This is a genomic window from Nocardia colli, from assembly GCF_008704205.1.
GTDB lineage: Bacteria > Actinomycetota > Actinomycetes > Mycobacteriales > Mycobacteriaceae > Nocardia > Nocardia colli.
Genome location: NZ_VXLC01000013.1, coordinates 1 through 84,495, shown reverse-complemented (window position 1 = coordinate 84,495; position 84,495 = coordinate 1). Strand labels below are relative to the sequence as shown.

At 67.5% G+C, this 84,495-nt stretch carries 77 protein-coding genes and 1 tRNA gene; 40 read left to right on the top strand and 38 right to left on the bottom strand.

Annotation, left to right across the window (positions count from 1 at the left end; genetic code table 11):
* Positions 1-92 precede the first annotated feature (92 nt).
* Both F3087_RS24415 and F3087_RS24410 read right to left on the bottom strand, forming a co-directional pair.
* A complete protein-coding gene (locus F3087_RS24415) occupies positions 93-2,324 on the bottom strand; it encodes a serine/threonine-protein kinase (RefSeq protein ID WP_150404362.1) in 2,232 nt (743 codons plus the stop codon).
* Between the two features lie 177 nt (positions 2,325-2,501).
* Positions 2,502-4,016, bottom strand: a complete 1,515-nt coding sequence (locus F3087_RS24410) for a serine/threonine-protein kinase (RefSeq protein WP_150404361.1) — start codon at positions 4,014-4,016, stop codon at positions 2,502-2,504.
* Positions 4,017-4,046: 30 nt separating this feature from the next.
* On the opposite strand from F3087_RS24410, the gene F3087_RS24405 reads away from it, so the two are divergent.
* Together F3087_RS24405 and F3087_RS24400 are read left to right on the top strand one after the other, a co-directional pair.
* Entirely contained in the window at positions 4,047-4,484 is a 438-nt protein-coding gene (locus F3087_RS24405; RefSeq protein ID WP_150404360.1) for a DUF1707 SHOCT-like domain-containing protein, read from the top strand.
* Positions 4,485-4,712: 228 nt separating this feature from the next.
* On the top strand, positions 4,713-5,057 hold the full coding sequence (locus F3087_RS24400) for a hypothetical protein (RefSeq protein WP_150404372.1): 345 nt from the start codon (positions 4,713-4,715) through the stop codon (positions 5,055-5,057).
* A gap of 121 nt (positions 5,058-5,178) precedes the next feature.
* On the opposite strand, the gene F3087_RS24395 is transcribed toward F3087_RS24400, so the two are convergent.
* The 3 genes from F3087_RS24395 to F3087_RS24385 form a co-directional block, all read right to left on the bottom strand.
* Positions 5,179-6,381, bottom strand: a complete 1,203-nt coding sequence (locus tag F3087_RS24395) for a YVTN family beta-propeller repeat protein (protein WP_223885306.1) — start codon at positions 6,379-6,381, stop codon at positions 5,179-5,181.
* A gap of 185 nt (positions 6,382-6,566) precedes the next feature.
* Positions 6,567-7,901 (bottom strand): L-lysine 6-transaminase, encoded by a 1,335-nt coding sequence (gene lat, locus F3087_RS24390; protein WP_150404359.1) that lies wholly within the window; start codon positions 7,899-7,901, stop codon positions 6,567-6,569.
* Positions 7,902-7,964: 63 nt separating this feature from the next.
* On the bottom strand, positions 7,965-8,417 hold the full coding sequence (locus F3087_RS24385) for an Lrp/AsnC family transcriptional regulator (RefSeq protein WP_150404358.1): 453 nt from the start codon (positions 8,415-8,417) through the stop codon (positions 7,965-7,967).
* Positions 8,418-8,529: 112 nt separating this feature from the next.
* Between F3087_RS24385 and amaB the strand changes: the two genes are divergently transcribed.
* Positions 8,530-10,059, top strand: a complete 1,530-nt coding sequence (gene amaB / locus F3087_RS24380) for an L-piperidine-6-carboxylate dehydrogenase (protein ID WP_150404357.1) — start codon at positions 8,530-8,532, stop codon at positions 10,057-10,059.
* Positions 10,060-10,107: 48 nt separating this feature from the next.
* Here amaB and F3087_RS24375 read toward each other — a convergent pair whose 3' ends face one another.
* The 4 genes from F3087_RS24375 to F3087_RS24360 all read right to left on the bottom strand — a co-directional run bounded on the left by F3087_RS24375 (position 10,108) and on the right by F3087_RS24360 (position 15,818).
* Positions 10,108-11,361, bottom strand: a complete 1,254-nt coding sequence (locus tag F3087_RS24375; protein ID WP_150404356.1) for a cytochrome P450 family protein — start codon at positions 11,359-11,361, stop codon at positions 10,108-10,110.
* Entirely contained in the window at positions 11,358-12,746 is a 1,389-nt protein-coding gene (locus tag F3087_RS24370; RefSeq protein WP_150404355.1) for a hypothetical protein, read from the bottom strand. The genes F3087_RS24375 and F3087_RS24370 overlap by 4 nt, the downstream gene beginning before the upstream one ends.
* A complete protein-coding gene (locus F3087_RS24365) occupies positions 12,746-13,579 on the bottom strand; it encodes an acyl-CoA thioesterase (protein ID WP_150404354.1) in 834 nt (277 codons plus the stop codon). Before F3087_RS24365 ends, F3087_RS24370 begins: the two co-directional genes overlap by 1 nt.
* 529 nt (positions 13,580-14,108) lie before the next feature.
* Positions 14,109-15,818 (bottom strand): MDR family MFS transporter, encoded by a 1,710-nt coding sequence (locus F3087_RS24360; RefSeq protein WP_150404353.1) that lies wholly within the window; start codon positions 15,816-15,818, stop codon positions 14,109-14,111.
* A 293-nt stretch (positions 15,819-16,111) separates the two neighbouring features.
* On the opposite strand from F3087_RS24360, the gene F3087_RS24355 reads away from it, so the two are divergent.
* The 8 genes from F3087_RS24355 (at position 16,112) to F3087_RS24320 (ending at position 20,656) form a co-directional block, all read left to right on the top strand.
* Positions 16,112-16,185: transfer RNA gene (locus tag F3087_RS24355), tRNA-Met, on the top strand.
* 230 nt (positions 16,186-16,415) lie between these two features.
* Positions 16,416-16,634: a hypothetical protein gene (locus F3087_RS24350; RefSeq protein WP_150404352.1), complete on the top strand. Its 219-nt coding sequence runs from the start codon at positions 16,416-16,418 to the stop codon at positions 16,632-16,634.
* Between the two features lie 490 nt (positions 16,635-17,124).
* Positions 17,125-17,403 carry a hypothetical protein gene (locus tag F3087_RS24345; protein ID WP_150404351.1) on the top strand — a complete coding sequence of 93 codons (279 nt, stop codon included), beginning with the start codon at positions 17,125-17,127 and terminating at the stop codon, positions 17,401-17,403.
* A 234-nt stretch (positions 17,404-17,637) separates the two neighbouring features.
* A complete protein-coding gene (locus F3087_RS24340; protein ID WP_191094119.1) occupies positions 17,638-18,015 on the top strand; it encodes a DUF4258 domain-containing protein in 378 nt (125 codons plus the stop codon).
* A 115-nt stretch (positions 18,016-18,130) separates the two neighbouring features.
* A complete protein-coding gene (locus F3087_RS24335; RefSeq protein WP_150404349.1) occupies positions 18,131-18,550 on the top strand; it encodes a toxin C-terminal domain-containing protein in 420 nt (139 codons plus the stop codon).
* Positions 18,543-18,935, top strand: a complete 393-nt coding sequence (locus F3087_RS24330; protein WP_150404348.1) for a hypothetical protein — start codon at positions 18,543-18,545, stop codon at positions 18,933-18,935. Before F3087_RS24335 ends, F3087_RS24330 begins: the two co-directional genes overlap by 8 nt.
* Before the next feature lie 20 nt (positions 18,936-18,955).
* The gene (locus tag F3087_RS24325) at positions 18,956-19,252 is read left to right on the top strand and encodes a hypothetical protein (protein ID WP_150404347.1); all 297 of its coding nucleotides are present in this window, start codon (positions 18,956-18,958) and stop codon (positions 19,250-19,252) included.
* 300 nt (positions 19,253-19,552) lie between these two features.
* Entirely contained in the window at positions 19,553-20,656 is a 1,104-nt protein-coding gene (locus tag F3087_RS24320; protein ID WP_191094118.1) for a DoxX family protein, read from the top strand.
* A gap of 1 nt (position 20,657) precedes the next feature.
* Here F3087_RS24320 and F3087_RS24315 read toward each other — a convergent pair whose 3' ends face one another.
* Together F3087_RS24315 and F3087_RS24310 are read right to left on the bottom strand one after the other, a co-directional pair.
* A complete protein-coding gene (locus F3087_RS24315) occupies positions 20,658-21,788 on the bottom strand; it encodes a class I SAM-dependent methyltransferase (RefSeq protein ID WP_150404345.1) in 1,131 nt (376 codons plus the stop codon).
* A gap of 105 nt (positions 21,789-21,893) precedes the next feature.
* Entirely contained in the window at positions 21,894-22,376 is a 483-nt protein-coding gene (locus tag F3087_RS24310) for a DUF2511 domain-containing protein (RefSeq protein ID WP_223885305.1), read from the bottom strand.
* A 57-nt stretch (positions 22,377-22,433) separates the two neighbouring features.
* Here F3087_RS24310 and F3087_RS24305 point away from each other — a divergent pair, with 57 nt between their 5' ends.
* Positions 22,434-23,480, top strand: a complete 1,047-nt coding sequence (locus F3087_RS24305; RefSeq protein WP_191094117.1) for a glycosyltransferase family 2 protein — start codon at positions 22,434-22,436, stop codon at positions 23,478-23,480.
* Here F3087_RS24305 and F3087_RS24300 read toward each other — a convergent pair whose 3' ends face one another.
* The 5 genes from F3087_RS24300 to F3087_RS24280 form a co-directional block, all read right to left on the bottom strand.
* A complete protein-coding gene (locus F3087_RS24300) occupies positions 23,481-24,356 on the bottom strand; it encodes an ABC transporter ATP-binding protein (RefSeq protein WP_150404343.1) in 876 nt (291 codons plus the stop codon).
* Positions 24,357-24,373: 17 nt separating this feature from the next.
* Positions 24,374-25,153, bottom strand: coding sequence for a hypothetical protein (locus F3087_RS24295; RefSeq protein ID WP_150404342.1), 780 nt, complete (start codon positions 25,151-25,153; stop codon positions 24,374-24,376).
* A complete protein-coding gene (locus F3087_RS24290; RefSeq protein ID WP_150404341.1) occupies positions 25,150-25,698 on the bottom strand; it encodes a hypothetical protein in 549 nt (182 codons plus the stop codon). The genes F3087_RS24295 and F3087_RS24290 overlap by 4 nt, the downstream gene beginning before the upstream one ends.
* 77 nt (positions 25,699-25,775) lie before the next feature.
* Positions 25,776-26,675, bottom strand: a complete 900-nt coding sequence (locus F3087_RS24285) for a hypothetical protein (protein ID WP_150404340.1) — start codon at positions 26,673-26,675, stop codon at positions 25,776-25,778.
* The gene (locus tag F3087_RS24280; RefSeq protein WP_150404339.1) at positions 26,672-27,241 is read right to left on the bottom strand and encodes an RNA polymerase sigma factor; all 570 of its coding nucleotides are present in this window, start codon (positions 27,239-27,241) and stop codon (positions 26,672-26,674) included. Before F3087_RS24280 ends, F3087_RS24285 begins: the two co-directional genes overlap by 4 nt.
* Before the next feature lie 229 nt (positions 27,242-27,470).
* Here F3087_RS24280 and F3087_RS24275 point away from each other — a divergent pair, with 229 nt between their 5' ends.
* The 6 genes from F3087_RS24275 (at position 27,471) to F3087_RS24250 (ending at position 34,962) form a co-directional block, all read left to right on the top strand.
* The gene (locus F3087_RS24275) at positions 27,471-27,647 is read left to right on the top strand and encodes a gallidermin/nisin family lantibiotic (protein ID WP_223885304.1); all 177 of its coding nucleotides are present in this window, start codon (positions 27,471-27,473) and stop codon (positions 27,645-27,647) included.
* A 74-nt stretch (positions 27,648-27,721) separates the two neighbouring features.
* A complete protein-coding gene (locus F3087_RS24270; RefSeq protein ID WP_223885303.1) occupies positions 27,722-30,838 on the top strand; it encodes a lantibiotic dehydratase in 3,117 nt (1,038 codons plus the stop codon).
* Positions 30,835-32,226, top strand: a complete 1,392-nt coding sequence (locus F3087_RS24265) for a lanthionine synthetase C family protein (RefSeq protein ID WP_150404337.1) — start codon at positions 30,835-30,837, stop codon at positions 32,224-32,226. Before F3087_RS24270 ends, F3087_RS24265 begins: the two co-directional genes overlap by 4 nt.
* A 14-nt stretch (positions 32,227-32,240) precedes the next feature.
* Positions 32,241-33,167 carry an ABC transporter ATP-binding protein gene (locus tag F3087_RS24260; RefSeq protein ID WP_150404336.1) on the top strand — a complete coding sequence of 309 codons (927 nt, stop codon included), beginning with the start codon at positions 32,241-32,243 and terminating at the stop codon, positions 33,165-33,167.
* Entirely contained in the window at positions 33,164-33,967 is an 804-nt protein-coding gene (locus tag F3087_RS24255) for an ABC transporter permease (protein WP_223885302.1), read from the top strand. The genes F3087_RS24260 and F3087_RS24255 overlap by 4 nt, the downstream gene beginning before the upstream one ends.
* A 2-nt stretch (positions 33,968-33,969) precedes the next feature.
* The gene (locus F3087_RS24250) at positions 33,970-34,962 is read left to right on the top strand and encodes a DUF6895 family protein (protein ID WP_150404335.1); all 993 of its coding nucleotides are present in this window, start codon (positions 33,970-33,972) and stop codon (positions 34,960-34,962) included.
* Between the two features lie 462 nt (positions 34,963-35,424).
* Here F3087_RS24250 and F3087_RS24245 read toward each other — a convergent pair whose 3' ends face one another.
* The 6 genes from F3087_RS24245 to F3087_RS24220 form a co-directional block, all read right to left on the bottom strand.
* The gene (locus tag F3087_RS24245) at positions 35,425-36,135 is read right to left on the bottom strand and encodes an ABC transporter ATP-binding protein (RefSeq protein ID WP_150404334.1); all 711 of its coding nucleotides are present in this window, start codon (positions 36,133-36,135) and stop codon (positions 35,425-35,427) included.
* A gap of 2 nt (positions 36,136-36,137) precedes the next feature.
* Positions 36,138-36,947, bottom strand: a complete 810-nt coding sequence (locus F3087_RS24240) for an ABC transporter permease (RefSeq protein ID WP_150404333.1) — start codon at positions 36,945-36,947, stop codon at positions 36,138-36,140.
* Between the two features lie 74 nt (positions 36,948-37,021).
* Entirely contained in the window at positions 37,022-37,324 is a 303-nt protein-coding gene (locus F3087_RS24235) for a DUF2283 domain-containing protein (protein ID WP_150404332.1), read from the bottom strand.
* Positions 37,321-39,279: a M13 family metallopeptidase gene (locus F3087_RS24230; RefSeq protein ID WP_223885301.1), complete on the bottom strand. Its 1,959-nt coding sequence runs from the start codon at positions 39,277-39,279 to the stop codon at positions 37,321-37,323. The genes F3087_RS24235 and F3087_RS24230 overlap by 4 nt, the downstream gene beginning before the upstream one ends.
* Positions 39,280-39,366: 87 nt before the next feature.
* Positions 39,367-39,999 carry a helix-turn-helix domain-containing protein gene (locus tag F3087_RS24225; RefSeq protein ID WP_150404330.1) on the bottom strand — a complete coding sequence of 211 codons (633 nt, stop codon included), beginning with the start codon at positions 39,997-39,999 and terminating at the stop codon, positions 39,367-39,369.
* A 513-nt stretch (positions 40,000-40,512) separates the two neighbouring features.
* Positions 40,513-41,103, bottom strand: coding sequence for a TetR/AcrR family transcriptional regulator (locus F3087_RS24220; protein WP_150404329.1), 591 nt, complete (start codon positions 41,101-41,103; stop codon positions 40,513-40,515).
* Positions 41,104-41,168: 65 nt separating this feature from the next.
* Between F3087_RS24220 and F3087_RS24215 the strand changes: the two genes are divergently transcribed.
* A complete protein-coding gene (locus F3087_RS24215) occupies positions 41,169-41,696 on the top strand; it encodes a hypothetical protein (protein WP_150404328.1) in 528 nt (175 codons plus the stop codon).
* Positions 41,697-41,794: 98 nt separating this feature from the next.
* On the opposite strand, the gene F3087_RS24210 is transcribed toward F3087_RS24215, so the two are convergent.
* On the bottom strand, positions 41,795-45,292 hold the full coding sequence (locus F3087_RS24210; RefSeq protein WP_150404327.1) for an indolepyruvate ferredoxin oxidoreductase family protein: 3,498 nt from the start codon (positions 45,290-45,292) through the stop codon (positions 41,795-41,797).
* Between the two features lie 664 nt (positions 45,293-45,956).
* On the opposite strand from F3087_RS24210, the gene F3087_RS24205 reads away from it, so the two are divergent.
* Positions 45,957-47,144: a lipase family protein gene (locus F3087_RS24205; protein WP_449583789.1), complete on the top strand. Its 1,188-nt coding sequence runs from the start codon at positions 45,957-45,959 to the stop codon at positions 47,142-47,144.
* 55 nt (positions 47,145-47,199) lie between these two features.
* On the opposite strand, the gene F3087_RS24200 is transcribed toward F3087_RS24205, so the two are convergent.
* Positions 47,200-48,036, bottom strand: coding sequence for an SDR family oxidoreductase (locus F3087_RS24200; protein WP_150404326.1), 837 nt, complete (start codon positions 48,034-48,036; stop codon positions 47,200-47,202).
* Positions 48,033-48,980, bottom strand: a complete 948-nt coding sequence (locus tag F3087_RS24195) for a patatin-like phospholipase family protein (protein ID WP_150404325.1) — start codon at positions 48,978-48,980, stop codon at positions 48,033-48,035. Before F3087_RS24195 ends, F3087_RS24200 begins: the two co-directional genes overlap by 4 nt.
* A gap of 68 nt (positions 48,981-49,048) precedes the next feature.
* Here F3087_RS24195 and F3087_RS24190 point away from each other — a divergent pair, with 68 nt between their 5' ends.
* The gene (locus F3087_RS24190; protein WP_150404324.1) at positions 49,049-49,675 is read left to right on the top strand and encodes a TetR/AcrR family transcriptional regulator; all 627 of its coding nucleotides are present in this window, start codon (positions 49,049-49,051) and stop codon (positions 49,673-49,675) included.
* On the opposite strand, the gene F3087_RS24185 is transcribed toward F3087_RS24190, so the two are convergent.
* Positions 49,665-50,210 carry a histidine phosphatase family protein gene (locus F3087_RS24185; protein WP_150404323.1) on the bottom strand — a complete coding sequence of 182 codons (546 nt, stop codon included), beginning with the start codon at positions 50,208-50,210 and terminating at the stop codon, positions 49,665-49,667. The genes F3087_RS24190 and F3087_RS24185 overlap by 11 nt on opposite strands.
* A 124-nt stretch (positions 50,211-50,334) precedes the next feature.
* Here F3087_RS24185 and F3087_RS24180 point away from each other — a divergent pair, with 124 nt between their 5' ends.
* The 8 genes from F3087_RS24180 (at position 50,335) to F3087_RS24145 (ending at position 60,557) form a co-directional block, all read left to right on the top strand.
* Positions 50,335-54,876, top strand: coding sequence for an ATP-dependent helicase (locus tag F3087_RS24180; RefSeq protein ID WP_150404322.1), 4,542 nt, complete (start codon positions 50,335-50,337; stop codon positions 54,874-54,876).
* Between the two features lie 33 nt (positions 54,877-54,909).
* Positions 54,910-55,692 carry a DNA-formamidopyrimidine glycosylase family protein gene (locus F3087_RS24175; protein WP_150404321.1) on the top strand — a complete coding sequence of 261 codons (783 nt, stop codon included), beginning with the start codon at positions 54,910-54,912 and terminating at the stop codon, positions 55,690-55,692.
* Between the two features lie 226 nt (positions 55,693-55,918).
* A complete protein-coding gene (locus F3087_RS24170) occupies positions 55,919-56,101 on the top strand; it encodes a hypothetical protein (protein WP_150404320.1) in 183 nt (60 codons plus the stop codon).
* Positions 56,102-56,155: 54 nt separating this feature from the next.
* Positions 56,156-57,517 carry a hydroxysqualene dehydroxylase HpnE gene (gene hpnE, locus F3087_RS24165; RefSeq protein ID WP_150404319.1) on the top strand — a complete coding sequence of 454 codons (1,362 nt, stop codon included), beginning with the start codon at positions 56,156-56,158 and terminating at the stop codon, positions 57,515-57,517.
* Positions 57,518-57,600: 83 nt separating this feature from the next.
* Positions 57,601-58,170 (top strand): TetR/AcrR family transcriptional regulator, encoded by a 570-nt coding sequence (locus F3087_RS24160; RefSeq protein ID WP_150404366.1) that lies wholly within the window; start codon positions 57,601-57,603, stop codon positions 58,168-58,170.
* Between the two features lie 94 nt (positions 58,171-58,264).
* Entirely contained in the window at positions 58,265-58,486 is a 222-nt protein-coding gene (locus tag F3087_RS24155) for a hypothetical protein (RefSeq protein WP_150404318.1), read from the top strand.
* Positions 58,487-58,593: 107 nt separating this feature from the next.
* The gene (locus F3087_RS24150; RefSeq protein ID WP_150404317.1) at positions 58,594-59,268 is read left to right on the top strand and encodes a winged helix-turn-helix domain-containing protein; all 675 of its coding nucleotides are present in this window, start codon (positions 58,594-58,596) and stop codon (positions 59,266-59,268) included.
* A gap of 50 nt (positions 59,269-59,318) precedes the next feature.
* Positions 59,319-60,557 (top strand): sensor histidine kinase, encoded by a 1,239-nt coding sequence (locus F3087_RS24145; protein WP_150404316.1) that lies wholly within the window; start codon positions 59,319-59,321, stop codon positions 60,555-60,557.
* Between the two features lies 1 nt (position 60,558).
* Here the strand turns inward: F3087_RS24145 and F3087_RS24140 are convergent, their stop codons facing one another.
* A complete protein-coding gene (locus F3087_RS24140) occupies positions 60,559-62,325 on the bottom strand; it encodes a glycerol-3-phosphate dehydrogenase/oxidase (RefSeq protein WP_150404315.1) in 1,767 nt (588 codons plus the stop codon).
* A gap of 255 nt (positions 62,326-62,580) precedes the next feature.
* On the opposite strand from F3087_RS24140, the gene glpK reads away from it, so the two are divergent.
* Both glpK and F3087_RS24130 read left to right on the top strand, forming a co-directional pair.
* Complete coding sequence (gene glpK, locus F3087_RS24135; RefSeq protein WP_150404314.1) at positions 62,581-64,080, top strand: glycerol kinase GlpK; 1,500 nt, start codon at positions 62,581-62,583, stop codon at positions 64,078-64,080.
* Positions 64,081-64,189: 109 nt separating this feature from the next.
* Positions 64,190-64,435, top strand: coding sequence for a hypothetical protein (locus F3087_RS24130; protein ID WP_150404313.1), 246 nt, complete (start codon positions 64,190-64,192; stop codon positions 64,433-64,435).
* A 41-nt stretch (positions 64,436-64,476) separates the two neighbouring features.
* Here the strand turns inward: F3087_RS24130 and F3087_RS24125 are convergent, their stop codons facing one another.
* The 4 genes from F3087_RS24125 to F3087_RS24110 all read right to left on the bottom strand — a co-directional run bounded on the left by F3087_RS24125 (position 64,477) and on the right by F3087_RS24110 (position 69,676).
* Complete coding sequence (locus tag F3087_RS24125) at positions 64,477-65,652, bottom strand: aminotransferase-like domain-containing protein (protein WP_150404312.1); 1,176 nt, start codon at positions 65,650-65,652, stop codon at positions 64,477-64,479.
* A 94-nt stretch (positions 65,653-65,746) separates the two neighbouring features.
* Complete coding sequence (locus F3087_RS24120; RefSeq protein WP_223885300.1) at positions 65,747-66,622, bottom strand: hypothetical protein; 876 nt, start codon at positions 66,620-66,622, stop codon at positions 65,747-65,749.
* A gap of 232 nt (positions 66,623-66,854) precedes the next feature.
* Entirely contained in the window at positions 66,855-67,772 is a 918-nt protein-coding gene (locus F3087_RS24115; RefSeq protein WP_223885299.1) for a hypothetical protein, read from the bottom strand.
* Positions 67,773-68,272: 500 nt separating this feature from the next.
* Positions 68,273-69,676, bottom strand: coding sequence for an NAD(P)H-quinone dehydrogenase (locus F3087_RS24110; RefSeq protein WP_150404310.1), 1,404 nt, complete (start codon positions 69,674-69,676; stop codon positions 68,273-68,275).
* Between the two features lie 213 nt (positions 69,677-69,889).
* Here F3087_RS24110 and F3087_RS24105 point away from each other — a divergent pair, with 213 nt between their 5' ends.
* Entirely contained in the window at positions 69,890-70,363 is a 474-nt protein-coding gene (locus tag F3087_RS24105) for a gamma-glutamylcyclotransferase (protein ID WP_150404309.1), read from the top strand.
* Positions 70,364-70,418: 55 nt separating this feature from the next.
* On the opposite strand, the gene F3087_RS24100 is transcribed toward F3087_RS24105, so the two are convergent.
* The 3 genes from F3087_RS24100 to F3087_RS24090 all read right to left on the bottom strand — a co-directional run bounded on the left by F3087_RS24100 (position 70,419) and on the right by F3087_RS24090 (position 73,728).
* The gene (locus F3087_RS24100) at positions 70,419-71,570 is read right to left on the bottom strand and encodes a M20 family metallopeptidase (protein ID WP_150404364.1); all 1,152 of its coding nucleotides are present in this window, start codon (positions 71,568-71,570) and stop codon (positions 70,419-70,421) included.
* A gap of 107 nt (positions 71,571-71,677) precedes the next feature.
* Positions 71,678-72,850 carry a M20 family metallopeptidase gene (locus tag F3087_RS24095; RefSeq protein WP_150404363.1) on the bottom strand — a complete coding sequence of 391 codons (1,173 nt, stop codon included), beginning with the start codon at positions 72,848-72,850 and terminating at the stop codon, positions 71,678-71,680.
* Positions 72,851-73,023: 173 nt separating this feature from the next.
* Positions 73,024-73,728 carry an enoyl-CoA hydratase-related protein gene (locus F3087_RS24090; protein WP_150404308.1) on the bottom strand — a complete coding sequence of 235 codons (705 nt, stop codon included), beginning with the start codon at positions 73,726-73,728 and terminating at the stop codon, positions 73,024-73,026.
* 231 nt (positions 73,729-73,959) lie between these two features.
* Between F3087_RS24090 and F3087_RS24085 the strand changes: the two genes are divergently transcribed.
* From F3087_RS24085 to F3087_RS24075, 3 genes are read left to right on the top strand one after another with little or no spacing between them, the layout of a single operon-like run.
* Complete coding sequence (locus F3087_RS24085; protein ID WP_150404307.1) at positions 73,960-74,739, top strand: purine-nucleoside phosphorylase; 780 nt, start codon at positions 73,960-73,962, stop codon at positions 74,737-74,739.
* Entirely contained in the window at positions 74,740-76,236 is a 1,497-nt protein-coding gene (locus F3087_RS24080; RefSeq protein WP_150404306.1) for a phospho-sugar mutase, read from the top strand.
* 21 nt (positions 76,237-76,257) lie between these two features.
* A complete protein-coding gene (locus F3087_RS24075) occupies positions 76,258-76,482 on the top strand; it encodes a hypothetical protein (protein ID WP_150404305.1) in 225 nt (74 codons plus the stop codon).
* Positions 76,483-76,513: 31 nt separating this feature from the next.
* On the opposite strand, the gene upp is transcribed toward F3087_RS24075, so the two are convergent.
* The gene (gene upp, locus F3087_RS24070; RefSeq protein ID WP_150404304.1) at positions 76,514-77,137 is read right to left on the bottom strand and encodes a uracil phosphoribosyltransferase; all 624 of its coding nucleotides are present in this window, start codon (positions 77,135-77,137) and stop codon (positions 76,514-76,516) included.
* A gap of 148 nt (positions 77,138-77,285) precedes the next feature.
* On the opposite strand from upp, the gene F3087_RS24065 reads away from it, so the two are divergent.
* The 5 genes from F3087_RS24065 (at position 77,286) to F3087_RS24045 (ending at position 80,795) form a co-directional block, all read left to right on the top strand.
* Positions 77,286-77,609, top strand: coding sequence for a type VII secretion target (locus F3087_RS24065; protein ID WP_150404303.1), 324 nt, complete (start codon positions 77,286-77,288; stop codon positions 77,607-77,609).
* A gap of 4 nt (positions 77,610-77,613) precedes the next feature.
* Entirely contained in the window at positions 77,614-78,747 is a 1,134-nt protein-coding gene (locus F3087_RS24060) for a C40 family peptidase (RefSeq protein ID WP_150404302.1), read from the top strand.
* Entirely contained in the window at positions 78,744-79,094 is a 351-nt protein-coding gene (locus F3087_RS24055) for a hypothetical protein (protein WP_150404301.1), read from the top strand. Before F3087_RS24060 ends, F3087_RS24055 begins: the two co-directional genes overlap by 4 nt.
* Positions 79,095-79,170: 76 nt before the next feature.
* Positions 79,171-79,518: a YbaB/EbfC family nucleoid-associated protein gene (locus F3087_RS24050; protein ID WP_150404300.1), complete on the top strand. Its 348-nt coding sequence runs from the start codon at positions 79,171-79,173 to the stop codon at positions 79,516-79,518.
* Between the two features lie 26 nt (positions 79,519-79,544).
* Positions 79,545-80,795: a primosomal protein gene (locus F3087_RS24045; RefSeq protein ID WP_150404299.1), complete on the top strand. Its 1,251-nt coding sequence runs from the start codon at positions 79,545-79,547 to the stop codon at positions 80,793-80,795.
* A gap of 4 nt (positions 80,796-80,799) precedes the next feature.
* On the opposite strand, the gene F3087_RS24040 is transcribed toward F3087_RS24045, so the two are convergent.
* From F3087_RS24040 to F3087_RS24030, 3 genes are all read right to left on the bottom strand, one after another.
* Positions 80,800-81,456 (bottom strand): hypothetical protein, encoded by a 657-nt coding sequence (locus tag F3087_RS24040; RefSeq protein WP_150404298.1) that lies wholly within the window; start codon positions 81,454-81,456, stop codon positions 80,800-80,802.
* Positions 81,457-81,551: 95 nt separating this feature from the next.
* On the bottom strand, positions 81,552-82,649 hold the full coding sequence (locus tag F3087_RS24035; RefSeq protein ID WP_150404297.1) for an adenosine deaminase: 1,098 nt from the start codon (positions 82,647-82,649) through the stop codon (positions 81,552-81,554).
* Positions 82,650-83,106: 457 nt separating this feature from the next.
* A complete protein-coding gene (locus F3087_RS24030) occupies positions 83,107-84,396 on the bottom strand; it encodes a thymidine phosphorylase (protein WP_150404296.1) in 1,290 nt (429 codons plus the stop codon).
* Positions 84,397-84,495: the final 99 nt, after the last annotated feature.

Sequence of the window (84,495 nt, the reverse complement as noted above, 5' to 3'; positions counted from 1 at the left end):
ATCCACCCCTTGAACCCAAGTCGGCCGATACCAACACCAGTTCCCCTTGATCATGAAAACCTATTCTTCCCGGCCCGACGATCAGGCCGGCGTTAGTCCAGGCGGACCGAGACGCCGTTGGAGAGGACGAAGTCGTGTAGTTCCAGGTGGGTTGGGGTGGTGCCGGGTGGTACGTCGAAAACCATTTGGGTGGTGGCGGATTGGCCTGGGGTCAGCTCGAACGATGAGCTGTAGCCGTGCTGGGTGGCCTGCCACAGGGTCGCGGTGATGTTGTGTTCGAAGGGGGTGCCCTGTGCGTCGAACAGACGTTGGCCGACCGGGAGGAACCACTTCGACTCGTCGGAGATGTTGCGGACATCGAGGGTGACGACCACGAACGAGCCTGTCGCCGACTGGAGCCCGACGCGGTGCACATCGGTGTCGACATCGCGCACGACGAACTCGAACTTGCCGTCCCGCACCGGCGTACCCGCGGCCGGAATCCCCGGCGCCTCAGGCTGATCCGGTGGTGCCGGATTCTCCTCGGCCATCGCCGTCGGCCGCGGCGCACCGGTCCCACCCGAGTCACTGGCCCGCGTGCCCGCCAACAGCGCCACACAGCCCGCCGCCAACATGAACGGCGTCAGGAACATCACCACCAGCGCCCCGATCACCTTGGACAGCACCCCGCCGCGCTTACGCCGCCGGCGACGCACCGGCACGATCGGCCGTCGAGGATCCGAATACCGCTGATACTTGGGCGGTTTCGCTGGCGCCGGGAAAACCTTCCGCCCATACCCGACCGGATACCGCTGCTGCGGCGCACCCGGTCGCGACTGCATCACATGAGGGCCCGCCGCCGGACCGGCCGGCCCTGGCTTCGACGGAACCGAACGCGGGCGCACCAGCGCACGCAATCCCCGAGCGGCGGCCTGCACGACCGAGCCTTGCTGCGGTGCAACAGGATTCGATGGGCTTCCGTCCCACCCCGCAGCACCGCGCTGCGGAACTATCGGATACGCGGGCCCTAGATACGGTGAAACTGCGCGCGGCGATCCTGGATGAGGCTGCAGCGGGGGATAATTCGCACGTAGCACGTCGAGCCGAGTCTCCACTCGAGTCGGCGTCGGCCCCGGCTCGGGCATAATCTTCGTCGGCGCAAGCGGTTTCGCCCCATGGCCGGCAGCCCTCGGTTGCCCGCCCCGATTCGCTATAGGTCCAGATTGCGGCACACCCCACGCCGGCAGCACACCGCCCGTTCGACCGTCCTCCACACGAGCAACTGTGGGACCGGACTGCGGCGCGCCCTGACCAGCCTCGACCGGCTGCGCAAATCTTCCGTGACCGGTCTCCACCTCAATCGGCTGCGCGAATCCTCCGTGACCGGTCTCCAGACGGGTAGGCGTAGGGCGCGATGACGGCACGCCCCACATCGGCTGCGCGTGTTCCGCTCGACGGGTCTCGACCCGAGTGGGCGTGGGGCCGGATTCCGGCAAAACCTTGGTCAGCGCAGGCGGTTTCGGCGAAGCAGGCGGGCGGGTACCGATCGCGGCGTGTGCCGCAGCGGCGAAATCTCCCGCGGTGGAGTAGCGATCGGCAGGCTTCTTGGCCATCGCGCGGGCAATGACCGCATCCAACGCAGCCGGAACCGCGGCATTGCGCGATGCGGCACGAGGCGGGTCGGTCATCAGGTGCGCATGCATCTGCTGCGCAGGGTCGGTATCGCCGTAAGGCCTGGCGGCAGTGAGGCATTCGTACAGAACACAACCCAGCGAGTAGACATCCGCCCGCGCGTCCGCCTTACCGGTGAACCGCTCCGGCGCCATGTAGGCCAGCGTCCCGATCGCCAATCCGGTTGTCGTGACCGCGGTTTGGCCGATCCCGTGCGCGATGCCGAAGTCGATCAGATACGCGAACCCACTGGAATGCACAACGATGTTGGACGGCTTGACATCTCGATGCACCAGCCCGGCCCGATGCGCCACCTCCAGCGCGAGCGCCACCTGCCCGACGATCCCGACCGCCGCGGCCGGGGCCAGCTTCCCGGCGGCCACCTTGCTCGCCAGATCATGCCCCTCGACGAACTCCATATCGATGAACAACCGCCCATCGATCTCCCCGAACCGATGGATCCGCGGAATATGCGGGTCGCGCAGCTTGGCCACCACCTCGGCCTCGCGCTCGAAGCGCTTGCGATACCCCGCATCCGCCGCGAGCTCGGTCGGCAGCAGCTTCAACGCCACCCAGCGCGTGCCCGCGTCGTCATACGCCAGCCAGACCTGCCCCATGCCACCCCGGCCGAGTAACCGCTCCAGCCGGTATCCCCCGAATCGCACCTCCCCCATCGCGAACCTCCAGTCGTCGTCGACTTGTCCAGGCCCGGCCCGCCGGTCTCCGATCAACCACGGCGACACCGGAAAACACCAGCTCACGCCGCGAACACCAAAGAACCCAACCTCTTCGGAGCCTAACCCCGCCCCGCGCGACCGGCCAGTGTGTCGTCAGCAACACCCGGCGATGCGTTATTTATCGTTGCCGTGTTTGCCATGCCCGTTGCCGTTGCCGTTGCCAGGCGAGTCCTCCCGACCCGGCTTCGGCGGGTCCGGCTTCGGAAGATCCGGCTTCGGCGCGGCCGCCTTGGGATTCCCCACCGCCGCCGGCAGCCAATTCGCGAGACCGCTGATGGTGGCGACGCATTGCAATGGCGTGCCGTCCCCGCCGATGCCGCGCACGTCCACTGCCGGATCGCATGGCTGCCAGGCGACCGGCGCGGTCGCGACCACCGGTGCGGCCTGCACCGGCGTCGATACCTGCGGCACCGGGGATTGTGCGGGGACGACCTGCGGCCGAGACTCGGACGACGGTGCCGCAGCCGTGGTCGTCGGCACCGATGTCGGCGCCGCCGAATCCGATCCGGGCCGCCCCGGCCGCCCGAGCCACAGCGCGGCACTCACCGCCACGAGCAGCGCTACCAGCACGGCGACCGAAAGCCGAGATCGCCTCCGCTGCCGTGAATCACGGCCCGAGCGCGCAGCGGGAACCGAACGGACACGCCGGGTTCCGTCCCCCTCGGCGTCGGCGGTCACCTCACCACCGCCCAGAGATCCGCGCTTCGCGCCCGAACCGTTCGTCCACATCGCCGTCGATTCTGCCCCTTGAAACATCCGCGGCAGCACAGCTGTGGTCGGCCGTGCCACGGCCGCGGTCTCCACCGTCGGCACGTCCAGCCCGGTGATCGCGGCGTACGCGGCCGACGCGAACTCGCTCGCACTGGCGCACCGCTGCTCGGGAACCTTGGCCATCCCGCGGGTGATCACCGCATCCAGACCGGCGGGCACCGCCGGGTTCCAGTCCGCGGCGAGCGGCGGCGAGGTCATCAGGTGCGCGTGCAGCGATTGCGCCGCGTCACCGTTGCCGAACGGCCGTTGCGCGGTGAGACATTCATAGAGCACACAGGCCAGCGCGTACTGGTCCGAGCGAGCATCGCCGGCACCGACGAAACGTTCCGGCGCCATATAGGCCAGGGTGCCCACCACATTGCTGCTCGTCGTGATCGCCGGCTGGTCGGCCCGGTACGCGGTGCCGAAGTCGATCAGATGCGCGAGCCCGGCGGCGTCGACCATGATGTTGGCGGGTTTGACGTCGCGATGCACCATCCCCGCCCGGTGCGCGGCGTCGAGCGCCTGCGCGATCTGCACCACGATCGCCACCGCCCGTGCGGGCGAGAGCTGCCCCTCGCGCCGGAGCAGGGTGGCCAGGTCGGTGCCGTCGATGAACTCCATGTCGAGATAGAGCCGGCCGTCGAACTCGCCGAACGCGTGGATCGCCGCGAGGTGCGGTCCACGCACCTGCGCGGCCAGCCGCGCCTCCCTGGTGAACCGCTGACGGTAGGTCGGGTTGTCCGCGACCGTGGCGGACAGCACCTTCAACGCGACGACCCGATCGGCGATGCTGTCGTGCGCACGCCACACCTGTCCGGTGCCACCGCTGCCGAGCAATCGATCGAGGCGATAGTGGCCGAACCACGTCTCACCCATAGTGCCGAACCTCCCGCTAGCCTTTTCCTCATGGAGGACCTACCCGATATTCGTATCGGCACCGCGGAACGTGAAGCGGCGATGCAGCGACTGTCCGATCATTTCGCGGCCGGACGGCTCAGTGTCGCGGAATTCGACGAGCGCAGTGCGGTTGTCGCGGCCGCGGTCACGCGCGGAGACATCACGCCGGTATTCGCCGATCTGCCGGATCCGCTGGTCAAAGCGGCGGCGGTACCGGCGAAACCGGAGTCCGGATTCCTCTCCGAATGGCCGGAGCGGGTGATGGCGGTGATCCCGATCCTCGCGGTCATCCTGTTCTTCGTCACGGGCAGCTGGCTGTGGTTCCTCGCCATCCCCCTGATGGGCGCCTTGCTCTTCGGCAGCAGGCACAACCATGACGACCGTGACCGCGATCGCCGACGGGATCGCGGCGACCGCAGGAACCGCGGGCAGGATGCCATCGACTGATTGCCACGGCGGCCACATATTCGGGTGCATGACCGACGCGCCCTGCGCACCGGCATCATCGGCGTGATCGAACCCGGCTGGGCCGCCGACCTCCTCGTCGTCACCGGCGATCCGCCCACCGATATCACCGCGCGACGCGGTACTGCGGGACGGCCGCATCGTGGTCGACCGCTAGCCTCGCGGTATGGAGCAAGCGACCCCGAAGCACCGCGCCGAGCGTGGACGCTGATGGAACCGATCGAGATCAACGCAGGCACTTGGTATCTGCGGGCATTGCGCGCCGACGACCGCATCGACGACCGGCCCGCACTCGCTGCGGGCGGCATCACCGACCCCGGCTACGTCGCGCTGCGCACCGCCGGATGGGCCGAGGAATCCCACTTCTCCTGGGCGGTCTGCGAACCGACGACGGCGGAAATGGTCGCCGAGGTAGGCGCGCGCCCCACCGGCGACGGCACCGCCGAACTCACCGGCTGGGCCCGCGCGGGCTACGAGCCCGCCCTCGAAGCGGGCCTGACCACCATCCACCGCTTCATCGAAGGTGCCCTTGGCCTGCGCGCCACCGCCCGCTGACCCCCGCGCGTCGCCGCAACCGACGCGCGTCCAGACGACGCCGCGCACCTCTTCGCCGCCCGCGCACGTTATTGCCGGCGATATGGTGCGCGACACCACGAAATGTGTGCGGCGGCAAGATCTACCGCATGACTCCGGTGTGCCCGGTGGAGTAGCGACCGGGCTGCGGCCAGACGGTCAACCCGTGCGCTCCCTTGCCGACGGGGATGCGCGCCAACAGATTCCAGTTGACGATATCTACGGCGTAGACCTCGCCGTGATGGCGACCGGACACCCAGAAGACGCGGCCGTCGGCGGAGATGTTGCCCATGTCCGGACTGCCGCCGCCGGGCAGGAACCACTTGTGCACCAGCCGATTCGCGGCGAAGTCCCAGACCGAGATGCTGCCTTCGTGCCGGTTGGTGATGAGCATCTGGCTGGAGTCGCGGGTCACGTAAAGCCCGTGCGCCCCTTTGCCGGTCGGCACGAACCCACTGTTCTCGAAGGTGCTCGCGTCGACGGTGTAGACGCCGTCCGCGACCATGTCGGCGATGAAGAACGTGCGCCCGTCCGGCGACAACTTCACGTCCTGTGGCATGCCGGAACGCCCGTCCGGCAGATCGATCATCTTGACCACCGTGCGCTGAGCGACGTCGAAAACCAGCATCCGGCCGATGAATTCGCAACTGACCAGCGCGAACCGGCCGTCGGCGGTGAAGTCCATGTGATCGACGCCCGCACAGTCGGGCACCGCCGTCGAGTACAGCTTCTCCCAGCTGTGCGGATCGTAGAAGTCCAGCGACTTGTCCGCCTCGGCCACCACCACCGCGAACTGTCCGTCCGGCGTGAAGTACATGTTGTACGGGTCGCGCACCGGAATCGGTTCGCCCGCAGTGCCGGTGCGCGGATCGATCGGCAGCAGGCTGCCCGAGCCGATCGGCAGATCATTGGTGACGTACAGCGTCTGCATGTCGTAGGACGGCACCACGTGCTGCGGTTCTGCACCGCCGGCCGGGAAGTTGTCGATCACCTCGAAGGTGGCCGGATCGATCACGGTCACCGTGTGCGACTGGCTGTTCGGCACGTAGACCAGCGAACGATGTTCCGCCACAGCCGGACTCAGTTCCCGGTCGGCGGCGTAGACATCGGTCGGTGACAGCGGCGGCGGCATCCCCGGTAGCAGAGTGGCCGGGTTCGGAGCGGGGGCGGCGGCCGCGACGGTGGCGGTGGGAGCGGCGACCGTTCCCGCTTCGCCGGCGGCGCAACCGGTTACGGCGGTCAGGACCGCGATCGATACGACGAGAGGATGGGGCGCGCGGCTCGAGTACGTGCGCGGTCGGTTCACGCGCTGCACCGTGCCAGGGGGTGGTGAAGACGAGATGACATGGGTGCGAAGCCTAAGGGCTGCCGCCGGCATTTCCTGGCAGTCCGCGCCGGGAAAGGAAGTTTGCCGGAAACATCCGGTTAGACCGCAAAACGCTCGGTCCGCCCGACGGAGTTCCGTCGGGCGGACAGTGCGTGAAGCCTCGCTTACTCGAAGCCGGCGAGCACCCGATCCAGCGCGTCCACCGCCGCGTCCAGCTCGGCGATGCCGACGGTCAGCGGCGGACGGAATCGAATGCTCCGCTCACCGGTACCCAGGATCAGCACATGCTCCCGCTCACGCAACGCGGTCAGCACCTCGTCGCGCAGCTGCACCGACGACACGGTGACCGCGCACATCAGCCCACGTCCCCGCGGTTCGGTGATGCTCGGATGCTGCGCCGCCAGGGTCTGCAGCCGCTCGAGCAGATGCGCGCCGAGCGCCCGCGACCGTTCGATCAGCGAATCCTGCTCGAGTACCTCGAGAATGCGCCGCACCCGCACCATATCGGTGAGGTTGCCGCCCCAGGTCGAGTTGATCCGGGAGTTCACCACGAACACGTTGTCCGGCACCTCGTCCACGCGCCCGCCCGCCATCACGCCGCAGACCTGGGTCTTCTTGCCGAACGCGATGATGTCCGGCTGCACGCCGAGCTGCTGGTAGGCCCAAGTGGTGCCGGTCATGCCGACGCCGGTCTGCACCTCGTCGAGCACGAACAGCGCGTCGTTGTCGTGGCAGAGCTGCTGCATGGCCTGCAGGAACTGCGGCCGCATGTGCCGGTCGCCGCCCTCACCTTGGATCGGCTCGGCGATGAAACACGCGATGTCGTGCGGGTTTTCGGCGAACGCACGCCGCGCCTGATCGAGCGCGCGGGCCTCGGCCTCGTCGATGTCGAAGTCGTCGCTCAGGTAGGGCGCGTCGATGCGCGGCCAGTCGAACTTGGGGAATCGGGCGGTCTTCACCGGGTCGGTGTTGGTCAGCGACATGGTGTAGCCGGTGCGGCCGTGGAACGCGCCGGTCAGGTGCAGCACCTTGGTGCCGAGTTCCGGTGCGCGGCCGTTGCTTTCGTTGTGCCTGCTCTTCCAGTCGAACGCGATCTTCAGCGCGTTCTCCACGGCGAGCCCGCCGCCGTCGATGAAGAACAGGTGCGGCAGCCGGGGATCGCCGAGCACCCGGACGAACGTCTCGACGAACCGCGCCATTTCCACGGTGTAGATGTCGGAGTTGCTCGGCTTGTTGAGGGCTGCGGTCACCAGCTCTTCGCGGAAGTCGGCGTCCTCGGCCAAGGCCGGGTGGTTCATCCCCAGCGCGTTGGACGCGAAGAAGCCGAACATGTCCAGGTAGGAGCTGCCGTCGCGTTCGTCGACGAGTGTGCAGCCGCGGGACTCCTGTAGGTCCAGCACTAAATCGAAGCCATCAGCGAGGATGCTGGCCGACAGAATCTCGTGCACCCGGGCGGCGGGGGTGACCGCCGGGCGGGTGCGTTCCAGTTCGATGGTCACGCCATCGAGGATACGAAAATTTACGGTTTCTGTACAGGAAAGCGGATTAATTACACGTAACGGCTACCTGTCATAGAATGTCTGCAGGATGATGGTGCTTCGAGTCCTGACGTTGGCGGTCGCTCTGATCTCCTGCAGCAGCTGCTCGAGGTGCCGCGGCGAGGCCACGCGGACCAGCAGCATGTAGCTCTCGTCGCCCGCCACCGAGTGGCACGCCTCGATCCCGGGGATGTGCTGCAACACTGCGGGGGCGTCATCCGGCTGCGAAGGGTCGAGAGGAGTGATCGCGACGAATGCCGACAACAGCTGGCCGAGTGCCTCCGGGTCGACATGCGCCGTGTAGCCGCGGATCACCCCGCGCGCTTCCAGCCTGCGCACCCGCGATTGCACGGCGGACACCGACAGGCTCGCCTTCTCGGCCAGGTTCGACAAGGTGGCGCGCCCATCGGCCATCAATTCACGAATCAGCAGGCGATCAATGTCGTCGAGTGCAGGTCGTGCAGGTGTATCCGCCATCAGCGGAGACTAACCCAGGCGGACCCCCTCGTGGCAGAAACCTCACCCCGATCCTCCCAAGACATGGGACAGATATGCCGCAATGCGGCCGAAAGGTACGGCGGAGCAACAGATGACGGATGTACTCGGCGACCAGACCACCCGGGAACTGGCGGAGCGCGCGGCGGCGGTGCTGCGCGGGCTCGGCGTGGAACCCCCCGAATCGGGCGACCTGCCCGCCCGCAGCCCCATCACCGGAACCCAGCTGACCACCCTGCGGTCCAGCACATCGGCCGAGGTCGAGGCCGCAATCGAGCGCGCGGCCACGGCCTTCGGCGGCTGGCGCACGGTGCCCGCCCCGATCCGCGCCGCGGTGGTGCGCAGGCTGGCCGAACTGCTCACCACGCACAAGAGTGAGCTCGCCGAGCTGGTGACCTTGGAGGCCGGCAAGATCGGCCCCGAGGCCGCGGGCGAAGTGCAGGAAATGATCGACGTCTGCGAATTCGCGATCGGCCTGTCGCGCCAGCTTTACGGCCAGACCATGCCCTCGGAGCGGCCGGGCCACCGGCTGATGGAGACCTGGCACCCGCTGGGCGTCGTCGGGGTCATCTCGGCGTTCAACTTCCCGGTGGCCGTGTGGGCGTGGAACACCGCGATCGCGCTGGTCTGCGGCGACACCGTGGTGTGGAAGCCGTCGGAGACGACGCCGCTGACCGCGCTGGCCTGCCACTCGCTGTTGCGGCGCGCGGCGACCGACGTCGGCGCGGATCCCGAAGTGCACCAGCTGATTCAGGGTGGCGCGGAGATCGGCTCGCAGCTGGTGGACGACGAGCGGGTGGCGCTGGTGAGCGCGACCGGCTCGGTGCGGATGGGCAAGATCGTGGCGCCACGGGTGGCCGAGCGGTTCGGCCGCTGCCTGCTGGAGCTGGGCGGCAACAACGGCGCGATCGTCACGCCCTCAGCGGATTTGGAGCTGGCGGCGCGCGGCATCGTGTTCGCCGCGGCGGGCACGGCCGGGCAGCGGTGTACCTCGCTGCGCCGGCTGATCGCGCACGCCGACGTGGTCGGTCCGCTGGTCGAGCGGATCGAGAGCGCGTATCAGCAACTGCGCGTCGGCAATCCGCTCGAGGACGGGGTGCTGGTCGGTCCGCTGATCGACGGCCGGGCCTACGCGGGCATGCGTGCCGCGCTGGACAAGGCGCTCGCCGACGGCGGCGAATTGATCTGCGGCGGTGAACGAGTCGACGGTTTCGGCGACGACGCGTACTACGTGCGGCCCGCGATCGTGCGGATGCCGGCGCAGACCGCGGTGGTGCGCGAGGAGACCTTCGCGCCGATCCTGTACGTGCTGACCTATCACGACTTCGACACCGCGATCGCCCTGCACAACGAAGTGCCGCAGGGACTCTCGTCCGCGGTCTTCACCTCCGATCAGCGCGAGGCGGAGCGCTTCCTGGCCGCCGACGGCTCCGACTGCGGCATCGCCAACGTCAACATCGGCACCTCCGGCGCCGAGATCGGCGGCGCGTTCGGCGGCGAGAAGCAGACCGGCGGCGGCCGCGAATCCGGTTCGGATTCGTGGAAGGCGTACATGCGCCGGGCCACCAACACGATCAACTACTCCGCCGAACTGCCGCTGGCACAGGGCATCAAGTTCGGCTGATCGACGATTCGAGGGCCCAGATCACGACTGATCTGGGCCCTCGGTCGGTCAGTCGATCACGGTCGGCAGGGTTTGCAGACCGCGCAGGAAGGTGCTCGGCCGCCACTGCACCTCGTCGGCCATCTTCATGTTCGGATACCGAGCCAAGATCTTCTCGAAGGCGACCTTGGCCTCCAGCCGGGCCAGCGGCGCGCCGACGCAGTAGTGGATGCCGTGCCCGAAGGCCAGGTGCCCGCCCTTGCTCTTGCCGGTCTGACCGATCTCGATGCCGTGCGGGTTCGCGAACTGACTCGGATCGTGATCGGCCGCGGCCAGCGACACCGACACCAGCTCCTCGGCCGGAATGTCGATGCCCGCCAAGGTGATCGGCTCCGAGGTATAGCGCAGGGTGGCCAGGTGGACCGGGCCCTCGTGCCGCAGGAACTCCTCGATCGCCGCCGGGATCTGTTCCGGCGTCCGGGTCAGCTCCTCGTAGAGCACTCGATCGCGCAGCATCGCGTAGAGCCCGTTGCCGATCAGGTTGACTGTCGTCTCGTGGCCGGCCACCAGGATGAGGAACAGCATCGCGATGAGCTCCCGGTCGCTGAGCTTGTCCCCTTCGTGATTGGCCATGATCAGCTGGGACAGCAGGTCCTCGCCGAGATCCTTCGCGCGCTCGGCGACCAGCCCGATCAGATAGGTGGCCAGTTCGATGCTCGCCGCACCGCGCTCGGCCGCCGTCGCGTAGAACGGTGAATTCGCCGCCGCCACTTGATCTTCGGCGTTCTCCGCGGACGCGGCCGTCATGGTGGTCGACAGCTCGCGGAACCGCGCGCGATCGGCCTCCGGCACGCCGAAGAGCTCGCAGATGACCGTCATCGGGATCGGCAGCGCGTAGTCGGCGATCAGGTCGACCTCCGGCTTGCCCGCCATCTCGTCGAGCAGCCGATCGGCGAGCGCATCGATGCGCGAGTGCAACTGCTCCACGGTGCGCGCGGTGAACGCCTTGGTCACCAGCCTGCGCAGGCGGGTGTGGTCCGGCGGGTCGGAGCTGAGCATGTGCTCCCACAGGTCCGTGCTCACCGTCGTGTAGGAATCGCCGGGCCGCAGGCGAGTCGTGATCGGAGCCAACGCCGCCGCGCCCTTCTTGATCCGGCCGTCGGCGAGCACCTCACGCGCCAGCTGATAATCGACCACCAGCCAGGAGGTCAGTCCGTTGGGCAGCAGGACGTGATGGATCGGGCCGTGTTTGCGCAGTTCGTCGTACACCGGGTGCGGGTCGTAGACGAAGTCGGTGCCCAGTTTGATCAGTGGCTTGGTCATGAGAACTCCCTGGCTGTCTTGCTTGTGCTGCCGCCGCCGGTGCTGACCTGCAGCGGGGTCAAACCCCAGGCCTCGGCGATCAGTCGCGCCAGGAAGCCCAGTTCTTCGTCGGTGTGCGCCATTTCGGGTTTGAGGCTCTCCAGGACCCACTGGATCTTCCCGTCGAACTCCGAGAGCCAGGTCGCCAGCGCGATCGGCTGCCGCCCCGCCTGTTCGGTGTCGATGCCCTGGAACACGCCACGCATCACGAAGGCGGTCGGCTCCGCGCCGTGGCGCATCACCGTCGGCACGAACGGGTCCAGAACGCCCATGTTCGAACACATTCCGACGGTGATCGGCGGGGTGTCGACGAGCCGTTCGACCACGCCCTCGGGGAGCACATCGATCAGCTCCGGCGGCATGTTCCGCGGGCGCGAGATGCCGCCGGCGCCCACGCCGTGCACCGTGCTGAACCCGTCCTTGCTGGCGGCGCGCAGCGGGCCGAGGTCGAATCGATCCAGCCACTCCCGCTGCACCATGATCGGCACGCGGGCAAAGGAATTCGAATCGATCTGGTCTTGCTCCCGGAGGATGCGCACGGCGGTCATCAACACCAGTGGGGTCGTCTCGCCGACCGATCCGCAGTGTCGCAGGAGATCGGCGACCAGCGCGAGGTAGAGGGTGTTGGCGGAACCGCCGCGCCGGGCGGCGAGCTCCTTCCAGTGCGCCGCGTCGAAGGTGGCGATCACCGAGCCTTCGCGCCAGCCGAGCGGTGCGGGCTCTTGCGCCCCTTCACCTTTGGCCAACGCCTGGCGTATCGCCTTGCGGTGCGCCGGATCTCGATAGGCGCACCGCGCCTCCGAAACCACCTCTCGCGCAACGGCGATGCCGCGATTCATGCCGTCCTTCAGTTCGTCGCGGAGCCGGACGACGTCGTTGAGCCCCTCGGTCGTGGCGACTTCCGGTTGCACCAGTCCGATGGCCGCCATCAGTCCCGCGTGACCATCGGCGATGGCATGTGAGGCGACGCAGGAGCAGACCATGCCGCCGGATCGAGTGGGTACCGCCGAAAGCCGCCACCCGTAGCCGTTTTCCGGATCGAGCGGGTACTGCGCCTGATCGTTCGCCCAGGCCAGCGCGGCGGCATCATCGATCGCCGCACGCTCCAAGCTCAACGGCAAAGCGGTGTTCGCGAGGACCCAGCGCCATCGGGCGAACGGCACGCGTGGTCGCCGCACGCGCCGCATGAACGGGCCGGAGCGCAGCTGGGCGTACATCTCGCTCAGCTGATCGTCGGTGAGCCGGTTCGCCATGACGGTCACCGTCTGGCTGATGACCGGCGCGCCGTAACCGTGGTGTAGTCGCAGAAAAGCCTTGTCGGTGAGGCCGACATACACGGGGGCCATCAGGAAGCCTCCCGATCCAGCAGGTCCGCGGCGTCCGACAGGAACGCGGGCTCGGCCAGCCGCAGCATCCGTTCCTGCGCGACCATCGCCACCAAGTCGCCGCTGCGGCTGAATATCCGGCCCTGGGTGAAGGCCCGGCCGCCGGCCGCGGACGGCGATATCTCGTCGTAGAGCAGCCAGTCGTCCACCCGGAACGGGCGCATGAACCAGATCGAATAGTCCAGCGCGGCGGTCTGGATGGCGATGCCCGGGTGCGCCGCGACGGCCGCGCCCAGGAGCGTCATGTCGCTGGCGTAGGTCAGCGCGCAGCTGTGCGTCACCGGGCAGTCCGGCAGCTCGCCGGTGTATCGGAGCCAAACCTGTTGGCGCGCTGCGCAGGTCGCGCCGTCCGGTACCCGGCGAATATCCCAGCCGTCCCATTCGTTGCCGGTGTCGCCCATCCCGATGGGCGCCAGGTCGTCCGGTTCAGGGGCATCCGGGCACGGGTCGGCGTGCCGCACGCCGTGACCGCCGACGTGGAACGAGGCGACCATCAGGAAGGTCTCCCGGCCGTGCTGCAACGCCCGGATCCGGCGCACCGCGAACGATCGGCCGAGCTTGACGGTGTCGACCAGGTAGTCGATCGGAATCTCCGGCGTCGTCGGCCGGACGAAGTACCCGTGGATCGAATGGACCGAGAATCCGGCGTGCATCCCGGACGAACCCGCCGCCAGCGCCCGCGCGGCCACCTCGCCGCCGAACGTCCGGACCAACGCGGTTCGGTGCTGGAGCTTGCCCCGAAAGAAGTTCGTGTCGATTTGCTCCACCGCCATTGCGTCGAGTAGTTCAACCATGGTCAACCTTCTTTGCCGTGTTCCGATATCGGCGACCACGCTGTCGCGCTCTCCAACCCCTGCGGCAGAGCGGTGGATCGGACCACTTCGCGAGCCGGTGGGTAGGTTTCGCATCGCAAATCGATGACTTTTTCATCTCATCATGCGACACCTTGTATCAGATACAGTGAACCCCCAGCTAATACAGTTCAAGGTGCTGTAATCCATTTCACAGACAGGCCGGGACGTCTTTACATAATTCCTTCCGTCTGGAACTACCCGAATCGCCCATACGCACCAGAATTGGCGCTGAGCTGCGAGGATGTAATCGTTCAGATTCCTACAGGCAGGAACCATCGGGCGACCCCGACGATCGACTCGTCGGTCCGATAACTACGCAAATCGGTCACCGGAGCGCGGTTAACCATTCTTTTGCGAGTGGTCGAAAAACCGCCTTCGGGCCGCGAATATCGCCACCATTAATAAGCAGTTAACAGTTTGCAACACGGATTTCAAACTGTCCGATTCCTGCCTATTCCGATGATTATCCCTATTCGGGACCACTTCCGTCCGCACGCGCATCGGCGTCGATCCCGCCGGATTCCCGCAGCGGAATCTCCTTCCAGAACAGCACCATCACCAATGCGACCAGGGCGAGCACCGACGCCACGACATACACGGTCGACATGGCCTCGGCGAAGCCCGTCTGCAACGGACTGGCCAGCGTCGGGTTCAGCTGCTGGATCACCGAACTGTCGTCGAGCACCTTCTGGACCGCGGCGGAGTCGTGCTGGACCAGCCCCTGCGCGAACGCGACGTCAGCCGGGTTGCCGCTGTGCAGCCCCGCGATGACCGCCTGCTGATAGGCCGGGTGCGTCGAGGCCGTCTCGATCGCGCCGGTCACCTTGGCCGGCAACAGCCCGAACAGCGTTGACAGGAGTGCCGCGACCCCGAGCGTGCCGCCGACCTGACGGAAGAACGTGGCGGCCGCACTCGACACGCCCATATCCGCGGGAGCCGCGGCGTTCTGGATCGCTAAAGTGATGGGCTGCAACAGATTTCCCAGCCCCACTCCGGTGATCGCCATGAAGATCATGGTCCGCCACAGCGGCGTGTCCGGAGTCAGATAGTGGAACAGGAACAAGCCGACGGCGACCGTCGCGGTGCCGATGATCGGGAACGCCCGATAGCGCCCGCTCCGCGCGATGAGCCGGTTCGACACGATCGAACCCACCATCAAACCGCCGACCATCGGCAGCAGTTGCAGACCCGCCGCGATCGGGCTGGCGCCCCGCACGACCTGCAGATACTGCGGCACCAGAATGATGCCGCCGAACAGCGACGCCCCCACCACCATCGCGATCGCGACACCGAGCGCGAAAGTCCGATTCCGGAAGAGCCGCAACGGAATCAGCGCCGCGTCGCCCATCTTCGCTTCGATCCCGACGAACGCGATCAACCCGGCCACGCCGATCGAATAGCAGATCACCGCGCCGACACTGGTCCACCCCCAACCGCGCCCCTGCTCGGCCACGATCAGCAACGGCGCGATGCCGGCCGCGAACGCGACCGTGCCCAGCCAGTCGACCGGCCCCCGCACCGGGTCGCGTTTCGGCATCCGCACCACCCGATACACCACCACCAGCGCGATCAAGCCGACCGGAACGTTGATCAAGAACACCCAGCGCCACCCGGTGATCCCCGCAATCGTGTGCTGGCTGGCGAACAGGCCGCCGAGCACCGGCCCGATCACGCTGGCCATCGCCCAGGTCGCCAGGAAATGCCCCTGGTACCTGGCTCGTTCGCGCGGGCTCACGATGTCCCCGAGGATCGCCGACGCCAGCGACATGAGCCCACCGGCCCCCACGCCTTGAATCGCCCGGAACACCGCCAGCTGATACATCGATTGCGCCACCGTGCACAGCAGCGATCCGCCGACGAATATCACGATCGCGGCGAGCAGAAATGGCCTGCGACCGTACATATCCGACAATTTGCCGTACAGCGGCGTGGTCAAGGTCGCGGTGATCAGATACGCCGTGGTGACCCACGCCTGCAACGAATAACCGGACAGATCGTCGGCGATGGTCCGGACCGCGGTCGCCGTGATCGTCTGATCCAGCGCCGCCATGAACATGCCCAGGACCAGGCCACTCAGAATCACCAGCACCTGCCGATGAGTGAAGCCCGCCGGACCACCCGCCTGCACCGCGGGCGCGTCGCCCCGCTCGGTCCGATGTCCGCGATGAGTCAGCGCCATCAGCAACTCCTGAAATAAGAAAACCGCACATCAGTTGTTGAACTGCGGCCATTCCCCATCCCCGGACCGCGGCGACCAAGCGCCCACAAACTAAGCAGCAACGATAAACCTCGGTCACGATTCGGGAAACGTCGAGTGATGTCTATCTCGAGTTCCATATGTTTGTGACTCAGGCCACACTGGTCTCGCCCCGGCTGCCACCTGGCAAACAGGCCTCCCACCACCCCTACGACACGCCCCACCAGGCGTTTTCGTATCCAGCCACTCTGTGTGTAAGGTTGGGGAACACCCGACGCGGGGTGGAGCAGCTCGGTAGCTCGCTGGGCTCATAACCCAGAGGTCGCAGGTTCAAATCCTGTCCCCGCTACAACGAAAAGCGGCTCGGAACAACACGTTCCGAGCCGCTTTTCTGTTCAGATGGCACGCTCCGCGTGCAAACTACGGCCGGCACTTGCTTCCCGGCCCCGTCGCGATCACCCTCGAATTCGTCACGTCCAGTACGAAATACGCGGCCGGAACCTACACCGTCGGCCGCGGGGGCCCGACCGCGATCCGCGGCGGCCGATCGCGTGTATACCCCGACCCGAGGAGTCCGGGATGTCTACCCACGAACACTGGTACCTCACCTACGAGCGCGACGTACTCGGCGCACCCGGCAAGCCATGGCCGACCAAGCGCCGCTCGACATCGCAGCCCGAATCACCAGCGGCACAAGAACCGCCCCAGGTTGCCGAGAAAGACCACCGCGGGTCGCTCCTCAACACACTCCGCGCCGCCTGCCGCGCCGTCACCCAGATAGCCCACAGCACATACTGACGCCGACCGCCACCGCGCTACCCGCCGAACTCGCACAACCGCAACGCTTTACTGCGCACCGCACCAAGACTGACCTGGTCGCGCCCGCCGCGCAATGACCTGCTCGATATCCGCAGCACCGCCCTGCCTGCCCAGCTTTGTCATTGAGCGAGCACGCTTTTCCGCGTGCAAGATGCCTCGACCCGTGCCAATGCCACACCCTCGCCGCGTCGTTGGCAGCCATGTGGCAGCCGCAACACCAGCCTGCCCATAACCAGTTCGGCACCTATTGCCCAACGTTCCGGTACTGCGATCTCATTGCGATGGATCCGAGCAGATCGGAGTTTCGCCAACCCGCGCAATGCCCGCCTGAGGCCGGGTCGCATATTTGTAATATGCAGTGCCACAATACATTTGGCAGTCTTTTCTTGCTTTCGCGATCGTGGCGCAGCACTATTCTCGCTTGCGATCGACGCAAACCTGCGTCGGCATTACACAGAGGATTTCACTCATGACAAAACTGCGCTTTGCCGCTGCAATCGCGGGAATCTCGGCGGGGATCAGCCTGCTCGGCTTGCCGGCCCAAGCATCCGCTGACACTCCGGTGCGGGGTCCGGCTATTGCCGTCGCACAGCAGGTCCCCGGATCGTTCGACGTCGCCGAGATGTACTGCGCACCTGGACAAGACGGCAAGATCGTGTGGATTCAAGACGGGTTCTACGAATGCAAGCATGTGGGTGACTACAAATTTGTCTGGGTCCCTCGGCCCGACCGTGGTCCGCAGGGCTGATTCTCCGACCGCTTCGGTAATTGCCTAACGCTCTATCCGATGGCCTCCGGCAGACGTTGGAGGCCATCCAGCCCCACCACACCGACTGCCAGCCGGGTGCCAAAAGCGCCTCAGGCCAATGCGATCGGCCGCACGGCGATGCAGGATAAGTCCGTCGGGGGGCGATCGGGTCGGCTGCCTGACCGACAACAGACCGGGCTGCAGGAGCTCGGAATTCATCAAGGAGGGGAACCCTTGCGATCGATCATCCGTATGGCGGCGCCGCCGCTGGCGGCCTTTGCCATTCTCTTGTCCGGAATGCCCTTCGCTGCCGCGACTTCCACCGTCGCACCGGATATCAGTCCCATATCCGTCGTGGCCGACCGGGCTGCCGCGGTAACCGATATCCGGTTCGACGAGGTCGCGGGACGTCGGCCCCACTACATCGCCGGCTACACAGATCACGCGCGTCAGCGAATGGCCGAGCGGAGGATCAACGAGAGCCAGGTCGAAGACGCCATCCTCAGTAAATACGAGGGGCAATGGCAGCCCGAACACCGCACCTGGAAGGTGACCTGGGGCGGGATCTCCGTGGCGATCAACGAGGACGCCACCATCGTCACCGTCATGTAGCAGCCTTTCGGCCGCCGTCGTAGCAGTCGGCTGCTATGGCGGCGCCCGAAGCACTGATAGCCAAAGCGTTTCAGCTCGGCGGCCTTGCCGAGCGACCTCGACGATCGGAAATACCATGAAGACTATCCGCAAATCCTTTGTCGCACTGCTGTTCGCAGCGCTGCCACTGGTCGCGTTGACCAGCACCCAGGCGGCTGCCGCACCCGGCTCCGACTCCCCAGCGCTCGCCGCGCCGATCGCCGTCGAAACCGACGCCCCTGGTGTGCCATTCGGATTCCAGGCCGTTGCGGGCAAGCGATTCAATGACGGCGAGGACCGGGCCGCCGCCCAAGACCTCGGCTACGCTGAAGCCAAAGTCGGCAAGAGCCACGGGTGCCTGATCTTCAAGCACTCGAAGAAGAATCTGTACATTACGCAGGACGTCGACGGCCACAACGGGGGGCGCTGGAAGATGGCGAGTTCACCGGAAGGGCTCGGCTCGAAGCAGACCCGGATGGGCACGTACGACGAAGACCTCAACCGGATTGGTGACTGACTTGGATCATCCGAACAACGGCACTGCGGACGCATCACCCGCCACCGGACAATGGCAGATACGGTTCGAGCCCGGGGCGACCAAGGAAGCGATCGAGCGGATCGCGGATTTCGCAGTCGCCGAAGGTATCTGTGGTCCCGACTCCGTGGATTTCGTCCGCGCGGGGCGGGATCCCAGATATTGGTACTCGGGTGCGTTGGATCGCGATGAAGTCGATGCTCACCGCCGGACGTTGCGCGCAGTATTGAACGACGAACCGCTGACCGCTGAGGATTTCGACCTGATGCGCGAGTCGATCCGGCAGTTCGACGACTGGCTACGGGACCTGGCCTATCCACGCGAAGCCAGCTACGACGCGGACACCACGTTCTTCGACTTCGACTGACAAGAAACAGGAGCACCATCATGTCCGAGCCCAGAGCACACCGGTGGCAGATCCTGTTCCCGGATGGGTTGTCCGAAGCGCAGGTGACGCGGCTAGCGGAGTTCGCCACCGACAGCGGTATCGAAGAATCGCTGCACGGTGTCGATGACCGTTCGGTGTTCCGCTACGACTACGACCGAGCGACGGTGGAGCTGTATCGCCACCTTTTCCAGAAGATCCTCGGCCGCACCGAACTCACCGCGAACAACCGAATGGTCTTGGCCGATCGTCTCGCGGAACTCGACACGTGGGCCGAATCAACGACCATGCCTGAATAATTCGCCGAGCCACGAGCAATGTGACGCTCGCGCCGCCGGCGAGCGAAGGACTGATTTCGAATGTCAGTGATCACGCGTGCACAGCCGCGGCAGGAACAGCGCGAAGATTCCGCGGTCAGCGCATGGAACCTGCTGACCCGCATCATTTTCCGCTTCTGCGTCGTGCACTTCGGTCTGTACTGCTTATTCACCCAGATCGTCAGCCCTATTCTCGGATTCCTGAGCAGACCATCCGCCGGACTGAACGCAGGCTGGCTGATGACACCAATCGTCGATTGGACGGCCGCGCACATCGTCGGTGTGCGCGAGCCGCTGGTGCACGTCGCAACGGCGAGTAGTGACCGGACCTATGACTGGATCCTGCTGTTCTGCCTGCTCGTCATTGCCGCCGTGGCAACCCTTGTCTGGTCCGTCCTGGATCGCCGTCGTGGCAATTATGTGAGGCTGCTTGCCTGGTTCCGATTGTTCCTGCGGTTCAACCTGGCGGGACAACTCCTGCTGTACGGCGTGGCTAAATTAATGCTGACGCAGATGCCGTCACCCCCGCTGACCACGCTGGTGACACCATTCGGTGAGCTGACACCGATGGGACTGCTCTGGTCCTCCGTCGGCGCGGCGCCGGCCTACGAGATCCTGATCGGCAGTTTCGAGGCGGTCGGTGGGTTACTGCTGTTGTTGCCGCGGACGACCACGCTCGGCGCGGTCCTGGGCGCAGTCGGACTGACCCAAGTCTTCGTGCTGAACCTGACCTATGACGTTCCGGTCAAGTCCATGTCATTGCACCTTCTGTTGATGAGCGGATTTCTGCTCGCGCCCGAACTCGGCCGTCTGCTGGATGTCCTGTTGTCCCGTCGGCCGGTCGGACTTTCGACACTGCCACCGCTCTTCCGAACCAGTCGACTGAACCGGATCGCTCTGTTCGCACAGATTTTCCTCGCGCTGTGGATCACGATCCCCATCGTCCAGGACTGCGTCACGGCGTGGGGCGAGCACGGCGAGGGCCGACCGAAACCACCGCTGTTCGGGGTGTGGAATGTAGAGCGGCTGATATCGGACGGGCAGGAAGTCGCACCGCTGACCACGGACGAGCGCCGATGGCGCCGGGTGTTTTTCGAATATCCCGACGAGTTCAAGTTTCAGCGGATGAACGACTCGATCGGCTTCTATCGAGCCACCGTCGACCTCACGAACCACCGATTGGAACTGACCAGATTCGACCGGCCTACGGAAATCAACACGTTGGCGCTGGATACACCGGCACCGGACCGCCTCACGCTGTCCGGCACGCTGGACGGACACCGAGTGGAAATCTCGCTGCGGCAGCTCGACTTGGACTCACTTCCCTTGCTCGGACGGACATTTCACTGGGTTCAGGATTATCCCTACAACCCGAACAGTCGATAGTTCACCTCCCCCGGAGCCAGGACGGTGCACCACCGTCCTGGTTCTCGCCTTTCTCGAGGAATGCCATGTTGTGGTAGAAGTGCATCCCCGTGATGCACGCGTCGGTGGGTCCGGATTCCCTGCCATCGATTTCCTCGTAGTTCAGGCCATCGATCATGGCCTTCAGAAACCCTGCACTCGTCGACGTGTCCGTGTAAATGCCTGCCTTGCCGCCGAAATGGGGCCAGTAGGACGTTTGAAGGTCCTCGATCACGTAGATCCCGCCGTGGCGCAGAGCAGGGAACAACGCGTTGAAGGTGGCGATCACGTGGGCGCTGACATGGCTACCATCATCGATGATGATGTCGAGCGGCCCGGTCACCTCGACGACGTGGGCCAGGTCCGCTGCCGAGGACTGGTCGGCTTGCAGGACTGTCATGCGCTGCCCGGACAGCGCGGACTTATCGATGATGTCGATGCCGAATACCGCGGCGCGCGGGAAGAACCGCCGCCACATCCGCAAGGACTCGCCGCCGCGCCGCGGATCGGCGTAGCCACCGACACCGATTTCCAGAATAGTCAGAGGGCGATCTCGCACTGCCTCGAAATGCTTCTCGTAATGTCGCGGATACTGATGAACCCCCCATTTGTCCGAGCCGTACCGCACACACAGCTCGGACAATCCCGCCTGATATCCGCGGTCGGTCGAATCCATCAGCCGCCGAACGGATTCGAACGCCGGTTGCGGCCTGCCGAACGACTCAGGGTCAGAGACGTCGTCCCAGCGAAGCACCCGTGTAGCGGACGAGGCCGCGCAGCGCGGCCCGAAGACGCTGCGCACCAGCTCGATCAACGACTGTTCCACGGTGGCCGCGACGCGCCCCGAAGCCGGCGCCCACAGCATCTCCGAGCCATCGTCGGTTATCCGCACCACCGCTTCGATATCCGCCGTGCCGAGAAAGAGCCGGAACAACACCTCAACCGGCGGGCACCCGCGCAAATCCACACGATCGAGGACCTCCCACAGAACCGCACGCGCGGCCGATTCGACGCCCATCGACTGGATGCTCGCGGCGAGGACGGTGTCGCTCGCACCTGCCGCATCGATGAGTCGCGCTAGGTCAGAGCGGGCCACTGTCACATGCTGGGTCATGCCGCGACGCTGGCACCGATCCAGCGCCGCGTCAACGAAATGGCAGTGAGTGTGCAGTGCCCATTTCCTCTGCGCCGCAGCGAATATCGACCCCGAACCCCGGATCTACCTCGCGAACTGACACAACTGAAGCGTCCGGCTGCGCAATGCGCCGAGGCTGATCTTGTCACCCCCGGAACCGCTGGCTCGCAGCGGTTCGATGCTCGGCATGCCGGCCTGCTCGGACTTGTCGTTGAGCGCGTATGCCTTGCCGTCGGGTGCGACGAAGACCGCCTGCTCGCCCGCACGGCATTCGATGGTGCCGCGATCAACGGTGAACGGCCAGAGGTAGCCGAGGTTTTCGCTGCCGATCGCCTGGCTGCTCGAGGTCGGTTCCGGCAGCGGCACCGGGCTCGGATGCGCCGGATCCTTCGGCCCGGAACCGCCGCCACACGCGCTGATCGTCAGCGCGCCGCAGCACGCGACACCGACCAGCAATAGTCCTCGGACCTGCGAGATCATCTTTCCTCCAAGCGTATCGGTGTTCGTGTACCTATTACGTTGCACACTGCCAAGTTTCGGTTCACGAGCGACGCTGTCAGCGGTCATCGCGACTGCGGGCGGATAGGGTCGGTGCGGAATCCACCCGCACCTTTGGGAGAGCAGTTGTCCGTTCATCGATCGTCCCGCATCGACATCGTCTGTCCGACGTTCAACCGTTCGACGGCGATTCGGGCGACGATCGACAGCGTCCTGGCCCAGACCATCGAAGACTGGACCCTGCTCGTGGTCTCCGACGGCTCGACGGACGACACCGACGAGGTCGTCCGCGCCTACCGAGACCCGCGGATAAAGCTCTTACGAGTCGAGCGGTTCGGCCACCCCGGCGGCCCGCGCAACGTCGGCGTCGCGGTGGCGACGGCGCCGTTCGTGGCCTACCTCGACCATGATGACCGATGGCTGCCAACGCATCTGGCGACGCTGCTCGGCTTGCTCGACGCAGGTGCGACCTTCGCCGCCACCGGGTGCATTCGAGTCGACGAGAGCGGCAACGAGGTCGCGCGCAGCGGGTTCGCCGACCATGTCTGGCACCCCGAATTGCAGACCACCAACGCTATGTTCGAGCCGTCTCGCGTCGGCCACGCCCGCGGGCTGCTGGCAGAGGTCGGCGGGTGGACGACCGTGCACGCCGGCTACGAAGACTGGGATCTGTGGTTTCGGTCCGCGCGGCACGGCTACCACTTCGACATCGCCGTCGAACCCACCGCGATCCTCACGATCTATCCAGCCTCGCGGCGCAACGGATTGCGTCCACCGCAGGCGGTGGTGTTGCAGCGAGTCGCAAGCCGGACCGTCGCCGAGGCGGTTGTCCAGGCCATCGCCGAGGCGGAGTATCGGACTGCGGCGCGCACGGCATACCTCACCGAAATCTCTTCGTGGTATGCGACTTTGGCACATACCGGGCGCTTCCGGCTGGCCGCCGGCGTAACCCCGGACACGGTCGAGGCAAACCTCCGCGAATACTTCACCGCTCACCAGAAGCCCTGCGTACTAGAGGAATTGAGGTTTGCGCCGATGGGTGATCAGTACGTGCTCCTGCTTCCGCTGTGGTGCGCCACCGCGACACACGCGCAAGCGATCGGCCGCATACTGCACGAGCGGTTTCCCCAGCAGCACACATATCTGCGGGAACTGGTCAGCGCGACCAGTTGATCACCGCGTTGCTGCCCTGGCGGCACGCAGTAACGCGATGTAGCCGTCGTCCAACGTCGGTGGCACCGGGCGTGATTCGGGCGGTGGTACCGGCCCGACGATTCGATACTCGGTGCCATCGACGGTGCTGGTCACATTGACGACGGTGAAGTCGCCGAGCGGCTCGGTGGCGGCGCGCACCAGATGAGTCTGTCCCTGGGCCAAGGCAACCAGTCCGCCGGTCGTGCCGTGGTACGCCAGCTTGCCTTCGGTAAGCACCGCGGCCATCGGGCAGCTGTGCGCCACATCATCGAGGATGTGCGTGGACAGCACGACCATTCGATCGCCGCCGAGTTGGCCGAGCAGGCTGCGGAAGCGGATCCGTTCCTCGGGGTCGAGGCCTGCCGTCGGTTCGTCGACGATGATCAGCTTCGGGTCGCCGAGCAGGGTCTGCGCGATGCCGAGCCGACGCTTCATACCACCCGAGTATCGTCCGATCCGTTGCCTGCCAACCGATTCCAATCCGACTCGGTCGAGCAAACTGTCGATCTGTGACCGTCGGGCCCGCTTGTCGTCGATGCCCTTGAGCAGAGCGACATAGTCGAGGAACTCGCGTCCGGTGAGATCCGGGTAGAGCGCGAGCTCTTGCGGCAGATAGCCGAGCAACCGCTTCACTGCGGTCCGCCCCGCGGTGGTAGCCATGTCGTGCCCGCACACCGACACCGTGCCGGACGTCGGCCGGATCGTTCCCGTCAGGATGCGCAGGAGCGTGGTCTTGCCCGCGCCGTTCGTGCCGAGCAATCCGGTCATGCCTTCGGTCATGGTGAGGTCGATCTCGTTCAGGGCGACGGCGGGCCCACGATAGACCTTGGTCAGATTGCGTAGCGTAATAGTCATCCGAACTCCATTCCGGCTCAACGACTCTCGGCGAGTATCAGGTGGCCGATCAGAAAGGCGAGCAACGTCGTCGCGAGCGTCAGCGCGAGAGCGGCGACGGCGGGCGCGAGGCCGGCCGCCGGGTGCAGCCAGCCGCCGTCCGGCTGCGCCAGCACGACACCGAGCCATTGCGCCGCTTGATAGTCGCCCAGCGGCGACAACACCGTCTTGGCCACCGTCGGGATCGGAACCAGTGGCGTCAGCGCCGTCGCCCAATACCAGAACGGCACGGTAAGCACGCGGGCGACCGCGCTCGGCAACAGCAGACTCACCACGTTGGTGAGCACGGTGAGCAGCAGCGACCCTGGCAGCACGATGGTCAGCAGGCCGATCACCGCCGCGACAAGCGGTCGTGGCCCGCTCGACGTGATCGACAGCCACAGGCCCATGACCAGCAATATCAGCACACCAGGAACCGACGCGACCAGCCATGGTCCGAGCAGGATCCCGACCGATCTGGTCCGTCCCCCGGCCGGCGTGGCATCGAACAATTCACGCAACCCCGGTCTGCGCTGACCCGCGAGCCGGTCGGCCAGCGCGACGGCGATACCGATCGATCCGAGAAAATTGAGCAACAGCGCGGTATCACCGATCGCAGCGATCGCATCGGTCCGGTTCCGCCCACGGGGAAAGCCGCCGAGCAGCATGATCAACGCGCAGAGCGGAATCAGCGACAGCCACACCACCCGGTGCCGGAGGGCAAGCAAGGCTTCGTAGCGGATGGTCGCGCCGAGCGCCGCGGCGGGCACGCCCCTCATCCGCGTGCTCCACGCAACTGTGCCTCGCTGTCGGCGACGCGCAGCGCGGCAGGCCAGGCGCACAGTGCCGAGATGGCCAGCAGTATCGCGGCTTGCACCGGCACCGCGCGGGCAACCTGATCCAGTATCAGCGATTTCGTCAACCATGCGGTCGTGACGATCGCGGAAGCACCTGCGGTGGAGCGGAACTCGACGATGACGTAGGTCGCGATACTGATCAGCGCCAGCGCGAAGACCATGTTCCCCACCAGTAGAGCGCCTGCGCTGTCGCGCACCACGGGCGACCCGAGCAAGGCGATCAGCAGCACCGCGCAGCTCGCCGAGGCCACCACCAGCGCGACGCGACGCGCGACAGTCAGCGGGTACGGCGTCCGTACCGTCAGCTGCAGTTCGATCATCTGCTCTCCGCCCAGCGCCGCCGCGGTGGTCAGTCCTGCCGCCAACGCCACGGTATCGACCGCCGCGACCTGCGCGGCCGGACCACCGCCCAGGGCGACGAGTGCGATGCTCAGCACTGCGGCCACGGCCGGCGGCAGCGTCAGCACGCTTCTCCCGCAGCGCCGAATTTCGTACAGCCACATCGGATTCACATCAATGGGGTAGCGAGCAGTCGCCGATCGGTTCATCCGGCCACGACGCTGTATCGAGGCCTGCTCATCCCGATCGCCGCGATGACAAGGAGCAATGCGGCAAGCGCCAACGTGGCCGCCGAGGTAGACCACAAGGGTTCGATCAGCGCACCGATGCGGTGCGCCGGACCGGTATCCGAGGACGCTGCGGCACCGAGCAACCACACGACGGCACCCGCGATCGCCCCGACCGGCGGGGACCGCCAGACGGCACACACGACGCCGAACGCAGAGGCGAGCATGGCTGGCCCGAGCCACCCCGCGACCATGGCGGGGAAGTCCGCCGTCGCACCCAGCTCACTCGCCAGCATCGATGCGAGCAGCGCGAGCACGGTATCTGCGACGAGGACGACCAGCAACCTGCACGCGAACACCACGGCGGGCGCAATGGGCAACGTACTGAACAACTCGAGCCTCGGGTCGGTCCGCGGCAAGCAGACGGCCAATGTTCCGAGCTGGAACATGAGGGTGACTGCAAGCCCGAAAACCGTTGGAGCAGTATCACTTTGCTTCGCGAGCACAGCAAGGACCAAGCAGCACGCGAAGCCGAGCACGGTCAGCGGGACCAACGCACGCGGCAGCAGCCGCGCCTGGGTACGCGCCAGTGCCGCGGCGAGCAGCAGTGAACCGCGCCGCCCCGGCCGCGCCACTTCGGCCGGGGCGGCCCACGGCATGCCGACGGCATCGCCGAGCAAGCTGTCGAACGAGGGCGTGCGGATGGCGCCCACCAATTCGGCGGAAACCTGCCGCGCGGCGACTGCCACGTTCTGCCAACCCTCGGCCCGTGCCCGGCACTGGGCGCAGCCGTTCAGGTGCGCTCTCGCGGCGTCGTCGCGCCCGTCGACCAGTTGGTCGTCCGACAGGTGCGGACCGAAGGAATTCGGGGTGCTCATTTCTCGCCTCCGTATCGGGTGGACAGGTCGGCGGTGGTTCCGGCCAACGCCAACGCAAGTCGCTTGCGTGCGTGCGACATTCGGCTCTTCACCGTGCCGACCGGGATGCCGAGAATCGCCGCGACGTCCGGGTAGGACATATCGTCGACCAGCACGAGCAGCAGCACCTCGCGCAGGTGTTCGGGCAGGTCACGGATGCCGACGGCCAGCTCGGTGCGGGCGGCGTTGGCGAGGACGATGTCCTCGACGGTGCCCGCTTGATCGGACATCTCCGCCGTCTCGTCGATGTCGACCGTGACGAGCACGGACTTGCGCAGATAGTTGTGCGCCTGGCGTTTGGCGACGCCGAACAGCCAGCCGCGGGCGGACGACTCACCACGGAAACTGTCCGCCGAACGCCAGACGGCGAGCCAGGTCTCCTGCAGGATCTCCTCCGCCACCCCGCTCTGCGCCGTCATCCGGCGCACCACCCGCAACATCGCAGGTGCATGCCTGTCGTAGAGCGCACGCAAGCATGCCTGATCCCCCCTGGCCACCGCGGCCAGCAGTGCTTCGTCCGTGTCCACACAGTCGTGTGTAGCGTGTGCGCGCCGAACGGTTCAACCCGGATGGCAAAAACCTTCGTCCGCGCGTTGATCAGCGCACCTTGGCAGCCTCCCGTGGGCTGCCAGATACAGGTCACGTCGTTGTCCGAGCGGGTCCGCGCTGCTTGTCTCGATACCGGGGGAACAAACACTGGGCCTCCCTCGGCCGAGTCGTCAGATCGGCCGTGCACAGCATCCGAAGGAGAACACCGTGAGCACGGCGACCATGGAACCGGTGCAGACAGTCGAGACTGTCGACCTGTTCGACCTCGACATCCAGGTGGGTGTCGGCAACATCCAGGGCAATGCGGCCGTTACCAGCTGGTCCTACTGCACCCCCGGCTGCACCAGCTCGGGCGGCGGAAGTGGCTGCAGCCACTGCTGTTGAGTCGGATGTCCGGGCTGGGTGGCAGTGCCCAGCCCGGGCGCCACGCTGTCGAACATTGCAAAGGAATTGGGCTGGTGTCGGATTCGATTTTTCGGGCCTGGGATGTCTTTCTGCTCCGGGCCCCGCTGGCGGTCGGTGACCGTGGTGTACCGACCGGGGGTAGCCATCCCGACGTCGTACGGGCCGGTGCGGCAGACGCGACGCTGCGGGCCGCGATCACGCTGGCCACGCCAAGCCTCGGTGGCTTGCTCGACCGGGTGCACCGTGGTGAGCTGGAGGGGATCAAAGCAGCCCAGCTGCGCCGCGCCGCGCTGGCCGTGCTGCGTTACGACATCAGACGGCGCACCCGGCCGACGCCGTTCGGCGTCTTCTCCGGTGTCGCGGGCGGGCGCTTCGACTCGTCGGCGAAGCTCGATCGCGGAACCGGCCACCGCACCAGGACCCACGCCGATATGCAGTGGCTGCTCGGCGTCGTCCACGAGTTGCAGGCCATCCCGGAGTTGCTGCCGAGCCTGCGGGTTCGCGCCCACCCCGCGTTGACCCACCGCGGTGACCGCGTTGTCCTCGACTGCCCGTCCCCACTCGGCGCGCCCTTGAACGGTGCGACCAGGGCGGTCGTCTCGGTGCGGAATTCGCCCGTAGTCGACATGGTCCTGCGCGAGGCCGGACGAACCATCCCCGTCGACGAACTCACGGCAGCGACCGCGGCACGTTTCGGTGCGCCGCCACAGCGCGCCGTGCAATTGATCGGCCGGTTGGTGGAGCAGGAGTTCCTGCTCACCGATCTGCGCCCGCCGCTGGATGGCAGCGACGCGCTGTGCCATGTGATCGACGTCCTCGCCGCGGTCGACCAGCCCGCCGAGCCGATCAGCGCGGCACTGCGAGCGCTACGCGAGATCGATGACCTCAGGAAGACCGGCGATCAATCGCCGCTCGGTCCCGGTACCGCTCAGCTGGTCTCGACCGCCGAGATCGCGAACCGGCTCTACGACTACGAAACACCGCTGCACATCGACACCACGCTGGACATCGATATCAAGCTGCCCAACGAGGTGCGCGCCGACATCGAGCGCGCCGCCGAGTTGATGTGGCGGATGTCGGCGAACAAGCTCGGCCTCGTCGCGCTGCGCGACTATCACGAGAAGTTCCTCGAACGCTACGGCAGCGATCGGCTGGTCGGGATTCGCGAATTGCTCGACCCCGCACGCGGATTGGGCGCACCGGCCGGATACAGCTGGCCGACCGGTGACGAGGCGGCGCCGGATCAGACGATTCCCCGCGATCCTGCTCGCATTCGCCTGCTGCACCGGCTGATCGGGAACGCGCTGCGCGACGGCGCCGTCGAGGTCGAATTGACCGACGCCATGATCGATGAGCTGATCACCGAGGAAACACCCGCCGTCGATGTGCCTAACTCATGCGAGATCACCTTTCACGTCATCGCGCCCTCACTGGACGCGTTGTCCGCCGGGGACTTTCGCATCGTGCTCGCGCCGAGTCCTGGGTCGCATCAAGCCGGGGCGACGCTGGCCCGCTTCGCCGATCTGCTCGCACCCGACGTCCGCGCCACCGCCGCCGCGGAATCTCGTGCCGTCCCCGTGCACATCACCGACGCGATGCGCGTCGACCTGAGTTTCATGCCACGATCCGGCAAGGCCGCGAACCTCACCAACACCATGGCGCACAGCGGCAAACGGATCAGCGTCGGCCTGTCCGATGCCACGGGGATCGATGAGCTCGCGCTTGCCGACGTCGCCATCGGCGCGACGACGGAGCGGATGTGTGCGGTACATCTGCCGACCGGCCGCGAGATCGTCCCGGTATTGGACAACATGATCAGTCCGATGACCCAGGCGCCCAACGTCTCCCGGCTGCTGTGGGAGATCAGCCTGGAGGGGCAGCGACTGTGGGAGCCGTGGACCTGGGCCGGTCTGGCGGAGCTGCCGTTCGTACCGCGCGTCCGGCACGGCCGGATCGTGCTCGCGCCCGCGGTGTGGCGGATGGACGTGCTCACCGGAGTTCCCGAGCGAGACTTCGCCGCGGCAGTGCGGCGGTGGCGCCGCGAATGGCGAGTGCCGAAGCGAATCCTGGCCGTGCAGATGGATCAGCGGCTGCTGTTCGACCTCACCGATCCGGCGCATCTCGAGCTGCTGTGCGACGAGCTGCGCAAGGATCCGGCGATCGTCGCGCACGAAGTGCCCGGCGACGAAGACAACTATGACGGCATCGACGGACACGCAATGGAGATCGTCGTCCCGCTGTCGCGCCGCGACACGCGGCCTGCACGCACGGCGCACGGCGGTTACACCGAGACGGAACGGACGCCGGCCGGACTCGGCAGCGACTGGCTCTTCCTCGAGCTATATCTGCCGTCGTCGTCGCAGAGCGACTTCATCCGAACCCAGCTACCCGAGCTGGCCGAGCAGGCCCGTGCACAGGGTTGCGACCGTTGGTTTTTCATCCGATACACCGACCCGAACGGGGCCCACCTTCGCGTTCGGTTCCACGGCGAGCCGCACGACCTCTGGGGAGGCGCCGCGCAGGCAATCGGCCGGAAACTCGACAGCCTGCAGCACGGCGGACTGATTCGAACCCATCGGGTAAACCAGTACGACGCCGAGGTCGAGCGATACGGCGGCGAGGCGGCGATGGCTGCGGCGGAGCGGGTGTTCGAGGCCGACAGCCTGGCCGCGATCCGATTCCTGAATCTGGTCGAGGATCCTTCGTGCGAGCACTCGCTCGACACCTTCGCGGCCGCCTCGGTCGCCGCACTGGCCGCAGCCTTCGGCCGGCCCGAACCGAGTGCCACGCACGGCGACCGATGGGGCGATGACGCGGCGATGGCATGGCTGTCGATGACGGGGTCGCGCAACGATCTGCCGGACGCGTATCGGGTTGCCGCGCAGCGCTGGCGCGGGCTCATCGATCCATACGGCCAGTGGCCGGTGCTGCGCGCCGATCCGCACGGTGCGGCGGCCATCGATGCGCTCCAGGCACGTGACGCGGCCGTCCGCGAGCTGCGCTCGGCATTGACGAGCACACGCACCAGACATCAGCGGTTGATCGGCAGCCTGATGCATATGACCTGCAATCGGCTCTTCGGTGGGGACAGCGACCGGGAGCGGTCGGCCGTTGCCATCGCGCGCGGTGCGGTGCAAGACAACTTCAACAGGAGAAAGCACGCGCGATGACCAACGCCACACAGCAGCAACAGATCTCGGTGGCCGACCGAGCGGCCGAAGCCGTCACCCTCGTCGCCGAACGACTCGCCGATCCCGCTGCGATCGCGGACATCGCGGGGCATCGGGACAATCGCGACCCCATCTATGACGCGGGGATGTGGGGGCCGATGACCCTGTCGAACGGCCTGCCCGGCATCGCGACGTTCTATGCGGAGTTGGCCAGGACCAGTTCCGCCTGGTCGAGTTTCACGCACCAGCATGTGCAAGCAGCGGGCGCGGCGATGTCCAGTGAGCCGAGCCGAGGACTGTACGCGGGACCCGCGTCGCTGCTGGCCGCCACGCAGAACTGCGAGGGCCACTATCCCGGTCTACGGCGCAAACTGGCCGCCTGGCTTGCCGACGATCAGCTGAGCAGGCTGGACGGGTTCCGGGCTCGCCGCGAGCCGGGCGTCTCGTGGGAGTCCTACGACATCGTCAACGGATTGTCCGGCACGGCAAGGCTATTGCTCGATTCCATCGAGGATCCCGTCGAGAACGACGCACAGGTCGAGCGCGCGCTGCGGGAAACACTGCGGCATCTGGTTGCCATCAGCGAGCCGATCACCGTCGATGGGCACCTGGTGCCCGGCTGGTGGGTTCCCGCGGAGCTGCAAGCGGTCGAACAAGATCGTCTGGACTATCCCCGCGGCGACTTCAATCTCGGTCTAGCACACGGGATTCCCGGTCCGGTGACCGTGCTGTCGCTGGCCCTGCGCCGTGGGCACGAGGTGCCGGGACAGCGCGCGGCGCTGACCCGCATGGTGGAGTGGCTGATTCGATGGATCCGCACCGACGACCAGGGCACGTTTTGGCCGTGCCGAGTCGGCTTCGACGACGAAATCGCAATTACCCCAACGGGAAACCTGTACGCGCGGACTGCGTGGTGCTACGGCGCGCCGGGAGTCGCGGCCGCGATCCACCACGCGGGCCAAACCCTCGACGTCCCCGAATGGCGGACGCGTGCGATCCGGGCACTGCATGATGCCCTTGCCCGAGACGAATCCGAATGGACCCTCACCGGGCCGGCCGTATGCCATGGCTACGCCGGCTTGCTCCAGGTGGTCCATCGAATCGGCACCGCCGAGCAGGACGAGGTCTTGCTCGCGGCGAAGTCCCGGCTCGCCGACACCATCCTGGAAATGGCAGATCCGGACGCTCCCTTCGTCTTTCGTCATCCGATGCGGTATCCCCGGTCGGCGCCAGGGCCGACCGAATTCAAGCTGCTCGACGTCGCCGGACTGCTCGAGGGCGCGGCGGGTGTTGCCTGCGCGCTGCTGTCGGTGATCCCGTCCGGCCTGCTGGGCGCCGCTCCCGACATGTCGCGGCATCCGTGGGATCGCGTCCTCGCCCTGAGCTGAGAAAGGTCGCACTCATGTCCCACAATGCTTTCGAGCTCGCCGATATCGTCGTTCGCTACGGCGGCACCCTTGCCGTCGACTCGGTTTCACTCAGCTCGGTCCCCGGCCGGCTGACCGCACTGCTCGGCCCGAACGGTGCGGGTAAGTCGAGTCTGCTCTCCGTGCTCTCCACCGCGGCCAAACCCGAATCCGGAACCGTCCGCATCTTCGGCAGCGATGTGCGAACGGCACCGATGCGTGCCCGCGCCCACCTCGGTCTGGTGTTCCAGGAACGGACGCTGGACAAGGAGTTGACCGTCGAGCAGAACCTCTGGTTCCACGCACGGCTTTTCGGCATGCGCCGCACCGATGCCGCCAACCAGATCGATCGGCTGCTGGCCATGCTCGACCTGACCGACCAACGACGGACCGCGATCGAGCGGCTCTCCGGCGGGACCGCGCGACGCGTGGAGCTGGTCCGCGCCCTATTGCATCGGCCGGGGCTGCTCATCCTCGACGAGCCGACGACAGGTCTCGACCCACGATCCCGTCGCGTGGTCTGGCGCGATCTGCTTCGCATGCGCGACGAACTCGGCGTCACCACTCTCTATTCCACGCACTACCTGGACGAGGCCGAATATGCCGATGAGATCGTGATCATGTCCGGCGGCCGGATCGGCCGATCGGGTTCGCCGGTAGATCTGAAGGACGAATTGCATGCCTCGTGCGTGCAGCTGCGGACCTACGACGACGCGGTGGCCGCCGCGCAGCTGCGTGCGGCGGGTTTCGAGGTGATCACCGGATTCACCGAACTGGAAATTCGTTGCGCTGAACCTGATCGGCGGGTGGCCGACATCGTGCGCGTTCTCGACCTGCCAGTCCTGAGCGTTACCGTGCACAACCCGTCGATGGACGATGTCTATGCGGCCGCGACCATGCCCACCGGAAGGGACATCTCGTGACCGCATCGGATGTGACGGAGCCGACGGGCTACGTGCCGGAGCGCTCGATGATCAGCAGCGCCCGCGCCGTCTGGGTGATCGCGAACCGGGACCTGCAGCGCCAAATTCGTCGACCCGGTCTGCTGATCAGCAACGCGGCCCAGTTGCTGTTCTTCATCGCGATCTATGCCGTCGGCTTCGATGCGATGGTCGGCTCCGTGGGTCAGGTGTCGTTCAGTGCGTACATCCTGCCGGGGATCATCGCCATTCAGGTGGCGACAGTCGGCGTCGCCACCGGATTGTCCTACGCCTGGGACCGTGAATTCGGCGTCCTGCGCGAGATGACCGTCGCCCCGGTGCCTCGTATGTGCCTGCCGATGGGGAAAGTCGTCAGCACCGGGATCGTCGTCGGTGTGCAGAGCCTGCTGCTCTTGCTGTGTGCCCCGATCTTCGGGTTGTCGCCGACCTTCGCGCAGATCGCGATCGCGGCCGTGATCTACCTGTTCGGATCCGCCGTGTTCAGTCTGTTCGGGCTGTTCCTGGCCACCACGCTGCGGCAAATCCAGACACTACAGGCCAGTGTGCAAATGGCCATGCTGCCAATGCTTTTCCTGTCCGGGTCAGTATTTCAGCCCGCGGGCGTGCCGAGCTGGCTGTCGGCCGTGATCCGGATCAACCCACTGACCTACCTGGTCGATGCGGGCAGGCAGGTACTGGTCGGCACGGAACAAGCCTTGGTTCCGGTCGCGGTCGACGTGCTGGTGCTGGTGTCCTTGGCGCTGTTCTTCGCGATCGGCATCCGCGTCAAGATCGGACGGTGAGGGTGAACGGCACACATCCACCGGCGGAGCTGCGCGGCCAGGTGGGCGGCTTCCCCGTTTGGCCGCCACAGGTCCGGATCGAGACTGCCGCGACAACACCGCTGCTCGATACCGCGTTGGACTGGCTCGCCGCCAATCTCCGCTGGTTCGACCCAGTGCACTGGGATCGGTTCCTGCCACCCCGGCAATTTCGCGAGGGCACCGTGCTCGAACTGCTTGTGCTGTGCCGAATTCTGCGCCGCGGGGAACGACACGACCATCCGCTCATCGATGGCGCGCTCGAACTCGCCTATACCCTGGTTTCCGCCGAGTCCTTCCATGCCGCGTTGGGCCGCGGAGACGAAAAGTTTCCGTACCGTGCTTATTTGGTCGCGCTGCTCGCCGACCTCGGCCGGCCGGTGCCGACTGCCGCCGAGCGGGTGCGGACCGTTCTCACGACCGGCTGTGGCGGATGGAACGGCACTTGGCGCACACCGCTCAGCCTGCTGGAGTTGCGGTATGTACTCGAGCTCGGTCAGTTCCCGAACTCGTTGCCGTCGACAGCGGATCTGCTCTCGCGGACCATCGTCACCGCCGGACCTGATCCGCTCTACCTACGCGACGACGAGGTCTATGCGCTGACCCATGTCGTGTTCTACGCAACGGATTTCGCTGCCAGGTCGATGCATATCGACCCGGAGCTCATCGACACGATGCGGACCCTGCTCGGAACCTATCTCGCGCTAGGGGACATGGATCTGGCCGGCGAGCTGCTGTTGTCCCTGCACGCGGTACATCCCGGTGACTGCACGATCACCGCGCACGGATGGGACTCCTTGGCACGGCACAGGCTGTCCGAGGGCGCGGTGCCTGGTCCGTTGTTCGACCCGGTCCGATGGTCGGGGCTGCGCGCCGAGGTAGCCGAGGCCTACGCGTTCGGCACTTGTCACCACACCACGATGGTCGCGGCGATGGCCGTGGCAGAACGCGAGCGGCACCATGCTCGAATACCCTGATTCGTTCCGCAGGGCGGCGATCCGATCGCTGGCTGCGGCCCAAGCGTGGCTGGCGGCCAACGCCACACCCGACTGCTTTGTCGGAGACCTGGAATCCGCAGCGCAAGAGCCGAATACGCGGCTGCTGACAGCTACCGACCTGCTGTGCGCCGATCCGGTGCACTGGCGCGATCTCGATTCCATCGACGCATCCGGTGCACTCATCACGGAATGGGCTGTCGTGCTCGATTCCCTGCTGGTATTGGCGATTCGTCGCTACGATCTCGACGCACTCGCCACCCTGCTGCGCGGATGCACCCGGTTGGCGCTGTCCGAACGACCGATTCCGGTGCGGGCCATGGGGTTCCTGATCGCGCAGCAGCAGACCGACGGCAGTTTCGGGACGGCTAACCAGAACGGGAGTGCGGAGCGATCCGACAGCATCGTTCGGATCGCTCTCACCCGGCACTGTGTTGTGGTGCTTCAGCGGATGTGCGAACCGCTCGATTCGAGGATGCGGAAGAACCCTTCCTCGAGATCGCCATCGCCCGCGATGCCATCGAGCGTGCCCTCGTAGCGTGTCTTGCCCGCGACCAGAACAGCGACACGGTCACACACCTGGGCGATCTCCGACAATTGGTGGCTGGAGATGAAGACCGTCGTTCCGTTGGCGGCGAGGGATCGAATGATGCCCCGCATCTCCCGGATCCCGACCGGATCCAGACCGTTCGTCGGTTCGTCGAGCAGCAGCAGTCTCGGCCGCGCCAATAAGGCGATGGCGATACCAAGGCGCCAGCGCATGCCCAGAGAGAAGGCCTGCACCTTGCGGTTGCGGACGTCGGTCAGCTGCACAGCCGCCAATGTCTCGTCGATCCACTGCTCGGGCACGCCACGCAATTTCGCGTGAATACGCAGGTGCGTCAACGCATCCAGCTTCGGCCACAGCCCCGGCGTCTCGATCAGCGCGCCGACATCGACGAGCTGCGCACGGTCGTACGGCTGGTCGAACAGCCGGATGGTTCCGCTGGACGGGCGCTGCAAGCCGAGAATCGTCTTCATCACAGTGGACTTGCCCGCACCGTTCGGACCGAGCAGCCCGTAGACCTCACCCGAGTGGACGGAAAGCTCGACACCGTCGAGGGCGCGGTGTTTCCCGTAGTGCTTGTGCAGCTGCGACACTTCCAGTGCGAGCATGGTCAGATCTCCTTGCGCTTGATGTGGAACGAGCCGAGAGCGAGAACCACGACCGCCAGCCCGATCGACAGCGCTATCGCAGGCAGAATGACTCCGTGGTCCCGGACCGGGCTGTCCGCGGGGAGCGGAACGCCGTTGGGTCCGATTCCGGCCAACGGCAAGATGACGCGCATCGGCCAGGCAAACGGCACCGCCATCCACCAGCTCTTGTCCGCAATGAGCATCCCGCTCATCATGCCGACAACGCCCACCGCGATGGTCGGGCCGAGTCCCCACATCATCGAGACGACCAGAGCCACTGCGGCGCAGCCCAATCCGGCCAGCCACGGCAGAAAGCACGCGCCGACGATCGTCGAGAAGCTGGTGCCCAGCCGCCCGCTCAGAGCCGCACCGCCACACAGCAAAACGGCCAGCAGAGTCGTCGAAACGGCCGACAGCGCGGCCAAGGCGAAATACTTGCCGAGCAGATATTTGGTCCGCGGCACAGCGTAGGAGAAAAGCAGCCGCCAGGCGTCCTGATCCGCTCGCACGGAGAGCGCGGCCAATAGCGCGGCAGTCATCGGGATCAGAACGCCCCAACCCTCCAGGGCAACATCACGGAATACCGTCCAGGTATGGCCGGACTGCCCTTCTGGCGAGGCCAGCGACATCGGATACAGCGGAACCGTGATCACGAAGGGCACCAGGACGACGAACCAGCCGATGAAACCCCGGCGCATCCTGGACAGTTCGACGGCGGTGACCTCCGCCAGGGACGGTTGATCCCGCTTCGGGCGAACGTCAGGCTCCTGACGTGCTGCGGTGGTGGCCATTTCTCTCCTCGAGTCAGTCGGTCTACTCGAGTACGTAGCCGTCTAACGTGTTGCGGTTCACGGTGAAACGCGGATCAGGTGTTCGCCTGCTGCTCGCGTGCCGACGCCTTGAGCGCCGCGCCCAGCTGGGTGGCCGCGTTCAACAGTTCGATGCCCATGAGCTCGCCGTCCGCACCGAAATCGAGAGCGGCCACAACCTCGTCGCCGGCCTCATCGCACACCTGCAGAGTTCGGGCGACTCGGCGAGTTCCGGAGTTGTTCGGACGGAGCGCAAGGTAGGCGACATTGTGCTGCTCGTCCCAGGTCAGGTAGTCGACATAATCGGATTGCATGATCAGGTCCTTGTCATCGTTGTAGTTGCGGATCAAGAGATTCACAGTGCGAGCCGCTGTTCCTCGGGCAAGAACAGCCGATCCCCGTGCGCGACCTCGAAGGCCGAGTAGAACTCAGGGATGTTGCGCACGATCTGGTTGGTACGGAATTCCGCAGGTGCGTGGGTGTTCGCCGCCAGCGCGGCCACGGCGAACTGGTCTGTCTGTTTCATCCGCCAGCATCTCGCCCACGACAGGAACAGGGTACGGAACTCCGGCGGTTCGCCACGGCGTTGCGCCGCGCGGCGGTAGGCGGCGACCGCCACCTGCAGACCCAGCAAATCCGCCAAGTTCTCGCTCACGGTCAACCGTCCGTCGACATGGTGCGCAGCATCGAAGCCCTCGGGGACCAGCCCGTCGTATTGGCCGACCAGGTGCCTGGTCTTCGCGTCGAACGCCGCGCGGTCCGCGGGAGCCCACCAATCGGACAGGTTGCCGTCACCATCGTATTCAGACCCTTGGTCGTCGAACCCGTGACCGATCTCGTGTCCGATGATCGCGCCGATCGCACCGTAGTTCGCCGCCGGGTCTGCGTCCTTGTCGAAGTACGGCGGCTGTAGGAAGGCCGCGGGGAAAACGATCTGATTCGATGTCGGGGTGTAGAAGGCGTTGACAGTTTGCGGGGTCGTCGTCCATTCGCTCTTGTCGACCGCAGTGGAGAGCCGCTCGAACTGCCGTCGTGCGGTGAAATCGCGGACCGCCCTGAGCGATTCGATCAACCTGTCCGGTGTGATCGGCACACTCGAATAGTCGGGCCATCGGTCCGGACCGCCGATCAGCGTCTCGATCTTGTCGAGTTTGGCAATGGCGCGGGCGCGGGTGGCCTCCGACATCCAGGACGACTCGCGAAAATGTGCACGGTAAGCCACCAGCAGATCCTCGACCAGATCGTGCATCCGGTCCTTGGCCGCGGGCGGAAAGTGCTTGGCCACATACAGCTTTCCCAACTGCGGCCCCAGCTCAGCGTTGACCGTGGCGATCGCGCGCTGCCACGGCTGGTCCGGCCGATCCGTACCACCCATGAATCGGTGCCGAAAGTCGAAATTCGCAGTGGCGATCGCCTCGGGCAGAAACCTGGAGAACCCCTGAATAACATTCAGGCGGAGGTATTCACGCCACTGGGCGAGATCGACGCCGGCCCAGAGCGCTCCGGCGGCGGCCACGAACGAGGGCTGACGCACGACGACGCGCGCGAATAGCTCCAGCGGCTGCGTGGTCTGCCCGGACAACCAGGCATCGAAGTCGAAATCTGTTGCCAACCCGCGTAATTCGGACCAGCTCAGCAGGTTGTAGGTCGCCGCCGCGTCCTGGTCCTGCACAGCATCGCAGTGGGCCATGGCCAATCGCCGCTCCAGTTCGACCACCCGCATCGACATCCCCGCAGGATCGGCAAGGCCGCTTGCACCGGCTATGCGCTCCAGATACCTGCGATAGGCGTCGAGATGGGTGCTGAACTCAGGATCTCGGTAATATCGGCTGTCCATGCCGAGCCCGGACTGAGCAAGGGTAGCGAGGTAGCGGCGCGAGTCCTTCCGATCGATGTCGACGTACATCGCGATCAGACCGGGGATCGGCAGTCTTCCCATGACCCGTGCCAATTCGGACTTCGTCTCCGCCGCATCGATGTCGGCGAAGAGGTCGGCAAGCGGAGTCATTCCGAGCCGCTCGATAGCCGAGTTGTCCAAGCAGGCCGCGTACAGGTCCCGGATCTGCTGTTCCGCCGTCGCGGGCACCGGCTCGCGGATGCCTTCGATGATATCTCTGAGCTGCCGCTCGACCCGGTGCATCGCGTCGGTCATCGCACTGCACACCGGTTGGTCGTCCGGTAGCTTGTACGCACGCAGCCACTGTCCATTGGTATGCCGGTACAAATCATCTTGAGGACGGACAGTCGCATCGAGTCCCGTCAGATCGGGACCCACCCCCGGGTTGGCGGAGGAGCCGCAGGCAACTGGAATCATCGCGGCAGCAACGACTCCGGCCGTCCGAAGGAGGTCGCGACGGCTGATTCCATGAAATCCCTTCGCGGGCATACCAATAGCCACCGGTCAGCCGCGCAGCATGGCAAGTGGCGGGGACGAAGCGCCTCGGTGCTCCGCTTTGACCAGTTCGGCGCGGCTTTCGACGCCCAGGGTGTCATACAGATTCCGGATGCGTCGATACATCGACCGCTCCGAAAGATAGTTGAGCCGCGCGATCTCGGCGACAGTCATCGACGTGCGCAGCATTCGCAACAGCCGCGTGTCGAATTCGTCCAACACACCTCGGCCGTTCTGCGCGCCGGGCCGCGGGATATCCCTGGGGGCGGATTTGAGATCAGGCCTTCTCGCGGATTCCGTCCTCCGGATGTTCGAGTCATGGTTCAGCGCCACGCCACGCATCGGCGGGCGCTGGTTCTCGACAACCGGTCGTGCATGGTCAAGAAGTTGCGCGCGCAGGATCTCCGCTTGCCGCTCACCGGATATCGCGATGTTGATCACGAAGTTGGCGCCGGCGCGAATCGCGAAGTAAGTCGAGTGCCCGGTCACATCGTTGGTGACCGCGACGATCAGTCCCATCGCATGTATCGACCGGATCGACCTCAGTTTTTCGGCCTGATGCTCCGAGTTGACCGGTAGCACGATCGGCGCACCGTCGATGTCACCGCGTGCGGTGAGTTCGTCGTAGTCGGCGAACTCCAACTGAAAGCCCGGCGGGAACAAGCTCCCACACGGCCCGTTCGTCGGATCCAGATAGTCGCGCAGACTCGGATGCACGAATGCGTTCGGCTTGGCCATCGTTTCGATGCCCCAGCTCAGTTGCGCAGTGTTCAAGGAACCCCCCACTTACTTCGATTGGCGCACTGGTAAGTGCACCCGATCCTGGGTGCCGCAGTGTGCGGTGTCGTCAAGCCATGTCGGTCAGCCGTGGCGCCGGCCGACTCTCGCGAATCCCCCTCCGTAGTCTGCTGCGACCGCCGATCCCGAACGGCCGAGCCTCCCCTACTGTTCCTAGTTATCTGGTTGGACGCGTGAACCGTCCGATCGGTTCCATATCGAGGCAACAGTTTTGAAAGAGATCGCTACCAGCCTTCATAGAAGGATGGCCGTAAGTTGTTGCGATAGCTACTCATTCATGCCACATAGCTATCATCAAGCCGGGGTGTCAGCCAATCCCACCGTGCGGCAACGCGGTTCCGCACTACATTCGGCCGGTCATCCGACGATGATCTCGTCCAGGAACGCGTCGAGCCGGGCGATCACCTCGGGCGAGGTGAGGTGGCCGGCCAGGCGTTGCAGGCTCAGGCCGTCGATCAGGGCGTGTAGACGTTGCGCGACCAGGTCGTGGTCGGAAACCTGTTCGGCCAGTGCGTCTCTCGCCGACAGGTCCGCGACGAGGCCGCGGCACAGGTCGTACATCTGGCCGAAGTGCCTGCGCTGGACCTCCGCGAGCTGGGGGTTGGCCAGGCCGAGGACGACGAAGGAAAAGGCGATGGAGCACTCGGTGATTCGGCGTTCGTCGAGGGGCATCGTCTCGTGCAGGATGGCGCGCACGATGTCCCGCACGGAACCGGTGCGCGGCAGGGCCGCGATCCGGGCGGTGACCCGGGTGATCACGTCCTCGCAGGTGAAGGCGAGCAGCTCGGCGCGGGTGGCGAAGTAGTGGCGGAGCGCGCCGGAGGACCAGCCTGCTTCGGTGGCCACCGAGCGGATGGAGATCTCGTCGACGCCGTCGCGGGCGATGACCCGCCAGACCGCCTCGGCGAGCTCCACGCGGCGGGTCTGGTGGTCCACGATCTTCGGCATGACTCATTTTCGCACAGTCGTGTTATATTTTATTAAACTCGACCGTGCGAAAAAGGAGATTTCCAGTGATTGCGCTGATCGTCGGCTGCGAGGTCGGGTTCTGGGTGTTGCTCCTGCTCGGGCTCGCGGTCCGCTACCTGACCTCGGCGCGGCGGCTGAGCAACGTGCTGCTCGCCAGCGTTCCGCTGGTGGATGTCGTGTTGCTCGCCGCGTCGGTGATCGACCTGCGGCGCGGCGGCGAGGCATCGCTCACGCACGGGCTGGCGGCGATCTATATCGGCGTGTCGATCGCCTTCGGCCCGCAGATGATCGACTGGGCCGATCAGCGGTTCGCGCATCGGTTCGCCGGCGGGCCGGCACCCGTGCGGCCGCCGAAGGCGGGACGTGCGCATGCCGCGCGGGAGCGGGTGCAGTGGTTCAAGCATCTGCTCGCCTACACGGTGGCGGCCATCGTGCTCGGCCTGTTCACGCTGCTGGTCGGCGACCTCGATCGCACCACGCCGCTGTGGGGCGTGCTGGCTCCCTGGGGGCTGATCCTCGCGATCGACTTCGTGATCTCGTTCAGCTACACCGTGATGCCGCGGCGGTCGTAACCCCTTCCCCGCCAATGCGAAAGCGGCCCGCAACCGTAGTTGCGGGCCGCTTCCCATGTGCCCGGGAGCGTGGCCTTACGCTCGACCAGGCGCGCGGTCTACTGCCCAGCCGCGCCGTTCGTTTCCACCGCCGGCGGCTCGATACCGAGCTCGCGCAGGCTGTTTCGGTAGATCTCCACGTTCGCCAGCTTGATGTCCTCGTAGCCACGCACGGTGTCGGCGAGGGCGGCGGCCTGGACCGCGCGGTCGTAGCCCGCCTCGTCGAGCGTGTCCGCGAGCGTCGTCACCATGCCGGTGTAGTGCGCGAGCAGAGCCCGCTCGACCCGGCGGACGTGGGCGTAACCGAAGAAATCGAACTTGGTGCCGCGCAACCGCTTTCCCTTGGCCAGCACCTTGAGCGCGAGATGCCCGCGCGGTCCGATGCCGATCTTCTTCTTGCGGCCCATCGCCCGCAGCACCGGCGGGTGCAGCTTGTAGGTGAGGTTCGCCCCTTCGGGCAGCTGACCCGCGACCTCGTCCAGGAAGGCCGGGTCGACCAGGCGGCGGGCCACCTCGTACTCGTCCTTGTAGGCGGTGAACTTGTACAGGCCACGCGCGACCTGCTCGCTGAACTCGGTGCGGTCGGTGACGCGCTGCTGCGCAGCCCAAATGTGTTGCACGGTCCGGACATAGTCGCGGGCCACGCGGACACCCTGGAACCCGATCAGCTCCCCGGCCCGCAGTTCGACGAGCCGCTTGGTCTCACCCGTGGCGGTCAGACCGTCGAAAAGATCGGCCGGAACCTTGATTTCGGCGCGCTTGCGCTCCGGGCGCCCCGCCGCGGCGGCGAACTCGTCCGGTCGGGCGACCGCGACCCGGCCCCAGCGGAACGCCGCGATGTTGGCGTTCACGGCGACCCCGTTGATCTCGATGGCCTCCTCGATCGACGCCGCGGGAATGCGCAGGCCGCCGAGTTCGTAGGCGGCGCCGACCATCAGGAAGTTGGCGGCCGCGGTGTTGCCGAACAGCACCTCGGCGGCGGCGAGCGCGTCGAACGAGCGCACCTCCCGGGAGGCCTGCTCGAGCCGCGCGAGCAGCGCTGGCGTCTCCGGGTACTCGACGGCCTTGTCGTAGACCATGTCCCCGGTCGGGGTCTGACTGGTGGACGCGACCGACAGCGTGTTCGTCTTCGAGCCGTAGGCCAGGTTCTTGTTGTCCGTGGCGGTCAGCAGGTCGAACGCCACGATGCAGTCCGCCGAACCCGGGGTCAGCCGGTTCGCGGGCTCCAATTCCCCACTGGCGAAACGCAAGTGCGAGACCACCGGTCCGGCCTTCTGGCTCAGGCCGATCTGGTCCAGGCTGGCCACCTCGTAACCGGCCCGCAGCGCGGCGGTGGCCAGCACCTGATTGACGGTGACGATGCCGGTGCCGCCGATGCCGGCCAGAAAGACGTTCTGCGTCGTGCTCAGCGCGGGCTGCGCGAGATCGGGCAGCACCGGCGGGGTCGGACGCTGGATCGCCTTGCGCTTCTTGGCCTTTGCCGGGTCCGGCAGTTCCACCGTGACGAAGGACGGGCAGTCGCCGTCCATGCAGGTGTAGTCGGTGTTGCAGGAGGTCTGATCGATGCGGGTCTTGCGGCCGAACTCGGTGTCCACCGGCTGCACGGACAGGCAGTTGCTCTTGACGCCGCAGTCACCGCAGCCCTCGCACACCGCCTCGTTGATCACCACGCGGGTCCGGCGGGTCGGCAGGGTGCCGCGCTTGCGCTGCCTGCGCGCGTCGGCGGCGCAGTGCTGGTCGTAGATGAGCACGGTGACGCCGGGTACCTCACGCAGCGCGCGCTGGGCCTCGTCGAGCCGATCACGGTGCCACAGACGGGTGCCGGGGGCGAGGTCGCGCTTGCGGTACTTCTTCGGCTCGTCGGCGCAGATGATGATCTGCGCGACGCCCTCGGTGGTCAGCTTGTGCGTCAGCATGGGCACGGCGAGCGCGCCCTCCGCGTCCTGCGCGCCGGTCATCGCGACGACGTCGTTGTAGAGCAGCTTGTAGGTGATGTTCACACCGGCGGCGACGCACGCCTGCACGGCGAGCTGGCCGGAGTGGAAAAACGTTCCGTCGCCGATGTTCTGGAACAGGTGGGGTACGTCGGTGAACGGCGCCTGGCCGATCCACTGCGCGCCTTCGCCGCCCATCTGGGTCAGGCCGGTGACCTGGCTGTCTTCCCGGCCAGACATGGTCACCATGGTGTGGCAGCCGATACCGCCGCCGGCCAGCGAGCCCGCGGGCACCGCGGTGGAGCGGTTGTGCGGGCAGCCGCTGCAGAAGTAGGCGGCGCGCTTGGCGGGCAGTACGGACAGCGTCAGCGGCTGCGGCAGTGGACGTTTCGTGTCCAGGTAGCCGTGCAGCGCGCGGCTCAGCGGCTTGGTGATCCGGCCGGTGGTGAGCTCGCCGTCCTGGCCGAACAGCGGGCGCCCGGCGGCGTCGCGCTTGCCGATGATCTCCGGGGCCTCGGCGGTGCCGTACAGGATCTCCCGGATCTGGGTCTCGATGAACGCGGTCTTGTCCTCGACCACGACCAGGCGGGTCAGGCCCTTGGCGAACTGCCGAACCCGTTCGGGCGCAATCGGAAACGGCATGCCGATGCGCAGCAGGCGGACGCCCGCGCGCATGAGGTCGTCGTCGTCCACGCCGAGGTCGATCAGCGCCTGCCGGACCGCGTCGAAAGTGGTTCCGGTGGCGGCGATGCCGAGGGTCGCGTGCGGCGGGTTCAGCTCGATGACGTCGAGGTCGTTGAGCGTGCTGTAGGCCTTGACCATCTCCCAGCGCGGGCCGTACAGGTCCGCCTCGGCGATCACGCTGTCCGTCGGCGCCGCCATCGGGCGCTGCAGGTAGCTGAACGGGCGTCCCTCCCAGGTGATCTCGGGGACGATGATGTCGATGTCGCCCGCGTCGCCGTCCACCGACCAGGCGCCGTCGGCGACGTCGGCCACGATCTTCAGCGCGACCAGGCAACCCGAGGCGCGCGAGAGCGCGACGCCGTGCAGGCCCATGGTGATGATCTCGCGCGCGTTGCGCGGGAACAGGACCGGGATGTTCATCGCGGCCAGCGAGCGCTCGCTCACCGCGGGCACGGTCGAGGACTTCGACGCCGGGTCGTCACCGACCAGCAGCAGCACACCGCCGTTGGCGTTCGCGCCGTACATGTTGGCGTGCCGCAACGCATCCGTGGCGCGGTCGAGGCCGGGGCCCTTGCCGTACCAGACGCCGACCACGCCGTCGTGCGTGGCGCTGCCCTTGGGCAGATCGGCCTGACTCCCCCACACCGAGGTCGCGGCGAGCTCCTCGTTCAGCCCCGGGACGAACGAAATGTCGTGCTCGGTCAGCACGTTCGGCATCCCGGCCAGCATCTTGTCCACGCCGCCGAGCGGACTGCCCTGATATCCCGACACGAAGGTGCCGACGCGCCGACCGGCGCGCAGGTCGCGTACGTGCTGTTCCACCAGTTGACGCGCGATCGCCTGGACCCCGGTGAGAACAACGGTGCCTGCGCCGACGCGGTAGCGGTCGGCAAGGTCATACGGCGCCGGAATCAGATCGTGATCCGCGAGCTCGGTCATACATCCACCCGTCCGGCCGGCACCGATCGGGCGCCGCCTTAGTTGAGCACTTGATGCCCTTTACCCTGCCCTCGAAGCGCGAATTGAACAATAGGCGCTCTAGAAATTGAGCATACTGCGCAATTTGCTTCCATGTGAATGGGCACACACTATGCATGATGTGAGGTCTACTGTGACCGCCACCACCAGGCTCCCGACCGGACGGTTCGCCGATCTTGTCCAGCAAACGGGATCCGGCTGAGGCAAACGCCGAGTGACGGCTCCGGGAGGTCCCGTTCGGCGGTGACGCTTTGGTGGGATGGGACTGATTTCGAGAGCGGTCGGCTATGGCACGCCGTAGGCGGGGTGTTGTGGCTAGTGATCTTGGTCAAACGCACAGGAAATGCGTTGTGAATTGTCCAATATGCCGGACCCGGTTGCGCGGAGCCGAAGCCGCGACGCTACGTTCGCTGCGGATGGTGCCACTTTTGTGGCAACCCACAGTCGTCGAGCCGAAAGGTGGTGTGCCGGTCCGACCTTCGGTTCGGCTGTGCGTACATGTCCCGCCGTCCACGTGACGAACGATGACGTTCGCCGCGATTTCCAGTGCAGTGGTGGTCCGTTCGAGTTGCCGAGGCGTGTCGGGGTCGGCAAGTCGATAACGGCCGAGATTCGAAGGAAAACCGTGCAGAGAGTTCCATTCAGGATCGCGATCCTGTTGTTGAGCGTCGTCTCGGTCGGCCTGCTTGGCCTGCCCGCGAACGCTCAACCGCTCTATCCCACACCGGATCCGGATGTGTTCTACGCACCGCCCGCCGATTTAGCCGAGCTGAAGCCGGGCGACGTCGTGCGCGCCCGCAAGATCGACACCGGCCTGTATGTCGGCACCACCGGCTGGCAGGTCGCCTTCCGGTCCACCAACTCGCAGAACAAGCCGGTGATGGGCGTGACCACCGTCTTGCTGCCCAACGGCGTCGAGCACCCGCCGCTCGTCTCCTACCAGGCGCTGATCAATTCCCTGGGCACCCAGTGCAACCCGTCGCGCTCGCTGTTCAACGGCGAATTGCAGGACGCGGTCGGCGCGATGCTGCCGATCGGGCGCGGCTGGGCGGTCTCGCTGCCCGACTACCTCGGGCCCACCTCGGCCTACGGTGCGGCGCGGCTCAGCGGCATGATGACCCTGGACAGCGTCAAGGCCGTGCAGAAGGTGTCGGAGCTCGGTCTGGCCAATTCGCCTGTCGCCCTGGCCGGTTACTCCGGCGGCGGGATGGCCACCGCGTGGGCGGCCGCGTTGCAGCCGACCTACGCGCCCGATCTGAAGATCACCGCCTCGATCGCCGGCGGCATCCCCGCCGACCTCGAAGAGATGGCGATGGCGCTCGGGTTCGCGCCGCACCCCGGTTTCGGGCTGGCGTTCGCCGCCGCGATGGGCCTGGAACGCGAATACCCGGACCGGCTGCCGGTGTCGGACCAGCTCAACGAAAACGGTTTGTGGTTCCGCGAATTCACCCACGACGCCTGCCGCCGGTTCCTGCTGTTCCACGGCGCGTTCCGCAACGCCGAGCAGATGGCCGCCACGAAGAGCCTGATGGACAGCCCGATCGCGCATCAGGTGTTGCGCGAGAACAGCTTGCGCTACTTCGACGGCGTTCCCACCATGCCCACCTACATCTGGCAGGGACGCTTCGACGAGATGACCTTCTTCCCGCCGGTGGAGGAAGTGGTCGACCGCTATTGCAAGGCGGGCGCCAAAGTCGAGTTCCACCCCTACGAGATAGCGGAGCACTTGACCACGGCCGCTGCGGGTTTCGTCCAGGCCTGGAACTACGTGGAGGCCCGCTTCCGCGGCGAACCGGCCCCGACCACCTGCTGACCCACGACTGAGAGTGGCCCCGGAGATATTCTCCGGGGCCACTTTTCGTTGCGCGTCAGCTGATGGAGCGGACCTGGTCTTCGTATTCGGCGCGGGTCTTCTCGTCGGCGGGGTGCAGGGCGCGGTCGCCGTCGATGAGGCGACGGACCAGGCGCATCGCGCGTTCCGGGGTGGCCGCCACGGCCAGGTCGATCGGGCCGAGGTAGCTCGGGACGGCTACCTCACCCTTGCGGGTGGAGACGGTGCGCAGGATGGCGGCGGCGACGTCTTCGGGGTCGACCGTGGGCATGCCGTGGCCGAGGGTGAGGCCGGAGGACAGGCGAGTACGCACGGCCGACGGCATGACGCAGCTGACGCTGACCCCCTGCGGCGCGAACTCCAAACGGGTTGCGGCGGAAAGGCCTACGGCGGCGAACTTGCTCGCGTTGTAGACGGCCAGACCCGCGATCGGGATCTTGCCCGCCAGCGAGGCCACGTTGACGATGTGGCCGCGGCCGCGCTCGATCATGCCGGGCGCGACCGAGCGCATGCCGTGGATGAGGCCCCAGACGTTGATGTCGATCGTGGCCTGCCCCACCACATCCGGCTCGTCGAGGAACGAACCCGCCGGCATGACGCCGGCATTGTTGACCAGGACGTCGACGTGGCCGAGATCGGCGATCACCTTGTCCCACTGGCCGCGCGAGCGCACGTCCAGCTCGTAGGACTCGGCGCCGATCGCGGCGGCGGCGGTTTCGGCGGCGACCGTGTCGACGTCGGCGATCACCACCTCGGATCCCTTGGCCGCGAACAGTTCCGCGGTGGACTGGCCGATGCCGCGACCGGCGCCGGTGATCAGGACCCGCGCGCCCTTCAGGTCGAAGCCGGGGTATCCGTGACCGAGAATTCTCATGCGAAGGCTCCTTGTTCGAGCGCACGGCGAGTGCTGCGCAGACTGTGCTGGAAGGTGTCGAGGCGGCGGCGGCCGTCCATGAAGTTCGGGCCCATCACCGCGAGGTCCTCTGCGGTGGCGTCGAGGCGCAGGACCTTGGTTCCGGTCGCGCGCAACTGGGCGATCTCGGCATCGAGCTTGGCGCTCATGCGGTTTCGCATCTGCCGTTCGAGGAAGTGACCCGCGCTGGTGGCGGGGAGCTTGCCGGTGGAGGCCATCGGCGCGAGCACCACGACCTCGTCCAGCTTTTCCGGAATCAGCAGGTCCACCGAGGCGGTCGAGCCGGCGCCGCCGTCGATGAAGCGGCGGCCGGCGATGGGTACCGGCGGAAACCAGCCGGGTACTGCCCAGGACGCGCGCAAGGCGGCGCCGAGCGGCGCGGTCGGCGCGTCGGGTGATCCGAACGGAATCCGTTCTCCCGTCGCGTAATCCATGCCGACCAGCCAGGTAGCCGGATGCGAAACCCAGGGGCGTCCGGGGTTGAGCCGCTCGGCCAGCTGCTCCAGCCAGCCCGCGTCCCCGCTGCCGACCGGCAGCAGCCCGCTGCCCGCGGTGAGCAGCGCCTGCCCGGAGCCGGTGCGGCGCAACGGAAGCCGCACCGAGCCGAGCCGTGGACGCGGGATCGGCGGGAAGCGTCCGGGTCCGGACCGCATGTGCGCCGACAGGATCGGATTCGTGGACGTGCCGTCCTGCATGGCGATCAGCTCGTCCACCGAGACGCCGCTGCCGAGCATGGTCACGTGCTCCGCGCCCGCCGACGTCCCGATCAGCACGTCGGCCTCGCGGGGATCCCAGTCGAGCGCGTCGCGGACCGCGGCCAGCGCCGCGACGATCCACGCGGCGCCGAGCGTGCCACCGCAACCGATGGCCAGGCCGCGTCGCTGCGTCCCGTTGTTGTTACCCATGGTTCCAAACACTAACAGAATTCAAATACCAGTGGTATCCCAAATCTGACGGTACGTAGAATCACGGCATGGCACGACTGACCCGGTCCGAGAGCCAGGCCCGCACCCGCGCTGACCTGATCGCCACGGCACGCGACCTGTTCCTGGCCGACGGCTACGCGAGCACCAGCCTGGAGCGGGTGGCCGAGGAGGCCGGCTACTCCAAGGGCGCCGTGTACTCGAACTTCCGCACCAAGAAGGAGCTCGGCCTCGAGGTGATCGAGCTGATCCACGCGACCAAGTTCGGCGAGGTGACCGACCTGCTGGCGGCGGGCGACAGCTTCGAAGAACAGCTGGAGCGATTTCAGGAGTGGGCCGAGCGGACCGTCGGCGACGTCGGCTGGACCATGCTCGAATTCGAGTTCGCGACCGTCTCCCGCGACGATCCGGCGTTGCAGGCGGCACTGGTGTCGAGCCTGAGCGTGGTGCGCGGCGCGGTGGCCGCGCAGGTGCAGACGCTGGCCGACACGATCGGCATCGAGCTGCCGGTGGCGCCCGAGGATGCCGCGACGGGCATCCTCAGCATGGGCATCGGCCTCGGCATGCAGCGCGCCATCGACCCGTCCATCCCGGCCCGGCTGATCACCGACGCGGTCCGCTTGCTGGTCACCCTCGGCGCCGGACCGCTCGCCACGAAAGGCACGGTCACGCCGTGAAATGCAGGGTCCATTCGCCGCGGTAGTGCAGGCGGGTGACGCTGCCCGGCGGAATGTCGATCCGCCAGAACGATTTCGGCGGCGCGTCCAGGGTCACCAGCAGGGCCGCGCGGATGACGGCGGGATGGGTGACCGCGATGGTCGACTTTCCCTCCGACGCGATCTCGGCCATCCAATACCTGGTCCGTTCGATCACGTCCACCACGGATTCGCCGCCGTGGCCGCGGAACATCGGGTCGGTGAGCCACGCGTAGAGCTCGTCCTGCGGCACCGACATCAGTGCCCCGCCCCGCCACGCGCCCGCGTCGAGGTCGCGTAGTCGGGTGTCCTCGTCGCCGGGCAGGCCCAGCAGCGCCGCCGTCTCGACGGTCCGGCGCTCGGGTCCGGTGAGCACCCGGGGCGCGGCGAGCGGCGTACATCCGGAAATGGCCCGGCGGCCGGCTTCGGTCAGCGATTCGTCGACTGGAAAACGTGCCTTCCGCATCGCCTCGGTCATGCCATGGCTGACCAGGTCGAGTCTGAGCACCTTTTGCACGCACGAAGCGTACGACTATGCGCATAAGCCTGTTCCACCTCTCTGGGAATTCAGGCCAGATTGAGGTGCACCGGTTGCCTGCAACGCTGATCAGGTTGTCGGTGCCTCGGTGCACACTGATGCCATGGCTCAGTTCTCCCCCGCTACCCAGGAGTGGTTCGACGGCGCCTTCCCGGCGCCGACGTCCGCTCAGCTGGGTGCGTGGGCGGCGATCGCGGCGGGCGAGCACACGCTGGTGATCGCGCCGACCGGGTCCGGCAAGACGTTGTCGGCGTTCCTGTGGGCGATCGATCAGCTGGCCACCCGGCAGAAATCGCCGGAGCGGGCCGGGACCGCGGTGTTGTACGTCTCGCCGCTCAAGGCGCTCGCGGTGGACGTGGAGCGCAATCTGCGGGCCCCGCTGGTGGGTGTGACGCAGACGGCCAAGCGGCTCGGGCTGGATCCGCCGGAGATCACCGTCGGGGTGCGGTCCGGGGATACCAGCGCGTCCGAGCGCCGGACGATGCAGCGCACGCCGCCGGACATTCTGATCACCACGCCCGAATCGCTGTTCCTCATGCTCACCTCCGCGGCCAAGGAGACGCTGCGGAACGTGGGCACCGTGATCGTGGACGAGGTGCACGCGATCGCCGGATCGAAACGCGGCTCACATCTGGCGCTGTCGTTGGCTCGGCTGGATCTGCTCACGGAGCGACCCGCGCAACGGATCGGTCTGTCGGCCACCGTGCGGCCGCCGGACGAGGTCGGCCGGTTCCTGGTCGGCAACGCGCCGATCACCATCGTCGCGCCGCCCGCGCCGAAGACCTTCGACCTGTCCGTCCGGGTGCCGGTGGCGGACATGACCGAACCCGGCGACTCCGATCAGCCCGGCTCGATCTGGCCGCACGTGGACGAGGCCATCGTGGATCTGGTGCTGGAGCACCGGTCCTCGATCGTGTTCGCCAACTCGCGCAGGCTGGCCGAACGGCTCACCGCGCGGCTCAACGAGACCTACGCGGCCCGGCTCGGCGAAGCGGTGGAGACCGAACACAAGCCGCCGGCCCAGCTCGGTGCGGCGACCGAAGTGATCCACGGTGCCAGCCCGCTGCTGGCCAGGGCGCACCACGGATCGGTGAGCAAGGAACAGCGCGCCTACATCGAGGACGACCTGAAGAGCGGGCGGTTGCGCTGCGTGGTGGCGACCAGCAGCCTCGAGCTCGGGATCGATATGGGCGCGGTCGATCTCGTGGTCCAGGTCGAGGCGCCGCCGTCGGTGGCGAGCGGGTTGCAGCGGGTCGGGCGGGCCGGGCATCAGGTCGGCGAGATCTCGCGCGGTGTGCTGTTTCCGAAGCATCGCACCGATGTCATCCACTGTGCGGTGGCCGCGCAGCGGATGACATCCGGGCAGATCGAGGCGATCCAGATTCCGGCGCATCCGCTGGATGTGCTGGCGCAGCAGACCGTGGCGGCGTGCGCGCTCGAGCCGATCGACGTGGACGCCTGGTTCGACATCGTGCGCGGCACCGGAAGCTATGCGGCGCTGCCGCGTTCGGCGTACGAGTCGGTGCTGGATCTGCTGGCCGGCCGGTATCCGTCGGACGAGTTCGCCGAGCTGCGACCGCGATTGGTGTGGGACCGGGACGCGGGCACGCTCACCGGGCGGCCCGGCGCGCAGCGACTCGCGGTGACCTCGGGCGGCGCGATCCCGGACCGTGGTTTGTTCGCGGTCTACATGGTCGGCGAAAAGGCTTCCCGGGTCGGCGAACTCGACGAGGAGATGGTCTACGAGTCGCGGGTCGGCGACGTGTTCGCGCTCGGCGCGACCAGCTGGCGGATCGAGGAGATCACCTTCGACCGGGTGCTGGTGACGCCCGCGTTCGGGCAGCCGGGCCGGCTGCCGTTCTGGCACGGCGACGGACTGGGCCGGCCCGCCGAGCTCGGTGGCGCGCTCGGCGAATTCGTGCGGAAGGTCGGCCAGCACCCGGAGAATCTGGAAAAGCTCACCTCGGCGGCCGGTTTGGACGCGTTCGCCACCGCGAACCTCGGCAGCCTGCTGGACGAGCAACGAACCGCCACCGGACATCTGCCCACCGACAAAACGCTGGTGGTGGAGCGCTTCCGGGACGAACTCGGCGACTGGCGCTTGGTGCTGCACTCGCCATACGGGCTGCCCGTGCACGCGCCGTGGGCGCTGGCCATCGGCGCGCGGCTGCGCGAACGGTTCGGCGTCGACGCCGCGCCGAACGCCTCCGACGACGGCATCGTGGTGCGGCTGCCGGACACCACCGACGACCCGCCCGGCGCCGAGCTGTTCGTCTTCGAACCCGACGAGATCGACGACATCGTCACCGAACAGGTCGGCGGCTCCTCACTGTTCGCGTCCCGCTTCCGCGAGTGCGCCGCGCGCGCACTGCTGCTGCCGCGGCGCGATCCCGGCAAGCGCGCCCCGCTGTGGCAGCAGCGGCAACGCTCCGCGCAGCTGCTCGACGTGGCGCGGAAGTTCCCCGACTTCCCGATCCTGCTGGAGACGGTGCGCGAATGCCTGCGCGACGTCTACGATCTGCCGTCGCTGCGCGACCTGCTCGGCCGGGTGGCGCGCCGCCAGCTGCGCCTCGTCGAGGTGGAGACCGCGACGCCGTCGCCGTTCGCCAATTCCCTGCTGTTCGACTACATCGGGCAGTTCATGTACGACGGGGACAGCCCGCTGGCCGAGCGCCGTGCGGCCGCGCTGTCGCTCGACTCGGGGTTGCTCGCCGAGCTGCTCGGGCGGGTGGAACTGCGTGAGCTGCTGGACGGTTCGGTCATCGAGCAGACCGAGCTGGAGCTTCAGCGGCTCACCCCGGAACGCCACGCTCGCGATGCCGAAGGCCTGGCCGATCTGCTGCGATTGCTCGGGCCGCTGACCGCGGCGGAGGCGGCCGAACGTTGCGTCGACGATCCGACGCAGTGGTGTGCCGAGCTGGTGAAATCGCGCCGCGCCCTAGAGGTTACGTTCGCCGGCCAGAGCTGGTGGGTGGCTGTGGAGGACGCGTCCCGGCTGCGCGACGCGCTCGGCGTCCCGCTGCCGATCGGCACTCCGGCGGCCTTCATCGAACCCGTCGCCGATCCGCTCGGTGATCTGGTCGGCCGGTTCGCCCGCACGCACGGACCGTTCGATACCGAGGCGGTGGCCGCCCGCTTCGGACTGGGCACCGCCGTGGTCGCCACCGCACTGCACCGCCTGATCACCGAAAAGCGCATCGTGGAGGGCGAATTCACGCCCGGCGCGGTGGGCTCGGAATGGTGTGACGCGCAGGTGCTGCGCCGGTTGCGCCGCCGCTCGCTCGCCGCCGCGCGGCACGAGGTCGAGCCGGTCTCGACGGCCACCTTCGGCCGGTTCCTGCCGTCCTGGCAGCACATCGGCAGCGGCGAACTGCGCGGCGTCGACGGTGTCGCCACCGTCGTGGAACAACTTGCGGGCGTGCCGATTCCGGCTTCGGCCTGGGAGTCGCTGATCCTGCCCGCCCGGGTTCGCGACTACTCCCCCGCCATGCTGGACGAGCTGATGGCCACCGGGGAGGTCCTCTGGTCCGGCCACGGATCGATCACCACCAAGGACGGCTGGGTCGCGCTCCATCTGACCGATCAGGCTCCGTTCACCCTGGCGCCGCCCGACGACATCGAATTGTCCGAGGTGCAGCTGAACCTGCTCACCGCGCTCGGCGCCTCCCTCGCCCTCCCGGCCGCCGCGGAAACCCCGATACCGGTGCCACACGGCGGTGGCGCGTACTTCTTCCGGCAGCTCTCCGATGCGACCGGCTTGCTCGACGACACCCAGGTGGCGGCGGCGCTGTGGGAATTGGTCTGGGCCGGAATGGTTTCCGGCGACACGTTCGCGCCGGTGCGCGCCATGCTGTCGGGCACCGCACGAACCACCACCGCCCATCGGACGCCGCGGCGTGCGCCGCGTGGCCGGGCCTATCTGCCGCGCCCGAGCATGCCGAGCCGATCCGGCCCGCCCGCGGTGGCGGGGCGCTGGTCGCTGCTGCCGGAGCGGGTGGCGGACAACACCGTCCGGGCGCACGCGACGGCGGACATGCTGCTGGAGCGATACGGCGTGCTGACCCGCGGGTCGGTGCAGAACGAGGGCGTGCCCGGCGGCTTCGCGCTGATGTATCGCGTGCTCACCGAGTTCGAGGATCGCGGCCGTTGCCGCCGTGGGTATTTCATCGATTCACTCGGCGGCGCCCAGTTCTCCACCACCGATGTGGTGGATCGCCTGCGGTCCTTCGATGCCGAGCGCAGCCGTCCCGGCGATACCAGGCCACAGACCGGGAAGGCGCTCGCGTTGGCGGCGTGCGATCCGGCCAATCCCTATGGCGCCGGCCTGACCTGGCCGAAAGGCGATGGCGACGGCGGACATCGACCCGGCCGAAAGGCCGGTGCGCTGGTCGTCCTCGTCGACGGCGAGCTGGTGCTCTACCTCGAACGCGGCGGCAAGACCCTGCTGACGTTCACCGAGGACCCCGACGCCCGTCAATCCGCCGCCCGCGCCCTGGCCGATCTGGTGCACCACCGCCGCGTCGACTCCCTCGTCATCGACCGCGTGGACGGAGAAACCGTGCACGGCAACACCTTCGCGGGCTTCCTGACCGAAGCGGGCTTCTCCGCGACGCCTCGCGGCCTGCGCCTGCGGAGCCGCCCATGAACCGCTCCCGTCCGATGAGCCCCGGGATGCACCATGCCTGAGGGTGACACCGTCTACCTGGCCGCCGCGCGACTCCGCGCGGCGCTCGAAGGTAAGACGTTGACCGCCAGCGACTTCCGCGTGCCGCGCTACGCGACCGTCGACCTGCGCGATCAGGTCGTGGAGAGCGTCGGCAGCTACGGCAAGCATCTGTTCATCCGGACGCCGACCGTGACCATCCACACCCACCTGAAAATGGAGGGCACCTGGCGGATCTTCCACTGCGGCCAGCGCTGGACCAAGCCGCGGGTGACCGCCCGGGTGGTGCTGCGCACGGACGAGGTGGAGGCCGTGGGGTTCTCGCTCGGCAAGGTGGAGGTCCTGCGCCTCGCGGACGAGCACACCGTCATCGATCACCTCGGACCCGACCTGCTCGGCCCGGAGTGGGATGTGGCCGAGGCGGTTCGGCGACTCGAGCAATACCCGGAGCAGTCAATCGGCGGAGCGCTGCTGGATCAACGGAACCTGGCCGGCGTCGGCAACGTGTTTCGCAGCGAGATCTGCTTCCTACGCCGCATCCACCCGGCCACCCCGGTCGGCCAGGTGCCCGATCTGCTCGCGCTGGTGAACGAGGCCCACCGGGTGCTGACCGAATCGGTCCGGAAACCACCGCGGCGCGAACTGATCTACGGCCGCGCCCGCCGCCCGTGCCAGCGCTGCGGCACGACCATCGTGCGACAGCTGTTCGGTGAACCCGCGCCCGCCTCGGACCGGATCGCCTACCGCGAGCGCGGCATCTACTTCTGCCCCAGGTGTCAACCGGCTCCCGGGAACTGAACACCGGACCACTTCACGCCGACGGCCGAATCCCGCGAGAAAGTCCGTCACGCGACCAAGCCGTTTGGTTCGCCGCACCGAATCAATTGTGCAACCGAACCAACCGCTCGGCGTGCCCACCGGCTATTACCCGCCCACCACTGTAATTTGCCACTCAGTTGCTAATGATCGGCGCGCTCGGCACGACTACATCCGTGGCAGTCACGACACAGCACAGGAGCAGGCCATGACGACGGTATCGAGATCGGGCAGACGACCGCTCCTCGCGATCGCCAACCGCCTCTTCTTCGCGGCGCTGGCCACCATGGCCACCGTGCTGTTCAGTTACCTGCTGCTGCATCCGAATTCGCACACTCAAACGCCGAAGGCACCGCACCCGGCGATCTCCACGGAGTCGCCGCGCCCTTGACGAACTGACCCCTCCCACCTAACTTACAAGCTGTAAGTTAGTGAGGAGCGTGGCATGGACGATCCCCGGCAGTATGTGGTCATCGGCGGCGGATTGGCCGGCCTCGCGGCCGCGGTCTGGCTGGCCGAAGCAGGCAAGCGGGTCACCCTCCTGGAACGTCGCGGCCGGCTCGGCGGGCGCACACACGCCATGCACGTCGACGTGGTCGACGACCCGCCGGACAACGGCCAGCACGTGATCGCCAGCGGCTACGACCACCTGTTCCGCTACCTCACCAGCATCGGCACCCGGCAATACGTCGCCTTCCCGCACCATGCGACGCTGCGCTGGCCCGACGGCCGCAGCGTCACCATGAGCACCAAAGGCCTCGGCGCACTGCGCACCCTCACCGGCGCGCACCCCGACGCCAACCCGATCGAACGCGTCCGCGCTGCCATCGCCACCCTCCGGCTCGGCTGGCAATGCCTGCACCAACCCGCCGATCTGCCCGACCTGACCACCGAGCAATGGTTCAACCGCGTCGGCATGCCCGCGAAAGCCCGTGAGGCACTGTGGGATTGGCTCGCGCTCGGGGTCGCCGCCGAACCGGTGCAGCAGGAGTCGGCGAAGGTGCTCGCCGATGTCATGGCCACCGGCATCCGCCTCGGTGTCAAACACCGGCGGCCCGCCACCATCGGCTATCCGACCACCGACCTGGACACGCTCTACATCACCGGGGCACTGAAAGTCTTTGCGCGACACGGGGTCAAGGTGCAGCACCGCGCAGTAGCCCGACGGATCAATATCGCCGACGGCCGGGTCACCGGGGTGGCGCTCGCCGACGGCACCACCGTCCCCGCGGACGCGGTGGTGTGCGCTGTACCCAACTCCAACGTCAACGGCCTGCTCGACGACCTACCCGAGCATACCGAAATCTACGCTGCCGCAGACAAACTCGGCTACACCCCGATCGTCAGCACCAACCTGTACCTGGACCGCCCGCTCGGCACCACAGCCGAATTCGAGGCGCTGATCGGCGGCACCGGCGTGATCGACGAGGTCTTCGATCGGCAGCGCATGACCGGCCGCAAGACCGACCAGGCCTGGCTCTACTGCCTGACCACCAGCGGCGCCTACGCCCAGATCCACAAGACCAACGAGGAAATCGTCGCCGAGCAGGTCGACCTGCTCCGCCGCTACTACCCCGCCGCCGAATCCGCGAAAGTGCTTCAGGGACATGTGGTTCGGATGCCGAAGGCGACCTTCTCGCAGGTGGTCGGCACGCACGCGCTGCGCCCCGGCCAGCGCACCTCGGTGCCGACGCTGGTGCTGGCCGGCGACTGGACCGCCACCGACTGGTCCGCGACCATGGAAAGCGCAGTACAGAGCGCGGCCAAGGCGGTCGATCTGCTGCTTGCGCTACCGTCGGTGCGGTGAGCACGGATCGCGCCACGTCCCCGTACGTTGCCCAGCCCTCGACGGACCAGCAGGCAGCCGACCAGCACGCGCCCAAGCGGCGGATGTCGGCGGCGGACCGGCGGGCCCAGTTGCTCGACGTCGCCCGCGACATCGTGGCCGCCGACGGCTTCGGCGCGGTCAGCATCGACCGGGTCGCGCGCGAATCCCAGGTTGCTCGGGCACTGGTGTATCAGCAGTTCGCCGACCTGTCCGGGCTGATGACCGCGCTGCTCGACCGGGAGTCGGCGATCGCGCTGGCCGGGGTCGGCAGCGTCGACTGGTCCGAGACGGTCGACGTGGACCAGGTCGGCCGCGGCATCCTCGCCTACCTGCATGCCGCCCCCACCAGTTGGCGGATCATCCTCAGCCCACCCGACGGCGGCCCGCCCGATCTGCGGGACCGGCTCGAACTCGGCCGGGCCTACGCGCGGGCGATCGGCGCGCGGCACCTGTCCCGCTACGCGGGCGTCACCGTCGACCCGGACGGCCCGACCGAGCGAATCCTGCTCGCGGCCATGGAGGAACTGGCCCGGCTGCACCTCACCGATCCGGAGCAGTACCCGGACGAGATGGTGCTGCGCTACCTGCGCTCGCTGGTCGGCTGGGCGATGCGGCTGGAAGCACCGCACTGAGCTGCGGCGTTCCCCTGCCTCACGAAAATCTCACGGACAGTTCGGTTTTCTACTCACCAGGCGCGGATCCCGCGCCGGGGAGAGAGGAAACATCATGAAGATCAGTACCCTGCTCGCGGCCGTCGCGCTCTCGGCAGGCCTCGTCGCCGGAGGGTCGGCGGTGGCCAATGCGGAGACGATTTACGTCGGTACCTACGGCACCGAGGCGGCCTGCCAGGTGGACGGCTTGAACGCCCCCGCGCACCCGGACTGGAAGTGGTGGCAGTGCCAGCAGACCCCGACCGGCGAGTGGGATCTGTACTACTCCACCAACTGATCGCGGTCGCGGGCCGGACCGCCAGCCGGCCCGCTCCGATCCGTCATCCCGACGGTCGCCCGGGATGACGGATCGGTTCTGTCTGAAGTGACCTATTGTCTGATGTCGTGCGTGTGCTGGTGGTCGAGGACGATGAAGGTCTTGGCAATGAGGTCGTCGCCGGGCTGCGCTCGGCGGGCTTCGCCGTCGATCTGGCGCACCGGCTCGCCGACGCGGACCTGAAGATCGCCGTCAACACCTACGATGTGCTCGTCGTCGACCGCGGCCTGCCCGACGGCGACGGCCTGCACCTGGTCGCCGCGCAACGCGCCGCCGGCCAGCGGGTGCCGGTGCTGATGCTCACCGCCCGAGACGGATTGGCCGACCGCGTCGCCGGATTCGAGCACGGCGCCGACGACTATCTGGTCAAGCCGTTCGCCCTGCCCGAGCTCGCCGCCAGGGTGCGCGCGCTGAGCCGCCGGCGCGAACATCCGGCGCCGGCGCGCCTGGTGCTCGGCGATATCGATATCGACCTACCCCGCCGCCGCGTGCAACGCGCGGGCATCCTGCGCTCGCTGACCCCCAAGGAATTCGCCGTGCTCGAGCTGCTCGCCACCCGCGCGGGCAGCGTGGTCTCGCGCACCGAGCTGATCGAGTGCTGCTGGGACGAGATGGCCGAGCCCGCCTCGAACGTGGTGGACGCGGTGATCGCGCAGCTGCGGCGCAAACTCGGGCCGCCGCAGGTAATCGAGACCGTGCGCGGCGCCGGCTTCATGATCGGAAGTGCACCATCCGCCCGCTGATCCCCGGGTCCGCCGCGCCGCCCGGCCGCTTCGCGAACGCCCAGCCCGCCGTGGCCCGGCTGCGCCGCACCCGCTGGCTGCTGACCGCCCTCATCACCGTCATCACCGCGACCTGCCTGATCATCCTCGGCGTGCTCGCGGCGACGATCGACGCCCGCTCGCGCCACAACACCGTCGACAACGGCCTCGACCGGGTGGTGACCGGGCTGTGGCGCAGCATCGATTTCGACCCCGACGCCCAGGCCATCGACCTCGCCTCGGTCGAACGCGACGACCTGGCCAACGGCGAGACCGCGGTCATGATCGTCACCAACGACGACAACGGGCACTGGCGCGAGATCTACGGACACCTGCGGTCCTGGCTGCCGCCGAACAACGGCGCGGAGGCGCTGGCCGACGATGCCGTGCGCGCGGGCGGAATCGTCTTCCAGAACGGCTACGACAGCGCCGGTCGCCCCGTGCGGCTGGCGGCCACGCCGATCTTCTGGGACGACACGACAACCCGCGCGGTCGTCGTCGCGGGGACGAATCCCGGTTTGGTGGACCGTGATCGGGCGCTGCTGCTGTGGGCGCTCGTGGTCGGTGGGCTCACCCTGGTCGTACTGTCCGCCCTTGCGGCACATGCGCTTTCGGGACGCAGCATGCGTCAGGCACTGCTGCTCGTCGAAGAGCAGGAGCGGTTCCTCGGCGATGCCGCGCACGAATTACGTACGCCGCTCACCACTTTGGGACTGGTCACCGCGCCGCGGCGACGCAACCCGCACGAGGTGGAGCGCGCGCTGGCCGACGCGGGTGAGCTGGGGACGCGGATGGAGCGAATCGTGGCGGGCCTGCTCGCGCGGGCCAGGATGCAGGCCGGGGTGACGACGATGGAGCGGGTGCAGTTGCTGCTCGACCAGCTCACCGAGTCGGTCGCCGAGGAGTTCAAGGCGAATGTCGTTGTGCACAGCAGTCCCACGGTGGTCGTCGGCGACCCGAACCTGCTGAGCCTCGCGGTGCGCAACCTGATCGAGAACGCGATCACGCACGGCGCGATCAATCCCGGTGCGCCGGTGGAGGTGCACGTCGGGGAAGGGCGGGTCACCGTGCGTGATCACGGTGCCGGGCTGAACCCGCAGCTGTCGAGCAATCCGTTCGCGCGCGGCGTCACCGGCGGGCGCGGTAGCGGAATCGGGCTGGCGCTGGTGGCGTGGATCGCCGAATTGCACGGCGGCACCGCGACTATGGAACCGGCGCCGGGCGGCGGCACCCTCGCGACCATCGCGCTGCCACCGCCCGGACTCGCCTGAGTTACCGGTTCGCCTGCCGCACTTCCTTGTTCGGCACACCGTCGGCCGGCACCGGCTCCAGAATCTCCGGGCGCGGTTCCGGGGCGGCGATCCGCAGCGCGTCGGCGGAGTCGTCGTCGGGCTGGGTCTGCGAACGGATCTCCGCCTCCACCCGGGCGCGGTAAGTCGTTACCTCGCGCTCGATTTCGGCGTCGTCCCAGCCGAGGATCGGCGCGACCAGCTTGGCCACTTCCTCGGCGCAGTCGGCGCCGCGGTCCGGGAACTCGATGGAGATGCGCATGCGCCGGGCCAGGATGTCGTCCAGGTGCAGCGCGCCCTCGGCCGCGGCGGCGTACACCGCCTCCACCTGAAGGTACGACGGCGCCGCGGTAATGGGTTGCAGCAGTTCGGGTTTGCCGTCCGCCATGGCCATCACCTCGTCGATCAGCGCGCCGTACCGATCCAGCAGGTGCTTGATCCGGTACGGATGCACGCCGTACTCCTCGGCCAGCTGCACCGTCTGATTGACCAGCGCGAAGTAGCCGTCGGCGCCGAGCAGCGGCACCTTCTCGGTGATCGACGGGGACACCCGGGCCGGAATGTCCTGCGCCGCTTCGTCGACCGCGTCGTAGGCCATCACTCGATAGGTGGTGTACTTGCCGCCCGCGATGCTGACCAGGCCCGGCGCGACCCGCGCGACAGCGTGTTCACGGGACAGCTTGGAGGTCTCGTCGCTCTCCCCCGCCAGCAGCGGCCGCAGCCCGGCGTAGACGCCGTCGATGTCGTCATGGGTGAGCGGGGTGACCAGCACGTCGTTGACCCGGTCCAGCAGATAGTCGATATCGGCCTTGGTCGCGGCGGGGTGCGCGAGGTCGAGGTTCCAGTCGGTGTCGGTGGTGCCGATGATCCAATGCGTGCCCCACGGGATGACGAACAGCACCGAGGTGGGGGTGCGCAGGATGATCGCGGCGTCGCTGACGATGCGGTCGCGCGGCACCACGATGTGCACGCCCTTCGAGGCGCGGACGTGGAAGCGGCCGCGCTGGTGGGCCAGCGCCTGCACCTCGTCGGTCCACACGCCGGTCGAGTTGATCACCACGTGCGCGCGGATGTCGGCGGTGCGGCCGTCCTCGCTGTCGCGCACCTGCACGCCGACCACCCGGTCCGCCTCGCGCAGGAAGCCGACCACCTGGGTGGAGGTGCGGATCACCGCGCCGTAGTGCGCGGCGGTGCGGGCGACGGTCATGGTGTGGCGGGCGTCGTCGACGACCGTGTCGTAATAGCTGATGCCGCCGATCAGCGCGCTTCGCTTGAGGCCGGGAGCCAGCCGCAACGCACCCATGCGGGACAGGTGCCGTTGTCCGGGAACGGATTTCGCGCCACCCATGGTGTCGTAGAGCATCAGCCCGGCCGCGACATACGGGCGCTCCCACGCGCGGTGGGTGAGCGGGTAGAGGAAGCGCAGCGGCTTCACCAGGTGCGGCGCCAGCGCGGACATGGCGAGCTCGCGCTCCTTGAGCGCCTCGCGGACCAGGCCGAACTCCAGCTGCTCCAGATAGCGCAGGCCGCCGTGGAACATCTTCGACGACCGGCTCGACGTGCCGGAGGCGAGGTCACGGGCCTCGACCAGGGCGACCTTCAGACCGCGGGTGGCCGCGTCCAGCGCGATGCCCGCGCCGACCACGCCGCCGCCGATCACGACCACATCGAAGTGGTCCTTGCCGAACCGCTCCCAGGCCGTCCTGCGCTGCTCCGGACCGAGGAACTGGGATTCCGGTTTCTTGGTCATGCTCGAACTCCTCCAGCCGCGGGTCGACGACGTCGTGGTCTTTATCGGGCATTCGATCGAGCTGCTCTGGCTACAGGCTATGCCAGTGGTCGCGGATCTCTTCGACCACGGCCTCGCTCGTGTCGTGCGGCCCTACTCGTCGGTAACTGATATCGACCCTAATCGAGCGGACCGCGCACGGCGATGTGATCCGCGACCAGGACCCGCGAAGCCGCAATCGGACACAGCGGGGCGTGTGTTTAGTAACCTGCACCAATGCGTCGCTATGTGGCCGCCATCGACCAGGGCACGACTTCGAGTCGGTGCATCGTCTTCGATCGGCAGGGGCGCGTCGTCGGCGTGGCCCAGCGGGAACACGAACAGATCTTTCCACGTCGCGGCTGGGTCGAGCACGACGCCGAAACCATCTGGAAAAACACCGAATTCGTGCTCGGCGAGGTGCTGAAGCAGAACAAGCTCAGCAGCGATGACATCGCGGCGGTCGGCGTGACCAATCAGCGCGAGACCACCGTGGTGTGGGATCGGGCCAGCGGCAAGCCGATTCACCACGCGATCGTCTGGCAGGACACCCGCACCGACCGGCTGACCACCGAGCTCGGCGGCGACATCGGGCCGACCCGCTATCAGGAACGCACCGGGCTGCCGCTGTCCACCTACTTCGCCGGGCCGAAGCTGCGCTGGATCCTGGACAACGTCGAGGGCGCGCGCAAGCGGGCCGAGGCGGGCGAGCTGTGTTTCGGCACCATGGACAGCTGGGTGCTGTGGAACCTGACCGGTGAGCACATCACCGACGTCACCAACGCCTCGCGCACCATGCTGATGGATCTGAATACCCGGCAATGGGATTCGGAGATCTGCGCGGAATTCGGCGTGCCGGAATCGTTGCTGCCCGAAATCCGTAGCTCCTCCGAGGTTTACGCGGAGATCACCTCCGGGCCGCTCGAAGGCATCCCGGTCGCGGGCATCCTCGGCGACCAGCAGGCGGCCACCTTCGGCCAGGCCTGCCTGTCCCCCGGCGAGGCCAAGAACACTTACGGCACCGGCAATTTCATGCTGCTCAACACCGGCACCACGCCCGTGGTCAGCAAGCACGGACTGCTCACCACCGTCTGCTATCAGCTCGGCGACGAGCCCGCGGTGTACGCGCTGGAAGGCTCCATCGCGGTGACCGGCTCACTGGTGCAATGGTTCCGGGACAACCTGGGCATCATCTCCTCGGCCGATGAGATCGAACCGCTGGCCCGCAGCGTCGAGGACAACGGCGGCGCCTACTTCGTGCCCGCGTTCTCCGGACTGTTCGCGCCGCGCTGGCGGCCGGACGCGCGCGGCGTCATCGCCGGGCTCACCCGGTTCGTGAACAAGGCCCATCTGGCGCGAGCCATCTTGGAGTCCACCGCTTTTCAAACCCGCGAGGTGGTCGACGCGATGCGCGCCGACGCCGAATCCGAGCACCTCGACCTCGAACTGACCACGCTGAAGGTGGACGGCGGCATGGTCGGCAACGACCTGCTCATGCAGTTCCAGTCCGACATCCTCGACGTGCCCGTCGTGCGTCCCGTGGTCAACGAAACCACCGCGCTCGGCGCCGCCTACGCCGCCGGCCTCGCCGTCGACTACTGGTCCGGCACCGACGACATCCGGGAGAACTGGGCCGCCGACAAGACCTGGGAGCCGACGATGTCCGCCGAAGACCGCGACGAGCATCTCAGGTCCTGGAACAAGGCCGTCGAGCGCACCTACGACTGGGCCGACTGACCCTCGGCAACTTTTCAGGAGTGATCTGGATCACTGAACGGAACGGTCTTCGCGCCGGTGCCGTCTATATCCCCGTACGGATCGCTCGACCGAAAAGGAACGAAAAGTTATGAGACGCACCGCATCCGCACTAGCTGTCGGCGCCTTGGCCACCGGCGTCCTGGCCCTCCTCGCACCCGCCGCACACGCCGGTCAGCCGGGCCAGTCGTGCTCGATTCCCGGAGCAACGGAAAAGGTCTACGTGGACGTCGGCAATGGTGTCCAGCGCAAAGCGGTTCTCGGCTGTGTGCGCTCCGGTGGCGGATACGTATGGGTGATCACGAACTACCTCCAGCCGGGCGTCAACGACGGCTGATCCGTTGTCGCCGGACCACTCGCACGACTCAGGCCGACTGACTATCCGGCCGCTCGGGCCAAACGATCGACGGCCTCGGTCAGGATCGCGGCGTCGGAAGTGGTGAAGCACATGCGCATCGAGTTGCGGTAGCCGCCGTCGACGGCGAAGGCGGAGCCGGGGACGTAGGCGACGCCGGCTTCGAGGGCACGCGGTAGCAGCGCCTGGGTGTCGGTGCCGTCGGTGAAGTCGGCCCAGACGAACATGCCGCCGGTCGCGTCGGTGCAGTGCACGCGATCGCCGAAGCGGGTGCGCACCGCGTGCACCAGGGACTTGGCGCGGGTGCCGTAGACGGTGCGCACGTGGTCGACGTGCGCGGTCAGCCAGGCCTCGTCGGCGAGCAGGTCGGCGGCGATCTGATGGGTCAGCGCCGAACCGCAAAGGTCCGCACCCTGTTTCAGCAATTCCACCGCGCGGCACACCGGGTCGGGGGCGACCATCCAGCCGACGCGCAGCGAGGGGGCGAGGATCTTCGAGGCGCTGGACAGTCGAATCACGTTGCGGGAGTAGGTCGCCACCGGCGCGGGCGCGGGGGTGTCGAACCACAGCTCGCCGTAGGGATCGTCTTCGATCACCCAGAAGCCGTGTGCGTCAGCGAGTTCCGCGAGATGGGCGCGGCGTTGCGGGCTCATGGTCACGCCGCCGGGATTGTGAAAGTTGCTCACCGTGTGCACCACGGCGGGACGCTCGCCCCGGGCGAGCAGGTCCGCGAGCACATCGGTGCGCATACCCTCGGCATCCAGTGGCACCGCGACGATTCGCGCACCGGCGGCCCGAAAGACTTGCAGCGCACCGACATACGCCGGATCTTCGACCACGACCAGCGCACCCGGGTCGAGCAGCACCTCCGCCAGCAGCGAAAGCGCCTGCTGCGAGCCGTGGGTCACGAAGACCTCGTCGAGGTCTACGGTCCGGCCGAGTCGAGCCGATTCGCGTTCGGTGAGCACCGCGCGCAACGGCCGCCAGCCGGGCGACTCGGTGTATTGCAAGGGCCCCGCGCTGCGCAATGCCGCGTCGGCCGCGACCGCGATCCGCTCGCGCGGCATCAACTCGGCGTCGGGCAACCCGCCGGCCAGGCCGATGATCTCCGCGCGCGTGGTGAGCTTGAGCAGGTCACGAATCGCCGAACTCTGCAATCCGCCCAGCTTGGCCGCGAGCGGTGGGATGGTCGGCGACATGGGAACCTCCGAACGGACGCCACGATATGCGAAATTCTACTTTCGCATATCGCCTACCAATATATGAAACATGTTTCCCATATATTGAGAAGGGTCACGGCTCCCGCGGCTTGATCGAGTAGACGAGCACCTTTCCGTCCCGGATCACGGTGGTGATGGTCTGGTGATAGATCGTTTCCGTGCCGTCCGGCTTGCGCTGGGTCAGGTCCACGTTGAACGTGTCGCTGCCCACCTCGGAGATCCGCAGGCAGTGCTTGGTCCCGACCGGAACCTCCGTGTCGATGCCGGCCTGGATGACATCGGCGGGCGAGACGTTCTCCGCGTCCGGCGCGACGAACCGCCGTGCCCGCTCACCGCTGCGCTCGACATAGAACGCGTACTGGAAACCGAGGATCGCATTGGCCCCGCTGCTGGTGTCGCCGTTGCCGTTGCCGATGGTCACCTTGCCGGTCTTGTCCGCCGGGCAGCTCTTCTCCGCGCTGCTGCTCGCGGCGGGCGGGACCGGGTTGTCGTTGCCGCCCTTGGACACCATGATCACGGTCACCGTCAGCCCGACCAGGATGACCACCGCGAGGATGCCCGCGAGCACGTTGCGCGCGGTGTGCGAGCCGGACTTCCGCTCCGGAGCCGGCGGGGCGGCCGGCGTGGCCGGGGTCAGCATCTTCGCGATCGGATCATCCGACCAGGACAGGCTCGGCGAGGTCAGCGGCGGCGGCTTGGGCACGCTGCCGGTGTCGGTGGGGCGGGTCCACCACGAGTCCTTGTCGGCGTCGGGCTCCCGATCGACCGGCGGCACCCGCGGCGGAACCGGCGGTGCGGGCCGTGGTTCGGGGAACGCCGTCGAGTCCGGCGCCCGGTACTGCGGGGGCGGCGGCGGGGTCGCGCCCGCATCGGCGGCGGGGCGCCAGACCAGTTCGGGATGGTCACCCGTCTGCTCCGTCACCTGCCAGCGCGGACCCGTATCCCCCATGGGCGGACCGAATTCCGAGACCGGCGGACCGAATTCCGAGACGGGAGGTCCGAATTCTGAGACAGGCGGGCCGAATTCACCCACCGGGGGGCCGAAATCCGACGCGGACTGGTCGTCGGATTCCTTCTCCCTCGGATCACCCTCGGAGGTCACACCCAATCCTTTCCCCAAGACACGCGTATGGGGCGGTCGTGAACGACCGCCCCACCCGTCGAATCAGCCCCAGTCAGTCTCAGTACTGGAGTGAACCACCCCACTGGGTGGTGACACCACCCACGTCGACCGTTTGCGGAGCGAGATCGCCCGGCTGCAGCGGAAGTTTAACCTGCGCGGCCGCTTCGAGCGCTGCGGCACCGCCCGGCTGTTCCTTGATCCAGTCCTCGACCGCCGCCTTGGCCAGGTTGGCCTGGGTGGTGTCGAAAACGGAGATCGTCTTGTTGTCGGCCAGGCCGACGCCGCCGGTGTAGGTGGTCACCTTGACCGTGTTGGCGTCGACGTATTCGACCGACACGCCGGCCTCACCGGCACCGGCCGGGGTGCTGTATCCGATGGTGCCGACGTAGCCGTGTTCGTTGTTGAAGTGATGCGTGTTGGCCACGTAGCCCGGCAGCACCGCGCCGCCGTCGATGTTCGCACCGATCTCCTGGTGCGGACCGGTCATCTCGACGACCGGCGCCGGCGGGGCCGCCTGCAACTGCGGGGACTGCCAGCGCGGCTGCTGCTGCGGCTGGACCAGCGTCTCCGGCTGCTGGGCCTGATTGTTCTGATCGCCCGGGGTGGTCTGGGTACCCGGGGTGCTCGGCGTGGTCTGGGTGCCAGGGGTGCCCGGTGTGGTCTGGGTGCCCGGCTGCGCCGGCGTGGCCGCGCCCGGCTGACCCGGCTTCTGGTCACCCGGCTGATCCGGCACGATCGCCGGCTGCGGCTGGTTCGACTGACCCGGCACCGGCAGCGGCGCGACGCGCGGGGTGGTGACACCCGGCTGGGTCGGCTGGGCCAGCTTCGGATCCTTGTTCGGATTCGGCATGACCGGATCCGGCGTATTCACACCCGGCTGACCGGGCGTCGTGACGCCGGGCTGGCTCGGCGGCTGCTGCGGATTGGTCGGACCCGGCGTCGCGGTGCCCGGACTCGGTGGCGTCTCCGGGGTCACTACTCCCGGCTGGGCCGGCGAAGGACTCGGCGGCGCGGTGGTGGGTGGAATGCTCGGATCACCAGGAGCGGCCCCCGCCGGCGCTGCCAAGAGAGAGGCCACAGCGGCCGCGGCGGCCAGTGGCAACGAGGTGCTCGCCATCGCTCGCTGCGCCCGACTCGGCTTACGATGTTTCACTTTTCGTATTCCCTTTCCCGGGTGTGACCTGGAGTTCAGTCACACTCAGTTGTCTCTGACGAGACGCCCGGTCGTCGAACGACGCGAAGGTCGTTCGACGTGTCGACTGGGAAAAAGATCCATCCCCCCGAACACCGAACCACGCGACCGCCCGCCGATCGCATCTCTGCGGGAAGTGAACCATATGTAGGCCTGATGAGCAATGTGAATGAAAACTTCAGACTGCACGAACCGCGCTGAACCGCAAGACCATTCAACCCAGGTCGACGCGGCGAATCCGGTGAGGCGTCGATCTTGATCCCCAGATCACCTCCGCCGCGGCATCAATCCAGGTCGTCGTGCCGCATCAGCTGCCGGGCCGCCTCGGTCACCGAGCCGGTCAGCGACGGATACACCGAGAAGGTCTGCGCCAGATCGTTGACGGTCAGATTGTTCTGCACCGCAAGCGCGATCGGCAAGATCAGCTCGGACGCGATCGGAGCCACCACCACGCCGCCGATGACCACGCCGGTGGCCGGGCGGCAGAAGATCTTCACGAAACCCCGGCGCAGGCCCGACATCTTGGCCCGCGGGTTGGTGTTCAGCGGCAGCATCACCGTGCGGGCCGGCGTCTCGCCGTTATCGATCGCGGTCTGGCTGACGCCGACCGTGGCGATCTCCGGGCGGGTGAACACCGCGGACGCCACCGTCTTCAGCCGGATCGGGCTGACGCCCTCGCCGAGCGCGTGGTACATCGCGATCCGGCCCTGCATCGCGGCCACCGAGGCCAGCGGCAGCAGGCCGGTGCAGTCGCCGGCCGCGTAGATGCCGGGCACCGAGGTGCGCGAGACCCGGTCGACCCGCAGGTAACCGCCGCGGTCGAGTTCGATGCCGACCCGATCCAGGCCGAGGCCATCGGTATTGGGGGTCGAGCCGACGGTCATCAGCGCGTGCGACCCGGCGACGGTCCGGCCGTCGGACAGCTTGACCACCACGCCCTCGGCGGTGCGCTCCACCGCGTCGGCGCGCGCGTGCTTCACCAGCTCGACGCCGCGTTCGGCGAGCGCGTCCTCCAGCACGAGGGCCGCGTCGGCGTCCTCGCCGGGCAGCACCCGGTCGCGACTGGAGACCAGCCGCACCCGCACACCCATTTCGGTGTACGCGGAGACGAACTCGGCGCCGGTGACGCCGGAACCGACGACCACCAGGGTCTCCGGGAGTTCTTCCAAGTCGTAGAGCTGACGCCAGTTGAGGATCCGCTCACCGTCGGGCTCGGCGCCCGGCAACACGCGCGGGCTCGCCCCAGTGGCGATCAACACAACCTCGGCCTCGATGGTGGTCTCGGTGCCGTCGGCCAGCTTGGCCAGGATCTGATGCGCGGCCAGTCCGGTGGACGCGTCGGTCAGCTCCGCGCGACCGGCCAGCACGGTGACGCCGACGGTCTGCAACTTGGACCGGATGTCGGAGGACTGGGCCAGCGCCAGCGCCTTGACGCGGCCGTTCACCTCGGCCAGCTGCACGGTCGCCTGGTTCGGGTCGAGGGTGATGCCGAGATCGCGGGCGCGGCGCAGGTCGGTGCGCACGCCGGTAGACGCGATGAAGGTCTTCGAAGGGACGCAGTCCCAGAGCACACAAGCCCCGCCGATGCCGTCGCTATCGATCAGCGTCACCGACGCACCGTGCTGGGCCGCCACCAGCGCCGCCTCGTAACCGGCCGGTCCGCCACCGATGATCGCTATGCGGGTCATTGATACCTCCGCTTCTGGTTGCGCACCGGGATCTCCGGTACCTGTCAACGTTATCGGGCGAGGCTGGCCCACCCGCCGCCCGGCCACCTCCCCCCACGGAATCGCTACGCGATGCCGGTTCTACCCGGTCGCCGCGCCCGGAACGCGCCACAGGAATACCGCATCTGGCCGGGATAGAGTCGATCCCTCGATGTTATTGGCTACCCTTCTCTGGTGCCGATCTACGCCGCCTATGGGTCCAACATGGACTCAACCCAGATGCTCGAGCGCTGTCCGCACTCGCCCATGTCCGGAACGGGCTGGTTGGAGGGCTGGCGGCTCACCTTCGCTGGTGACGACATCGGCTGGGAAGGGCCGCTGGCGACCGTGGTCGAGGAGCCCGGCTCCCGGGTTTTCGTCGTCCTCTACGACGTGTCGCCGGAAGACGAACAGCGACTGGATCGCTGGGAGGGTTCGGACTTCGGGATCCACAAGAAGATCCGGCTGCGCGTCACCCGCAGCGAGAGCGGCGCCGATCCCACGCTGTCCTGGCTGTACGTGCTGGACGCGTACGAGGGCGGCCTGCCCTCTGCCCGCTACATCGGGGTCATCGCGGACGCGGCCGAAAAGGCCGGTGCGCCCGAGGATTACGTGCATTCCCTGCGCACGCGCAACAGCCGCAACGTAGGCCCCGGCAACTTCGGCTGACAAACGAAACGACGTGGCCGACCCGAAAGGGCCGACCACGTCGCAGGTTTCGAAATCAGCGCGCGTTGAGCACGATATTCGTCAGCACCCGCACACCCACCGCGAGCGCCCGCTCGTCGAGGTCGAAGGTCGGCTGGTGCAGATCGAGCTGCTCGCCGTGCCCGGACCAGACGCCCAGGCGCGCCATCGCGCCGGGCACCTCCTCCAGGTACCACGAGAAGTCTTCGCCGCCACCGGATTGCATGGTGTCGGCCAGCGCGTCCGGACCGACCTTGCGGATCGCGTCCTCGAACATCCGGGTGGACTGTTCGTCGTTGACCACCGGCGGCACGCCGCGCCGGTAGTTCAGCTGGTACCGCACGCCGGTCGGGGCGAGCAGGCCGTCGACGATCTCGCGGACCATCGGCTCGAGCAGCGACCAGGTCGCGTGATCGCCGGTGCGGACGGTGCCGGTGAGCATGCCGGTCTGCGGAATCGCGTTGGGCGCCTTGCCCGCACTGACCGCGCCCCACACCATGACCGTGCTGGTGCGCGGATCGATGCGGCGGCTGAGCAGACCGGGCAGGCCGGTGATCACGGTGCCGATGGCGTAGACCAGATCGCTGGTCAGATGCGGGCGCGAGGTGTGCCCGCCCGGCGAGTCCAGCACCAGCTCGATCGTGTCGGCGGCCGAGGTGATCGCGCCGACCCGGATGCCGACCCGGCCCACCTCCAGGCGCGGATCGCAGTGCAGCGCGAAGATCCGCTCCACACCCTCCATCGCACCGGTGGCGACCACGTCGATCGCGCCGCCCGGCATGACCTCCTCGGCGGGCTGGAACACCAGCCGCACACCGACCGGCAGTTCCGGCACCTCGGCCAGCGCGAGCGCGGTGCCGAGCAGGATCGTGGTGTGCGCGTCGTGGCCGCAGGCGTGCGAGACGCCGGGCACGGTGGAGGCGAAGCTCAGGCCGGTGAACTCCTGCAGCGGGAGCGCGTCCATGTCGGCGCGCAGGCCGATCCGCGGGCCCTCCGGCCCGATGTCGCAGATCAGGCCGGTGCCGCCGGGCAGCGGCTGCGGCGTGAGACCTGCCTTGATCAGCCAGGACGAGACGAATTCGGTGGTGGCGAACTCGGTGCGGGACAGTTCCGGGTTGGCGTGGATGTGCCGGCGAAACTGCACGAGGTCTAACGCGTGCTCGGCCAGCCAGCCCTCTACTGATCCCAAACCTGTTCCTACGGTGTTCGGCAATACGATGTCCGCCGGGTCTTCGGCCAGGGCGCATGCCCCGGCGTCGATTCCCGTCGCCCGCTCCGCCGAACGGCCGGTAGTGCTCACCGAATGTCCTCCTGTCGTTGAACGAGCCGTTGCAACAACCTGTCCCTGTGTTCTTCATCGCCGGCAGCGGTGATCGCGGTACGCGCGAGTGCGAGCGCACCATCGACAACCGCACGATCCGCCGAAGCGTTGACGCTCGCCGCGGCGAAGCCGGGCTGGTGCGTCACCGCGCCACCGGCATCAATGCCGATGACCGGGTGGATGCCCGGAATGACGTTGGTGACGTTGCCCATGTCCGTGCTTCCGAGCGGCCGCTGTGCCTCGAGCTCGGGTGCGATCGGCACTCGTCCCAGACCGGTTATCTGCTCGCGGTAGGCAAACAGTAACGCCGGATCGGGTGTCAGCTCGGTATATGTCGGCGCGACAGTCCGGATTTCCTGGGTGCAGCCGGTCGCAAGGGCACCGGCCTCGAAACACGCCGACGCTCGTCGCATCAGGTTGTCGAGAGATGCGGAGTCGACTGCGCGTAGGTAATACAGCAGTTCCGCACGTCCGGGCACGATGTTGGGGGCCACGCCACCATCGCCGACTATACCGTGAAGTTGCTGGCCAGGCTGGAGATGTTGTCTCAGCAATCCGAGAGCTACCTGGGTGACGGTGACCGCGTCACCCGCGTTCAGGCCCAGTTCCGGCGCGGCGCTGGCATGCGCCTCGCGGCCGTGGAACACGATGGACAGGTCGGCCATCGCCAGCGAGCGCGCGCCCGCGATGTCGAACGGCCCGGGGTGCACCATCATCGCCATCGCCACGTCGTCGAATACGCCGCGTTCGAGCATCAGCACCTTGCCGCCGCCGCTCTCCTCGGCCGGCGTGCCGAGCACCAGCACGGTGAGCCCGAGCGCGTCGGCGACCTCGGCCAGGCCGAGCGCGGCGCCGACCGCCGAGGCGGCAATGATGTTGTGTCCGCAGGCATGTCCCATGCCGGGCAGCGCGTCGTACTCCGCGCAGATGCCGACCGTGAGCGGGCCGCTGCCGAAGCTCGCGCGGAACGCGGTCGGTAACTCGGCCACGCCGGTGGCGACCTCGAAGCCGCGTTCGGCGAGCGGCGCGATGATCTTCGCGACGCTTCTGGTCTCCTCGAACGCGAGCTCCGGTTCGGCGTGAATCGAGTGCGAAAGATCGATCAGCTGGTCGAGCGCGGCCTTGATCGCCGCGTCCGACTGCTGCATGGCATCGGCGCGCGCGACGTCATCGTCGATGCGCGATTCCTGGTGCCCGCTGCGCGGTGGTGGCATGGAACACAGTGTTGCACTCGGCCGCAAACCGGGCGCAGCGCATATCCGTCCAGCGGACCACACGGCGTCGTCGTCCGGAGTGGCGAACCGACCGAACGGCCGTCCGGCTAGCTCGTGGCGAAGGCGAGGTTTTCCGGGGTGGTCTGCACCGCGAGACCGGCCAGCGCCTTGGCGTGCAGGGCGCGCTTGATCACGGGCAGGTTCGGCTTGCGGTTGCTCGCCAATGCCGCGGCCTTGGCCACCGCGGTCGCCAGCAACGACTCCGCGTCGGCCTTGCCGTCGACGATGCCCGCGGCGATCGCCTCGTCGGCCGGGTAGCGGTGGCCGGTGGTCATCGCCTGCACGCAGACCTGGTTGCTCAGCCGCTCGGTGAGCAGGGCGTTCATCCCGACGGTGAACGGCATGCCCAGGTGCACCTCGGGCAGGCAGTAGAAGCCGCGGTCGGCGCGCATCACCCGGAAGTCGTGCGCGGTGGCCAGCATCGCGCCCGCGCCGAAGGCGTGGCCGTTCATCGCGGCGACGGTCGGCATCGGGAACTGCAGCAACCGGGTGTAGAGCGAGTGCACGCGGTCGAGGTAGCCGTGCGACTTGTCCAGGTTGCCGAACAGCCAGTCGGTGTCGAGGCCGTTGCTGTAGAACTTGCCGGTCGCCACGGTGACCAGCGCGGCCGGGCCGTCGGAGTCCTCGACCTTGTCCAGCAGGCCGTGGAATTCGTCGATCCAGTCCGGGTGGAAGCGGTTCTCGCTGTCCGTCTGTCCCTCGCTTCCGAGGTAGACGACGAACACATCCCCATCACGTTCCAGATACGGCATGCGTGCAGAATATCCGGCCCGCGGCAGCACTCCTACTCGCGGGTAGCAATCTTGTGCCGGGGGTGCCTACCTCAGGTTCGACCGCTGCGCGCGCGGACCGCTACCAACGCGCACGACGCCTTCGAGAGCTGCTCGCGGCCCAGCTACCAGCCGGACCGACCTGAGCACGGGCAGCAACGAAAGGTCGCGGACAGCGGAGCCCCGGCGGCGCAATCCAATACAGTGATCTACATGCTTGCCGAACAGGCCGCCGAGGCGATCGCCGAACGTACTGGAGTGCCGCGTCACCGGGTTGCGGTGGTGCTCGGCTCGGGCTGGCAGGAGGCGGCCGCGGAGATCGGCACGCCGGTCGCGTCGGTGCCGATGCCGGAGCTGCCCGGGTTCGGCACGCCGAGCGCGCAGGGCCACGGCGGCATGGTGCACTCGGTCACCGTCGGCGATACACCCGCGCTGCTGCTCATGGGCCGCCAGCATCTGTACGAGGGCTACCAGCCCGCCGATGTGGTGCACCCGGTCGCCGCGGCCATCGCGGCGGGCGCCGAGATCGTGCTGCTCACCAATGCCGCCGGCGGCATCCGCGAGGGATTGCGGGTCGGCGAGCCGGTGCTGATCAACGATCACCTGAACCTCACCGGACGCACCCCGCTCACCGGCGCCACCTTCGTCGACCTCGTCGACGCCTGGGATCCCGAATTGCGTTCCCTGGCAAAGGAAATCGACCCCAGCCTGACCGAAGGCGTGTACGCGGGCCTGACCGGCCCGCAGTACGAGACCCCGGCCGAGATCCGGATGCTGCGCACCATGGGCGCCGACCTGGTCGGCATGTCCACGGTGCTGGAGGCCATCGCCTGTCGCGCGCTCGGCGCCCGGGTGCTCGGTATCTCGCTGGTCACCAACCTGGCCGCGGGCGTCACCGGCGGGCATCTCTCGCACGCCGAGGTGCTCGCCGAAGGCCACGCCGCCGCACCGCGATTGGGCAAGCTGCTGCGCGGCGTGCTGGAACGGGTGTAGATGCTGCGCTTCGGCACCGCCGGTCTGCGAGGACCGCTCCAGGACGGTCCGGACGGCATGAACGTGACGACGGTGACCAGGGCCACCGCCGGGATCGTGGAGTGGCTGCGCGGGCGGTGCCTCGGTGGCGGGGCGGTGATCGTCGGCCGGGACGCGCGGCACGGGTCCGCCGAATTCGCCACCGCGACGGCGGAAATCTTTGCCGCGGCGGGCTTTCCGGTGACGTTGCTGCCGCGTCCGCTGCCCACGCCGGTGGTCGCGTACGCGGTGCGCGAGCTCGGCGCGGTCGCGGGCGTGCAGATCACGGCGTCGCACAATCCGGCGACCGACAACGGCTACAAGGTCTATCTCGACGGCGGCTCCCAGCTGCTGGCGCCGGCCGACACCGAGATCGAACGATGCATCGACGCGGTCACCGAACCGGTCGCGCGCACTCCGGTCGCCCCGGCCGGCGACGACGTGGTGCAGCGCTATCTGAATCGGGTGTCGTCGCTGCCGTCGGTGATCGGCGGCGAGGGTGCGCGGTCCGCGATCCGGATCGCCCTGACACCGTTGCACGGCGTCGGCGGCGACCTGGTGGTGAAGGCGCTCGCCGCGGCCGGATTCACCGACGTGCACGTGGTCGAGGAGCAGTTCGAGCCCGACCCCGACTTTCCCACCGTCGCGTTCCCGAACCCGGAGGAGCCCGGCGCGACCGATCTGCTGCTGGCCCTCGCCACTCGAATCGGTGCGGACGTGGCCATCGCCGTCGACCCGGACGCCGACCGCTGCGCCGTCGGAATTCCGTTGCCGGACAACACCTGGCGAATGCTGCGCGGCGACGAGACCGGCGTGCTGCTCGGCGACTGCGTGCTGCGCACCGCGCCGCCGGACGCGCTGGTGGCCACCACGATCGTGTCCTCGCGACTGCTGTCCAAACTCGCCCCTGCCCGCGGCGCCCGGTACGCGGAAACGCTCACCGGCTTCAAATGGCTGGCCCGCGCGGGTGACGGCCTGGTCTATGCCTACGAAGAGGCGATCGGGCACTGCGTCGACCCGGCCACCGTCCGGGACAAGGACGGCATCTCGGCCACCGTGCTGACCGCCGACCTGGTCGCCCGGCTGAAGTCGGCGGGGCGCACGCTGGCCGACCGACTCGACGACTACGCGGTCGAGTTCGGCCTGCACAGCACCGATCAGGTGTCGCTGCGGCTGGATTCGGCGGCGGCCGCCGCGGACGTGGTAGCCCGGCTGCGCGCGAACCCGCCGGACGCGATCGCCGGCGAGGCGGTCAAGTACAGCGACCTGCTCCAGGTGCGCAGCCGCATGCGCACCGACGCACTGATTTTCGAGGGCGCCACCTCGCGCATCGTGGTCCGCCCGTCCGGCACCGAGCCCAAACTCAAGTGCTATCTCGAGGTGCTCACCCCCGTCGAGTCGGCGGCCGGACTACCCGCCGCCAGGACAACTGCGGGACAACACCTTTCCGCATTACGCGAATACTGCCAGGGGCTCTGAACAGCCAGGCATCATCAGATGATGACGGCGATGCACTGTACCCACTGCGGCAGCGAGGGCCTGTTGCCCGGCTATATCGAGGACTCCGGCGACAGTTCCCGCGGCCATGCCCGCTGGGTCGAGGGGCCGCTGGAAATCGGCTTCTGGGGCGCCAAACGAACCGGCCGCACCCACTGGCTGGTCGACGCCTACCGCTGCGAGGAGTGCTCCCACCTGGAGCTGTTCACCCGCACGAAGGACGGGTGACAGCGCCGGCGGGAGCCGGTCCCATCGCAGGCTAGCGCGGGCCGAACTGGCGGTCGCCCGCGTCGCCGAGGCCGGGGACGATGTAGGCGTTCTCGTTCAGGCCGGTGTCGACGGCGGCGGTGACGAGGTTTACCGGATGCCCTGAATCAGTCAGTGCGGCAACGCCTTCCGGAGCCGCGACGACGCAGACCGCAGTGATGTCGGTGGCACCGCGGGCGATCAGGAGTTCGAGGGTGTGCAGCATCGAGCCGCCGGTGGCCAGCATCGGGTCGAGCACGTAGACGGGCAGCCCGGCCAGGTCGGCGGGCAGCGATTCCATGTACGGGACCGGCTGGTGGGATTCCTCGTCGCGGGCGATGCCGACGAAGCCGATCCGGGCGTCGGGGATCAGCTCGGCGGCCACGTCGAGCATGCCGAGGCCGGCCCGCAGCACCGGCACCAGCAGCGGCGGCTGCGCCAGCCGGATGCCCTGGGTCGCCTGCACCGGGGTGGTGATCTCGAAGTGCTCGACCGGCGCCGCGCGCAACGCTTCGTAGATGAGGATCCGGGTGAGGTCGCGCAGTGCCGAGCGGAAGGCGGAATTGTCGGTCCGCTCGTCTCGCATCGTGGTCAACAGGGCGGCGGCGAGCGGATGGTCCACGGTGTGAGTACGCATAAAGGGAACGATAAAGTGACCAGCGGACCCACCGCCCAGGCTCCACCCGAAAGTTTTTTCGCATCGGTGGGAACCGAACGGGAAGAGGGCGCGTCGAACCAAGTGAATGACGTACTCTGCCTGGGAACAACAGATGGGGGAAGCTCTGATGCGGAAGATGTCGGCGGACACCGAGGGCATCGCAGCCTATGGCGCGACCGCCCATGTGATGGCCGGGGAAATGGCTACGGCCGGGGCCAGCGCGGTCGCGGCGGAACCGGCGCTGCTCGGCCCGATCATGGGGTTGATCGGCGGCGATTTCATGGCCGCCTACGCCGCCGCGCACGCGGGGCACGTCGCCTCGATCGGTCAGCTGTCGGCGGTGCTCACCAGCATGGGAGTCGCCACCACCGGCGCGGCCACGGTGCTCACCGAGACCGACCTGAACCATGCCGGATCGCTGCAGAGCGTGGCCACCGAATTGAACGGGTGAGCCGGTGATCGATCTGAACGCGCTGGCCCAGCCGATCTTCGACCTGCTCGAGAGCTTCGGCTCCGGCGTGCTGCCGACCGGCGGCCCGTCCGACGCGCTGCGCAGCACGTCGACCGCCGTCGACCAGATCCACCAGCTGGGTCGCGACGGCATCAACAGCATGAACACCGCGTGGGACGGCCAGGCCGCCGACGCGGCGACCGCGAAGGCGCTGCGGGTGCAGACCTCCGCGGCCACCATCTCCGACCGTGGCAACGACATGGCTACCGTGGTGAACCAGGCCGCGGCCGAGGTCGAATCGGGCCAGAAGGATCTGGCCGGCATCGCCCAGTCGTTCGTGAACACCGCGGCGAGCGCGGGCCCCGCGCTGGCCACCCCGGCCGGGCTGACGATGATCGTCGGTTCCGCGATCGACCACCTCGGCCAGGCGCTCAACGTGGTCGGCCGGGTGCAGAACGAACTCGGCACGCACACCGCCTCCATGACCGATCTCACCCCGGCGCCGCCCACCACCTCGCTGGCCGGCACCCCCGCCACCACCACGGCCGGTGTCCAGCAGCTCGCCTCGACCGCGACCAGCGCGCTCAGCGGCGCCGGTTCGATGGCCAGCAGCCTGATGAGCACCGCGATGTCGGCGATCCCGTCCTCGACGACCACCTCGTCGAAAACCACCTCCGGCACCCCGAGTTCGCCGAGCAGCCCCAAGATCGACACCGGTTCGTCCGGCATGCCGAGCGACGGCAAGGGCGTGAAGATCACCCTGCCCGACGGCAGCACGGTGGAGGCGCCGAACGAGAAGGCGGCCACCGCGGTCCGCTCGGCGATCAGCGCGGTCGGCACCCCGTACGTGTGGGGCGGCAACACCCCCGGCGCCGGCCTGGATTGCAGCGGCCTGACCAAATACGCCTACGGCGAGGCGGGCGTCGACCTGCCCCGCCTGGCCGCCGATCAGGCCACCGGCACCTCGGTCTCCCCCGGCGACCTCATGCCCGGCGATCTGGCCATCTGGGACGGCCATGTCGCCATGGTGATCGGCAACGGACAATTCGTCGAGGCCGGCGACCCGGTCCAGATCAGCTCGATTCGAACGGAGAACTCAGGGATGGGCTTCCACGGCTTTTATAGGCCGACGTCATGACGAACCCGCAGCAACCGACGGTTCCCAACGTCACGGTCGCGGGCAGCACGAACCGGTCGGGCACCATCTCGGTGCGCGCCACGGATCAGGGCATGCCGGTAGAAATCAAGTTCGAGCGCAGCGAATACCGTTACGGCGCACAGAGTCTCGCCAACGAGATCCTGCGCCTGACCAAGCGCTCCACCGTCGCCGCCAAGGCGCGCCGGCGCGAGCTGCTGGCCGAGGCGGGCATGCCCGCCGACATCCTGGACCGGCTCGGCCTGCCCACCCGCCAGGCCGCGGTGGACGAGCTGGACCGCATCGACGACGCGGACACCGGACCTACGACCTGGATGAGGCCAGTATGAGCGAGCGGAGCGAGCGAACAATGAGCACAGCTGCCCCCGCACTCATGCCGGAGCCGAGCGTCAGCGAGGCGCAGGCATGAGTGCGGAGATGGATGCTCTCGTCGCCAATGCGACGCAGAAGCTGGAGGCGCTCGAGGCCGCGCTGTACGGCCTCAAGCAGGTGCGCGGACGCCACACCACCGAGGACGGCTCGGTCACCGTCGAGGTGGACAGCGACGGCGCACTGGTCGCGCTGAGCCTCGCGGAGACCGTCACCTCGCTGGCACCGGCCGAGGTCGGACAGCTGATCGTCTGGGCGTGCAGGCAGGCCGCGGAGGACGCGGGCAACCAGCGCTCGAAGGTCGTTGCGACACTGAACGAGTCATTCGTTCCCGGGGCGGACGACGCCAAAGGAACGATTGGGGGCGGGCCGGATAGTGCCTGACGCGGAAGGTCGATAGGCTTCCGCTCATGGCTTCTGGAGACATCGTCCCGATCGAGCTCGGCCTGACCGACGGCGATCTCGTCACCCTGTGGGCACCGCGCTGGCGAGACGGTGACGACGAGTGGGAGGCGTTCCTCGGACACGAGGACTCCCTCTACGGTTTCGAGACCGTTGCTGAGCTGGCCGCGTTCATCCGGACCAATTCCGACAACGACCTCGTCGAGCATCCGGCATGGAAGGTCGTCGCCGGGCTGTCGGCGGTCGAACTGGAGCCGGAGGAGAACTTCTCCTTCGATCTGGTCGCGGTGCCGGAGCTGGCCGCGGGCGAGCCCGATGTGGACGCCATCGCCGAGCTGGAAGACACCCTCGGCATGGTGCGCAACATCGGCGAGGTGTGCGAGCTGGAGACGGTGACCAAGTTCTTCGGGTCGCATCCGGTGCTCGGCGCGCTGCCCGGCGGGATCAACGCGTTCATCGGCCGCGACGGCGAGGAACTCTGGGACCAGATCGGCGCCGCCATCGCCAAGGGCTGGGACGACGTCCTGGACGCCATCGACTCCGTCGTGCACACCCCCGAGGTCGACGCGGAAGCCGTCGCCGTCGCCGAGGCGGAGCTGCTGGCCGCCGAGGAGAACGTGGTCGACGCCGACGACGCCGCGGACAACGAGGAGGACGAGTTCGAGCCCGTCGACCTCGACGCGGACGACGAGGACGAAGACGAAGAGGACGAGTCGTTCTGGCACGAGGTCGGCATCGACCCGGTCAAGATCATCGCCTCGGACGGCACCTACTTCACCCTGCGCTGCTACCTCGACGACGAGCCGATCTTCCTCGGCACGGACAACACCATCACGGTGTTCACCTCGGAGCGCGCCCTGGCCAGGTACCTGGCCGACGACCACGAACACGACCTGTCCCGGGTGAGCACCTTCGCCGACGTGCAGACCGCCGCGGTGGACGGTTCGCTCGAGGTCGAGGTCACCGACGAGAACGTCTACGTGCTGCCGGGTCTCGCCGACGACCTGTCCGAAGGCCCGGAGGCGGTCGACATCGAACAGCTCGATCTGGCGGTCGAACTGTTCACCGACGCGTCCGACTACGCCGGCGACGACACCGTGGAACAGGCCCTGGCCCAATCGAATCCGCTCGGCTGGTACGTCTCGTACCTGCTCAACCCGGACCCGAGCCGGATGGCCCCGAACCCGCCGTTCACCGCGGAGGCCCAGTCCTGGCGGGACCTCGAGCGCAACTTCGAGGCCCGGCTCAACCAGCAGTAAGCGGTTATTTCAGCCGAATCCAGATCTGCTCGGCTCGCCCGAGCAGACGGTCGTCGGCACCGTAGACGGCGGTGGACGAGAACGACTTGCGGCCTTGCTCGCCGTGGTTCTCGCCGATGACCACGCACGGTTCGCCGACCTCGGGGAGGTCGTGCACGGCGGCGGTCATCGAGCCGAGCAGGGCGGGCCGGTCGAACATGTCGGGCAGCGACCAGCCGCCGGGGCAGTCCATCGCGGCCCACAGCACGGCCGGACCGAGCGAGAGCGAATCGTCGGGGATCCACGGTGCGGCCACCCGGCCGTCGCCAACCGCGCCCGCCTCGATGCGCAGCCCGTCGGCGCGGCCGGTGCCGCAGACGAAACAGGACGCGAACATCTCGTTGCTCTGGTAGGAACTCGCCGCGGCCGACGCGGTCGCGAACGGCACGGATTGCGGTGTGTCCCGGTCGAATTCGCCGCTCCGGGATTCCGCGACCAAGGTGTCGCCGTCGTAGAGGCTACCTTCCCGAACCTCCAGCGGAGTGTCCAGCGGCGGCGGGCTGCGCAGGATCACCGTCACGGCGGCGTCCCCGTGCCGCTCGGCGAGCAGTCCGCCGACGTAGCCGCCGTTACCCGAATTGGGCGGGCCGTTGAACCGACTGGGGATCTGCAATGTCGCCATGCTCAGCCACGCTAGCGAACCGGCGCCCCGGGACTTCCGCCCCGTCCGGCGGACGAGACATGGCTCACGGGGAACCGGTCGCGCCGGCTCCTTCGTTATCCGAGCAGTACCGCGTACCCGGGCTTGATGATGTTGTCGATGATGCGCAGCCGCTCCGGGAACGGGATGAACGCCGACTTCATCGCGTTGATGGTGAAGCGCTCCAGATCGCTCCAGCCGTAGCCGAACGTATCGACCAGCTTGAGCATTTCCTGGCTCATGCTGGTGTCGCTCATCAGCCGGTTGTCGGTGTTCACCGTGACCCGGAAGCGCAGCCGGGCCAGCAGGTCGAACGGGTGCTTGTCCAGCGAGGGCACCGCGCCGGTCTGCACATTCGACGACGGACACAGCTCCAGCGGAATTCGCATGTCCCGCACATAGTTCGCGACCAGCCCGAGGCGCGCGTCCTCGATCGCGCCGGGCACGCTGATGTCGTCGGTGATCCGCACGCCGTGCCCGAGCCGGTCGCAGCCGCAGAAGGCCAGCGCCTCGTGGATCGACGGCAGGCCGAACGCCTCGCCCGCGTGAATGGTGAAGTGCGCGCTATTGGCTCGCATGTATTCGAACGCGTCCAGGTGCCGGCTGGGCGGGTACCCGGCCTCCGCGCCGGCGATGTCGAAGCCGCCGACGCCGCGATCGCGGAAACGCACGGTCAGCTCGGCGATCTCGCGCGAGCGGGCCGCGTGCCGCATGGCGGTAAGCAGGCAGGTGACCACGATCGGTCGGCCTGCCGCGGCGGCCGCGGCCTCGCCCTCCCGGAAACCTTCCAGGGTGTGCTCGACCACTTCGTCGAGGGTGAGTCCGCGTTCGAGATGCTGTTCAGGGGCGAAACGCACCTCGGCGTACACCACGCCGTCCAAGGACAGGTCTTCCGCGCATTCGCGGGCGACCCGGCGCAGGCCCTCCGGCGTCTGCATGACGGCCACGGTGTGCGCGAAGGTCTCCAGATACAGTTCCAGCGATCCACTGTCGGCCGCGTCCCGGAACCAGGCGGCCAGTGCCGCCTCGTCGTTGGCGGGTAGGTCCTCGTAACCGCACTCGGCGGCCAGCTCCAGCACCGTCGCGGGCCGTAGACCACCGTCGAGGTGGTCGTGCAGCAGCGCTTTTGGCGCCTGTCGGATCGAGGCAAGGGTCAATGCGGTCGGTCCAGTCATGTAACGACGGTAGCCGCACCGGGCTGGATCGGCACCCGAGTGCGGAAGTGGCAACCATCTCGTTGCCGAGTCACCCTGTGCCCGCCCACACCTGGACACCCGGGCACTGCGCTGACCGGCGCAAACGGCAGATCTGTGCGGCATCGCACAGTGCGAAATCGCCGTGCCGATCAGCACACAGTTCTGCATACGCCAGGTTTGTTCTGAGGCAACCGCAGGTGCACATCGATGGCCGAACGAGAGCTACGGCTCGTCGATTCCGCACGCACCATTGCCGATCGCGCACGACCGGTCGACGATCCTGTGCGCCCCAAACCAATTCGCGCGCGTCGCCTCGTTACCTCGACGGTTGCGGACCTAGGTGCTGGAGATGTGCTCAGCGTCGCCTATTCATAGCCGTCGCTGATCGCTACGCAGACGTTGTGCGGCAAGCTGATTCGACTTCCCAGCAGGTAGTTCAGGCTTCGATTCGGCCGAGTACCAATGGGGTGGAGGGCTTTTCGGTGAAGTCGCCGATGGTGAAAGCATCGGCCAATGCAGCCTGAGCGCCATCGAACGCGTCCGGGGTGTCAGTGTGCAAGGTGAGCAGTGGCTGGCCCGCGGTCACGGAATCACCTGGCTTAGCGTGCATTTCGATACCGGCACCGGCCTGGACCGGATCGCCTTGCCGGGCCCGGCCCGCGCCGAGGCGCCAGGCAGCAACGCCGACACTCATCGCATCGAGACGGGTCAGCACGCCATCGCGCTCGGCCCGCACGATCTCGGTGTGCTTCGCCGTCGGCAGCGGTGCGTCCGGGTCACCGCCTTGCGCGTGAATCATTGCGCGCCACTGGTCCATCGCCCGGCCGTCGGCGAGCGCGTCGGCGGGATCGATGTCGAGTCCAGCCAGGGCGACCATCTCACGCGCCAGCGTGATGGTGAGCTCCACGATGTCGGCGGGACCACCACCGGCCAGCACCTCGACCGACTCGGCGACCTCCAGGGCATTGCCCGCGGCGCGGCCGAGCGGGGTGTCCATCGCGGTCAGCAGCGCCACCGTGCGCACCCCAGCGTCGGTGCCCAATTCGACCATGGCCGTGGCCAATTCGCGGGCGCCGTCGAGGGTCTTCAGGAACGCGCCCGCGCCGACCTTCACATCGAGCAGCAGCGCCGCGGTGCCCTCGGCGATCTTCTTGCTCATGATCGAGCTGGCGATCAGCGGGATGGATTCGACCGTGCCGGTGACGTCGCGCAGCGCGTAGAGCCGCTTGTCGGCCGGCGCCAGATCGGCGCCCGCCGCGCACACCACCGCGCCGATCGCGGGGTCGGCGAGGATCTCGCGCATCCGCGGCACCGAAACATCCGCCTGCCACCCGGGAATGGCCTCGAGCTTGTCCAGCGTGCCGCCGGTGTGCCCGAGTCCGCGCCCGGACAGCTGCGGCACCGCGGCGCCGCAGGCGGCGACCAGCGGCGCCAACGGCAGCGTGATCTTGTCCCCCACCCCGCCGGTCGAATGCTTGTCCACGGTCGGTCGCGGCAGATCGGTGAAGTCCAGCCGGCTACCCGACGCGATCATCGCCCCCGTCCACCGCGCCGTCTCCCGCCGCGTCATCCCCCGCCACACGATCGCCATCGCCAGCGCCGACATCTGCTCGTCCGCCACCGCCCCGCGGGTGAATCCATCGACCACCCAGTCGATCTGCGCATCCGACAGCTCGCCGCCGTCCCGCTTGGTCGTGATGATCGAAACCGCGTCCAGTGCCGTCACATTCGCCAGTCTGGCACGAGATCGAATTGAAGGCTGGTTCTTGTCGGTGGCGTTCGATAGCCTCTCCGCATCAATCGTTCGAGGGGCTAGGGGGCAGCA

What these genes read in the sequence shown, in the direction of transcription:
- hpnE (WP_150404319.1), top strand. Translation starts at nt 56,156, where the DNA reads ATGGACGATCCCCGGCAGTATGTGGTCATCGGCGGCGGATTGGCCGGC.
- F3087_RS24375 (WP_150404356.1), bottom strand. Translation starts at nt 11,361, where the DNA reads ATGACCAAGCCACTGATCAAACTGGGCACCGACTTCGTCTACGACCCG.
- F3087_RS24325 (WP_150404347.1), top strand. Translation starts at nt 18,956, where the DNA reads ATGTCCGAGCCCAGAGCACACCGGTGGCAGATCCTGTTCCCGGATGGG.
- F3087_RS24090 (WP_150404308.1), bottom strand. Translation starts at nt 73,728, where the DNA reads ATGCCGTATCTGGAACGTGATGGGGATGTGTTCGTCGTCTACCTCGGA.
- F3087_RS24345 (WP_150404351.1), top strand. Translation starts at nt 17,125, where the DNA reads ATGACAAAACTGCGCTTTGCCGCTGCAATCGCGGGAATCTCGGCGGGG.
- F3087_RS24120 (WP_223885300.1), bottom strand. Translation starts at nt 66,622, where the DNA reads ATGGGGGATACGGGTCCGCGCTGGCAGGTGACGGAGCAGACGGGTGAC.
- amaB (WP_150404357.1), top strand. Translation starts at nt 8,530, where the DNA reads ATGACGGATGTACTCGGCGACCAGACCACCCGGGAACTGGCGGAGCGC.
- F3087_RS24315 (WP_150404345.1), bottom strand. Translation starts at nt 21,788, where the DNA reads ATGACCCAGCATGTGACAGTGGCCCGCTCTGACCTAGCGCGACTCATC.
- F3087_RS24245 (WP_150404334.1), bottom strand. Translation starts at nt 36,135, where the DNA reads ATGCTCGCACTGGAAGTGTCGCAGCTGCACAAGCACTACGGGAAACAC.
- F3087_RS24300 (WP_150404343.1), bottom strand. Translation starts at nt 24,356, where the DNA reads ATGACTATTACGCTACGCAATCTGACCAAGGTCTATCGTGGGCCCGCC.
- F3087_RS24190 (WP_150404324.1), top strand. Translation starts at nt 49,049, where the DNA reads ATGGCACGACTGACCCGGTCCGAGAGCCAGGCCCGCACCCGCGCTGAC.
- F3087_RS24400 (WP_150404372.1), top strand. Translation starts at nt 4,713, where the DNA reads ATGGAACCGATCGAGATCAACGCAGGCACTTGGTATCTGCGGGCATTG.
- F3087_RS24155 (WP_150404318.1), top strand. Translation starts at nt 58,265, where the DNA reads ATGAAGATCAGTACCCTGCTCGCGGCCGTCGCGCTCTCGGCAGGCCTC.
- F3087_RS24110 (WP_150404310.1), bottom strand. Translation starts at nt 69,676, where the DNA reads ATGACCCGCATAGCGATCATCGGTGGCGGACCGGCCGGTTACGAGGCG.
- F3087_RS24040 (WP_150404298.1), bottom strand. Translation starts at nt 81,456, where the DNA reads ATGGCGACATTGCAGATCCCCAGTCGGTTCAACGGCCCGCCCAATTCG.
- F3087_RS24350 (WP_150404352.1), top strand. Translation starts at nt 16,416, where the DNA reads ATGTCTACCCACGAACACTGGTACCTCACCTACGAGCGCGACGTACTC.
- F3087_RS24285 (WP_150404340.1), bottom strand. Translation starts at nt 26,675, where the DNA reads ATGAGCACCCCGAATTCCTTCGGTCCGCACCTGTCGGACGACCAACTG.
- F3087_RS24335 (WP_150404349.1), top strand. Translation starts at nt 18,131, where the DNA reads ATGAAGACTATCCGCAAATCCTTTGTCGCACTGCTGTTCGCAGCGCTG.
- F3087_RS24055 (WP_150404301.1), top strand. Translation starts at nt 78,744, where the DNA reads ATGACGAACCCGCAGCAACCGACGGTTCCCAACGTCACGGTCGCGGGC.
- F3087_RS24050 (WP_150404300.1), top strand. Translation starts at nt 79,171, where the DNA reads ATGAGTGCGGAGATGGATGCTCTCGTCGCCAATGCGACGCAGAAGCTG.
- F3087_RS24085 (WP_150404307.1), top strand. Translation starts at nt 73,960, where the DNA reads ATGCTTGCCGAACAGGCCGCCGAGGCGATCGCCGAACGTACTGGAGTG.
- F3087_RS24080 (WP_150404306.1), top strand. Translation starts at nt 74,740, where the DNA reads ATGCTGCGCTTCGGCACCGCCGGTCTGCGAGGACCGCTCCAGGACGGT.
- F3087_RS24160 (WP_150404366.1), top strand. Translation starts at nt 57,601, where the DNA reads ATGTCGGCGGCGGACCGGCGGGCCCAGTTGCTCGACGTCGCCCGCGAC.
- F3087_RS24095 (WP_150404363.1), bottom strand. Translation starts at nt 72,850, where the DNA reads ATGCAGCAGTCGGACGCGGCGATCAAGGCCGCGCTCGACCAGCTGATC.
- F3087_RS24125 (WP_150404312.1), bottom strand. Translation starts at nt 65,652, where the DNA reads ATGTCGCCGACCATCCCACCGCTCGCGGCCAAGCTGGGCGGATTGCAG.
- F3087_RS24045 (WP_150404299.1), top strand. Translation starts at nt 79,545, where the DNA reads ATGGCTTCTGGAGACATCGTCCCGATCGAGCTCGGCCTGACCGACGGC.
- F3087_RS24415 (WP_150404362.1), bottom strand. Translation starts at nt 2,324, where the DNA reads ATGGGGGAGGTGCGATTCGGGGGATACCGGCTGGAGCGGTTACTCGGC.
- F3087_RS24140 (WP_150404315.1), bottom strand. Translation starts at nt 62,325, where the DNA reads ATGACCAAGAAACCGGAATCCCAGTTCCTCGGTCCGGAGCAGCGCAGG.
- F3087_RS24230 (WP_223885301.1), bottom strand. Translation starts at nt 39,279, where the DNA reads ATGATTCCAGTTGCCTGCGGCTCCTCCGCCAACCCGGGGGTGGGTCCC.
- F3087_RS24210 (WP_150404327.1), bottom strand. Translation starts at nt 45,292, where the DNA reads ATGACCGAGCTCGCGGATCACGATCTGATTCCGGCGCCGTATGACCTT.
- F3087_RS24180 (WP_150404322.1), top strand. Translation starts at nt 50,335, where the DNA reads ATGGCTCAGTTCTCCCCCGCTACCCAGGAGTGGTTCGACGGCGCCTTC.
- F3087_RS24405 (WP_150404360.1), top strand. Translation starts at nt 4,047, where the DNA reads ATGGAGGACCTACCCGATATTCGTATCGGCACCGCGGAACGTGAAGCG.
- F3087_RS24130 (WP_150404313.1), top strand. Translation starts at nt 64,190, where the DNA reads ATGAGACGCACCGCATCCGCACTAGCTGTCGGCGCCTTGGCCACCGGC.
- F3087_RS24310 (WP_223885305.1), bottom strand. Translation starts at nt 22,376, where the DNA reads ATGACCGCTGACAGCGTCGCTCGTGAACCGAAACTTGGCAGTGTGCAA.
- F3087_RS24065 (WP_150404303.1), top strand. Translation starts at nt 77,286, where the DNA reads ATGCGGAAGATGTCGGCGGACACCGAGGGCATCGCAGCCTATGGCGCG.
- F3087_RS24370 (WP_150404355.1), bottom strand. Translation starts at nt 12,746, where the DNA reads ATGGCCCCCGTGTATGTCGGCCTCACCGACAAGGCTTTTCTGCGACTA.
- F3087_RS24360 (WP_150404353.1), bottom strand. Translation starts at nt 15,818, where the DNA reads ATGGCGCTGACTCATCGCGGACATCGGACCGAGCGGGGCGACGCGCCC.
- F3087_RS24265 (WP_150404337.1), top strand. Translation starts at nt 30,835, where the DNA reads ATGACCAACGCCACACAGCAGCAACAGATCTCGGTGGCCGACCGAGCG.
- F3087_RS24410 (WP_150404361.1), bottom strand. Translation starts at nt 4,016, where the DNA reads ATGGGTGAGACGTGGTTCGGCCACTATCGCCTCGATCGATTGCTCGGC.
- glpK (WP_150404314.1), top strand. Translation starts at nt 62,581, where the DNA reads ATGCGTCGCTATGTGGCCGCCATCGACCAGGGCACGACTTCGAGTCGG.
- upp (WP_150404304.1), bottom strand. Translation starts at nt 77,137, where the DNA reads ATGCGTACTCACACCGTGGACCATCCGCTCGCCGCCGCCCTGTTGACC.
- F3087_RS24365 (WP_150404354.1), bottom strand. Translation starts at nt 13,579, where the DNA reads ATGGTTGAACTACTCGACGCAATGGCGGTGGAGCAAATCGACACGAAC.
- F3087_RS24260 (WP_150404336.1), top strand. Translation starts at nt 32,241, where the DNA reads ATGTCCCACAATGCTTTCGAGCTCGCCGATATCGTCGTTCGCTACGGC.
- F3087_RS24200 (WP_150404326.1), bottom strand. Translation starts at nt 48,036, where the DNA reads ATGAGAATTCTCGGTCACGGATACCCCGGCTTCGACCTGAAGGGCGCG.
- F3087_RS24175 (WP_150404321.1), top strand. Translation starts at nt 54,910, where the DNA reads ATGCCTGAGGGTGACACCGTCTACCTGGCCGCCGCGCGACTCCGCGCG.
- F3087_RS24295 (WP_150404342.1), bottom strand. Translation starts at nt 25,153, where the DNA reads ATGAGGGGCGTGCCCGCCGCGGCGCTCGGCGCGACCATCCGCTACGAA.
- F3087_RS24035 (WP_150404297.1), bottom strand. Translation starts at nt 82,649, where the DNA reads ATGACTGGACCGACCGCATTGACCCTTGCCTCGATCCGACAGGCGCCA.
- F3087_RS24075 (WP_150404305.1), top strand. Translation starts at nt 76,258, where the DNA reads ATGACGGCGATGCACTGTACCCACTGCGGCAGCGAGGGCCTGTTGCCC.
- F3087_RS24220 (WP_150404329.1), bottom strand. Translation starts at nt 41,103, where the DNA reads ATGCCGAAGATCGTGGACCACCAGACCCGCCGCGTGGAGCTCGCCGAG.
- F3087_RS24240 (WP_150404333.1), bottom strand. Translation starts at nt 36,947, where the DNA reads ATGGCCACCACCGCAGCACGTCAGGAGCCTGACGTTCGCCCGAAGCGG.
- F3087_RS24385 (WP_150404358.1), bottom strand. Translation starts at nt 8,417, where the DNA reads ATGGCGGATACACCTGCACGACCTGCACTCGACGACATTGATCGCCTG.
- F3087_RS24195 (WP_150404325.1), bottom strand. Translation starts at nt 48,980, where the DNA reads ATGGGTAACAACAACGGGACGCAGCGACGCGGCCTGGCCATCGGTTGC.
- F3087_RS24170 (WP_150404320.1), top strand. Translation starts at nt 55,919, where the DNA reads ATGACGACGGTATCGAGATCGGGCAGACGACCGCTCCTCGCGATCGCC.